We start from the raw sequence: 110,396 nt of genomic DNA on the forward strand, positions 1-110,396 counted from the left end.
GTGGCCACCTCGCCCAGCATATTACTGTGTCCGGCGATAAGATAAACCACGGCGGCAAGCAGGAAACTTGGCAGGGTCGTCCAAAGTAAATGCTGAATATGCTCAAACAGAGTAGTGTCTGCGACAATCGCGGCAAAGTTAGTCGAGTCGGACAACGGTGAGATTTTGTCGCCGAAATAAGCGCCAGAAACGACGGCGCCAGCTGCTGCTGCAAGAGACACGTCCAGCCCGGCGGCAACCCCCATTAACGCAACGCCAACCGTCCCGGCGGACCCCCACGATGTACCGGTACAGACGGAGACCACGCTGGTTAAAAAGAAGGCAGCAATCAAAATATATTCCGGGCTTATGAGTTTTAGCCCCCAGTACACCATGTAGGGAATGGTGCCACTAAACATCCAGGTGCCAATCAAACCGCCCACGCAGATCAGGATCATGATAACCGGCATTGCTTTAGCCAGCTTATCCACCACTGAGTTGATGATGTCTTCCCAACAGTATCCTTGCCACCATGCAATGCCTGCCGCTACCGCCGCAGAGCACAGAAGGAGCGGTTCGATACGTAGCCCCATGATGCCGTAACCGATAATCAACAATAACAACATGGAGATGACTGGGATTAGCGCTAAACCCAATGACAGCGTTTTCTTCTTGTTTTGTGATGCACTCATAATGGAGCTCCGGTCAGTAAGGTAGCTCAAGGGTAGGGGGATACGCTTCTCACTACTGTGATCCATTACTTTCGTCCATGTAACCGATTACATGAGAAGGGTTAATTTGATAATCATCACAGTTTTTACTGTTGACGACGCATTCATCGTGAAAAATAGGGCGCGACAGAATCGCGGATCACCAGTTCGGCATTGAAATGATTGCTGCTGGGCGGCGGCGTAATGCCCTGGTATAACTGTATCGCCAGTTGCGCGGCACAGCGCGCCATTTGTTCGACCGGATAATGCATTGTTGTTAACGCCGGATAAAGATACCGGGCCAGCACCACATCATCAAAGCCGACAATAGAGAGCTGTTGCGGAAGCTGAACGCCGCGTTGATGAAGAATACGCATAATGCCAGCGGCCATCACATCGTTAAACGTGACCGCTGCCGTAAGGGGAAGCCCGCTATTAATAAGTTGATGCGCGGCCCGCTCGCCGCCTTCTTCGTTAAACGGAACGCTAATCACCCAGCGAGGGTCTGGAGAAATACCATATTCTTCCAGCGCCTCACGGTAACCATCAAGGCGTTCCTGACGATCGATAATTGGCAAGTCAGATGTCACACAGGCAATGCGCCGATGCCCGTTCGCCAGGAGATATCGGGTCGCTTCCCTGGCGGCGCTGCGATTTTCCAACCAGATACACCGGTTGGCCATACCGGCGATATAACGATTAACAACAACCAGCGCTGGAAAGTGGGCTGCGTAGCGCAGCAGCTCTTTATCCGGTAATCGGCTGGCGTGTACAACAATAGCCTCACAGCCTTGATTAACCAGAAAATCCAGTCCCGCTTTTTCCATTTCTTCGTCGTGGCCGCCGCTACATACCATCAAGCGATACTGCTGCTTACGAGAAACATCTTCTACGCCGCGAGCAAGGCGGGCAAAAAAAGGATCAGCCAGATTGCCGGTTAACAATCCGAGCATATCGCCGCTGCGTTTCGCCAGCGCGATAGCGGCGGCATTCCGGCGATAATTGAGATCGCGCATGGCTTTCTCTACACGTTCGCGCGTGACGGGTTCAACCCACGCGGTCTGGTTAATGACGCGTGATACAGTCGCGGTTGATACACCGGCCATGGATGCAACATCCTTTATTGTCGCCATGTTAAGCTCATATTTGTTCGTTTAAAGGGTATCAAAGCCATTGATTATCATGTTACGTGGAAATCAGTGCAATCACTGCGGCGCAGCCTGAATTTATAAACATTTTTAAAATCATCCTAAATCCTGGTAACTGCAAATTTTAGTAGCTACCTCAATGAGTTATTGACCACTGAATTTTCTACGATAACATGGCTAACAATATACACATGATAAGAACCACTACACTGGGAAATCGTTGCGTGGTGGTTCGGAGATAGATGATGAGTAGTATTACAAAAAACATACAGAATGAATATGTTTTATTGATGGAAAACGCTTTTTCTGAAAAATATAAATATGCATTTAGAAATTTAGAACTGAAAGAATTACGTAGATTCATCCTGAAAGAGCTAATTAGCTCTCCCGAGTTAGATAATCAACTTACAAACCTAATGGTGTTGCTAAATAAATTTTGGGATACTCACGCCGCGGCGCTTATAACAGAAGTGCGGGCGTCTAAAAGCTATCGATTATTACTGCCAATTCAACGATTTGGTTATAACATATCTAATCACCTTAGATCTCTGGGGATTTATTTTGATAGCATCATAATGGTTGATCCATTACACTTTCCTTCTCTTAGCTCTCTGCATTCATTTTTGTCATTGCCACCAGATAATAGTTATGTCCGCATGCGCAGGTTGGTATTACTTGAACATGTTTCCAATCTATTTCGCGCCATCCCATTTATGACTATTGATGATGATTATCCAATTTTTCTAATCGTTCCTGAATTACTGGATTTTGATAAAGAACGCAATCATGAACAATCTGCCGCTTTTCTAAGTCAGCTCTTTTTTAAAGATAGAAAAATGGATTACGCTACTTATTTAGCGTTTCTTGAGCACTTTGGGAGAAATGAAGAAACATTCCAGAAAATCCTAATAAATAAAGAATTATTAAAAACATTGCTTAATAATTTCAATAACATCGAAAAAGAAGTCTGGGTTTACGATACAGATTTAAAGAGTTTTACAACAAGAGAGGTAGATCTTCTGGATTACGATCTGCCGTCAGCTATAGGAACCTTACTGGGTAAGGTTGAAGGTGCAATTTATGCACAGCGATCAACTCAATTATCGGCAACACTATTGGGCATTGATCCGGTTATTTATAGTAACCATATGTTTTTACATGAATGGACTACGGAGCAGTTGGTCAAGGATTATGGTAAATTAAATCCTCTTTCTTCTGAAGAGCAAGCGATTACAATGGGCCTTTCAGCCGCAGAAGTAAAATTCCTTACTGCGCTTTCCGATCTGGAATTAAAAAAGATTAGAGAAAGAGGTCAACTGGAATCCTTAAGGCATGAACTAAGAATCTCAAGGCATGACTTGCAAGGAAAAACACCAGATCAAATGCAAGATGCGGCAAATAATTTTTCAAAACATTTAATCAATGTGGTCGAAGAGTATGGAAAGTCGCATGAATCAGCCATTAAGAATTCAAAGAAAAAAAAGATCTCATCTGGATTAATTTTTGCAGGAACAGCCACGTTAGGTATAGCTTCACTTGCCATGCCGCAATTAACATTACTTTCAGCAGCAGCAACGGGAATTGGCCTGGCCTTTGGAGGTAAAAGTCTGGCAGATATTTTTAGTGAACATAAAGCACATAAAAATGAAATCCAGATATTAGAAAAAACACCCGTATCGCTTTTGTATGGGGCATATAAAAAGAAATAGTCATAATGTGTATACCGTTTGGTAGCGGAAGTCTGGCATTTGATAGTTTTTGAAGCAATTGTCGTAAAGTTACTCAAACAATCACATTGTTCAGGAAAGCCTGTGAGGAGATGGTTGAGAATAGGGGGTTCCGCTGATTCCCCGAACTATCCACCAGTTCACGCAAACGCTGTGCTAGCTGGTCTACTGTTTTTCCCCGGTAGCTGCTTCGACCGTCAGATTTTCCAGTGTATTGTCAGTATCATAACGATCTGGACGCCGGCAAATTATCTGAGGAGTAAAAAACATGGCCGCGTATGACATCGAAAAGGACATCGGGCCGCGGGTTCAGATTATCCAGGAGATACACGAATTAATTCTGGCGGGTGAAATGGAAGTCGCCAAAGGGATGCTGCGCACGCTGATTAAAGTCACGTTCGCTTATCCTGCGATTTTTGACGAAGTTCGGCAGGAATGCCAAATCAACAATGCGCATGTTGTCGCCGGATGTGGATCCGGGTATCAAAGCGTTTATAGCCGTTGTCAGAGCTGCAGAACATCAGTCAGAAAAAGCAGCGGACCAGGGTAAAACCCACTGAGCCAAAAACCTGCGCGACGAACCGGTCACAGTGGCCGGTTTTTTTATGCCTGCGTGGCGTGTGCTGCGTGAAATCGTGTGCAGGATAAGCGGGGGCAAATCAACAGAATTCGCGCAGCGTCACGGCAGGGAAGGGATCAAACTTATGGGCCAGAAGTTTTTTGACATACACGAATCCAGCCGCTTTAACATGTCTTTTAAATGTTCTGGTGCATTTAACATAATATACATTATGCGTACTAAAATAGCAGAGGGCGAAAAGCAGCCCCAAGCGTGAATCAGTCTCATACAACCAGCGACCAGCCCTGGCAGACGCAATGAGCATACCTATCGTGAACTCCGGCACCTGAGGAATATCGTTTTTGCGAAACGGATTAAGCAAATGCTTTAGCGGTGGTTCTGGCGGATAGTAGTGAGGCTTGCTTTTGAAAACCTGAAAGCAACACTGACTGCAGCAGGATGCACATTCGATGACATAGTGGATGTCACCACATTCCATACCGATCCAGAGCAACAACTTAACGACGTGATGGCGGTGAAACAGGAGATATTTGCCCATCCCCCTTATCCTAACTGGACCGCTGTTGGCGTTACCTGGCTGGCCGGCTTTGATTTCGAAATAAAGGTTATTGCCCGAATCCCCTGATGCTTATTCTCGGTAAAACCGGTAGCATTGTACCGGTTTTATTTTATTCATCCCTGCCCTTCATCCTGTATGATTAACATGCAATCACCAAACATATCGAACTTACATGACTGGATATCTTCTGAGGCATAGGCCTTCATGAGTAGATCAACCCCAGCAAACTGACCGGTTAACACCATATGCGTCGTTTTTGGCTGATGTAAGTTCGTTAGCAGGCAGTCAACCTCGTAGTATTCTTCGTTGATAGTCACTTCCTCTACACATTTTGTTTGTATTTTTCTGTTGGACAACATTTCTGTTGATGCAACATGTAAAGTAATAAAAGATATTAACCCACCTTTATCTTTGATTCTTTGGATAAGATCCCAGGTAAAATGAATGCCGGCAGAAGGTATTTCCAAAGAACCATACTTTTTAGAGAAAACGGAACGGTAAGCATCTGGATATTTATAAAATAAGCTGGAATCCACATACTCATCAAGACGCTCACCATGACTGGCTAAATAGCAAATTAAGGCCTCATGATTTTCCACGACGGCCCGGTACTGGCTCTCCTCGCTAAACTTTTGCTCTATCTTAATGGAAATTTCAGGGTTATCAACCAAATAGAAAACATCATTCGCGTTAAGCCTTTCTTTTAAAAGTCCGGAAATAATTACTCTATTATTTGGTAAAAATCCCTCTAAAACAATTTTAATTAACCTATTCTGTCTTGTTTTACAGATAAACATATGGTTTATTATAGTACTGTCGTTAAAACAGATTACATCACCTTCTTTGATATAATCTGTTACTTTACTAAAGTCTACCTTATGAATTTCCCCTTTACTCCGGTTGAGGACAAGCATTTTACACTTTTCCCTGTATGAATCATTGGCTATCCAATGAGGTCTGAGTGGGATAGTCATCTGATCGGTAATGCGAAAATCATATTTTTCGGTAAGCATATATTTACCCTTTGAAAAACCATTGATACGGCGATTGTTATATAGCCGTATTCTGCAGTATACGTTGGCCTTTCAAAGGGTGAAAATTAACTCGATAAATGTTGTTGTTATATTTACTTTGCTGGCTATTTAATCAATGTCAGATACCGATATTAAGCTGGACGATCGGATTTGACCGCCCTTTTCTTTTGCTTATTCCGGCATTGAAGCATCGCTATCCATTGCATCGGCAAACTTTTGCATTAACCGAACAAAGACATCAAGTTCATCCTGAGGCCAGTCTTTAAAAACAACTTTGCCCATTTGCTCTCGAGCAGCGTCTATACGCTCCGTCATCGCCTTTCCTGTCCGGGAGATAACGGCCTCGCGTATACGACGATCGATGGCATTATGCTGCCGTATTATCAACCCCAGCTTCTCCAGTTTGGCGACCTGTCGGCTTACCGTCGTATAATCACGACCGGCACGTTCGGCTAACTCAACAACGCCAATCGGCCCTAAACGTTCGATACTAATAAGGATCGAAAATAGCGCACGATCGAGTTGAATCCCCGCCTCTGCAATTAATTTCTCATCATTACGAGGCCGGTTAAGCGCGCTCACCACGCGAATCAACGCACCGTGAAGCGCCTTCATTTGCTCGGAAATATGTGTATCTTGCACATTTTTATTTTCTGACATAGCATGTCTCCTCTTATGTGCATAATACACATATCGGAGAGACGATGACAAGATACACCACTACAGATGTACTGATCTGCGGCGCTGGCGTAACCGGGCTTACTTTAGCCATCGAACTGGCGCGTCATGGGGTCTCATTTCGCCTGATTGAGAAAAGAACGACGCCTTTTACCGGCTCCCGCGGTAAAGGTATTCAGCCGCGAACGCAAGAAATCTTCGAGGATCTTGGAATACTCAATAAAGTGGTCGCCGCCGGCGGGCTCTATCCCCGATTACGAACCTACCGTCACGACGGAAGCTATGTAGATTCAGATATTGCGCATCATACAAAACCGACCCACGCCGAACCCTACCATCTGCCATTGATGGTTCCACAGAACGTGACAGAAACGATTATGCGAGAGCAATTAAAAGCGTGGGGACATCGGGTGGAGTTCGGCTGCGAGTTACGACATTTTGCGCAAACCCCACGCACGGTCACCGCGTATGTTGCCGGGCCGGCTGGAGAAGAGGTCATCATCGCTCATTATTTGATAGGCGCGGATGGCGGCGGAAGCTTTGTCAGAAAGAAATTAGGCGTCAGCTTCCCCGGCCATACGTTGGGAATCCATGCGCTTGTGGCTGACGCTTCACTTTCCGGTCTGAACCGGGATGTATGGCACCATTTTAACGATGGCGATATGGCGCGGATGATAACGATTTGCCCTCTTGCCGGCACGCAGCTCTTTCAAATCCAGGCGTTGTTGGCCCCGGACGACTCGCAGAATTTCTCAGCCGACACGCTCACGGCTTTTCTTACTGAGCGAATCGGGCGGACGGATGTTCGCATCCATTCGATTCCCTGGGTATCGAAGTACCAGATGAATGCGCGCATAGCGGAACATTACCGTGTGGGTAAGGTATTTTTAGCCGGTGATGCCGCTCATGTGCATCCGCCGACGGGTGGGCAAGGGTTAAATACCAGCATCCAGGATGCCTATAACCTGGGATGGAAAATGGCAGCCTCGCTGCGGGGCGCAGGAGAAGAGCTTCTCGATAGCTATGAACAGGAACGCCGCCCGGTAGCCGAATCACTGCTCCACCTTTCCACCCGATTACTTGACTCTCAAAAACAGGGCGGCATCAAACGAGAACGCGACGTTCAACAACTTGACATCCAGTATACCAACTCCCCCTTAGCCCACACGTTGCCCGAACGTCAGCATGGGTTACAAGCGGGAGAAAGAGCGCCGGATGCTCCTCTTTTGGGCGCCGGCGGCCAATCATTACGATTATTTCAGTTACTACAAGGTCCGGACTGGAATCTGTTGGCCTACGAAACCCACGGTAAGGTCATCGATGCGCGGCGAGGTCTGCGTATTCATCACATTGGCGAGCAGGACGAGCTCATCGATACCCTGGGGCACTTCCGGGAGTCCTATCATCTGGCGCCGGGTCAATGTGTACTGATCCGACCCGATGGCTATGTCGGCGCGTTCTTTCACAGCAAACAGTGCAACGATATTGAAAATTATCTCTCTCGTTTTGCCATAGGGATTAAAGATGAATACTAATGTCTATGAGAGCACCGACAGCGAAACTATCACCCCGCTCAACAAGCGGCGTATTTTGCCTGTTTTCCTGCTTGTCGGCCTTTACGCCGCCAGTACAGCGGCTGTGATGTCGGTACTGCCTTTTTATATCCGCGAGATGGGCGGTTCGCCGCTTATCATTGGAATCATCATCGCCACTGAGGCTTTTAGCCAATTTTGTGCAGCGCCCCTGATTGGCCACCTTTCCGATCGCGTTGGCCGCAAGCGAATACTGATTGTCACGCTGGCTATTGCGGCGATAAGTTTACTATTACTCGCCAACGCGCAATGTATCCTGTTTATCCTGCTCGCCCGCACGCTTTTTGGCATTAGCGCCGGGAATTTGTCAGCCGCCGCAGCCTATATTGCCGATTGTACGCACGTCAGAAATCGGCGCCAGGCAATCGGTATCCTCACAGGCTGCATTGGTTTAGGGGGTATTGTCGGGGCAGGCGTTTCCGGGTGGCTATCGCGTATCAGTCTGAGCGCGCCGATCTACGCCGCCTTTATACTTGTCCTTGGCTCTGCCCTGGTCGCGATTTGGGGGTTAAAAGACCCTTCCTCAACATCACGTACCACAGATAAAATAGCGGCGTTCTCTGCCCGCGCTATTTTAAAGATGCCAGTCCTTCGCGTCTTAATCATCGTAATGCTTTGTCATTTCTTCGCCTATGGCATGTACTCTTCACAATTACCTGTTTTTCTTTCTGATACCTTCATCTGGAATGGGCTTCCCTTTGGGCCAAAAGCGTTAAGCTATCTATTAATGGCGGACGGGGTTATTAATATTTTCGTTCAGCTATTTCTGTTAGGTTGGGTGAGCCAATATTTTTCGGAGCGAAAGCTAATTATCCTAATCTTCGCCCTTCTTTGTACTGGATTTCTCACTGCGGGTATCGCCACGACCATACCAGTGCTTATTTTTGCTATCGTTTGTATTAGCATCGCTGATGCGCTAGCCAAACCCACTTATCTTGCCGCCTTGTCCGTCCATGTATCGCCTGCCCGACAAGGTATCGTCATCGGAACGGCACAGGCATTAATCGCAATCGCTGATTTTATATCCCCCGTATTGGGCGGATTGGTCCTGGGTTATGCCCTGTATGGCGTCTGGATCGGTATAGCTATCTCTGTCGCCATTATTGGTCTGGTGACGACAATGATTTACCTTTCAAAAAGTTCAGTGCTAATAGTGAAACCAGAAACAGAATAATGTGACAACGTCACAAACATTATTGTTCCCTTCTTCCCTTATTTATCAAAAGTATTGTACTTATATTGAATGTTTAAGAGGTATTTATGGAAATTATGCTGGTTGGCATTTGCCCTTGTAAAGCGCGGGGAAAGCATGAAAAAAATATATCTCGTTGTTATCATACTGTTTTTTATTTCTACAAAAGTTTATACACTACTTCATAACAACATCTTCTTTTGTCGAAACAGCCCAGAGTGTGATTTGTCTCATGTTCTCCCCGACTACCGGGAGCAGATTTCAGGCACACCGCTAAAATATACCTTGATTAATACAGCTCCATTAGCACAGGTGGTAGTCAGACACTATGAATTATTATCGCAACACTGGTCGCCAGATGACATGGTAACCCCTGCGCAATGGCGACATAACGTTGATATTTATATCCCTGAAACGGCAAAAGAGCACCATGCTTTGGTGGTTGTAAACAACGGAATTAATTATGATAAAGGTGTACAAATCACTGGTAAACCCGGTGATTTCCCCCAGGAAACACTGGCAAGCATCGCCCGTGATACGAATACCATCGTAATATCAGTGAGTGATATACCTAACCAATATTTAACCTTTCAGGATGATAAAAAACCATTGAAAGAGGACGAGAGCGTTTCCCGAAGCTGGGCATTATTTATGGAAGCGCCGGAGCAACGTGAGTTAATGCCTTTAAATATTCCTATGGTCACTGCCATATCGCAAGCGATGAGATTAGCAAAAAAGGAGTTAACGCAATGGAATATAAATTCCTTTATCATTACAGGTATTTCAAAGCGTGGGTGGACCACCTGGTTGTCAGCTATTGCCGATCCTGATGTTGAAGCAATTGTTCCCTTCGCCATTGATCTACTTGATATTGATGCTTCACTTGAGCATATTTATCAATCATACGGTGGAAATTGGCCCATTACATTCTACCCCTACTACCAGCAAGGCATAGATGAGAAAATAAAATCCCCCACATTTACCCAGCTAAGGCAAATAATAGATCCGCTAAGATATCTCAACACTATTTATCAACCCCGCCTTGCAATACCGAAATATATTATTAATGCAAGTGGCGATGATTTTTTCGTACCAGACAATACTCGCTTTTATTATAGCAAACTTCCTGGCGTAAAATCATTACGTATAGTGCCTAATATGAACCACTACTCAATTAACCAGTTCGCTGAAGAAAGCCTCGTTCCTTTTATTAATAGGTTTCAAAGTAAAAAAACATTACCACAGTTGATCGGCCTTATTCACCACCATCTTCTTACGGTCTATTTCTCAGAAGCGCCGGTAAAAGTCGTTCGCTGGACAGCCAACAATCCAAATGCGCGTGATTTCCGTTATGCCTGTGGCATCCGCTATCAGCCGCTTACAATAGATATTCCCGCCAACAATAAGATCAGTATTACGTTAAATGAACCGAAGACAGGTTGGGAAGCTACCTATATCGAAGCCACTTTTAATGATGGCTATGTCGCCACGAGCCAGGTTTATATTACGCCCGATGAAAAATACCCACAGACAGCACCACCTTCCGTTAACGCCGCATGTCAAACGTTACCGGGGCGTGGATTAGGGGAAAACGATAGTCCCGATTGAATTTTCAAGTAATTGACTGATTTTAAAGAATTTTATCCATCACACTTGCGATGGATAAAATTCCTCTGCGATAAATTTTTGTTATATTGATCACGTTCTAACCACAAGAGAGGTGATTTGAAAATAACCTTAAAATATTGTGGTCAGGCCGCTAGACCACAATAAGAGGATTAATCATGAAAAGAAAAACAATGGGATGGCTTATCGTTTTTCTTCTATTTATAGTTTACATGCTCAACTATATGGATCGTTCAGCATTGTCGATAACTGCCCCCTTGATCGAAAAGGAGTTAGGATTTAACGCCGCGGAGATGGGAATGATCTTCAGCGCATTTTTTATCGGATACGCCCTGTTTAATTTTATTGGTGGCTGGGCCAGCGATAAAGTTGGACCAAAAACGGTTTTTCTCATCGCAGCGTTACTATGGTCTGTATTTTGTGGCTTAACTGGTTTGGTCACCGGATTGTGGACAATGCTTATCGTGCGCGTTCTATTCGGTATGGCTGAAGGACCGGTCAGCGCTGCCGGAAATAAAATCATCAATAACTGGATTTCCCGAAAGGAGTCTGCCACGGCGATCGGAATTTTTAGCGCCGGTTCCCCGCTCGGCGGCGCGGTGTCCGGGCCGATAGTGGGCCTGCTGGCGTTATCCTTAGGCTGGCGCCCCGCATTTGGCATTATTTTCTTATTTGGCCTGGTCTGGGTACTACTGTGGTACTTTATCGTTAGCGATAAGCCAACAATGAGTAAACGCCTGGCGCCGGAAGAACGCATTGATTTTGAAAATCATGAGGACGTTATTTTATCTGATGATGGCCGGGCTACGCCTTCACTCGGCTATTACATGAAACAACCAATGGTATGGGCGACAACTCTGGCTTTTTTCAGCTACAACTATATTCTTTTTTTCTTCCTGACCTGGTTCCCAAGTTACCTGAACCATTCGTTACATCTCGATATTAAAGAAATTAGTATCGCCACGGTAATTCCCTGGGTCATCGGTGCCATTGGTATGGTGCTCGGCGGCGTCTGTTCTGATGTAATTTATCGGATTACCGGTAATGCTCTGCTCTCACGTCGACTTATTCTGGGCGTATGTCTGGCAGGCGCGGCGGTATGTGTTGCCGTTTCCGGTACTGTTAGCACTATTGGTAGCGCAATTACGCTCATGTCAGTTTCACTCTTCCTGCTCTATTTAACGGGCCCAATTTATTGGGCGGTTATTCAGGATGTTGTTCATAAAGATAAGGTAGGGAGCGTCGGCGGAGCCATGCATGGCCTGGCTAATATATCCGGCATTATCGGTCCGCTTGTCACCGGTTTTATCGTTCAATTTAGCGGTAAATATGACTATGCGTTCTATCTGGCTGGTGCTATCGCTATCGTTTCAAGCCTGTTGGTCTTCGTGTTTGTAAAAAGTAAAGGATTCAAAGCCAATGAAAGTCAAAGCTGTGTTCATTAATAAGCCTGGTGAAGTTGAAACCCGCTGGGTGGATTATCCCCATAAGAAAGAAAATGAAGTATTAATTAAGGTTGATGCTGCAGGCATTTGCGGATCGGATATCGGGGCTTTTCGTGGAACGAACCCACTGGTTACTTACCCAAGAATTATTGGGCATGAAGTGACCGGAATTGTTCTTCAGGAAGGCGCCGGAATGCCGGACAATATTAAAAAAGGCGACCGCGTGATTGTTGACCCTTATATTTATTGTGGTCACTGCTACCCTTGCTCTGTCGGCAGAACTAACTGTTGTGAAAATTTAAACGTCATTGGCGTGCATGTCGATGGCGCAATGCAGGAGGTGGTTACTCATCCCGCACATTTAATTCATAAAATTCCAGATAACGTGCCTTCTGAAATGGCGCCGCTGGCAGAACCGCTGACCATCGCTCTGCACGCGCTGCATCGGGCAAACGTTAAGGCCGGGGAATATGTTGCCATCATCGGCGCGGGGGCCATTGGTCTTATGGCGGCATTAAGCGCGCGACATTACAAGGCAACGCCTATTCTGATCGATATTGTGGAAGAAAGGCTACGCTATGCGCAAAAGCTTGGCGTTCCCTATGTGCTGAACGCCGCTGACGATCAGGTTATCGACGCTATTAAAAATATCACCCACGGCACCATGGCGCAGGTCGTGATAGAAGCTTCCGGCGCAAATAGCGCTATTCGAAATACGCTTGATTTAGCATCGTTTGCTGGTCGTATTTCGTTTACCGGATGGCCAAAACAGGAAACGTCGCTGCCGACGAACCTGATCACCTACAAAGAACTGGATTTACGCGGTTCCCGCACCAGTGCCGGTGAATTTGATGAGGCATTACGCATGCTGTCAACGCTGGAGATTAATCCGCAAGATGTTGTCAGTAAGGTCGTCAATCTTGATGAGATCCCTGATGCAGTTAAAGAACTTGATCGCTATCCGGAGCGCTACTTAAAGATTAATGCTGTTTTCCATTGATTTACGGCAAGTTCTACCGCATGGCATGACCGCCATGCGGTGTTATTTACCGACAAACTTAGCCGCCGACAATCTTTCTCACATAGCGTAAATGTTCCAGAGATCCCTCATAGGCGCTGTCAGCATCAGACTGGCGCATCGCATCCACTATCGCTTTATGTTGTTTGTTGAGATTAAGTAAAACATTTCTGTCTCCAGACTGCTCATCAAGCCCGGCATAAGGGATATTAATCCGTTGTTCCCATAACATACGGGACATATCGAACAACACCCGATTACGGCTGGCCTCAGAGATCGCAAGGTGAAACTCTTTATCCAGCGAGTAAAAGCCGTGGACGTTATTATCGTTAATGGCTTGATCCATACGATGATAAATCGCCTCAATTTGGTTGATGACGTCAACGTTATCGTTTTGTGCGGCTAAGCGCGCGCAATGGCTATCAACCAGCTCGCGAGTAGAGAGAATTTCTTCGATGGTATAGTCGCTGGCAAGGTGTTTTTTATCTGAAACGATAACCCCATTACCGGACTGAATCACGATCCATCCGGAGATCTCCAGTACAATAAGGGCTTCTCGCAAGGAGGCGCGGCTCACGCCAAGCTGTTTTGCCAGTTCGCGTTCTGGCGGTAAAAAAGTTCCCGGTGGAAAAATATTATCATTGATCAGCTTAATGATAAGGTTGGCTATCTTCTGATAGAGCCTCTCCTGCCTGACCTCAGGTATAACCATGCGCCCTCCAATCCATATCCAGGGGATTTTGAATGGATTTAGCATACCATCCTGGCGCTGGTGATCGTGATAATTAATTACCGTGCATGATAAAGAGAAGCAACCGCCGGTAGTCTCCATTACCTTCGCTGAGACTACCGGGGAACCTAAACCGAGACGAGCGATTTATCCTTTAACGTTGATTTTCTCGAACACGGGCGCAGTCGCGTTCTTAAACTGAGAAAGAGACCAGGTTTTATAGTTGATATCATTGTAGCCGCGCACCATCATCTCACCGTGCGTTAAGTCAGATAGCGTTGTCCAGACCGTATATTCTGAGACCGGTTTGCGGGTGGCGTTGCCTTCCCCTTCACTCCCCATATAATCAACCGTAATATTTTTCGGACGATCGAAACGGCTCATAATATGCGCAAGCGTATTCATTGCATCGTGGGCGGATGTCGCTTGCGGCGCATATGTGGTGTAATAAACGCCGCGTATAAAACGGGAAACCGACGTATCGGACGATGGCAAGTCTGCAATAGCAATCCCGCTATCAGGCTGCATCACTTTTATCCCGCCCAGTGTGCCTGAAGAGCGGTCCACATTGGTTAATTGCGTATAGTTATTCAGATTTGTCAGATGCCAGGGGAATGCGGGACCATTTGTCATCACGCGAGTGGGATTGTCATAGACATGGAATTTGCCATTTTCCACTTCAACGACAATGCTTCCTCCTTTCTTGTCGTAAAACGCATAATGAAATGGCGATTTCAGATCGCCAAACCGATGCAGTTCCGGTGACCAGAATTTACCCTCTTTTATTGCCTGTTTTACCTCGCCGACAGTAGCAAAACGGGCCAGCGCCCATTCTCCCAACGAGGTGACAGGAATTGCCTGTTTATATTCACTCGCGGGCAATGGCGGCAACTGCGCATTCATGATCATGTTTTCACTAAATGACAATCCCGCGCTATTCATGCCTTCAAGTATGTCTCTGCTATCGCCATCAGTGATGGTGGAAGTAATGGCCAGTATCGGATATTTCGCCTGATAGCTCACTCCCTGACTGCCATCCGGCGTTTTTTTATCAAACTGTGTTCCCGCCGGATAATACGTTAACCATGAGGGTAAATCCTGCATATATTCCAGCGTACGTCCATGAAAAACATCGCCTTGTTTATCCTGAATAGCAAGGGTTGTGCAGGCCTGTGCAGCCAGGGCGTATGAAAACAGCGCCGGAGCGATAAATAACATTGCTTTACTTTTTTTCATCATGCTCTCCTTGTTTGTAAAATGGATTGGATGAATATATTAAATTAAACCTATCAATGGTTATGCAGCACGTAATTAATTGTGATCTTATTTTACAATCTAATAAATTTAACTGACGGGTTTAAAGGAGAGTTAAACACAGCGAACTAATATGAAACGCGTTATCCGTGTGACCATTTAAAAAAATCCCATCATGTTATAAATAAAAAACACGGTTTCTTATCAACATTAAGAGATACCATCACAACGCTATATTTACTCCACATCACCAATAACATTAAATTAATTTATGTTTTTGAGTAATGTGAGTAGCACACATGTAATCGGTTGTTACGAATTAGAAACATAATTGCTACTAAAACACGTTGAGAAAGACAAGAAATGCAACATATGATGCCCACACTAACTATAGTGGTTTGGGATAAACGTTATGCAAACACAAGATACATTTTATCAAGTTATGCGTAGACACGGCGTGACAAGGCGTAGCTTCCTCAAGTTTTGCAGCCTTACCGCAACGTCTTTAGGCCTGAGCAGTTCGATGATTCCTCAGATAGCTTATGCCCTGGAGAATAAACCGCGTACGCCAGTGATATGGCTGCATGGTCTTGAATGTACCTGTTGTACCGAATCTTTCATTCGCTCTGCGCACCCGTTGGCAAAAGATGCCATTTTGTCGCTCATTTCCCTGGATTATGACGACACCATTATGGCCGCCGCAGGGCAACAAGCTGAGCAGGCGTTGGCGGATGTGATGCGTGAGTACAAAGGAAATTATATCGTTGCTGTGGAAGGTAACGCGCCGCTGAATGAAGATGGGATGTTTTGCATACTGGCTGGCGAGCCGTTCCTGGAGAAGTTAAAACGCGTCAGCGCGGATGCTAAAGCGATTATCGCCTGGGGGTCCTGCGCATCATGGGGCTGCGTGCAGGCAGCCCGTCCCAACCCAACTAAAGCCACGCCGGTTCACAAATTAATTACCGATAAACCCATTATTAAAGTGCCTGGCTGCCCGCCTATACCTGAAGTGATGTCCGCCGTTATCACCTATATGCTGGCATTTGATCGCATCCCTCCCCTTGATCGTCTTGGACGACCAAAAATGTTTTATGGCCAGCGAATTCATGACAAATGTTACCGACGCGCGCATTTCGATGCCGGTCAGTTTGTGGAAGCGTGGGATGACGAAGGCGCCAGAAAAGGCTATTGCCTGTACAAGATGGGCTGTAAAGGCCCGACCACCTATAACGCCTGTTCAACCGTTCGCTGGAATGATGGCGTGTCTTTTCCTATCCAGTCGGGTCATGGATGCCTCGGATGTTCGGAAGATGGATTCTGGGATTACGGTTCTTTTTACAGCCGGGCAACGGGCATTCCGCAAACCGGCATTGAGGCTACCGCCGATAAAATCGGACTGGGCGTTGCCGGCGTCGCGGGCGCTGCCGCCATCGCTCACGCCACGGTGAGCGCCATAAAACATGCCCGCAATAAAAACAACACGTCATCAGAAAACGCTCCGGAAGAGAAAAAATAATTATGGCATATCCTTATCAGACTCAGGGTTTTACGCTGGACAATAGCGGACGGCGAATTGTGGTCGATCCGGTTACTCGCATCGAAGGGCATATGCGCTGCGAAGTGAATATCGACAGTAATAATGTCATTACTAACGCCGTGTCGACCGGCACCATGTGGCGCGGCCTGGAGGTTATTCTGAAAGGTCGCGATCCGCGAGACGCTTGGGCATTCGTTGAACGCATTTGCGGCGTCTGCACCGGTACACACGCTCTGACCTCAATCCGTGCCGTAGAAAATGCGCTGGGAATCGCGATTCCGGACAACGCAAACTGTATCCGTAATATGATGCAGGCTACGCTACACGTTCACGATCACCTGGTGCATTTTTATCATCTGCACGCGCTGGACTGGGTTGATGTAGTTGCCGCTCTGAAAGCCGACCCGCATCAGACCTCCGCCATCGCGCAAAGCCTTTCCGCATGGCCGCTATCCTCGCCGGGATATTTCCGCGATTTGCAAAATCGACTGAAGCGGTTTATCGAGTCCGGTCAACTTGGCCCTTTCCGTAATGGCTACTGGGGACATCCGGCGATGAAACTTCCGCCGGAAGCCAATTTGCTGGCGGTCGCCCACTATCTTGAAGCGCTCGATTTTCAAAAAGAGATCGTAAAAATTCACACCGTTTTCGGTGGTAAAAACCCGCATCCTAACTGGCTGGTGGGCGGCGTTCCTTGCGCCATCAACCTTGACGAAACGGGCGCGGTCGGCGCAGTGAATATGGAACGCCTGAACCTTGTCAGTTCCATCATCCAAAAAGCTCGCCAGTTCTGCGAACAGGTTTATCTTCCGGACGTCTTGCTGATTGCCAGTTATTACAAAGACTGGGCAAAAATCGGCGGCGGGTTATCGAGCATGAACCTGCTGGCTTATGGCGAGTTTCCGGATAACCCTAACGATTATTCCGCCAGTAATCTTCTGCTTCCGCGTGGGGCTATCATTAACGGTCGTTTCGACGAAATTCATCCTGTCGATTTAACCGCCCCCGATGAGATTCAGGAGTTTGTCACTCACTCCTGGTATACCTATGGTAACGGCAATAACGATAAGGGCCTGCATCCTTGGGATGGTCTGACCGAACCGCAACTGGTCATGGGCGAACACTATAAAGGCACAAAAACCTTTATCGAACAGGTGGATGAGTCCGCTAAATATTCATGGATTAAATCGCCGCGCTGGAAGGGACATGCGATGGAGGTAGGTCCGCTGGCGCGTTATCTGATTGGATATCATCAAAATAAACCGGAATTTAAAGAACCTGTGGATCAACTGCTTAGTGTATTAAAGCTGCCTAAAGAAGCGCTCTTTTCTACATTAGGACGTACTGCCGCGCGTGCGCTGGAATCCGTATGGGCAGGCAATACGCTGCAATATTTCTTCGATCGTCTGATGCGTAACCTCAAGTCCGGCGATACGGCGACGGCAAACGTCACGCTCTGGGAACCCGATACCTGGCCTACATCGGCAAAAGGCGTTGGTTTCAGCGAGGCGCCGCGTGGCGCGCTGGGGCACTGGATAAAAATTGAAAATCAGAAAATCGACAGCTATCAGTGTGTGGTACCGACAACCTGGAATGCCGGGCCACGTGACGATAAAGGTCAAATTGGCGCGTACGAAGCGGCGTTAATGGGGACTAAACTCGCCGTTCCCGATCAACCATTGGAGATTTTACGTACTCTGCACAGCTTCGATCCCTGCCTGGCCTGCTCCACCCATGTTATTGATAATCATGGAGGGGAGCTGGTCAGGGTTCAGGTACGATGACGACGATTCGGAGGTCTCAATGCATCTCAAAGAAATAACCAGCCAGGGGTACTATATCTATGAAGCGCCGGTCCGTTTATGGCACTGGATCACGGCGTTATCCATTGTCGTCCTGGCTGTTACAGGATATTTCATTGGCCGCCCCCTGCCATCGATTCAAGGTGAAGCGACCTTTATGTTTTGGATGGGCTGGATACGACTGATCCATTTTACCACGGCGTATATTTTTACTGTCGCGCTGCTGTTTCGTATTTACTGGGCATGTGTCGGCAATGAGTACGCCAGGGAGATGTTTCTGGTTCCGTTCTGGCGCCGCGCCTGGCGCAAAGGCGTCATCAGCGAAATCCGCTGGTATTTTTTCCTCGAAAAAGAGGCCCATCGTTACTATGGACATAATCCGGTAGCGGGACTGGCGGTAATGTTCTATTTCTGGATGTCCGTACTGATGGTGTGTAGCGGCTTTGCGCTCTATGGCGAAGGACTTGGAACAGACAGTTGGGCGTATCAATGGTTTGGCTGGATGATTCGCCTGACTGGCAACGATAGCCTCGCGCTACATTTCTGGCACCGGCTGGGCATGTGGTTCATTATCGCCTTCGTCATTGCGCATGTTTATACCGCTATCCGTGAAGACATTATGAGCCGACAAAGCGTGATTTCCGTCATGATAAGCGGCTGGCGCTGGTTCAGGTGATAACAATGGCAGAAGTAACAATCTTAGGGCTTGGCAACCTGCTTTGGGCAGATGAAGGGTTCGGCGTCAGAGCGGCGGAAAAGCTGTTTGAACAGTATGCCGATAACGAGAAAGTTGACGTTGTTGATGGCGGTACGCAGGGGCTGGCGCTGCTGCCCTGGCTGCAACAGACCGAAAAACTGTTAATCATGGATGCTATCGATTTTGGTATGGCGCCAGGTTCGCTGGCGATGTTTCGTGATGAACAGGTTCCCGCCTATCTGACGGCGAAAAAACTCAGTTTACATCAGACCAGTTTTTCTGAAGTGCTGGCATTGCTGCAATTAACCGGCGGCCAGTTATCGGAGATTGTGCTGATTGGCGTGCAGCCGGAATGTCTGGATGACTATGGCGGGAGTCTTACGCCGCAGGTAAAGGCGCAACTGATGCCTGCGGTCTATCTCGCGCAGGAAGTGCTGGCACAATGGGGTATCACCGCCTCTTCAGCGGCCTTGCCCACTGAGAGACTCAATCATTACAGCCTGTGTATGGAACGCTACGAAGATGAACGGCCAGATGCGCAAAGCGCTTGCCGGGTCGGCGATATTCGGGTGCTACAGAGAGAGAAATCATAATGTGTATCGGCGTTCCTGTGCAGGTTATTTCACCCGGTCAGTGGTTCGCCAAATGCCGCGACCGACACGGCGAGCTTATCGACGTTGATATTCGGCTTGTGGCTCCCCCCTTAGCAGGCGCATGGCTGCTGACATTTGGCGGCGCAGCACGACGAGAAATGGACGAAGCGGAAGCCGTTGAGGTACTGGCGGCGCTGGACTCGCTGGAACAGGCCATGCTCACGCAAAGCGATCCGCTGACCGGTTTTGCCGATTTATTGTCTCGCACGCCTGAATTACCGGAGCATTTAAAAAAATGACTATCTCACCCCAAAATCCTGTTTGTCCACTGGCGGATAAAGGCTTTCTGGTTACCGATGCGCAAACGCTCCCGTCGTTGATTAATGCGCATCCGACTCTGCTGGTTTTGCTGCAAAGCGACCCCAACAAACATCCGGAAGTCGCCGACAGTTGGGTCATTATCCCGGAGATCCTCAAGCAATTTCCGGCGACGTCTTATACCGCGGCATTTGCGGATAGCGAACAGAGTGAACTGATCGCCCGGGAGTATCGCATTCTGAAATATCCGGCGCTGCTTTTCTTTCGCCAGCACCGTTTTGTCGGCAGTCTGGCGGGATTATATAGCTGGCAAGAATACTCTCAGCGGGTGGCCGCATTGCTGACCACACCGGGCTATCGTCAGGATATTCCCGTTATCACGCAATAGAATGAAAGGTAACACACGTGAATCATTCCAGAACTATTCCAGTCGTTAATATTGCCGGACCAGGCTCGCAGCCAGAAGAGGAAGACTTTAACTTTCTTCCTATCCCCGCCGGCATTAATCTCCCACTGACGCCGGTTTTACCGGAACAGGCGCTGCCTGCTGAGCTTCGTGTTGCCAGACACATTCTGACTACGCTTATTCGCGATATGGATAACCCGGTGGCAACGCTCCCCTTTCCCCTGAGCTATAAGCTGAATGCCACTGAGCAACAGAATAGCGGTTTGTTGGATCAACTGCTCGGCGAAGGTGAAATATCCGCCCGGGTACTATTACCCGATGGAAAAGAACAGCGTATTCAGGAGACGGTTTTTACGGGCGTCTGGCGTGTACGTGAATATAACGCTGACCAGCAACGGGTTGCCGATGAAATTATCATTGGCCCGATCCCGGAGAGCATCTGGCAGACGCATCCGCAGCCGCCGATTACACCAGAATTGCCGCCGCAACCGGCGGGATTGATGAATGGCGCCTTTATCGCGCATGAAATAGCCGAGCGCGTAAAACAGCCGGTAAAAGAGCCGCATATCATTAACTTAACGCTATTGCCAGTAAACGATGCCGATCGCGAGTATCTGGATCATTTTTTAGGCGAAGGCTGTAGCGCTATTTTTTCACGCGGATATGGTAAATGCCGGATTGTAAGCACGCATTTTCCCGGCGTATGGCGGGTCAATTATTTCAATGATATGAACACATTACTGCAAGATATGATTGAGATAGCGGACATTCCTGATATCGCCGTTGCAGGCATCGACGATATCGAAGATGCCTACGCGGGGCTAAAAAATATGTTGGAATGGTTGAAAGAATACCCGGTCACAGAAAATGAGCCAGTGGTGCGCATGGAGTGCAAAGTATGTTGGTGGGTTTACGACCCTGCGCTGGGCGATGACGTATGGCAAATTCCACCCGGCGTGCCCTTCAGCCAGTTACCTGATTACTGGTGCTGCCCGGTTTGCGAAACCAGTAAGTCCGGGTTTATGGTGATCGATGAAGGTAATAATTCGTGCAAAGATTGACCGTCTATTCTCACCCGCTACGGATTATCTGGCAGGAGGCGCCGATCGGTCGTTTGTTACAGGGCGCAACGCCGGTATACGCGAAGACGCTTATTTCACGTTTGTTTACGTTGTGCGCTCAGGCACACAGCGCAGCGGCGGCTTTACTGTTGTTTCCTGAAGAGAAGCCAGATATGCAGGCCGCACAACAGGAGCTGGCGCGAGAAACGCTCCGTCGCGCGTTGACCGACTGGCTCCCCCTGTTTAGCCACCGACAGGCAACCGCTGAAGAATGGGCGTTGTTACGTCGCGGAGAGTTATCCCCGCTGGCAAGCACAATCTTTTTTGACGATGATCCTCAGACCTGGCTTGCCGCTGGCGTAAAGGGCTGGGAAGCCTGGTTTTTGCAAGAGCGTTCTGAAACCGCCCGCTGGCTGGCGGCAGTACAGAATATCATTACACCTACACTACCGATGGCGTCGTCCCCGGACCATACGTTAATAACCCATGGTCCCCTGGATGTCTCGCCTCTGGCTATCGAATATCCGCTACTGTCAGCCTGTTGTCTTAGCGGAAAAACGACTGCGCTACGTCTGCTGGCCCGCTGCGTTACGCTCGCCCGAAGTTTGAGCGCCCTTCCTACCCTGCGCTGGAATCGTTTTGATGATGGCGAATGGAAAATAGCGGTAGTGGAAACCGCGCGAGGATGGTTAGTTCATCAGGCCAGACTGACGACGTCAGGCAATATTCTTGATTACCGTATTATCTCGCCTACCACACGTCACGCCCAATCTGACGGCGTCATTGCTCGCGAACTGGCCACTATTCCACTCTCATTGTGGGCGCAACAGTTACAGGTAATTGATCCTTGTGTCGCCGTAAATATTGTTGAATGAAGGAGCTGGCCCATGCATGAATTAGCCCTGGCGCAAAATATTATCGAATTGCTGGAGGAACAGGCAGTAAATCACCAGTTCAGCAAGGTAAAGCAAGTCTGGCTGGAGATTGGCGTTATGGCCTGTGTTGAGGTGCCGGCGCTGCATTTTGGCCTGGACGTCGCCGCTCGTCATACCCTTGCTGACAATGCGCGTTTCCACATTACTATCGCACCGGCGCAAGGTTGGTGTCTGTCCTGTAATCAACCCTTCACCTCTCAAACGTCCACACTCTGTTGCCCCTTTTGTCATTCAGGTAAAGTGCAGATAGATGACAGTAGCAGAATGCGCATTCGCGAGATCGAAGTCGAATAGTCAACGAATAGTCAATAAAAAAGGACGCCAGAAGCGTCCTGAAATAATAAAAGAATAAATTAACAATAATAAAGGTTAAGCAGTGACACAGTTTTGGGAAAAGGAGGGTATCCCTAAACTGTCTTAATCAGCAAGTTTTATCAAAACTCGTAGACTAAGCCGAGCGCCACGGTGTTGTCTGTATTAGGATTCGATGGGTTGCCATCTTTTAGCAGATTGATTTTGTAGTCAACATACGCGGACATATTTTTATTGAAGTAGTAATAGGAACCCACATCAATATATTTCACAAGGTCGAACGAACCCAGTCCATCAACATCATTGGCTCTGGATTGCAGGAACGCCAGTGACGGGCGTAAGCCATTATCAAATTGATATTGCCCTACCATTTCCCAGTTATCGGTTTTATGTGCAAAGCCGCCCAATGTATCGCCCATATAGGTCATATCATAAGTACGGGTATAGTTTGCCGCCAGGTAAATATTATTGGCATCATACTTCACGCCGCCAGTCCAGGCTTCAGCGCGGTCACCATTGTCGTATTTATCTTGCGTCATCTGATCAAGCGTGCGTTTGGAACTGGTATAGGCTGCCCCCAGGCTCACCCCCATGCCCAAATCATATGTCGCTGATGCCCCGAAACCATCGCCATTCTGGTACGCGATACTTTTTCTGGCATTATTACTTAAAGGATCACCTTCTTTCGACAGGCCGTCATTTTTACCCTGATACTGCAACGCAATATTCAGACCATCAGCCAGACCAAAGAAATCATTATTGCGATAAGTCAGAACGCCATTCGCGCGTCCGGTCATAAAATTATCGGAAGCTTCATACGAATCATTACCAAATTCAGGCAGTACGTCAGTCCATGAACCAATGTCGTATAACACGCCATAGTTACGACCATAATCAACAGACCCCATATCGGCAAATGCCAAACCAGCAAAACCGAGACGCGTCCAGCTTTGCGGGGAACCGCTGGAGTCACCATCTTCCGGACGATTGGCGTTGACCTGATACTCCCACTGTCCAAAACCGGTTAGTTGATCGGTAATTTGAGTCTCGCCTTTAATACCCATACGGATATAAGATTGATCGCCATCCGTACTATGATTACTGGAAAAATAATGCAGGCCGTCGACCTTGCCATACAAATCCAGTTTATTGCCATCCTTGTTATAGATTTCTGCTGCGTTGGCGGCTCCAGCCATCATTACGGCTGCGGCTACCGCAGATAACACCACTACTTTTTTCATTTTATATGCCTTATTTGTCTTATTTTTGGACTTTCCGCAAAACCTGCTCGCGGAACTGTCCAGGACAATATCACTAACAATTACCGTGCGTTAAGTTTCAAAGTGTAATATTAGCTTGCTATGTATTAGTGATGTTAAAATGCAAGTTAAGCATGACTACATCAATGATATGCCCTGTTTTCTGCTGTAATAACAAGGGGGTTACCAGTAGAGAACAGGCTTACGGTCGGGGATGCCAGGGCGAGAATGGCACTGAACACTCGGCTGACATTCGTTAAGACGGAATCATAATCAAGTCAGTTGAGGCCACAGCCCTTCTTATTTTTGTGTATAATTTGTTACGTTTACATTTATTTTTAAATTAGCGTTATGAAAATATCAGTACTACTGAAATAGCACTTCTTCGCTTCGTGTATTTTTACTATGGTTAATTATCACATAGCGCAAACGGTCATTTGTGTATCACTATTCATAAGATTAACTATTTACCAGCGGTAATAAATACAAAAACAAATCAAGGGACAACAACAATACTGAAACTCTAAATGTTGATATTTTGAGTCATGCCGTTACAAACAAATACGATATTCTTAATTGCACTACTCCCTTTTCGGGGTAATTTTATAGAAGGATGTTTTTTATTGTTCGTGAGCCATGCTCCTTTAGTACAAAGGTTAACGTAACAGGAAAGATAAAGTGTCTCAAAAACAGACCATATGGGTATAACTATTATGCAAAAAACGTCACTATTGTTTTCGACCGCCGCGATAACGTTAACTCTGATGGCGTCATCGGCATCAGCGGCAACGCCAACCGCCGCACAAAATGAAGCTACGTCGACCGTTAAACAAGAAATTACAGAAGGTATTAACCGCTACCTTTATTCAATAGATAAGGCAGACCCAACGTTAGGCAAGCAGCTCTTTTATGTTTCACCGGAAACCAGTTTTATTCATCCACGCGGTCACGAACGCGGATGGTCGCAGATCGCTGAAAATTTTTATGGCGCCACTATGGGTAAAACCTTCAGCAAACGCACATTAAAACTGGACGCTCCCCCTGCTATTCATGTGTATGGCAATGCCGCCGTTGCAGAGTTCGACTGGCATTTTACCGCGGTACGCCGTGATAATGGGCAGACTCAACACACGACAGGCCGCGAAAGCCAGGTGTGGGCGAAGATACCAAACACAGGATGGCGAATCGTTCATGTCCACTACTCCGGTCCAGCAAAAACCGGCGTTGGAGAAGGCTATTAAGCTTTGCTCTTCAGGTTATGGCGCAGATGAACATTCTGCGCCTGTTAAGACAAACTCAGGTCAGTTGATAGCGCTTATCCGGTATCCGTTTTTCCGGAATATCCCTTTCATCATTCATTTGCAGTAAATCGATTTCTATCGCATTGCATATCGCATCCAGCGGTAAATCATTATTTTCAGTACCGAACGGATCTTCCAACTCTTCCGCTAACGCATCCAACGCGATAAACGTATAAGAAATAAGCACCGAAATAAACGGCGTCATATAGTGCAGATCAACCACCAGTGCAAATGGCAACATAATGCAGAAAAGATAAACCGTACGATGCAAAATTAACGTATAGGCAAAAGGCACCGGTGTGTTGGCGATGCGTTCACAGCCGGCCAACACTGACGACATATCATTTAAGCGGTTGTTGAGGCTATGAAATAAAATATCGGAAAGCTTTCCGCTGCGGCGGCGAATCGCCAGCCACTCTCCCATCAGCAATAAGATACGGTTAGCGGGGGAATGGGAAGCGACAACTTTCTGTAACGCCTCCTGGTCAAGATAGTTGCCCAAAACTTGCGTCTGAGGCTGTCGACGCAATGTCATACGCAAACAGTGGGCAAAAGCGATTTGTAACCGAACAAAATCCTCGATACCGCGTTCATCAGGCAAGGTTGTTTTCACCTCTCGCAGTATTGAGCGTGAAGCGATCATCAACTGCCCCCACAAATGTCGCGCTTCGACGTAACGCGCATAACAGGCATTATTGCGAAACCCAAGAAAAATGGCGATAGCGACGCCCAGTATGCTAAACGGCGCAAGGGTAAACTTAATACCCAGCATTGTGTACCAGGGCAGCATGATAATAACGGCGATAGAAAGAAGAAAGTTAAGGAGCAGTCGTGAAAAGATTTTAGATAACACGGAACCATGCCAGACAAATATCAGGCGAATCCAGTGCTGTTGTGGTCTAACGATCATGATTATCTTCAGCAGGTAAAAAAGCACTGTCATTAAACGTGATCCAGATCAAGGTTGCAAGCTTCTGGTGATACACGGATCCCCTGCCCTGTAGAACATTTTTTTGCACAGTGCTGACAGGCGTTGAAAAAAAACAACTATATGTATGTTGTAACTAAAAAGACACTTCAGCACATGAGATATATGACGGTCAACGGCTGCTATCAGTGGTATGAGGGTAATTTATCAGGGAAAGCGTCAGCAACGACGCGCTGCCCTACCGCTGATTCATTTGTATGACCAGCCAGTAATGGATAACGCTGACAATATACTGTTGCTGCGCTTCGCTCAGCGGTTCTCCCTGAGGTATCTGGTGCCACTTCGCCAGGCACCCACGACAGCAGGTTGCCGTCGCATGTTGCGCGATAAATACCGGATGGCCCCGCATCGGCGTTTGCTTACCATCATTCGCCGGGTGCGCTGGCGCCAGTCGCTGGGCGATAAAATCGGCGGCGTGTTTATCAATTACCTCCGCGCCTTTATCCCAGCAATATTGTCTTTCTTTTATCCCGAGACGAAAACGCGAACGAAATGTCGATCGCGCCAGGCGGACAAAGAGCGGTTCAAGCGCATTCATCAGTATACCGAACGTCCTAACGTTTGTGTTAATTGCTCAAGCGCGGCGATACCTGCCAGAGAGTTTCCCGCAGGATCCAGCTCCGGACTCCAGACGGCAATCGCCATTTCATGCGGCACAATGGCGACAATACCGCCGCCCACGCCGGATTTAGCGGGCAATCCCACCCGCCAGGCAAACTCTCCGGCATTCTGATACATCCCGCTGGTCGCCATTAGCGCATTAATCTGCCGGGCCTGCATGGGGGTAACTACCGGCTCGTCGAGATGAAACGCCTCGCCCTGATTCGCCAGAAAGACAAACGTCCTCGCCAGTTCCATGCAGCTCATTTTCAACGCACAGTAGTGGAAGTAATTTTGCAACACGGTAGGCACATCATGATGAAAATTACCGAATGATTTCATCAGCCAGGCAATAGCGGCGTTACGGGCAGAATGCTCAAATTCAGAGCGCGCGACCGTAGCGTCATACGTAATATCCGATACGCCGCAAAGCGCGCGCACAACTTCCAGCATTCGCTGACGCGGCGCGCTAAGCCGCCCTTGCAACATGTCGCATACCACCAGCGCGCCCGCATTAATAAATGGATTACGCGGGATGCCTTGTTCCATCTCTAACTGAACCAACGAATTGAACGGCGAGCCGGAAGGATCTTTTCCGACGCGCTGCCAGATCTCCTCTTCCGGATAATGACGCATCGCCACCACCAGACTAAGCACTTTCGAAATAGACTGAATAGAGAAGCGTTCGTGCGCATCGCCCGCCTGATAATGCTGCCCGTCCACGGTACAAATCGCTATCCCCAGCTTTGAACCCTCGACGGACGCTAATGCCGGAATATAGTCAGCGACTTTGCCCTGGCCAATGAGGGGGCGAACGCGCTGTAAAATCGTCTCTAAAATTGCATTATCCATGGCCCTGACCACAACATGCTCCTTGCTCGCAGGTCTGAAAAGGCCTGCGAGTATAGCAGAGGGCGCCATGCGACGTCAGGGCGATTAGACGCGGTTCTTCCAGACGGTCTGCACATTACAAAATTCGTGTAAACCAAAGTGCGAAAGTTCGCGACCAAAGCCGCTTTTCTTCACCCCGCCGAATGCCACACGCGCATCGCTGGCGCTGTACCCATTAATGAATACCCCGCCGCACTCAAGACGCGCCGCCATCTCCGCGGCCAGCGTATCGTCGGCGGTAAAGATCGTCGCCGACAGGCCAAACTCACTGTCATTCGCCAGCGCGAGGGCGTGCGCCGCATCTTTTGCAACGGTAATGGCGGCAACAGGCCCAAAAAGTTCCTGACGAAATGCCGTCATGTCAGGTGTGACATCCGCCAGAACGGTCGCGGCATAATAGTTGCCCTCCCCAGCGATTTTCTCGCCGCCCAACAGTAACCGTGCGCCTTCGGCGACGGAAGCCTGCACCTGTTGATGGAGTTCATCACGCAAATCAAAGCGCGCCATCGGCCCTAGGTCATTCTCTTCAACCAGAGGATCCCCCATCTTTAATGCTGCGGCAGCCGCCACAAAGCGATCGGTAAACGCCTGCGCAATGCCCTCTTCGACAATAAAACGTTTGGCGGCGGCGCAGACTTGTCCGGTGTTTTGATAGCGTCCGGCAACCGCGGCTTTTACCGCCAGTTCGAGATCGGCATCATTGAGTACAATAAACGGATCCGAGCCACCCAGTTCCAGTACGCACTTTTTCAGCGCCGCCCCAGCCTGAGCGCCAATCGCCGCGCCGGCGCGCACGCTACCGGTCACCGTCACCGCCGCGATTCGCGGATCGTTAATCATCTGACTCACGCCCTCATTATTGGCGTTCACCCATCCATAGACGCCAGCGGGAGTACCGGCTTCCGTCAAGATTCGGGCTATCATCTGCGCGCAACCCGTGACATTGGGCGCATGTTTTAACAAGTAGCTATTCCCCGCCAACAGTATCGGCACTGCCCCGCGTAACACCTGCCATAAAGGAAAATTCCACGGCATTATCGCCAGAATGACGCCCAGCGGACGGTATTCAATCACCGCCTGCTGATTTTCTACCAGCGTAGGCTCAGGATTCAGCATTGCCGGGCCATGTTCCGCATACCAGTCGCATAACGCGGCGGATTTCGTCACTTCCGCACGCGCCTGCTTTATGGGTTTACCCATTTCACGCGTAATACATTGCGCCATCTCTTCTGCATGAGCGCGAAGCGCCTGACCAATATCACGTAATGTTTGCGCCCGTTGCGCTACCGATGTCATTTTCCACTTTTTGAAACCGCTCGCCGCCAGACTCAGCGCATGTTCAATCTCTTGCGCGTTAGCCCAGGGCATTGCCGCCAGCGTCTGGCCGGTCGCAGGATTCACGGATAACGCCTGTGTTGCAGTCATCATGGTCATGTTCTTTCTCTCGTTATCAGGGGAGTTGTACCATCATGACGCCCTTTACCCTTTCTGAAAAATGAATAATATTAACCAGACTATTCACGAATTGAGAAAACCATGGACCTGACGCAACTGGAAATGTTTAACGCTGTCGCTCTCACGGGCAGCATCACGCAGGCGGCGGCAAAAGTACACCGCGTTCCGTCCAACCTGACCACGCGTATCCGTCAGCTTGAAGCCGACCTGGGCGTCTCTCTGTTTATTCGCGAAAACCAGCGGCTCAGGCTGTCACCAGCCGGGCATAACTTTTTACGTTACAGCCAGCAGATCCTGGCGCTGGTCGATGAAGCCCGCATGGTGGTTGCCGGAGAGGAACCGCAAGGACTGTTTTCACTCGGCGCGTTAGAAAGTACTGCCGCCGTACGTATCCCCGCGCTGCTGGCGGGTTATAACCAGCGTTACCCTAAAATTCAGTTCGCGTTAACGACCGGTCCTTCCGGCGCCATGCTGGATGGCGTGCTCGAAGGAAAGCTGAACGCCGCCTTTATTGATGGCCCGCTAATGCATCCGGGGCTGGAAGGTATACCGGCTTACCAGGAAGAGATGATGATCGTCGCGCCACACGGCCATTCCGTCGTTTCGCGGGCCAGCGAGGTAAATGGTTATAACATCTATGCTTTTCGCGCCAACTGTTCTTACCGACGGCATTTCGAAAGCTGGTTTCATGCCGATGGCGCGACCCCCGGTACGATTCACGAAATGGAGTCATATCATGGAATGTTGGCGTGCGTAATTGCCGGCGCAGGTATTGCGCTGATGCCAGCAAGTATGCTCAACAGTATGCCAGGACATCATCAGGTGGAAGCCTGGCCGTTGGCGGAGAAGTGGCGCTGGCTTAGCACATGGCTAATGTGGCGGCGCGGGGCGATGACGCGCCAGCTTGAGGCCTTTATCGAGTTACTTAACGCCCAACTGGCGAGCGTCGACTGAAGACGAAACGGCCTGCGAAGTAAATGAGAAGCAGGTCACAAAATGATTGTCTTTTCGCCAGTAAACGTTTTAAGATCGCGGCCTCACCTTCTCGCAACTAACCCGAAATATTTTTATGACAATCAATCCAGTTTCCCGCAAGGTCGCGTGGCTACGGGTAGTTACGCTTGCTATTGCCGCTTTTATTTTCAATACCACAGAATTTGTGCCGGTTGGTTTGCTGTCAGACATTGCTGAAAGCTTTCATATGCAAACCGCGCAGGTCGGCATCATGCTAACCATTTACGCCTGGGTAGTTGCCGTCATGTCGCTGCCCTTTATGCTTCTTACCAGCCAAATGGAGCGCCGTAAACTACTCATTTGTCTGTTTGTTTTGTTTATTGCCAGCCATGTGCTCTCCTTTCTGGCATGGAACTTTACCGTGCTGGTCATTAGCCGTATTGGCATCGCTTTCGCCCACGCTATTTTCTGGTCGATAACCGCCTCGCTGGCGATCCGCCTGGCCCCTGCCGGGAAACGCGCGCAGGCATTAAGTCTGATAGCGACCGGCACCGCGTTGGCCATGGTGCTTGGGCTGCCGATAGGTCGCGTTGTTGGTCAGTATTTTGGCTGGCGCACCACCTTTTTTGCCATCGGCATGGGCGCATTAATTACGCTGCTATGTCTGATTAAGCTTCTACCGAAATTGCCGAGCGAACATTCCGGCTCACTAAAAAGTTTACCTTTGCTATTCCGGCGCCCGGCGCTGATGAGCCTCTATGTACTGACCGTCGTTGTGGTGACTGCGCATTACACCGCTTATAGCTATATTGAACCGTTCGTTCAGAATGTCGCCGGGCTCAGTGCGAATTTTGCTACCGTCCTGTTACTGATCCTGGGCGGCGCCGGGATCATCGGCAGCCTCGTGTTTGGTAAACTGGGTAATCGCCATGCCTCGTCGCTCGTCAGTATCGCTATTGCCCTGCTGGTTATCTGTCTGCTTCTGCTGCTGCCTGCGGCGAATAGCGAAGCGCATCTGGCCATACTGAGCATTTTCTGGGGCATCGCGATTATGGTGATAGGGCTCGGTATGCAGGTGAAAGTACTGGCGCTGGCCCCGGACGCGACCGATGTCGCAATGGCGCTATTTTCAGGCATCTTTAATATTGGTATTGGCGCTGGCGCGCTGGTAGGCAATCAGGTGAGTTTGCACTGGTCAATGTCGGCCATCGGCTATATTGGCGCTATACCCGCCTGTGCCGCGCTGGTATGGGCTGTGCTCATATTCCGCAAATGGCCAGTGACGCTGGAAGAACAACCGCATTAAGACATTCGTCTGCCGGGAACAGGTTTCCGGCAGACGAAAATGCGCCTTAGTGGTACGTTTTAATAATTTCCAACACGCCGTTGATAATAAATTGCACGCCCATACACACCAGCAGGAATCCCATTAAGCGGGAGATCGCTTCAATCCCCCCTTTACCCACCAGCCGCATAATAGCGCCAGAACTGCGTAAGCATCCCCACAGGATCACCGCCACGGCAAGAAAAATAATCGGCGGCGCGACCGTAATGACCCAGTCGGGAAACTCGCCGCCATGACGCACCGTGGAAGCGGAACTGATGATCATTGCGATGGTCCCCGGTCCTGCGGTGCTTGGCATAGCCAGTGGAACAAACGCAATATTGGCCGTCGGTTCGTCTGCCAGCTCCTCCGATTTGCTTTTCGCTTCCGGCGACTCATGCGCCTTCTGCTGCGGGAAAAGCATTCTGAAGCCGATAAACGCCACGATTAACCCCCCGGCGATCCGTAGCCCTGGAATCGAAATACCGAAGGTGTTCATAACTAACTGCCCGGCGTAGTACGCCACCATCATAATAGCGAAGACATAAACCGAAGCCATATAGGACTGCCGGTTGCGTTCCGCACTATTCATATTGCCCGCAAGGCCAAGAAACAGCGCCACGGTGGTTAGCGGATTGGCTAACGGGAGCAGTACGACCAGCCCCAATCCAATCGCTTTAAACAAATCCATCATAATACTATCTCTTACCCATCAGCGTTTCATGAACCGGAAGTATAAAGTGAAATTGCCCAGGCGCGCCATTTCGCCAGTGTGCAAATTAATATCCTCTACAACATATAACCTTTAATTATCAATTAGTTACAAGTTATCACAGCACAATACCCCGGACGCCTTTTAGCAAATCGTGGCATCGGCCAATTCATTTAGTTGACTTATACTTGCCTGGGCAATAGTATCTGACGAAATTAATTACTTGCCGGGGCAACCATTTTGAAAAGCACCAGTGATCTGTTCAATGAAATCATTCCGCTGGGTCGCTTGATCTACATGGTAAATCAAAAAAAAGATCGCCTGTTAAATAACTATTTATCCCCGCTGGATATCACCGCAACACAGTTTAAAGTGCTGTGCTCGATACGCTGCGCGGGATGTATTACCCCGGTTGAACTTAAAAAAGTGCTGTCTGTCGATCTCGGCGCATTGACGCGGATGCTCGACCGCCTGCTGTGCAAAGGCTGGATCGAAAGACTGCCGAATCCTAATGACAAACGCGGCGTACTGGTGAAGCTAACGCCGGACGGCGCGGCAATTTGTGAGCAATGTCATCAACGACCAGGGCAAGACCTGCATCAGGAATTAACAAAAAACTTAACGGCGGACGAAGTGGCAACGCTTGAGTATTTGCTCAAGAAAATTCTGCCGTAGACAAAAAAGAGGTATGACGATGTCCAGACGCAACACTGACGCTATTACTATTCATAGCATTTTGGACTGGATCGAGGATAACCTGGAGTCGCCGCTCTCACTGGAAAAAGTGTCTGAGCGTTCAGGATATTCCAAATGGCACCTGCAACGGATGTTTAAAAAAGAGACCGGTCATTCATTAGGTCAATACATCCGCAGCCGTAAAATGACGGAAATCGCGCAAAAATTAAAAGAGAGCAACGAGCCCATTCTCTATCTGGCGGAACGCTATGGCTTTGAGTCACAGCAAACATTGACCCGGACGTTCAAAAACTATTTTGATGTGCCGCCACACAAATACCGGATCACCAATATGCATGGCGAATCACGGTATATGCTGCCGCTGAACCATGGCAACTACTAGTTTGTTTATGCGCCACGCGAAGAGCACCATGAAAATGCTGTTTCCCGCCCTGCCGGGTCTGTTACTTATCGCCTCCGGATATGGCATTGCAGAACAAACTTTGTTACCTGTGGCGCAAAATAGCCGCGATGTGATGCTGCTGCCCTGTGTAGGCGATCCGCCAAATGACCTTCACCCCGTGAGCGTGAACAGCGATAAGTCAGATGAATTAGGCGTGCCCTATTATAACGACCAACACCTTTAACCTCTTTGCCCCGTTTTGCGGGGCATTTTTTTAGTACCATCTGGCGATGACAAGTCCGCCGCTATTACCTCGCGGCATGGTCTGAAATTAGCGCTTGTCTTCTTAGTAACATAATGCCTCATCCCCTGACGCGCGCAGTACGGCGCACACGAAATCCAAACACATTGATATAGAGTCCAGCCATAATCAGTACTGCGCCCGCAAGCTGCATCCCGGTCAACGTTTCCCCGAGTAACACCGCGGCGCTCGCCAGCCCGACTACCGGCACCAGCAATGATAACGGCGCCACGCGCCAGGTCTCATAGCGCCCCAGTAACGCGCCCCAGATGCCGTAGCCAAGTATAGTGGCAACAAAAGCCAGATAAAGCAGCGACAATATCGTCGTCATATCGATGGTAATAAGGCTTTGCGTAATGTGATCCGCCCCCTCCAGTAGCAGCGATGACAGCAGGAACGGCAGGATCGGGATCAGCGCGCTCCAGACCACCAGCGACATCACCGCCGGGCGCGGACTATGTTGCATAATTTTTTTATTAAAGATATTGCCGCAGGCCCAGCTAAATGCCGCCGCCAGAGTCAGCATAAATCCCGACATCGCTATATGCTGTCCGTTGAGACTGGCTTCAATCAATACCAGTACACCTATAATCGCCAGGGCGATTCCCGCCAACTGCTTACGTTGTAACCGCTCGCTAAAAACAAACGCCCCCAAAGCCATGGTAAAAAAGGCCTGCGCCTGTAATACCAACGACGCCAGTCCTGCGGGCATACCAAACTTTATCGCGCAAAAGAGAAAGGCGAACTGTAAGAAGAGGTGATTTATTCAAGATAACCGTGATTAGGTGTGATCTGGTAGAATTGGTTGTGATCCAAAGAGATAGGAGAAACGTCTATTCAAGATAAGTTGAGCACAAAACAGTCAATCAACACGAGATCGACGAAACATTCAAGATAACCCAACCAGCCTTAAAACCCTTTCAAAAGACCTTCAAAACTGGCTACTCAACATTGTAACGCTCTTTGCGTGTTAATTAAACAAAAGATAAACAACAATAAGTTTGCGTATAATTAACAGGCTAGTCATCTTACGCGCTGGCCTGCTTGTCGGTTAAATTGAAGTGATCACCTGTAGTTTCGTATTCTTCGTAAATCTCTCTAACCTTTTCTTCTGGTATGTTTTTTAACTCCAAAGCAAGCAGGCGGCGAACACCATCAAGCTCATGCAGCTCCTGGATGTGCTTATCAAGCAAGATAGCAAGAAAGTCACCGCCACGGCGCGACAATAACTTACTGATGCTCTCTCGTTCGTTAGGTTCTAAGCCTTGCCAAATAGCTAGAATTATTTGTACATCTTTATCTCTTGCAGCGTCATATTGTTGCGACTGCTGTTGTAGAGGTTGGGTTTGAGTTTGCTGGCTCTCCGTTCCTAAAACTAGCCAGTCTATAGTTACACCTTCAACCGCTGCGATCTGGCTAGCTACTTGTAGTGATGGAATGGCATCCTTTTCAAAATAATTATTTAAGGTTGAGAAAGGTAGTCCCCACAACTTAGCTACAGCGCTCTTACTCCTCCCCCTCATAAGAAGCTTAATACGCTCTCTAACGCTTTCTTTTTGTATACCTGGAAAAGAAAAATCATTTTCTTTCGTCATCCCTTTTTCCTTTCCTGTAACTATTTGATTCATAATTAAATCTCTTAAAGTAGTTAAAAATATCTAAAGAAAGTGATTTTTATCTTTACTTTTTCTTTGTGGTGATCAATTATCTATCTGTAGAGATAACACGACGGGATAATCCGAACGGTTAACTTTTTAGGATAGAGGAATCATGATCAGAAATGAAGTAATCAGAAAAGATTGGCATCCTGGTCAGATTGTCGGAGAGATTCGGGCGCAGGGACTTACATTGCGCAAGTTGTCTCTCCGCGCAGGTCTTGCCCAGGATACCCTCAAAAATGCGCTCTATCGCCACGTGCCTAAATACGAATGCATCATTGCTGATGCGATAGGTAGAAAACCTGAGGAGATTTGGCCAAGCCGGTACACCCGTAAGGTGGCGTGATTATGTTTGTGTCAGTTAATGAGCTTATCGGGTTACCAGGCGTGCCGGGAACGGCGCAGGGTGTCAGGTATGCAGTAAAAAAATGGGCTTCTACTGACCATCATAAGCGCCAGCGTCCAGGTACAAAGGCCATCGAGTACAGCATTGATTGTCTACCGGAGGTGACGCAGAAGGCGATACGTGAGCGATATATGGCTCAGTTGATGGAGGCCAAAACACCACAGGAACCCGCAAAGCCTGTCGTCAGACGGCAGCGCGTTCCTGATGCGATATCACCGCTTGAGGCCTATCGGGGCTCGCCTCAGTTGATGGAAGAGCGCCTGAACGCGCTGACGGAGAATCAACGGCAGGTAGCTGATGCCAGGGCGGCACTGGTGCGGGAGGTTTTTTTGCTGGAGGACCAGGGGAATATCGGGCGACTTAAAGCGATCAATTATGTGGTTTCAAAAGCTCGATCGGGAGAGTTACCGCCACTCTTGCAGGCGGCCGCGGTGACGGCCAACGCCAAACGCGGCAGCGGCAGAACAATCAGCCGCGATCCACTGTATCAGTGGGTGTTGAAGTACAGCCAGGCGCAGAACGCCGCCGAGCGTCTGCTTTTGCTGGCTCCCGGTAAGCGGGAAGAGATGAAGGTGGAGGAAATTAGCTGGCTTGCTGACTTCCTGGCGCAATACCGGCAGTCAAACGGTCGCCCCATGACCGAGGCATACGATGATTTTGTGGCGGAGTGGAACCGCCGGCACGCGGAGGAACCCTATATGTTGCAGATAGTTCCCTCATACGACGCGATCCGCCGTGTGATGAAGAAATTGCCAGAGGTGACGAAGCAGAAAGGCCGCGTGACGGGCAGTGAATATCGCCAGCTTGAGGGCTTTACCCGTCGTGACTGGTTACAGATGCCTGTTAACTATGTCTGGATTGGTGACGGCCACGGTATGAAGCTGAAATGCGCGCATCCGATACACGGGCGCCCGTTCTCGCCGGAAGTGACCTTTGTGATTGATGGTGCCACCCGCTTTGTCGTCGGCTGGAGCATGGATCTTGCGGAGAACGTCTTCGCGGTGGCCGGTGCCATTCAGCATGGCATACGTAACCACGGTAAGCCGTTTATTTATTACTCGGATAATGGTTCCGGTGAAACCGCTGATGTGCTGGATAAGGAAGTGGTCGGGATACTCCCGCGTCTTGGGGTTAATCACCCAACCGGCATTGCCGGTAATCCACAGGGCCGGGGTATTATTGAGCGTCTTAACCGGACTTTACCCATGCGCATTGCGCGTAAGTACCGCACGTACTTCGGGAAAGGTGCAGATCGTGAAACGCTGCGTAAATTAAACCGCGATTTACGATCGGCTTTTAATACCCTTCAACAGGGTAAAAACCTCAATGCAAAACAGCGGGCGGCCATGCGTGATTTGCCGTCCTGGTCCGAGTTGTGTGAGGCGGTTCGCGAGGGTGTGGAGTGGTACAACAACCGCCCGCACAGCGAGTTACCGATGAAGGCCAACGGAAAACATTTCAGCCCGGCAGAATATCGTAAAAAGCGCCTGGCGGAAGAAGATACGGAAATTGAATGGCTGTCAGATGTGGAACTGCGCGACATGTTCCGTCCGATGGTGGAAAAACCGGTTCGCCGCTGTGAGATCCACTGGCTGAATAACATCTATTACGCGCCGGAGCTGCGGGACGAACACGGCCGCAAGGTGCTTATCAGCTACGACATACACGACGCCAGCAAAATTACCGTGCGTCGCCTGGATGGCTCCTTTATTTGCGAGGCCATCTGGAACGGCAACAAACGCGCCGCCTTCCCGGTTACGGCGGAGTACCACAAACACCAGCAGCGCATCAAAGGGATGCGTAAACGCGCCGAAGAGAAGCTGCGCGACGCTGAGGATGAAAATATCAACGTACTGGAGCACAAACAGCCGGAGCCGTGGGTCGGCAACATCTGGCAGCCAGTCGGCAATACAGTGACCGTTCAGCAGGTGGAGACGGAAGCCGAAGAGGAATATGCAGGAGCAAAAGAGGATTACCGCCGTGGGCTGGCGCTGATTGCAGCGCAAATGGAAGATGACGAATAACAGGCAAAAAATAACCTGAGCCGGAGCCCAGGTTATCAGATACCAAAAAAACGCGATTTCCGAGGTAAATATGACCGATATTAATGAAGTAATCAACACGATTAATGACCTGATTGCGCGTGATGTATTTACGCAGGTCACAATTGCAAAAGAAATGGGCGTTGCAGATGCCACGTTATCAGCCTTTCGTAACGGTAAATACACCGGGGATAATGAGCGTCTCGCGGCTAAGGTGCAGGACTGGTACGACAATTACCAGCAGCAGGTCACGCTACCGGAAGCCCCACAGTTTGTAGTAACGGAGACCGTTCAGGAGTTGCAGGCGCTGTTTCTGTCGGCCCGACTGATGCGCTGTATTAACACTGTGGTAGGTGAGCCTGGCGTGGGTAAGACGGCAGCGGCGCGGGATTACTGTTCAAAGGCTAATACCTGGCTGATAACGCTTTCGCCCGCACACTCCAGCGTCACCGAGTGCCTGCAGGAGCTGGCGGTGGCGATTGGTCTGGGTGAAATTAAGGGTGGTAAAGGCCCGCTGTCCCGCGCTATCCGTAAGGCGCTGACGGGCAAAAAAGGCCTGGTGATTGTGGATGAAGCAGATCACCTCGGTATTGACGGGTTTGAACAGTTACGCGCCATTCAGGACGCCACTGGTGTTGGTATGGTGTTGATTGGCAACCCGGAGGGGATGTCGGATATCACCGGTCGTCGTAATGACAACCTGACACGCCTCGTCAGCCGCATGGCGCGTACCTGCAAGCTTGATAAAGTGTCTGATTCGGATGTCGAGGCAATCGCTGATGCCTGGGGTATTAAAGGCAAAGACGAACTGGCTGAAATGAAGTCTATCGCGAAGAAGCCGGGCGCGTTACGCATACTGACCAATGTACTTAATCAGGCGTGGATTATGGCCGCCGGTGAGCGCTCTCCCCTGCGTAAAAAGCACATAAAAGCGGCTTATAAAAAGAATTACGGCGAAACGTTAAATGGAGTGTAATTATGAATGCGATTTATATTCCTGAGATTTACGGAAGAGATTATCTCATTAATTTCGACACTGTTAAGTTTATTCAGGTATCAGATAATGAAGAACATGGCGATTTAATTATTACTTTTACCGATAAAACCCAGCGGACAATTCCTGTCAGTACGCATCGTTCAGGGGTTGTTGATTTTCTGGATAAGCTTGGTCTGGCTGCGGACTCAGCGGATGCTTACCGATAAGTTGTGGAGATAATCATCATGAAGAGAGCAGTAAAACGCGAAATTAACGCGCTGAAACGTATCCGTATGAATGCTATTGATTCTTTCATGCGTAAAGATTTGATCCCGTTTGTTTATGCTGCACCCCTCACTGATGATGGAAAACGGGTGGTTTATATCGACGGGCTGGAATGGTATGCCGCTAAAAGTGACCAGCCAGACCTGATGTATGAAAACTGCCTGTTTCCTGATATCTGGGAAATGCTGATGCTCAGGGCAACCTTTCATCCGGGTTGCTACCGTGCAACCTGGAAGATGGTATACAGGGAAATACGCTGCGTGTTGGGTGACAGGACGCAGGAGGGATACAGCGGTATCAGGAAGCTGGTTCTTAAAAATGCCTGCGACCTGGTGGAATCCGAATTACTCGCGGAGGCTACAGTATGACAAACCTGTTTGATTTACTGAATGCGGCCTGTCGCCTTACCGAGCTTTCCGGTGCCGTTCTGCAGAAGAGTAAACGCTATCCGCAGCGTTACGCGCTGCGTACCACTCCGCCGCAGTGTCAAATGCCGGGTGAGGTTGAAATTACTGTCTGTAATAAAGGTGTACGTCGCTGTGTTCGTGCGGCTCGCGTGGGTGGCTGCACGGTGTACTGGGAAGATTAATTATCACTACTGAGGAAACTGAAATGGGCAATAAGGTGCAGGTTGTTTTTACCGTCGAACGTGAGGAAGGAGAAAAGCACTTCAAAATGGGGACGGAGTTTATTTCTACTACAGTTCTGGTTCAGGTTGACTCTTCCGGACTTGAAAAAGGCAATCAGTCACCTGAGCAGTTATTCGGCAAGATTTTAATGAAGGAAGCCCCTGCGATTTCCGGGGTGATACAGGAGATGGTTTACGATGCTATGCGCAAAAGAGGTTCAATTATTATTGATCGTGGAGTAACCGAGTTAGACGTAAATAAAAAACAAACGCACTGAGGTGAATTATGCAGGCTCAAAGAGACAATTCAGTTACGGTTCAAAAAATCCCTGACGGATATCGCTGTAATGCGATGGGGCATCTGGTGCCGGTGGATAAAATCAAGCCTATCGACCTTTTGCGTGATGAGCTGGTTAATGAGCTTTACGAAGAGGCGCGCGAGCTGCGTCGTAAAATGGCCGAGTTTAAGTTACGCGCCATGCAGCGTATCGGTGATTTTGTTGACCTGTCGGCATCTGAGTACGGCGTGACGTATGGCGGCACTAAGGGTAATGTCACGCTCCCCAGCTTCGACGGCTCCCGCCGTGTGGTGCGGGCAACGGGTGAGCACCGTGTGTTTGATGAACGCATTCAGGCTGCTAAAGAGATGATTGACGCCTGTATTGCCGAATGGTCAGACGGGGCTAACAAAAACCTGATTGCCATTGTTAACCGCTCCTTCCGTGTGAATAAGCAGGGAATGATTGATGTTAACGAGGTTTTGGGGTTACGCGATCTGGATATTGACGATGAAGAGTGGCTGGAGGCGATGCGGGCTGTTGTGGACTCCATCAAGGTTAACGGCAGCAGCACCTATCTGCGCTTTTATCAGCGTGAAAACGGTAAGGAATATAAACAGCTTTCGCTGGATATCGCCAAACTGTAATTAATTAAATCCGAATCACTTTTAAATTATGGCGTTCGCGTCAGGGGACTGCTTACGCCTGAATTCTGAATATAAGGAATGAAATAATGAAATTCGCTTATTTTAAACTTGATGCTGTTGTTACCGATAAATACCTTTCTGCGTATAGCGCGGACGTTAAACCTGCACGCGAGCGTATTCTTTGCCAGTTGCAGACCTTGCTCGGCGCGGTGGGTTTTAAAGTGGTGGATAAAGGGTGTCACGAGGTCATTGAAGCTGTTTACTTTAACCAGTTGCCGCATGACGGTTGGTCGGCAGAGGTAACGACTTTACTGGTCGATGGTAAGCCGTTGTTCAGCGCCACGCCGGACGGTAGCTGTGTCGGTGGCAGTATGGTTGCCGAAGACCTTAAACAGGCCTGTGAAAAACTGAAAGACTACCCGCCCTTTGATCACTGGCTGTGTGAGCGGTTGGGGGTTGTTGATCTGCTGTTATCCTTGTTCGGGGATTTCTCGTTCTGGCGACCCCGCAACTCCCGTCACAGTGACGTTATTCTGTTCCGTGTGCCGTTAAATGAACGAGGTGAAATTCGCGGAAAAGTGCCTGATGAATGTATCCGTATTAAACATTCCGAATATGTAGCGCTGCTGGAGGAATAATCATGGCAATGCAACGGCGTTATTTTAAATTAAATGAAGCGGACTCGATTAAATATCATAAGGAATATCAGGAGAAAATCGGTAAACCCCGCAGAGAGGCTATTCGTGATTTTCTGAGTGCGTGTAATGCGGTCGGGTATTTGTCACGTAAACATTTTGGTACTGAGTACATCAGTGCGCTCCTGGTGCGCGGGGGTATGGACTGCGGCAGAAACAAACGTGTTTCCAGTAAAGAATTTGATGACGATGGTCAGGCGTTGTTTGAGGTCAGGCCAGACCGCCGCTATAGCGAAGGAAAGCAACTGGCAGCTCGCCTGAAAGAGATAAACGAGAAATTACAGGTGTTACCGCTGTTTGATGCCTGGGTTGTGGAAATACTGGGCTGCTATGCGGACGCAAACTACGTTAATCACGGGCAGCATTTTGTCGCCTGGTCTGCTGCTGGTTTTTTCCCTGAGAAGAAGGCGCTGGTAGTCAGTATTCCGGTCGGTGAGAACGGAGAAAAGTCCCTGCCTGCTGATATGAGTAAGGCTCTTGTTGAAATTAAGCACTCCGAATTCATCGCCATTACGGAGGAATAACCGATGATCGATCAAAAAATCCTGATGGGTGTAAAAGCCCTTATTAGCGCCTACGGTAGGCTGACCTGTGGTGTGCTGGCTGACAAATTGCAGGTGCCGCCCTCTTCGATGATTTATTTCCTGCGTGATGCAGTGGGTGCTGGCGCGCTGACGGAGTGTAACGGCTTTTATGATATTCCCCGGCCGCGCCAGAACGCTCGCGATGAACGTGCTGATAAGTCCAGCCAGGAGCCTGCCCCGGTAAACTGGTGTGATTTTCGTAAGTCGCTACCCTGGATTGAGGGTAACAGCATTCCGTCACTGGTGAAGGATTTCGCAATGGGCATTCTGACCTGCGAAGCGACGTATGTTGTGATGGAGGTTAGCGAGGAGCTGTGCAAAGAAGGTGTACCGCAATTTACCTTTGGTTATATCGATGCCCGGCTGGGAAGATTTATTGATGGTATGAGCGGATGGGATATTACCTCTCATGTTCTGCGTTACCTGATTGTTGATCGTTCCCCGGAGCCTGAGTACGTCCCTGTATCCGTGGAGGTGGCGTAATGTTCTTTAAAACCTCAAATCCCGCTGCACTGGCCGCGTGGGATCAATATCTTCTCGACAGCCAGAAACTTAATGAAGAAGCCCGTAAACTCGCCGAAGTTCTGGGAGGTGGTGGTCGGGCGGTATTTAAAACCGATGTTAGCGGACGTCGCTTTTATGCAATGAGTTTTCCCGGTGAAGAACGACCGTTCGCGCGCGAGTTATGGACGGTTCAGCGAGAAACCACAGGCTGGAGTTGCGAGCCGAGGCGTTCGCGTATCCCGGCTCATTTGCGCACACTGGCGAAAGAACTGGCGGATACGTGGCACGACTACCGCCCGGTGACGAGTGCAAGGACTGATGCGCTGTTACCTGCGCTGGGACTGGATTTTAGCGTAACATTTTTCGGGGTGCTTGAATGGTTTCGTGTCGGCGATGTGATTTACGTCAGAGCGGGCATAAAACCCTCTAACGATCGCATGGTCGAGATTCTGTCTGACGAGTTTTATGCGGCTAAAAAGCAGGCGGAGGCGTCATCATGATAACGACATTATTTGTTGAATCCGAAGAGCCGCTTATCTGTGCGGCGGGTATGCCTGTCTGTGGTGGAAAGCTGGTTGTGCAGTACGGCTATCACCAGGAACTGCGGATTGGTCATCTGGGCCATGAGGGACTGTTCGTGGATGAGGAGACCGGGGCTTGCGTCGAGGATGAAGATGGCAAGGTAACGCACTGGGCATGGATTGATGCCTTGCCGGAATTATCGGAGGTGGAAACGTGAGAGATTACATTGAGGCTGAAAAGCTAAAAACAATCGGTGATTGTCTTAATCTTCTGACAGTTATAGATGGCAGTATCGAAGAAATTAAATTCCAGCTTGAGTACGAGCCCCAGGGGGGTGATGAATGGCGTAAAGCGGCAACAAAAGCACTGTTTATCTGTAGCAAAAAACGCAGGGCCATTACCGGGAGGTTAGCAGTGTTACGACAGGAAGAGAAAGAAAAAAATGTAAGGATTCACCAGCGCGTTAATGATTTTCTGGTGAAGGAGCTAAAGTTTCGGGTGTCTGAATCTGTGTTTCTTGAATGTGAAAATATCGCCATACAAAAAGCACTGTTAGCTGGCGTTTCGTGAAAATAAACAGGACTTCGAAAAAAATAATTCCGAAGTCCTGATATTTATTATCTGGGGTTATCCGATATGAGGTTTTTCTTTTTCATCAAAAACTTTGCACACCATATATCTGACATCTTTAAGCATTTCACCTCCGGTTCTGTCGCTTGTGGTGCAAAATCCACATATACATCTGAACGTGATCTCAGGGAAAAAGAGATACTGGATTCTCCGTCGTTCTGCCAGTTGACCTTTGCATCGGGGGCAGTATGGACCTGTAGCGGTTACGGCGACTTCCATCTCTTCAAAGCCGTGGGTTCGGAATATGAACCCTTGGTACTCGAACTCTTTGAGTTTTTTTGGTTTAAGGCCCTTGTCTGTAAGTTCAAGATAAATCATGTCTGGGCCTCGAATATTACTACGTGCTTCCAGCACGGCCTTCCCGTGCCTGTAATAGACTTCTATCGTTGCCAGCAGTCCAAATATTCCCAGGGTCAAATAAATGATTGTACCTTTGCTGATGTACACCAAAATACCCACTATAAAAAGGGTTCCGAGTGCAGGTATTGTCCCGGTTGCAAGGATTGCCCGTTGAAATTGCATATGGAGCGTCTTAAATATCTCAATCATTCCATTTCTCATCGTAAAAAATAACAGGGCGGTGTTTGCGACACCGCCTCCTTTGGAGAGTCACTATCATGGATCGCGCATCCCTTATCACGCTAATACACGTAGCCAAAAAAGATCTACATCTGGACGCTGACACTTACCGCGATGCCCTGCGTGCTGTCGTTGGTAAAACCAGTTGCCGCGATATGACGCAAACGGAGTTGTCGAAAGTGCTGGCGACGTTCAAAAAACGCGGTTTCAAAGTACGTTCAAAGCCGCAAAACAGGGCTTTAAAACCCGCTACAGTGACCGCCAAAATCCGCGCTATATGGCGTCTTATGTATGCTCAGGGTTTTCTCAGTAGCGACAGTGTTACAGCGCTTAATGGCTGGGTCAGAAAGCAGACAGCCCCGCAGAACGGCGGCGAAGGTGTGGCAAACTATCAGTGGCTGGAAAGAAAACCGGCGCTGGCGTCTGATATGCTGGAACGTCTCAAACGCTGGCACCGGCGCGAAATGCTCCGCGCTCTTGGTTTGTCGGAGCGCGAAAAAATCAGCTATGACCAGACCTGCCAGCGTTTTAAATCACACATCGCCGCCCGCCGTTAACCCAAACCCCGCCACAGCGCGGGATTTATTTCTCTTCTGACTCCTCACTTTCGCAGGGAATGATACAACTGATAATCTCGTCTTTATCCTCATACATTTGCTTTAATTGCTGGAGTTCTTCAGCGTTAAAGTTATAAAACTCGGTAGTCTTACTGACTTCCTGGTAAGCTTTCCAGGAGCGAACGAGTACCGTTCGCTTTACTCTTTTTTCTGGTATGGTTTGTCTGGAGGGTCTTGAGTTGATCCATGTCTGAAACATACTTGCCAGCGATTCCCAGAACCCATCAGTGGAAACGGCGGCCAGCACAATAAGTAAAGCATCATTACTCGCCGCACTAAGAGTTGTTGCTTTAATCCTGGGGTTGATAAGTTTATACCTGGTTGCTAATTCGCTAATCTCAGCTTCAAGTTCGGGTGGACATGAAATCATTAAGGAGGGCTTCATGGATATATTCCTTTATTCAGGGCGGTCATTGTCCGGCCGTATAAAATTGTGCCTGCTTGCACTGGGTCAGGCGTGGTGTGCATTCAGAGTTGGTGTGATTGGTATTCATATTGACGATGAAACCATTACGCATGATATGCACGAGCTTTTTGATGACGGCAACCCCCGTAAAGCGGGTGTCTTCAAAAAAATTGACGTATAAAAACGATCATTATCATGTGGTTATAAAAAATAACGATCAATAAGCGATCTGTTAATAAGTATTTCCCTTCCACAGTGTCTGCGTCTGTCGCCACAGCGCGGGATTTTTCCTTTATATTAAGGCATCACAGTTTAGGCTTGCCAGAGGTGCGTTATGGCTGAGGTACAGATGGGAATGTTTGAGGACGATGAGCGCTTAAATGCGCTGATTGACCATCTTGATCACATTCCGGAAGATGAACTCAAAAAAAGCTGGCCTAAGATGCTGTTTGCGCTCGTTGAGGTTGTCAGCGCTGAGTTGCGTCGTCAGGGGCTTGAGCCGGCGGAGGCTGACCGCCTTGCCCGTAAAACTATCGCTGCGCAGGCGGGTTATATGGGTGGCAGGGCCTATTACTTGCCAATGGGGGAATCTCTCTTTGCCGAGCTGCGTAATCATGAGATTTACTGCCGCTGGTCGAAAAGAGAGCGCATTGAGAAGTTGCGCCGCGAGTATCATATGTCTGAAACCCAGATTTACGCCATTATTCGCGAACAGCAAAAACGCTACCGCCGGCGTGTTCAGCCCGATATGTTTGACGCTAACCACCACTGACCGGCATATGCCGGTTTTTCTTTTCTAAGTTACCGCAATCCTTAACCCTCTTCCTTCATTGTTACTCTCGGTACAGGTTTGTTACTGATGGAGTGACCCGTGCCGAAACTCCCCCCTGCGTTACGTAAAAAACTGATTGCCCTTGTGCTGGCCGGCGCCGGCATGGTTGGTATTGCCACCTCGTACACCGCGTACTGGGAGGGTAAATCGAATGCGACCTATATCGATCCAACCGGCACGCCAACCATCTGTTACGGGCATACCGGCCCGGACGTCAAGCCCGGCATGGTGAAAACCGATGCCGAATGCCTTGCGTTGCTGAAACAGGATATGAGCTGGGCGTTCGCCGCTATTCAGCGTTACGTCAAAGTGCCGCTCACGCAGGGGCAGACGGTGGCACTGGCCTCCTGGGTGTTTTGGGCGGGCGAAACCAACTTCCGTAACTCCACGCTGCTACGTCTGATTAATGAAGGAAGGATGCCTGCGGCCTGCGGCCAGTACATCCGGTGGATCTACTCCAAAGGTCAGAAGCTGCCGGGACTGGAGGCGCGGCGTTCTGCGGACGAGTGGCTATGTCGTTACGACTTACCGCAGTCGTAATGTACTACTGGCGGCCGGTGATGATTTCGGTGCTGTGCGCCGTTCTGCTGTTACGGGGCGTGTTATGGCTGGCCTGAAAGATGAACTGCCGGTTGTGGCGGTGGTGGCCGTGGTGATTTGTCTTGCTGTCGGGGTGTGGGCTGAACGACAGCAGGTAGAGCGCCTGCAGGCTGATATCACCACCCTTACGCAACAGCGCGACGAGGCCCGGCGCATTCTGAACAACCAGCAGAACACCATGCAGTTTTTTAACACGCTCAGTAAGGCGGCTACAGATGAAAAGCAACGCAATACGCAGCACAGCGAAACGGTCAGAGCGGAGATTCGCCCGGCGCTTGCCGCAGAGCCTGCGGCCCGTGTTGCTGTGCCTGCCGCTGCTGCTGACCGCGTGCGCGCCGCCGTCAGTGAAATACGTACAGGTGCCGCCGGTTCCGCTTCCCGCTGAATGGACGGCTGACTGTGTTGTGCCACCGCTGCCGGAGCCTTTTACCTTCGGTGCATCGGTGGACTACAACCTGCAACTGCTGGCGGTGGTGAAAAACTGCAACGTCGATAAAGCGAACATCCGCCGCGCTGAGGAACAACGACAACATGAATTTACTGACATGGCCGGAACGGCTGATAAGTCGTCTCACCGGCGAAAATGAAGAGGAAAAGACCATGACTGAACCCACTCAAACGCAAAATGCAGGTATTGCGGCAGCGTCTGATACGGCGGCTGTTGCTGATACATCTGCGACAGCGTCGACAGCACCTGCAACAACGTACAACCAGATGCAGTCTTTGATCGCAGCAGATAATGCCCGTGTCACGGCTGAGCATGACCCGGCGTTGACGGGTCGCCTGGATTTTGAGGTGCTGCGCGGGATTCTGGCCGCCATCGGGTACGACATTCCGCGGGACAGGTTTGAATCTGCGGTTTTCCTGGCAACGTCAGACACCAAAGCACATGGATAACGTCGATCGCGCTTCGGAACTGGAGGCGCAGTTTACAGAGCGCAGCCTGGCGGAGCATCAGTACCGGGTACATCACCCTGTACCGGTAACGGCTGTCAGGAACTGCGAGGACTGCGGTTGCGTGATATCGCCTGAACGTCTGGTTGCCATACCTGACGCGGTGTGTTGCGTGGACTGCCAGGCATTACGGGAGGCCCTGCGTGTGGCTCAGTGTCGTTAAGGATTACCTTGTTCCGATTTTGTCGGCCACGGCGACGGCCGGCGGTATTTTTATGGCGCTGATGCGCCGGACATTTGTGCCGCGCGAGGCGTTCGAAAAACTGCATGACAGGGTTGAACGGGTGGAAACCCGGATTGCCAACCTGCCAACACAGGATGAGGTCAGCCGGCTGCACGTCGAGATTGCGACCCTGCGCGGCGACCTTAAGGAGACGGCCGCAACCCTGAAAGCGGTCTCTCATCAGAACGAATTATTGCTGGAACAGGCTGTAAGGAAGACTCCGCAATGAGCAATTTTATTACCGAAGACCAGCGTCTGGTCATTCTGCGTTCGCTTGCCGACTACAACGGCGAACTCGGTGAATCCGTCCTGCAGGACTGCCTGGATGACTACGGACACAAAGTGTCACGCGATACCGTTCATACCCATATGGCCTGGCTTGCCGAACAGGGGCTGGTCCGTCTGCGTACCCTGAACGGCTATTACATCGCCGAACTGACCGGACGGGGCCAGGATGTGGCCGAGGGGCGCAGCACTGCGCCGGGTGTGAAAAAGCTGCGTGCGAGGGATTAAGTCATGGACAAGCAGCCCACCCGCGGACGTGTGAAAAAAGCCGATCTTCTGCCTGACAGCATCCGTAAGCCCCTGCTTGAGATGCTTCGCGAGAAGCGTTTCACGCAGGTACAGGTCCGGGAAGAGATTAACCGCCTTATCGAAGAGGCCGGGCTTCCTGATGAAATGAAACTCAGCCGCGGAGCTGTGTGGCGTCTGGCGTCTGAAAACGAGGAAGTGGCCCGCGACCTTCGCGATCTGCGTGAGCAGACAAAAGCGATGGTGGCGGAACTCGGCGACAAACCCACCGGCGACACCACCACGCTCATTCTTGAAATGACCCGCTCCCTGCTGTTTCGCAAACTCCGCGCCGCTCGCCGTGACCTGGAAGATGACGGCGAGATCGATATTGGCCTGCTTAAAAATATCATGCTGGCCGTTCAGCGCCTGGAGAGTGCCGCCGAGCGCAGTATGAAGCGTGAAAAAGAGATCCGCGCGGCCTTTGCCGAAGAGATGGCGAGCGCCGTCACCGACGAACTGCGCGGCACGGACGGGATGAGCGAAGAGCTGGAAGCCAGTATTCGCCGCATTCTTCTGGGTAAAGCGTAATGGCCAGGAAAAAAGAACCCACGCTCACTGCAGTTGGCGAACCCCGACTGATTGACCTGAAAGAAGAAGCTGAAAAACTCGGTGTGGACATCACCACCGATATCAGTGATGCAAAACCGGAGCAGGAGCCGGTTTTTCTGGGGTATCAGCAGAGGTGGTTCCTGGATGAAAGCGGCGTGGTTATTGGTCAGAAAAGCCGCCGAACGGGTATCACCTGGGCAGAAGCCGGACGTAACGTCATTAATGCCGCTAAACCTAAAAAGCGGCATGGCCGTAATACTTTCTATGTCGGCTCCAAGCAGGAAATGGCGCTGGAGTACATCGCCGCCGTTGCGCTGTTTGCCCGCGCGTTTAACCGGCTGGCAAAAGCCGACGTTTACGAGCAGACCTTCTGGGACAGCGAAAAGAAAGAAGAGATCCTCACCTATATGGTGCGCTTCCCCCGTAGTGGTTTTAAAATCCAGGCGCTGTCTTCCCGCCCGTCCAACCTTCGTGGCCTGCAGGGTGATGTGGTAATTGATGAAGCCGCATTCCATGAAGGGTTACGTGAGTTACTTAAGGCTGCCCTGGCAATGCGTATGTGGGGGTGCCGTGTCCGTATTATCTCCACACATAACGGCGTCGATAACTACTTTAATGAACTGATTCAGGAGGTTCTTGCCGGGCGCAAGGACTACTCCCTGCATACCATCTCGATTGATGATGCTATTGCTGACGGGCTTTATAAGCGCATCTGCTACGTGACGGATCAGATCTGGTCACCGGAAGCTCAGATTGCCTGGCGTGAAAGCCTTTACCGTGACGCCCCGACCCGCGAGGATGCTGACGAGGAATACGGCTGCGTGCCGAAAAAGTCCGGCGGTGCCTATATTCCCCATGCGCTTATTGAGCTGGCGATGGTGCGCGGTATTCCCATTCTGACCTTCGAAGCGCCGGAAGATTTCCTCAGTCGTGCGGCCTGGTTGCGCGAGTCTGAGATTAACGCCTGGTGTGAAGAACATTTAAAACCGCTTTTAAACTCCCTTAATGAACGCTCACGTTACAGCTTCGGCGAAGACTTTGCCCGTCGCGGCGATCTGACCTGCTTTACCTTGCTTGAAATCACCGAAGACCTGCAGAAGCGCGAGGCGTTTCGTGTCGAACTGCGCAACATGCCTTATCAGCAGCAGCGGCAAATCATGCTCTATATCCTGGAGCGCGTTACCCGACTTATCGGGGCGGCGTTCGATGCCACCGGTAACGGTGATTTTCTTGCAGAAGCAGCGCTTGAACGGTTCGGGCCTGAAATGGTGGACAGTGTACAACTCTCGGCGAAGTGGTACGGCGAGTGGATGCCGAAGCTGAAAGCGGAGTTTGAAGATCAGAATATCTTTGTTGCCCGCCATCAGACCACGCTTGATGACCTGCGTCATATCAAGGTGGTGGCCGGTACGCCGCAGATTGATAAGGGGCGTACCAAAGACGAGAACGCGACGGCTGCCGGCAGCCGTCGTCATGGTGATTTTGCGGTGTCGCTGTGTATGGCAAATCGGGCTTCTTATATGGATGGTTTCGTGCTCGATGACGAGGCATGTCTGGCGATGCCGGAGCGCGGACGCACGATGGAAGACGCCGAAGACAGGGGACGGTTCTTTATGACGCCGGAGGAAGAAGACGCCGACGGCGCGTATCACGAATTTGAGCAGGGGTGCTGGTAATGGGAAAAATAGTCAATCTGGACGGGCAGCCGTTCGACTTTGATCCAGAGATGCAGACGGCGGTACTGGACATCCCGCAGATAGCGAACCGCTTTATTGAACATCCGGCATCGGGCATCACCCCGAACCGGGCGGCGCAGTGTCTTCGCGCTGCCGAACAGGGCGACCTGATGGCGCAGTCCGACCTTGCGGCCGACATCGAGGAGAAAGACACCCACCTGTTCGCCGAACTCAGCAAGCGCCGGCTGGCGATACAGAGTGTTCCCTGGAGCATTGTGCCGCCGTCGAACGCCACCGCGCAGGAAAAGAAAGACGCGGAGATGCTCGACGAGTACTTTCACGGCGCAGACTGGTTCGACGCCATGCTGTTTGATGCAACCGACGCCATCCTCAAGGGCTACAGTTGCCAGGAAATCGAATGGGGCCGCATTGGTCGCGCGTTTGTAATCAATAAGGTTATCTGGCGTGACGCCGCGCACTTCTGCCTCAATCCGCAGGATTTCAGCGAGCTGCGGCTGCGTGACGGCAGCGCCGAAGGCGTCCCGTTCCAGCCGTTCGGCTGGATTGTTCATCAGGCGCGATCGCGTACCGGTTACGCCGGCACGCAGGGGCTGGTACGCACGCTTATCTGGCCGTTTATCTTCAAAAACTATTCCGTGCGTGATCTGGCGGAGTTTCTGGAGGTGTACGGCCTGCCGATGAAGGTCGGTAAATATCCGGCCGGTGCCACGCCGGGCCAGAAAGCCGCCCTGATGCGGGCGGTGCTGGAAATCGGGCGGCGTACCGGCGGTATTATCCCGACCGGGATGAGCCTGGAATTTGAGGCGGCGGCCAGCGGTCAGGCAGACCCGTTCCTGGCGATGATGCAGTGGGGCGAACGTTCCATTTCCAAAGCTATCCTCGGCGGTACATTAACCACTGACGCCGGCGATAAAGGCGCGCGCAGCCTGGGTGAAGTACATGACGAAGTACGCAAGGAAATTCGTGATGCTGACCTTCGCCAGTTAACCACCACGCTTAGCCGCGATCTGGTCTATCCGCTGTATGCGCTCAACACCACCCACGCGGTGGACGTTCGTCGCCTGCCGCGTCTGGCCTTCCAGACCAAAGAGCCGGGCGATATCACCAAAATCACCGCGGCCGTCGTGCAGCTCGGCGCCGGAATGCCGGTGCCGCTGGCGTGGATTCGTGACCAGACCGGCATTCCTGAACCGGTCGGGGACGAGCCGGTATTTACCATCGCCAGCCCGGAAATGACCCTGCCACCGCCGGAACGGCCGGAACGTCAGGAAAAGCAGGCAGCGCTCTCGGCACAGCCACCCGCGCCGGTCACGACCGGTCCGCGTGATGAACTCGATGACCTGGGCGATTCCGTTCCTGCCGGCGTTCTGCAGGCGGCGATTGATCCGGTACTGGAGCCGGTTATCAACGCGATTAAAACGAAGGGGCTGGCGGATGCGCTGTCTGACCTGCCGGAACTGTATCAGCAGATGGACGATAAAAAGCTGATGGCACTGCTGACAGATGCGATGTTTGCGGCGGAAGTAAAGGGTATGGTGGACGACCTTGATTGATTTAGGTTACGCCGCCACCCTTGAGCCCAAAGAGGTGATCGCGTATTTCCGGGCTAAAGGGCAGCACATCGGCTGGAACTGGTACGATACGGCCGTGGATGTTCACGCCCGCTCGTTTACGGTGGCAAAAGCCGCGCGTGTGGATGTACTGACCACTATCCAGAATGAGGTTGAGCGCGCTATTTCACAGGGTGTCAGTCAGCAGGAGTTTATCGACACCCTCGCACCCCGCCTGAAAAAGCTCGGATGGTGGGGTAAACAGATTATCGTGGACAGTGCCGGCAACGCCGAAACTGTGCAGCTTGGCAGCCCGCGCCGTCTGGCGCTGATATATAACGTCAATACCCGCGTGGCGTACAACGTTGGGCGCTATGCGCAACTGATGAACAGTACCGACACGCACCCGTTCTGGCAGTATGTGGCGGTGATGGACAGCCGCACGCGACCCTCTCACGCCGCGCTTAATGGTCTGGTGTTCCGCTATGATGACCCCTTCTGGAAAACCCACTACCCGCCGAACGGCTGGAACTGTCGCTGCCGCGTCCGGGCGTTGTCACAGGCGCGTATGGATTCGCTGGGCCTGAAAGCCACGCAGGGCGATAAATACCTCACCACGAAGAAGGTACAGGCGGCAGTGGACAAGGCCACCGGCGAAATCATTGATATGGACGTGACCACCTTTGCCGACGGTGCTCGTGTCATGACGCCGGATGTGGGCTGGTCATATAACCCCGGTTCGGCGGCGTTCGGTCTTGATCAGACGCTTATCCGCAAGCTGGTTGAAGTCAAAAGTCCTCAGCTTCGCGAGATGGTGGTAAAAGAGATGAACAACAGCCCGGAGCGGCAACTGGCGTTTCGGATCTGGGCGAAAAACATCATGGAAAGCCGACGCGGGGGTAACGATATCCGCACGCTGGGCTTTATGTCTGAATCCGTTGCGGATGCGGTTGAGCAACGAACCGGCGAACCACCCGCCCGACTGCTGGCAATGAGCGGTAAGAATGTGCTGCACGCCGACAGTGACAAGCATCACCTTACGGGGGTTGCGCTGCAGGCCGACGATTTTCAGTTGCTGCCTGCGCTGCTGGCTCATCCCGAAGCGGTATTATGGGACAAGTCTCACAATAACCTGATGTATATCGTGACCACAAAAGACGGCCTGGCAAAGATAGTGGTTAATGCACCTTTTGGTATTAAACGCCAGCCGGATCAGCTTGACGTAGTGATCAACACTTACAGAATTCGCGATGTCAGCGATCTTAAAGCTGATATTCGTAGTGGAAAACTGGAGTTACTCGAAGGGGAAGTGGATTAGCGGTTAATGGCAGGGGTCGAACCTGCAAAAGTCCTTCGCCCGAAGGCTAGCACCACTTTACCAGTTAAGCGTACATCAACCGCTGACTACATTTTACGCTATTTATTCGCCGGAGGGCAACATGTCTACAATTGATGCCGCAGTGGTCATTGATGTTAAGCGCCTGCAGCGTGTGTTTCTGGAACTGCAGGCGATGGGTGATGATGGCAAGGGGCTGACCCGTTCCGTGGCGGCCAGCCTGCTGTCGTCGTCTGAAATGGCCTTTGAGCAACAAAAAGAGCCTGATGGCGACAAATGGCATGAATGGTCGGAGCCCTGGCGAGCGTGGCGCACAAAGCACGGTTATGTTCCTGGTAAAATCCTGACGCTGCACGGCAAGCTTGCCGGTGAAATGACCACTGACTACGGCGATACGTATGCGATGATAGGCTCTAATGAGCCTTACGCGGCGATTCACCAGTGGGGTGGAACGCCTGATATGCGACCAGGACCGGCGGCCATTCCTGCACGCCCGTACATGGGGTTTGATAAGGTCGCCGAGAAGGAGATCCTGAGCCTTATCAAAAAACGCTTTGAGAAGGCCGTGGACGCGTCGTAATTTTCCGGGGGTGTCTTCGTACTCCTGACGCATTTAAAACGCGCACAGCGATTTTTGAAACTGTTTTGAAACGGTTTGAAAATGGATCATCGGTTCGATCCATTTTCCCTGTCCTGTTTTTTACTGATTTACCGCAAACCCACCCCCTCGCCTGACCGTCATAAGCTGCCGGTCATGACGACGAATACCTTAAAAGCGACAGGCGCCCGGCGCCACACAGAGACCGCGGCTCTCTCGGCTTCACTGGCATCATCCGATGATGGATGGTGCCAGTTGCTGCCGGCCGGTCGGGTCAGAGCGCGCGACGGAAGGCCCGAAAAGCCCGCCGCGGGCTGGCTTATCAATAAAAAGTCCTGTGACCGTATTAAGGCCAACCTTGCCGCCCTTAAACAGCCTTTACTGATTGACTACGACCACCACTCCGAAATCGCCCAGGAGAAAGGCATTAAGGCTGTGGCGGCCGGCTGGGTCAAGGCTGACAACGTGCAGTGGCGTGAAGGCCAGGGGATTTTCATTAAGCCCACCTGGACGCCGCAGGCGCAGAAGCATATCGACGATCTGGAGTATGCCTATCTCTCGGCGAAGCTGGAGTATTACGTTGATAACGGCGAACCGGCTTCCATTCGTATTGCGTCCCTGACGAACGACCCGGCTATTACTGGTATGAAGTCCGTCGCGGCCCTCAGCGCTGACGACCTGTATGTAACCACCCCCTCGATGGAGTTAACCCCCATGAATGAGCAATTACGCCAGTTACTGGCGGCGCTCGGCCTGACCGTGCCCGATGACGGCGAACTGACGCCGGAACTCGGTACGGCGGCCCTGTCGGCGCTGACGGATATTCAGGCGAAAGCCGGCAAACACGACGAACTGAAAACGCAGGTTGCCACGCTGTCCGCTGAACTGGACACCGCGAAACAGGCTAATACCACCGCCGCCGGTGACGTTGACCTGACGAAGTTCGTCCCGGTTGAGACCTACAACGCCCTGCGCACGCAGTACGTCACCCTGTCTGCTGAGCACGGTACAACCACGCTTGAGCAGGTGCTGGATAAGGCCGAATCCGAGGGGCGCGTATTTAAGTCTGAGCGCGGTTATTACGAAGGTCTGGGGAAACAGATTGGTGTTGCGGCGTTGTCCGCCCAACTGGACGCCCGTCAGCCGATTGCTGCCCTGACCGCGAAACAGACGGACACGGTGAACGTGCCGAAGAAAAAAACCTCGTCTGCCGCCCTGTCAGCGGAAGACCTTCAGGTAATGAAAATGCTCGGCAAGACCGAGGAAGAATTTCTTAAAGCTAAAGGGGTTAAATAATGTCCACACCTACCACCCCCGCCATGATTGAAGCCCTGTTTACGGGCTATAAATCCGATTTTCAGAACGGTCTGGGCATGGCGGCCTCGCAGTACAAACAGATTGCGATGACCGTCACATCCAATACCCGCTCCAACACCTTCGGCTGGCTGGGTCAGTTCCCGCACTTCCGGGAATGGATCGGGACGCGTGTCATGCAGCAGATGGCCGCGCACGGGTATTCGATCACTAACAAGACCTGGGAAGATACGGTTGCGATTTCCCGCGACGATTTCGATGACGATATTCTCGGTATCTATTCCCCCATCTTCCAGGAAATGGGCCGCGCGGCGGGCTGCTTCCCGGATGAGCTGGTCTTCCAGGCGCTGGCGAACGCCGACAAAACCGCCTGCTATGACGGCCAGAACTTCTTTGACGCCGAACATCCGGTCTACGAGAAGGTGGATGGCACCGGAAAAATGGTGCCGACGTCGAATCTGTTTACCGCGAAAGTTGGCGCAGCAGGTGCCACCACGGACTACACCGGGCCGGGCTGGTATCTGATGGACTGCACCCGCGTGATTAAGCCCATCATCTACCAGAACCGCCGCAATCCTGAGCTGGTGATGCAGGCCGACCCGAAAACAGGCGTGACCTTCACCGATAACCAGATTGTGTTCGGCGCGTCCCTGCGCTCCAACGTTGGTTACGGCTTCTGGCAGATGGCGCAGATGATGAAGGCCCCGCTCAACAGCGACATGTTCTGGGAAGCCTGGCAGGCCATTACCGACCGCAAGGCTGACGGTGGTCGTCCGCTGGGTCTGCGTCCGTCCGTTCTGGTGGTGCCGCCGTCTCTTGAGAAAGTCGCCACCAAACTGCTTGAGCGCGAGCTGACCGTTGATGATGGTGCCACCACCACCAACGAACTCAAGGGCAAGGTCTCGCTGGTTGTCGCTAACTGGATGCCGGCAGCGACCGCAGCCACGGCATAACCCGTTTCACGGCGGGTTCATCCCGCCTTTAAACCGTTTTCAAAGGGGATAAAAGTGCCATGTCAGAAATGTCAGAACAGGAAAACAACGCTGCTTTACCGGGCGGCGCAACGGATAACCCGGGGACTGACGGAGATAGCCAGGTTACTCCGTCAGGCTTTTTTATCGTTGAGGTTCGTTGTCCGCGTGAGCGCTACATTCGCGCCGGCATCCGCTTTATACGCGGTAAACAGACGCTTGAGAACGTGCCACAGGCCACGCTCGATATCTTACAGGCTGACCCATGCCTCATTGTGGTGTCGGTTCAGCCGGCAGCCGCGCCATCTGGTGAGGCTGGCGTGCAAAACCTGGTGGATGTTGTCAATGCAGGCAGTGATGTGACGCCAGCCGAGATTGACAAGGTGATAGATGTGCTGATTGCCCGCGCTGACCCGCAGAGCTTCACCAAAACTGGCGTGCCGGGCGTAAAGGCCGTCAGTGATGAGCTGGGCCAGCCCGTCACCAAAGCGCAGGTGGACGCCGCATGGGTGGCGCGCCAGGAGCGCCAGAAATGATGTACGCCAGCGCGCAGGATATGCGGGACAGATACGAGAATCTTGATGATCTCTTGAGGCTGCCGGGAACGGACGACCTCAACGAGAAGAAGCTGACGCAGGCGCTGAATGATGCCGGCGCGCTGGCTGACAGCTATCTGTCGGCGAAATATGCCCTGCCGCTGGCCGTGGTGCCGCAGGTGCTGGTACAGCACTGTTGCGCCATTGCCTTTTATTACCTGTGCGACCAGCAGCCTTCCGATCAGGCGCGCGATCGTTACCGCGAGGCGCTCACCTGGCTGCGGGAGGTGAAGAACGGCAGTATTCCGATTGGCGTGGACGAAGCCGGCAGTGCGCCGGAGTCTGACGACCTGCCGCAGATGCAGGCCGAAGCGCCGGTATTCGGGCGCAACCAGAAGGGGTTCATATGATTGCCGATACCGAACAGGCTTATCTGGATCGTATTCGTTCCCTCTTTGGCAACCGCCTCAGAAAGGTGGACACGCATCCGGGCGACTGGAGCGAGGCCACCCTGAAAAAGCTGATGCTGTTGCCGCCTTCTGTTTATGTGGCGTGGCTGGGCGCCGGAGAACCTCGCACGCGTAACCGCATGGTGAGCCACTGGGTGTTCTACGTGGTCGGCAGCATGTTAAACGGCCGCGAGACAAACCGTATCGGGCTGTATCAGATGGTGGCTGTTTTGCTGTCCGGTCTGGTGGGGTTTAAGGCGGGTTCCGCCTCGCCGCTGGCGTTTGAGAAAGCGACCAATCTGTACAGCGTGGCGCAGGGGGCGTCCGGGGTGGTGCTCTATGCCCTCTATTTCTCCTGTGAGGAGATTATCGACCCGCTGACCGATATCAGCACGCTCGCTGACTTCCTTCGTCATTACGAGACGTTTGGCGAACCTGACGGCACGCCGGCCTTTGAGGCACATATCGACCTGCCGGGGCCGGAACATGAGTAAAGGTGCCCTGAGCTTCTTTTGTTTCATGTTCTCTTTCCTGCTGGCTTCTGGTGGTCACAGTGGCCGGGGCTGGTTCCTGTTTACTGGAGTGATCCTGTTATGAAAACCTTCTTTATTAAACCTGCGCCGGGACGCATGGTACGCGACCCCGACACGCTGGAATTTTTAAAGCCTGGCGGTGAGGAGAAACCCTTCACCCCGTACTGGTGCCGCCGGCTGGATGACGGTGATGTGACCGAATTCAATCCGAATGAGGCGCAGCCAGCCGTGACCGCCGGAAAAGCGAAAGCGACTGACGCTGACGCCGTGGAGAAAAAAGCATGATTGGTTTTAACGAGATCCAGAACGACAACCGTATTCCACTGGCGCAGATTGAGTTTGATAACTCAACGGCGGTGGTGGGAACACCCGCACAGCATCAGACGGTACTGATGTTCGGTCAGGCAAACCTGAAAGACGGTAAGGTTGACGGAGCCGGCCAACTTGACACACCAGTACGTATTACCCGCGATTCGCAGGCCATCAGCCTGTTTGGTCGTGGCTCAATGCTGGCCTGGATGGTCAAAGAGTTTATCGCCATTAACCCGGATACCGGGCTGTACGTGATTGCTCAGGGGGCCGGGACCGGTAAAGCTGACGCCGGCAGTCTGACACTGAGCGGCACGGCCACCGGTGACGGTGTGCTCAGGGTCTATGTTGGCGGACGTCGTTATCAGGTGGCGGTGAGCAGCGGCCAGCAGGGTAAGGCGCTGGCTGACAAACTGGCCGCGCTGATTAATGCCGATCGCGATGCGCCCTTTACGGCGGCGTCTGCGGCTCCCGCCGGCGCTGATGTGGACGCCACAAGCAGCGTGGTATCGATGACCGCCCGCTTCGTTGGCGAGTGCTCCGCTCACGATATCCGCCTGAACTATTACGACGGTGAAACCACGCCGGACGGTCTGACGGTGGTGATTGCGCCGCCGGAGGCAAAAGCCGCTAACCCGGATATCACCCGCAGCGTCGCGAATATGGGCGAACGTCAGTACAACTATGTGGTGATGCCGTATAAGGACCAGGCTAACCTCAACATCCTCAGCGCCGAACTGCTTAAACGCTGGGGGCCGGTCAAAATGTCCGACGGCGCGGTATGGATGGCGCACACCGGCACGCAGGGCGAAATCACCGCGTTCGGCGAGTCCCGCAACGACTTTCTGTTTACCTGCAGCGCCGTTCCCAAAGCGCCCGAACCGGATTACATCTGGGCGGCGTCGGTCTGCGCGACCTGCGCGCCGTCACTGTCCATTGACCCGGCCCGGCCGCTCCAGACGCTGGCGGTGTCGTCCCGCCTGGCTCCTCAGCTTGCTGACCGCCTGACTCAAGAGGAACGTAACCTGCTGCTGCATGGCGGCATTGCGACCGTCACCGTGGCGGCCGGCGACGTGGTACAGATTGAGCGTCAGGTGACGATGTACCGTGTCAATAAATACGGTGATGTTGATCCGAGCTATCTCGATATCGAAACCATCTACACGCTGTCGTACCTGCGTTACTCCCTGCGCACCTTCGTCACACAGCGATTCCCGCGCCATAAACTGGCTGATGACGATACGCCTGTGGCGCCTGGACAGCCCATTGTGACACCCAAAATCATGTCGCTGCAGCTTATCGCGCTCGGTGAAGACTGGGTGGATCAGGGGCTGGTTGAGAACCTGGATACGTTCAAAAAGAACCTGCTGGTAGAGCGTAATACCGGCGATCGTAACCGTCTGGATGTGCTGTGTACGCCTGACCTGGTTAACCAGTTCCGGTTCTTCGCCGCGCAGCTCCGTTTCATTCTGTGAGGTAGACAATGGCAGGAAATCAGTATCAGGGCGTGGCAACCGTTCGCGTGAACGGCAGCGAATACGCCACGCTGGAAGGCGCAACCTTCACGCCGTCGGGCTTTGAACGAAAGGTGGTTAAGGGGCCCAGGGTGTATGGCTATAACCAGCAGGCGAAAGAGGCCACGCTGGAATGCAAATTCCCTGCCGGTGGCGATGACTCCCCGGACAGTGATGTGATCAACACCTGGACCAGCGTCACTATCGAATTTATCGCCGATACCGGCGAGGTCCACATGATGACAAAGGCGTGGAGTTCGGAGCCCGCATCGCTTGCCGCTAACGGCGAAATCTCCGCGAAGTTCGCCGCCGCCAAAAGCACCCGCGTGCAGTAAGGAGTATTCATGGCTACGAAGAAGAAAACCCCGACCGCAGTAAAACAGGACGACGAGGCAGCGCTGGCTGCCATTCGCCAGGCGCTGGACGGTGACGACCCGCGCACCGCCGGCCTGACGGAGCAGCTCGCTAAGGGCTACGTTGACCTGCTCGACGGTCTGCCGTTCGGCGAGGGGCGCGAGTACCGCGTCACCTTCCGCGAACTGTCGGCAAAGGACAGCATTGACGCTGAGACCGAGGCAGAACGCGTGGTGGACACCCGTAACGGCCCGATTCTGATTGCATCACCTTCGTTGCGCGGGGTGCAATTGCTGCGCCGCCAGATTGCCGCGGTGGGCGACATCGAAGGGCCGCTCTCGATGCTGCAAATCGGGCAACTGAGCGAACGTGACCTGTCCCGCCTGATGGTGGCGGTTAACCTGCGCGATACGGCGCTGGCCGGAAAGCTGGCAGGTGACAAGGGGCGACTGGGAGCGGTGCCGGAATGAGTTAGAGGAAGCGGCGATCGTGCTGGGAATGGTGACTAAAGGCGGCCCGCAGTGGGCCATGAGCCTTCCCTTATCGCAGCTTTACCGGCACTGCAGACAGGCAGAAAAAATCATTAAACGACAGAATACGTGACGCATAACCGCCGATGAAGAACCTGAAAGCTTCGCTGATTGTCGATTTACTCGGCAACATATCATCCAAATCCCGTCAGTGGTCGCAGGATTTGGGGGCGTTTTCGCACGCCGGTCAGCGTGGTCTCGGCGGTGTGGGAACGGCGGTACGCCGTCTCGGTGGTGACGCGGAAATCAGCAGTTCCCGGATGCGCCAGGCATTCCGGGGGATGCGCGGCGGGATGCACGCGGTCTCGGCAGACATGGATCGTCTGAAACTGAGCGCGGAAGGTGTTTTCGGTTCACTGACCCGTCTGTACGGTCTGATTACCGGCGGCGCGCTGGTTTACGGCTTTAAACGGCTGTTTCTTGATCCCGCGTCCAGCCTGGAGAACTTTCAGACCCGTATCACCTCGCTGAACCACGGTGACGCATCGGCCACCGCCGGTACGATCAACTGGGCGCGGCAGAATACTCAGCAGGCCCCCTGGAGTATGAGCCAGATCCTGGAGGAGTACGCCACCACCCGCGGCTACGGGATGAGCGACAGCGAGTCCCGACGCTACGTACAGATGATGGAGGATCAGGCGGGCCGTCACGGCTGGAACAAGCAGCAGATTGAAGGCGCATCCCTGCAACTGCGCGAGATGTACGCGCGCGGCAAACTCCAGGGGCAGGACGCCAACCAGTTGTCAGGCTACGGTATCAACGCTTACCAGGTACTGGCTGAAAAACTACACACCACGGCCGGTGCTATCCGCAAGCTGGGCGAGGAAGGCAAGCTCGGCCCGGAGACGATTAAACTGCTGTTCCAGACGCTTCGCGAACAGGCAAGCGGCATGGCTGAGAAAGCTATGCATACCTGGACCGGTATGACTATGCGTATGCAGTCCGACTGGGAGCAGTTCGCGCAGAAGGTCATGGACACCGGCCCGTTTAAGTTCCTGGAAACCCAGATGTCCGGCATTCTCGATCAGATTGCCGTGATGCAGAAAGACGGTCAGTTCGATGAGATTGCGAACGATATCGGTCAGGGGATGCTGACCGCGTTTACGTCCGCCAAAGATGCCGTGACCTGGCTTGTTGAGAAAATCAAAGCCGTCCGTCAGGCGCTGAAACAGTTACGCGATGACGGCTACGGTAAAACCCTGGACAATATCGCCAGTGGTGCAAAAACCCTCGCCAAATACCTTCTTCTGGTCTATGCCGCCCGTACAGCCCTGCGCCTGGCGGGCGCGGTCGGCATGGGTGCACTACGTCTTGGTGCCACGCCGCTACGCTACACGCTCGCCACTGTCGGGGCTGTTACGTCACCGTTCCGTAAGCGCCGGCCCGTCATGCCGGGCGAACTGCCCGGACGCGGTGGCCGCTTCATGAATTTCCTTTCCGGCGTCAATCCCGCCGCAGTACAGCCGGTCTTTGTGACGAACTGGCCGGCGGGTGCGCTGGCCGGTGCCGGGGGCAATGGTGGCAGTACCCTGATTGAGGAAGGCGGCGGTAAAAAGCGCCGCAGCGGGCGCACCAAAAAAGGCCCCGGCAAGGGGCGCGGTATTTCAACTGTGGTCACGGCCGGCGAAGAGCTGGCAGAAAGCGCCGCCAAAAAAGGTCTTTTCAGGCGTATGGCGTCCCGTGTCGGCGGCTGGTTCGGCAAAATCCCCGGTCTCAGCAAAGCCGGCAGTCTGCTTTCCGCTGCCGGTAGCAAACTGGGGCTGGGTAAGGTGGCAGGCTGGCTTGGCAGGGGTGGGAAACTTCTGGGGCGTTTTGGTGGTGGTGTGTTCGGTGCCGCGCTGCTGGCAGCTCCCACGCTACTCGACAGTCAGGCTTCCGCCCACGATAAAGGGGCGGCGGTTGGCTCCGGGGTGGGTGCCGTCGTTGGTGGCACGCTGGGCACGCTCGCAGGTCCCGTGGGTGCTGCAATTGGCTCGACGGTCGGCAGCTATCTGGGCGATTACCTGGGCGGCTGGCTGACCGACGCTTACCAGAAAATCACCGGGAGCGATAACGGCAACGGCCAGGCGGTACAGAAAGCCGCCGCCCGCGTGGAGCTGGTCGCGCCGCCAGGCTGGGATAAGCGCAGTATTGATATTGACGACTCCGATATGTTCGGTCTGGATCTGAATTTCTACAGCGGAGGTAACTATGTCCCCTACGGGTAAAGGCAGCTTCCGCAATGTTCCCTTCCTTATTTATAAGGAGCAACGGGAGCGCGGCGGTCGCCACATTGTCAAACGCGAGTATCCGCTGCGCGAATCCGGCGGTGCAGATGACCTTGGCCCCAAGCTGCCGGCATTCACCTTTACGGTGATTGTCCAGGGGGATGACGCACAGGCGCAGCGTAAGGCGCTGCGTGATGCGCTGTATGCGCCAGGCGCGGGCGAGCTGGTTCATCCCGATTACGGCACGTTAAACGTCCTTATAGACAACTTTGAAAGCCGTTATAACGTGTCTGAACAGCGCGTGGTCGAGTTTACGATCACGGCCGTTCCGCAGGCGAATGATACTGCCCCGGACGCGCAGCAGGATACGGCGGCGGCACTGACACAAAAAACCGGCAGCGGCCTTAACAGCGTGTTCAACACCCTGGCGGACGGCTGGTCGGTGGTGTCTGACAACCTTCACGATCTGCAGGCGATGGCGGATACCGTCAGCGAGAAAATTGACGCGCTGGAAAACACGGTCAGCAGCGTCGGTATCCTGCAGGATATCAGCGCCTTTGCCGCCTCTTTTACCGCCATGAAGGGGAATATCACTTCGCTGATTACCAGCCCGCTACGCATGGCGCAGCAGTTCGCCGGAGTGTTCAGCGGTCTGATTGCGTTACCCTCCGTGCCGGCGATGTCGCTGTTACGTAACCATACCGGCACCACGCCTTCCGGAAGTCTCGACATGCCGGATGAGGCGGTCAGAAGCCAGGGCGGTACGCAACTGTACCAGTCGCTGTCGGCGTTTTACGACACGCTGGCCACACAGGATGCCCGCCGGAGCCTGACCGGTCTGACGCCTGCCACCCAAAACAATATCCGACTGCTGCAGTCGGTGATGCAAAGCGCGGTTGTGCTGGCTCAGGCGCAGACGGCGGGCAGTCTGCTGACGATTGCGGTTGCACAGGCGGGCGTGCCGGCGTCGACACCCTTCACCGGGTCTGGCACTGGTGCCGGCGTTGACGCTTCTGTGCCGGTGTCGTTACTCCAGAGTGCCGGTGACGTCCGGGCGGTCAGTCACGCGCTCGGCCAGTCCCTTGACGCTCAGGTGCTGGCGTTCTCCGGCCAGGGGTTCACCCGTACCGCGCTGGCGTTACGTGAGGCTCGTCTGGCGCTGGTTGAGGATTTAACCGCGCGCGGCGTACATCTGCCGGGAACGTCTTCTGTTGCGGTCCGCACAACACAACCGGCCCTGGTGACGCTGTACCGGGCAACCGGTAACAGCGTGCAGTGGCAACGGTTTGTCCGCCGTAACAACGTCATTCACCCCCTGTTTGTGCCGGGAGGTCAGGTGCTGGAGGTGATTGATGAATAGTCGCACCCCTGGCACCCGCGTTGAGCTGTTTATCAGCGGGAAGATTTTTTCCGGCTGGATCGGCGTCAGCGTGCGCCGGTCACTGGAACATCTGGCAGGGTCATTTTCGCTGGAACTCATGCTGCCCGGTCAGCCTGTGCCGGACGGCATCGACCCCGGCCAGCCGCTGAAATTACAGATTAACGGCGTGACGGTCATTACCGGTTATCTCGATACCGTGAAACACAAACTGACCGCCACCAGTAACAAAATCACCATTACCGGCCGTGACAAAACCGGCGATCTGGTGGACTGTTCCGCCGTCTTTAAGGGCAGCCAGTGGCACAACCGCACCCTGGAGCAGATTGCCGGCGACCTGTGTAAACCCTTTGGTATCCGGGTTATCTGGCAGGTCAGTGACGCCACGGCCGCAAAACCGTTTGCCACCTTCACCCTGCAACTGTCTGAAACGGTCAGTGATGCGCTGACCCGTGCCGCCCGTCACCGTGGCGTTCTTGTCACCAGTAACGCCGACGGCGACCTGGTGTTCACCCAGGCGGGCAACCAGCAGACCGATACGCTGGAACTGGGTAAAAACCTGCTGGATGCGGATTTTACCGACGACTGGCGCAACCGCTACAGCGAATACCTGGTAAAAGGCCACGGCGGCGGCGGTGGTCATAAGGGAGATGCAAAAATGGCGGCGCTGCTGGCCGCACCCAAAGGCACGACGGACGACAAAACCATCACCCGTTACCGCCCGAAGGTGATCCTCGCCGACCACAAAATCACCGCAGACGGTGCGAAGCAGCGGGCCATCCGGGAAGAGCGCCGGGCTGTTGCCAAATCTGAACGCTTTGTTGCCGGCGTCAAAGGCTGGTTCCGGGAGAACGGCGCGCTGTGGGACGTGAACCTGCTGACCCGCGTCATCGCCCCGCGCGTGAACGTGGATATGCGCGACCTGCTGATTTGCCAGGTGGAATTTACGCTCAACGCGAAGGAAGGCGAAGTGACCCGCCTGACGCTTGCCCCGCGCGACGGCTTTATTGTGCCAGCCGAGCCGGACAGCAGCGGCACCGGCGGCGCAGGCGGTGGCGTTGACGCCTGGATACTGCAGCGGATGAAAGAACAGGGGATTAAATTCGATGATAAGTGAAGAAATCCTGCAACGAATGCTGGCTCCCCTGGTACGTGGCGTTCGCCTGCTGTTCGGGCGCGGCGTACTGACCGGTACGAACGACGAACTGAAACTGCAGAACGCGCAGATGACCTCACTCGACGGCGAGACGTTTGACGACGTGGAGCGTCCCCAGCAGTACGGGCAAATCAGCGTCCCGCTGCCGGGGGCGGAGACGTTCTTCGGTTGTCTGCTGGGTGACAGGGATCAGGCGGTGATTCTGGTCGTTGAGGACAGGCGCTACCGCCCGGTGGGTCTGCCTGCCGGCGACAGCGGTATCTACCACTATGAAGGCCACCGACTGCGCCTGACAAAAGATGGTCGTGCCATCCTGACGTGTAAAACGCTGGAGGTGTACGCCGATGACAGCATCCTCTTTGACAGCCCGGAGAGCACCTTTACCGGCAACCTGACGGTACAGAAGAACCTGACGGTACAACAGAACACCCACATTCAGGGCAATCTGGCCCTGGACGGCACCGGGGACGCCAAAGGTCACTTTACCATGTCGGATGCGACCATTGCCGGCGTGACCTACAGCGGCCACACCCATCACGAGAACGGTCGCGGCAGCAATACGGGAGGCCCACAAAATGGCTGATATTGCGATTGTCTGGCGTAACGGTCGCGGCAACCTGGCGCTGAACGGTCCCGACCTGCTGACGGATAACAGTATTGAAACCGCCGTCATTATTTCACTCTTTACCGATCGCCGGGCGCAGCCGTCCGACCCGATACCGGACGGCTCCACAGACCGGCGCGGATGGTGGGCGGACAGCTTTCGTAAACGTCCCATTGGCTCGCGTCTGTGGCTGCTGAACCGCGAAAAGACGGTATCGGCCGTTGTGGAACGGACGGCGGCGTATGCAGACGAGGCGCTGGCCTGGCTTAAACCGGCAAGACTGGTGAAATCAGTCACCTGTACGGCTGCCCGCGTGGGTCGCGACCGCCTGCAGCTTTCGGTCTCACTTGTTATGCCTGACGGCGCACGTCGCCCGATGGTTTTTGAAGCGGATTTAGAAGGGGTTTAAATGCCGTATCAACCCACACCCTTAGCACAACTGATTAACCAGACGCAGCAGGATATCAGCCAGCGTCTGGAGGGTACTCTTCCGGGACTGGGTGAAACCACGTTGCACGCCATCGGTTATGCCCAGGCGGGGCTGTCCGCCCAGGAGCAGGAACATCTTGCCTGGATTGCCCGCCAGATTATCCCGTCTGACGCTGACGAGGCGGAACTGCTGAAACACTGCGCCTGGTGGGGCATTGTTCGCAAGCCTGCCTCCCGTGCCGGTGGTCCGGTTCAGCTTACCCTGACCGATACGGCCACCGCCGATGCCGGCACGCAGCTACAGCGCGGTGACGGCGTTATTTATCAGATAACCACATCAGAAAAAGCGACAGCGGGAACGCTGGAGGTTGAAGTGGTGGCAATAGATGCGGGCGCGGCCGGTAACGCGCCGGCGGGAACGCTGCTGACGTTTATCACCCCGCAGGCAGGGATTGTGCAGACGGCCACCGTCACCGGTTCAGGCATAACGGGCGGTGCGGACGTGGAGTCCGTTTCTGAACTGCTTTCCCGCCTGGTGTTTCGCGTACAGTACCCGCCGTCAGGCGGCACAAAGTACGATTTTGAACGCTGGGCGCGCGAAGTGCCGGGCGTCACCCGTTCCTGGTGTCTGCCGGAGTGGCCGCAGGCGGGCAGTCTGGGGGTGACGTTTGTCCTGGACAATAACCCCGACATCTTCCCCGGTGACGGGGATGTTACCCGCGTGGCGGAGTACATCAAATCCCACCCTGATCCGGCGACGGGCCAGCCGGTCGGCCAGGCGCTGGGGCCGGTGGTGCAGGTGTTTAAACTCACCAATCACCCTGTCGCGTTTCAGATAAAGATTGCGCCGAACACACCAGAGAACCAGCAGGCCGTGAGACAGGCGCTCACCGACCTGCTTTATAACGAGGCCAGACCGGGCGGTATTATCCTGCCGTCGGCGTTCTGGCGGGCGGTTGCCGGTGTGAAGGTGCTGGATGATTTTGAACTGCGCTCCCCGCTGGAGTCTGTCAGCGCCGGCGCGATGGAACTGCTCACCGTGGGGGAAATCGCATGGCTGTAGCTATGACATTTACCCCGCATCAGCGTGCGCTACTCCAGTTACTGCCTGACGGTCTGGCGTGGAATAAAGCACTAGATTCTGTGCTGGCCGCACTGTGTCTTGGTCTGAGTCAGTCCACGGCCCGCGTGGACTGGACGGGGCAACAACTGCTCGATGAGCGTTTCCCGGACAGGTCGCGTCTGTTGCTGGATGACTGGGAGCGATTTCTGGGACTACCTGAATGCGATATGAGCGGCGCCAGCCTGCAGGAGCGTCAGGGCTATGCCGGCAACAAGTACCGCATGAAGCCCTCAGTTAACCGGGAGTTCTATATCCAGCTCGCCGCCGGTTTTGGGTTTGATATTGATATCCAGACATCACCGGAATCGCAGTGGATAAGCATCATCAATGTCAGAACCACTATCGGCTACCGGCATATGAACGTACTGGACAATATTCTCACGCCGCTGCGTATATACGACGCCAGCGCGCTTGAGTGTATTCTGAACCGTTATAAACCAGCGTGGCAGACGTTTCGTTATGTCTATGAAAGCAGCCAGTCGCACGATAAGTAAGAGGTCATCATGTATTACATTGATAACAACTCCGGTTCACCCAATATGCCGGCCTTATCGCCGGTGCAAAGTAATACGCCCACCTGGTTTACCGAAGGCGATAAAAATAAAGGTATAAGCTGGATTGGTCAGGACTGGCTGAATATCCTGCAGGCGGAATTACTGAATATTCTCGACGCAGCGGGAATAAAACCCGATAAAGGAAAATTAAACCAGCTCACCCTGTCTGTTAAAGCCATTATTACGGCAAACGCTTACACGCAGGCAAACAACCTGAAAGAGATTTTCGATGCCGGCATTGCGGATCAGGCTGCGGCGCGGGGTCATCTGGGGCTGGGAAAACTCGCCACCAAAGACAGCCTCGGCCCGGCAGATGTCGGGGCGCTTCCTGCCGAAGGTACGGCTGTTGCAGCGAACAGACTGGCATCACGCGGCGCGCTTCCGGCACTGACTGGTACGACAAGAGGCAGCGATAGCGGCCTGATAATGGGCGAGGTTTACAATAACGGTTATCCAACGCAATACGGGAATATTTTGCGTCTGACCGGACTCGGTGATGGGGAGATATTAATCGGATGGAGTGGGACTAATGGTGCTCCTGCGCCTGCATATATTCGCAGCCACAGAGATAACGCCGACGCTGAGTGGTCCGAATGGGCAATGTTCTACACTTCCCTGAATCCACCTCCTGTCCCCCCGGATTTGAATCCTGTCGGGTCGGCAATAGCTTGGCCGTCTGACAATATCCCTGCTGGTTACGCCCTGATGCAGGGGCAGTCCTTCGATAAATCGGCGTATCCCTTACTGGCTATAGCTTATCCATCCGGCATTATTCCGGACATGCGCGGCTGGACAATCAAAGGCAAGCCCGCAAGCGGTCGCGCGGCACTGTCTCAGGAAATGGACGGCAATAAATCGCATACCCATAGCGCCAGTGTGTCCAGTACCGATCTGGGGACTAAATACACCTCGTCATTTGACTACGGTACAAAAGGCTCTAATACAACGGGCGGTCACAACCATTCGGCAGGCGGCACATACGGTGGTGATTCAATTGGTGGAAAAATTCGCGTTCAGCGTGACGGAAATAATCAGTTAACAAGCTGGAATGGCGACCACTCCCATACAACATATATTGGTCCGCACAGCCACTCAGTCTATCTTGGTTCGCACACTCACTACGTTACAGTGTACGCAGACGGTAATGTGGAAACCACGGTTAAAAATATTGCATTTAACTACATAGTGAGGTTAGCGTAATGGCTTTTAAAATGAGTAACGAAGCACAGACAATTAAAGTATTTAATCTTCGTTCAGATACTAACGAATTTATCGGTGCGGGCGATGCGTATATTCCGCCGCACACAGGATTACCGGCAAACTGTACGGATATTGCTCCCCCTGATATTCCCGCCAGTCATATTGCTGTATTTGACACTGAAACCGAAACGTGGAGTCTGCATGAAGACCACCGCGGCGAGACGGTTTACGACACAACAACCGGTAATCAGGTTTATATTTCAGAACCCGGCCCGCTACCGGAAAACACCACCACACAGGCTCCCGCATCGCCGGTCGATAAATTCGAAAACGGTCAGTGGGTGGCTGACCTTGCGACCGCTCTCAGTCAAAAACACGCTGAAATTAACGACTGGCGTAATCAACAGGAAAACGCGAACTACGTATTACAGTTTAATGATCGTAACTGGGACTACGGTAAAACCACTCAGGAGCGATTAAGCCTCTCCGTTCAGATGGCAAAAGCCAACAAACTACCAGCGGGTTTTATCTGGACGGACGCCGATAATAACGATGTGCCACTGTCTGCCGGGGAATTATTAAATCTCAGCGATGCCATAGACCAGGCAATGTTCACTATGGGGCTGCAAATCCATCTTCGCCAGCGCACCATGAAAGAAGAGGTGGATAAACTGAGCGACGCACAGGCTGTACTGGATTACGTTGTCGGCTGGCCAACATGAAAGTTGTATAGTTAATTGATATAGTAAAGTCACTGGAATGTTAGTGACTTTACTGAATACGAATATTTTTCAAACAAACCAGTTATTAATAACCTCTTCGAACTGTTGGGTTACTTTTTCCCACGGAAATTTCTCTTCAACACAACGTTGCCCACGTAAGGCAACAGCGTTTAAATCAGGGGATGCCAACGCTTTATTGATATCCATGGCAATAGTTTGCGGGGTCATTGGCTCCTGCAAATGGAATCCGGTATCACCCTCTTTTACGAATTCAGTCATTCCGCCGCGTGTGCTGACCAGCACAGGCTTTCCTGCTCCCATCGCTTCAATTGCAACCATGCAAAACGGCTCTTGGAATTGAGAGGGGATAACAACTAGATCGGCTAAAGAGTAGTAATTATATATTTGTTCAGGCGTAACGCTTCCCAGCAAATGACAATGAGGGTTTAGTTTCTCGGCCAGTTTTCGCACTTCCTGTTGATAGGCTCCCTTATCACCTTTATTTTTATTCATATAATCGCCAACAATAACTAACTCTATATCATCGCGTGTCTCAATCAGTATCTCGAAGGCTTGTAAAAGCATTGCAACCCCCTTGTCAGGGGATATGCGGCCAGCAAAAAAAATCGTTTTTTTCTCCGAAGATATGTTTAAAGCCGATTTTTGTAGTGGAGTAGAGTTTTTCTGGTAGGCTTGCAGATCAACACCATTAGGGACTATAGCTATATCAGCATCTGGTAGGTATGCCTGATAATGTTGTTTCAAAAACATACTTGGAACAATCATTTTAACGTTTTTGTCCAATCCTTCATCCGGTTCAAAGGCGTTATGCATATGCATAATCATTTTTGCCTGAGGTGATCTGCTCCTTATTTGGCGGTACAACTTCATACTGTTGTGAATAATAATTACGCTGTCATCGGTGATTTTAAAGTCTTTTGCGATATTTAAAATGCGCTGTGCGTAAGGAGACGGGTCAAGACGAGTCCACTTCTGAAAGAGGCGTTTATAAACTCGGCTGAACCCGATACGGTGAATGGAGCATCGTTCGCTAACTGGGGAAAAATCTGTATATCCCTCTTCCTTTATACAGACAATTCTATTCGGTATTGCTGTTCTTTTGGCAACTTGATACATCCATGTTTCTACTGCGGCTGCACCACGCGGTGGTATGGAAAAAATTGGTGTAACCGTAAGCACTAATTTATCAATCATCGTAAACTGTAACTCCATAAATCATTTACTTATTCCATACGCAGCAGATAAAAAACCATGAGCCGCTTCACAACTCCTGCAATCCTTGAAATGCTGGACCATTATTTATGGCGAGTATACGAGCCTTTTGAATTTTACCTCAGTGAGGACAATAGCGACGTAATCAGCGTTCCAGCCGGATTTGTCACTGACCTCGCCAGTGTGCCGCGCATCTTCTGGACGCTCCTTCCCCCGGATGGCAAATACGCCAAAGCCGCAATTATTCACGATTACCTGTATGACAATGCGCTACGCACAAAGAAAGAGGCCGATTTGATATTCCTGGACGGGATGACGGTGCTCGGCGTGCCGAAGTGGAAACGTATTGTGATGTATCTGGCGGTCAGGTGTTTTGGCAGGGGGATGTATGGGTGAATTGAAAGCCCGCCGGAAGTCAGGGCTTGCGGCGAGCGGGTTTATCTTTTTCTCAAAAAAAAACAAAAAGCATTGTCCTAATATCTAGGACGTAATATGCTATTCTCACAGTAAGGGGATGGCCCTGCTGATAGCTGAAAGGAGCTTCAACATGAACAAGTCAACGCTTTTCATCACCGCCTGGAACATGTCCCGCGACGCAGCCGCTAAATTCGGTGGCTCAGTAAAATCTTATTTCGCTGAATCCCTGAAATTAGCATATAGCCGTACACGTCTGGTCACGCTTGAGGCCTGCCTGAAAATTGGCGGCAAACTTTGGGAAAAAAACGGTATGCACCGCGTTTATTTTAACGGTGATATTGTTGCCGCCGCTGTCGGTTTTGAATACGACACGTATAAAACCGGTAACATCAAATGGGCCTGCCTGGGTGATGACTCCCTGGCGAACGGCAGGGCAAACGCTGTTCGCACGATGATTTATTCCGGTAAATTCTGGTTCGATACGGCAGATAATAAAATTCATGCCTGTGGCGACGAATGCCGCGACCTGAACCTGATTAGCGTTGTCCGCGCACTGAAAGCCGTCGCCCTGGCGGCATAATAATTTCGCCCCGCTGCGGCGGGGCTTGCTGGAGATAATATATGAACAACACTGAAAAAATGATGGCGGTCGGGAAGCTGGTATACGGCGATAACTGGCAATCCCCGCTATCCCGCGATATTGATGTTGACAGCCGCACTATCCGCTATGCCCTGAAAGGGGAGCGCGAAATCAATCACCTTTCCTCGCGCCTGTTGGAAGCGCTGGAGCAAAAAATAGAAAAAATCAAATCAGCCATCGACATTATAAACCGCGATAAAATGAGCGGTGATGATGTTGATGTCGATATCATCAGTAATATTATTGACGGGTATGAATACCACGACGAGCAATATAAAAAAGCCGCTTTCGACGAGATGAACAATGCCGTTTATGCCGATACCTGGCTGTCTGATCTGGATTCAATCGCCCGCAAGTGGAGCAAAATTAATAAAAATTAACGGTCTGACTTTGCAGGAGACCGTTAAGTATCTTAGGATATGAAACGAGTTCGTAGTACAGCATTGATGCGAAGTTTTATGTCGCCCGGCAGGTCGCACTGCCGGGCATCCTTATATCTAGTATCTGTGGAAACGTCCAGGAGCTATGTGGGTTGCCATGCAGGCTATTTGTGGCTCCGCAGGTTGCCGCAGATACAATCAGGTAATATTGATTATTCAACTTCACACTCTTCGATGTATGCGTAATGCAGGGAGTCGTTTTTTAGTGTGGACAACTTCTCTTCCGCCTTTTCTTCGGTTGAATAGACACCCTCGATGGCTTCAGATGACTCGTATGGCGTTCCTGAGATAACCACCCAAACGTTCATGCTAACCTCGCCTTAGTTATATCATCAATAATTTCTGTAGCCTGTAGACTATTCCATAAATCTATACATATTCAACACTGCGACATATTGGTGATATGCATTAAATTAATCAAAACGATCGTTTTTATCGATCGATAAGTTATACTGACACCTCCAGTGGCAACACAGGAGGCAGCAATAAATGCCACATAACGTAAGATGCCGGCATTGCAATAAACTGCTCGCAAGAGCCAGTTTTTACTTCATTGAGGTCAAATGCCCGCGCTGTAAGACACTCAACATCATCACCTCACCGAGCGCCATCGAGCACCCCACATACACAAGGAATCGCACCTGTGGGGAACAAACAACACATTCCACCCGATAATCCTGTTACCTATGGTTCTGTGTGCAGTGGCATAGAAGCCGCTACCGTCGCCTGGCATCCGCTCGGCTGGGACGCCTCATGGTTCAGTGAGATAGAGCCTTTCCCCTGCGCCGTTCTGGCGCATCACTGGCCGTCAGTCCCTAATCTGGGTGATATGACCCAAATCGCCGTACGCATCCAGTCGGGCAGTATTCCAGCCCCCGATATTCTTGTAGGTGGCACGCCGTGCCAGGCGTTTAGTTTATCGGGCAAACGCCAGGGGTTAAAAGACCCTCGCGGCCAGCTTACGCTCGCCTTTGTTCAACTGGCGGACCAGATTGACAAGACCCGCCAGGAGCAAGGTAAACAACCATCAATAGTCGTATGGGAAAACGTTACAGGGGTATTAAACAGTCATGATAATGCATTCGGTTATTTTCTCGGTGCGCTGGCCGGAAAACGTCGCCCACTACAGCCAGCAGGGAAACGGTGGGCGAACGCTGGTGCTGTGTCTGGACCATCGCGCACTGTCGTCTGGCGAACCCTCAACGCCGAATTTTTCGGAGTCCCCCAGTCACGTAAAAGAGTGTTTGTTATGGCAAGTGCTCGACCAGAATTTGACCCCGGAGCGATATTATTTGAGTTCCCGACTGTGCCATCGCGCACTGAGAACTATTACGGAACACAGAAAAAATCCGCATCCAGTGCTCATTCAGGCATTGAAAGAGAGTTCCATCGATACTGCTTTGACGCCATCCCCGACACAGCCGGAACGCTGATTGCTGGTTATGACGGCTCAACCAATCAGGACATGCTAATGCGTGGCGGTCTGATAGTAGAGCAACACCCACGCCTGAGAGTCCGACGACTCACACCAACGGAGTGTGAAAGGTTACAGGGATTCCCAACAGGTTATACAGACATTCCGTGGCGCAGCTCGTCACCGAATCATCGATACAAGGCTCTCGGAAACTCAATGCCTGTTCCTGTCATGCGATGGATTGGAGAGAGGATTCAAAAGGCTTTAAAAGTGGTTTAAAAAACCATCAAACGACGGCGGATTTTATCTTGAATAATTCGCCGTTGTGCCGCTTTTGGTTATCTTGAATAAGTTGCAAATCTATCTTGAATAATTCGCCGCGCTTTAACTGCCCAAAGCTTATCGTCAGCCCATAGCCCAGTAACAGCGTAAGCGGGACTTTAGGCCGGGCGACAAAGAAAATTGCCGGAAACGCCACCAGTAAAAATCGTAATCCTGCCAGCAATAATGGCGGCATATGGTGCAGGCCTACTTTGATGACAACAAAATTGAGCCCCCATACGACAACCACCAGTAACGCCAAAAAACCGTCTTTACGCGACATTATCGGCCCCTGTCATTATTAAAATTTTGTAAAAAGGTAAGTTATCGGAAATCAGTGCGCCATAACAGGACTTTTCTTTTTACCGTGAGCATGGCATTGAACAACACACGATGGGCAAAATCCTGCGTTATGGTATGTTAAGACTACGCTATAGCGTATAGACATCATGCTTTTGCGGGCACGGTAGATTAAAACGTCCCGATACGTAACCTCCATTTCAGGCAGGAAAAATGAATCCAGGATTGAGACGTTCGACGTTGGCTCTACTCGCCTCATCGCTGTTATTGACAATTGGACGCGGTGCCACGCTCCCCTTTATGACCATCTATCTTAACCGTCAGTACGGTTTAGGCGTGGATCTGATTGGCTACGCGCTGACCAGCGCGTTAACGATTGGCGTCGTCTTTAGTCTTGGCTTTGGGATTCTGGCAGACAAGTTTGATAAAAAGCGCTACATATTACTCGCGATTATCGCCTTCGCCTGCGGGTTTATCGCCATCCCAATGGTGCATAATGTCGTACTGGTTGTCCTGCTTTTTGCGCTTATTAACTGCGCCTATTCGGTTTTTTCTACCGTCCTGAAGGCCTGGTTCGCCGATAACCTCACCGCGACAACAAAAACGCGGATTTTTTCGCTCAACTATACCGTACTCAATATCGGCTGGACGGTTGGCCCGCCGCTCGGCACGCTGCTGGTGATGCAAAGCATCAATTTACCCTTCTGGCTTGCCGCCATCTGTTCCGCATTTCCGCTGGTCTTTATTCAGGTATGGGTGACACGTTCGGTTGCCGCCAGCGAGGGGAAAAATGCCGCTATCTGGTCTCCCTCCGTTCTGCTGCGCGACAAAGCATTATTGTGGTTTACGCTTTCGGCATTTCTGGCCTCCTTTGTGGGGGGCGCCTTTGCGTCCTGTATTTCACAGTACGTTATGGTCGTTGCCGATAGCGGCTTCGCGGAAAAAGTGGTAGCCGTCGTCCTGCCGGTTAATGCGGTTATTGTGGTCAGTTTGCAATACGCCGTGGGCCGTCGACTTACCGCCGTCAATATTCGACCAATGATGACGACCGGCACCGTCTTTTTTATCGCCGGGCTCATCGGATTTATTTTTTCAGGCGACAATCTGTTTTTTTGGGGGCTTTCAGCGGCAGTATTCACGATTGGCGAAATTATTTATGCCCCCGGCGAATATATGTTAATTGACAACATTGCGCCTGCCGGGATGAAAGCCAGCTATTTTTCAGCGCAATCGCTGGGCTGGCTGGGTGCGGCGCTAAACCCGCTGGCCAGCGGCGTCATCCTGACGACACTTCCCGCCTGGTCGCTTTTCGTTGTCCTGATAATCGCCATTGTGTTCGCCTGGGCACTGATGTTAAAAGGAATGCGGATTACCCCTACGCAACAGGCTATCACCTGTTAATTATCTGCAGCCAGTGATGTGCGCCGTTTCTGGCGCACTGGGTTAACCCTATATATTGCAGGCTAATTATCTGCTGTCACTGCGATAATTCAGGAATATTCCTGGGCGCTGACGAAAATATTCTAATGCTTTACCCTTCCAGTAAAATAAATACGCAATTCAGACTTTGCTTAAGTATAAATTAGTACTATAGTCTGTACGAGGTTTTTTAAAAAAGAGGATGCACGCTAAAATAAGGAGAAACGAGATGTTAGGCAGTATTAACCTTTTTATCGTTGTATTAGGAATTATTTTATTTTCCGGATTTCTGGCCGCCTGGTTCAGTCACAAATGGGATGATTAATGAACGGAGATAATCCCTCGCAGAGCCGGCCCCTTGCTACATCGTTGCGCAAGGGGCCGCTTTTGTCTGGATGGCAGGCAAAAAAAACCGCCGGTTCACCAGCGGTAAATGCTTGCATGGATAGATTTGTGTTTTGCTTATACGCTACCGGGCAAATTCTTGCGAGGATAACGGATCGCTAACGACTGTAGCACCGTCAATATCAATGAAGCTTAAACGATACGCAACCAGACCTGAATAAGACATTATGGGACCTTTTGTCCCCCAGGCGCTTTTACAAGACCCATGGTATCAGGCCAGCCGCGTGCCCCGTATGGCTGACCTGGAGATTGCCGGTTAGCGCGCGTTATTTTTGCAGTCGGTTCACGCGAACAAGCGGTTCCTTCGCTTTCTTGTCCAGACTACCGTTAATGTTGATCATTTGATCCGGCTGAACTTCCCGCCCATCAAATACGGCGGAAGGAATTATCACGTTAATCTCGCCGGACTTATCACGAAATACATAGCGATCGTCGCCTTTATGATCAATAAGGTTGCCGCGCAGCGAAACGGTCGCGCCATCATGCAGGGTTTTTGCCTGTTCGATGGTCATTTTTTCTGCATCATCCGTACCACGATAACCATCCTCAATAGCATGAGGCGGCGGCGGTGCCACGTCTTTTTTTAATCCCCCTTGATCATCCGCTAGCGCGTAAGGCATTATCAGAAAACTTAAAAATGCAGCCACCTGTAGTTTCATGCTCTCTCCTTAATAACGTCTATTTGACGTATTAAGTCTGGCCGCTATTTTTAGTTTTTACAAACATGAATTTATCCGCAGAATATTAAGCAATAAAATCAACCCATCCGGATTAATATGCAACCGACATCAGCGCCGGTGAGCGCGAAAGCGTAACGGCGTAATAGTTAACTTGCCACATAGCTGAAGTCATATGTATCAACGTCTGGATAGCAATTCAGAATAATCGGCTTTATTTTTTGAGGATAATGGCCTTACGCATAATCAATGACAGTCATCGCCGTAAGAAAGTAAGCAAGTTATGCAACAGCGGGTTTGTTGGTAACTGGATAAAATAATCATTCACTGACAATGTCATAAAATAAATATGCCATACTTGAGAAGAACGAACAGATTTCATTTATCTCTGTAACGGAAAAATAAACGATGAGATTAGAACAGCACGATATTGTCACCCTTGATGAAGCCGAATCCGTCGATAGCCTGACAAAAAAACTTGGTGATTTACTGGTTAACCAGAAACTCCGTCTGACCACTGCAGAATCCTGCACTGGCGGGAAACTGGCTTCAGCATTGTGCGCAGCAGAAGATACGCCCTCATTTTACGGTGTGGGTTATGTCACCTTTACTGATGAAGCCAAAGCAAAAATCTTACGCGTACAACGCCACAGTCTTGCCGAACATACCGCCGTCAGCGAAGCGGTCGTTACTGAAATGGCAAAGGGCGCTAAGGATCAGGCTGAGGTCAATATCAGCATAGCGATCAGCGGCTATGGCGGTCCGGAAGGCGGCGAAGATGGCACGCCGGCGGGCACCGTTTGGTTTGCCTGGAATATTAACAATACAACTTTTACAAGCCGACAACATTTCAACGGAGATTGTCAGGAAGTATTGGAAAAATGCGTACGCTTCGCCCTCGCTGAATTGCTTTTTCTGTTAACGAAGAAAGCATAAACAATAATTTCATCTGACCGGTCAGAATAACTCTCGGTCAGAATAAAAAAATGCGAGCCTATGGCCCGCATCGTATGCGCAATATTTCAGAATATATTTACGAAATATCAGGAGTAAAATTAATTGCCGGATTTCCGTCCGCCACTGTGGCTGTTCTGGCCACCTTTTTTACCCGCTTCAGATGCACGCTGTGGGTCGTTTTTAAAGTTCCCACCGCTATGCTGGCCGCCTTTACGACCTGCTTCTGAGGCTTTCTCTTTATCTTCTGCAAAATTACCGGAACCGCCGCGATGTTCTGCCATAATATAATCCTCATGATGATGTTGCGTTTTAAATATGATATGTCTTCTCATATCATGTGATACAGTTCTAAATCTAGTCGCCCTGTGCGCAGTGTCAAATTCATTTCCGCATTATTTACATAATGCCACTGCATGGCGGAAAATATATTTTTTGAAAACGTTAATAGCGAAGCGGTAATAAATCTTTGGCAATCAAGCCACCACAGGGAAATAAGTAGAAAAATCCGAATGCACGCCCTCTTTATATTCAGACAATTTAACCCCAGAAATTTAACTGGCTGCCATCAGAAGTGCAGGACTCATTTTCAGGCGGTTGTTCGACAGTGCCGAACAACCGTATCAGCTTAGCGATCGAGCCCACGATATTGCAACATGGGGTCAATATGCGGTTCATGTCCACGCCAGTCTGAATAAAGCGTTTCTAAATCAGTACTATTCCCCCGGGAAAGGATAGCATCACGAAAACGCTGCCCGTTTTCACGCGTCAGGCCGCCCTGCTCTACAAACCATTGATAACCGTCATCCGCTAACATTTGCGTCCACAGGTAGGCGTAGTATCCCGCTGCGTAGCCGCCGCCGAAGATATGGGCAAAATAACTGCTGCGATAGCGGGGCGGCACTGCCGGTAAATCAAGATGCTCGGCGGCCAGCGCCTGCTGCTCGAACTCAGCAACAGACTGCTCTGCTACGCTCTCCTCCAGCATATGCCATCGCATATCCAGCAATGCGGCGCCGAGCAATTCAGTCATATCGTAACCTTTATTAAATAAACTCGCCTTGCGCATTTTTTCCTGTAAATCAGCAGGCATTTTTTCACCGCTGTCGACATGACGCGCGTAGCGTTCGAACACACGTGGATGGCTTGCCCAATGCTCATTAATCTGGGAGGGAAACTCGACAAAGTCGCGGGGCGTATTGGTACCTGAAAGCGTGGCATAGCGCTGGACGGCAAACAAACCATGTAGCGTATGACCAAACTCATGGAAGAGCGTAATAACGTCGTCCCAAAGCAGTAATGCAGGCTGCCCATCAACAGGTTTCTGATAGTTACAAACATTGTATATAACGGGCCGGGTTTCATTGAGTGTGGATTGCTCGACAAAATTCCCCATCCACGCGCCGCCGCTTTTCGAGTCCCGCGCGAAGAAGTCGCCATAAAATAACGCCATGCCGACACCATCGGAGTCGAAAATCTCCCATACCCTAACATCAGGGTGGTACACCGGAATGTCAAAACGCTCGACGAAGGTGATGCCGAATAGCTGGTTGGCGGTCCAGAAAACCCCCTCTTGCAACACCGTATTTAAGGCAAAATAGGGCTTCAGTTGCGCTTCATCTAACGCATATTTTTCCCGCCGTACCTGTTCGGCATAGAACATCCAGTCCCAGGCCTGAACGGTGTAGCCGCCCTGCTCACCATCAATGACGTTCTGAATTTCCGCCTGTTCATTGAGTACCCGCTGACGCGCTGGCGGCACAATGCCACGCATAAAGCTCAGTGCGGCTTGCGGCGTTTTCGCCATCTGATCGGCCATTTTCCATGCGGCATAATTGGGGAAACCCAGCAGTTTTGCCTGACAGCGACGAATCTCTACCAGACGCTGAACGATAGCGCGGGTATCGTGGGCATCTCCTTTTTCCGCCCGAGTCCATGACGCTGCGAATAAATTTTCGCGGGTCTGGCGATCGCGCAGCGTAGCAAGCGCAGGCTGTTGCGTCGTATTAAGGAGCGGAATGAACCAGCGCTCCTCCAGGCCTTTTTCACGCGCCGCTTCAGCAGCGACGGTCATTTCTTCCGGGCTTAATCCTGCCAGGCAATGCGCGTCATCGACCGCCAGCCCGCCCGCTTTACTTGCCGCCAGCAGACGCTGATTAAACTGACTCATTAAGGTCGCGGATTCAGTATTCAATACCTTCAGTCGCGCTTTATCCTCTTCGGCCAGCTGCGCGCCTGCCAACACAAAACGCTGATGGATAACATCGACCAACCGTAGCGACTCATCATCCAGCCCCAGTGAGTGACGCTGTTGCCAGACGGCATCCACGCGAGCGAATAACGCGCTATTCAGATAAATATCGTTGGAGAGCGCCGCCAGCTCGGCAGAAAAGGCCTCATCCAACCGCTGGAGTTCATCGTTAGTGTGCGCGGCCGTCATTGCAAAAAAAACGCTGGTGACGCGTGACAGAAGCGCCCCGCTTTGCTCCAGCGCCAGAAGCGTATTCGTAAAGTCAGGGGCCGCCGGATGATTGACGATGGCCTCGATTTCCACGCGTTTTTGCCGCACGCCCTCATCAAAAGCAGGACGATAATGGCAATCTTTGATCCGATCAAAACGCGGTGCCTGATAGGGCAACATACTCTGGTCTAACAAAGGATTCGTCGACATTTTTCACTCCTGAAAATAGGTTGATCATAAGAGTAAGCTTCCCCCTATGCTGACCGCAACCGTGTTAACCAGGATTACCCTTTCATAAACGCCGCGTGCTATGGTAATACAACACAAAAAGCGTTGAGGAACTGTGTGATGATCGTTTTAGTAACTGGAGCAACCGCAGGGTTTGGCGAGTGTATTGCACGCCGTTTTGTTGAGAATGGACATAAAGTCATTGCCACGGGACGTCGTCATGAACGCCTGCAAGCGTTAAAAGATGAGCTTGGCGAGAACGTATTGACCGCCCAACTGGACGTGCGCAACCGCGCGGCCATCGAAGAGATGATGGCCTCTCTGCCTGCGCAGTGGCGCGATATTGATGTGCTGGTCAATAACGCCGGTCTGGCGCTGGGTCTTGAACCGGCGCATAAGGCCAGCGTAGAAGACTGGGAAACTATGATCGATACTAATAATAAAGGCTTAATTTATATGACCCGCGCCGTGCTGCCAGGAATGGTCGAACGTAATCGCGGTCATATCATTAACATCGGTTCAACCGCCGGCAGTTGGCCTTATGCTGGTGGCAACGTCTATGGCGCGACGAAAGCCTTTGTGCGCCAGTTTAGCCTGAATTTGCGCACGGATTTACACGGCACGGCGGTTCGCGTGACCGACATTGAACCGGGTCTGGTTGGCGGTACCGAGTTTTCCAGCGTCCGTTTCAAAGGCGACGATGAGAAAGCGGGTAAAACCTACGAAAATACCACCGCGCTCACGCCAGAAGACATTACCGAAGCGGTATGGTGGGTGGCCACACTCCCCGCGCATGTGAATATTAATACCGTTGAAATGATGCCTGTTACCCAATCTTTCGCAGGGCTCAGCGTCCACCGTAGCTAAGAGGTTATACCCGGTCTGCGGGCCGGGTAACCCCTGGCAAACGTATCTGCAACCAGAAACATGATCGGTATAGACCGCCACGGAAAAGTGGTAGAGTATCCGGGTCAACCGCCTAAAAAGTAAGAATGAATGACCGTCGAAACGCAGCTTAACCCTACACAGCCTGTCAACCAGCAAATTTACCGTATTCTTCGGCGTGATATCGTGCATTGTCTTATCCCGCCTGGCACGCCGCTATCAGAAAAAGAGGTCTCAACCCGTTTTAACGTTTCGCGTCAACCGGTGCGCGAGGCTTTTATAAAGCTGGCGGAAAATGGGTTGATTCAGATCCGCCCTCAGCGCGGTAGTTATGTGAATAAGATTTCGCTTTCTCAGGTACAGAATGGCTGTTTTGTACGGCAGGCGATCGAATGCGCGGTGGTCCGCCGTGCGGCGGCGATGATCACCGACAACCAGTGCTATCAACTGGCGCAAAACCTGCACCTGCAACATATTGCCATCGAGCGCAAACAGATTGATGATTTTTTCCAGCTTGATGACGATTTCCACCAAAAACTGGCGCAGATCGCCGATTGCCAGTTAGCGTGGGATACCATTGAAAATATCAAAGCGACAATCGACCGGGTTCGCTATATGAGTCTGGATCATGTTTCTCCGCCGGAGATGTTGTTGCGCCAGCACCATGATATTTTCTCCGCGCTGGAAAATCGTGACGGCAATGCGGTTGAGAGCGCAATGACCCAGCATTTGCAGGAAATTAGCGAATCCGTTCAGCTTATCCGTCAGGAAAACAGCGGCTGGTTTAGCGAAGAGTAACTCCCTTTAACGTCGGGGTGAGACGCCTTCTCACCCTGCACATTCCCGCCTAAAAAGCCGTGAGCTTGATCAAAAACAAAAAAAATCCGCAACGATAAGCGTATTTATATGTCGCCCGTCATGCGGGGAAACCTGCGGGCTTTGGCAGTAAGTTTGAAAGGAGAAAACACCATGATGACATACGATCGTAACCGTAACGCAATCACTACCGGCAGCCGGGTCATGATAAGCGGCACGGGTCATACCGGGATTATCAAAGCCATTGAGAGCGAAGGTCTGGATGCAGGTCAAATTCGCCGCGGCAAAACGGTGATTGTCGAAGGTTGTGAAGGTAAATTCGCGCCGGTCGAACTGATCCGTCTTGGCATGAACTGATACCACTGGCCGCTAAGAACCGCTCCGGCCTTCCCGGTAGCATAATGCTACCGGGTCTCTGTTGCGCTATTTCAATCGCTCGGCATATTTCGCCACGCTCGCTTTCGCGCCATATGTCAGTAAACTGTCATAGGCTTCTTGCACTTTTTGCGTAAACCGCGCCGCCTGCGGCAAATCGTTGCCGAAAATTTCTGCCATTCCCAGCAGCGCCTTAACACGACTGGCGCCTTCTTCACTGTTTGCCACGGCGCGCTGAATAACCGGCAATAGCGGATCGCTAATGTCGATCGCCTTGCCCTGTTCATCCACGCCACCAACGTAACGCATCCACCCCGCCACGCCCAGCGCCAGCAAATCAAAATCGCTATGATTAGCAAGATGCCAGCGAACGGAGTCCAGCATACGCTGCGGAAGTTTCTGGCTACCATCCATCGCAATCTGCCAGGTACGATGACGCAGCGCCGGATTACGGTAACGCGCAATCAACTGATCGGCATAACGCTGTAAATCTACCCCCTGGACTTTCAGCGTTGGTGCCTGCTCGCGTAACATTAACGCCTGCGCGGTCAGACGATAGTTGTCGTCAGCCATGCAGTCATTAATATGCTGATAGCCGGCAAGATACCCCAGATAAGCCAGGAATGAATGACTGCCGTTAAGCATTCGCAGTTTCATCTCTTCAAACGGAACCACGTCGGCGACCAACGTCGCGCCCGCGTTTTCCCACTGCGGACGCCCCGCCACAAACGTATCTTCTATCACCCACTGACGAAACGGTTCGCAGGCGACGCCCGCCGGATCGCGCACGCCGGTCAGTTGTTCGATTTTATCCAGCGTCTCCGGCGTGACCGCAGGGACAATCCGATCAACCATGGTTGACGGAAATGTCACGTTTTGCTCGATCCATATCGCCAGTTCCGCATCCACCTCCCGGGCGTAAGCCGTCACAACCTGACGCGTCACATGCCCATTTTCCGGCATGTTGTCGCAGGACATCACGGTAAATGCCGGTAAGCCTGCGGCTTTACGACGCGCTAACGCTTCGACAATAATACCCGGTGCCGTTAGCGGTTGATGCGGATTTTGCAGGTCGGCGGCAATCATGGGATGTTCCAGCAGAAGTTGGCCCGTGGCTGGCGAATGACAATACCCTTTCTCGGTAATGGTCAGAGACACAATCGCTATTTGCGGTTCGCACATCGCCGCCAGCACACGTTCCAGACCATCAACCTGAACATGCAACGCCGCTTTGACGACGCCCACCACACGCGCCGTCCAGGCATCCGCCGACATCTCCGCCACGGTATAGAGGTTATCCTGCTGCTTTAGATCGGCAATCTGCTGTTCGCCGCCAATAAGATTAACCTCATAATAGCCCCAGTCGCTATGCTGCTCCGCAGCCAGAATATCTGTATAAACCCCCTGATGCGCGCGATGAAACGCGCCAAAACCGAGATGGACCATCCGCGCCACCAGCGCCGCGCGATCGTAATCAGGAAGCGTCGCCTTTGCCGATAAAAGCCTGTTTTGCATTTTATAACCTCTATATTCTGAAAGCGGAACAGTCGCAGAGTAACGCCTGCCCTGGTACATTTGGATTTACGCTAATTAAACAAAAGTGACCGGGCAGCATGGCCGAAACCGCATTAGCGTTCCGGCCATACCGTCGACACGATTTAACTTGTCTGGGTTGCGGAGTGGCGTAACTTCTCTGCCGCTGTCGCTTCCGCCGCATCCTCAGGCAAACTCAGGTCGCGATCTCTGACCTCCGGCATCAACAGCGCAGAAATCAGACCAATACACGAGTAGAGCACCAGCATAATTAAGATGGGCAGCCAGGAATCGGTCATGTTACAAAAGATCCCCGCAAGAACAGGGCCAAAGCCAACCGCCACCAGGCCTCCTGCCTCTTTTGAAATCGCCATCCGGGTGAAGCGATTACGCGATCCGAAAATTTCCGCCATGGTGATGTTTTCCAGCGCAAATAATCCCAGCACGGCAAAGTTATGAATAACAATGAGCGCCGCCATAATTACGCCAGGGCTATACGTTTTATCTACCACAATAGACAGCATCGGCCAGGCGAGAATAATCGCGGAGATATTCAATATTATATACGGCAGCCGACGACCGTATTTATCGGACAACCACCCTAATAGTGGGATAGTGATAAAACCAATTACGGAACTTATCATTAACGCATCGGTTGGGATAGATTTGTTAAATAATAACGTCTGAACTAAATATCCGGCAAGGAAGGTTTGAATAAGCCCCGAATTCCCAGCTTGTCCAAAACGTAAACCGGTGGCCAGCCAGAAAGATTTGCTGGTAAACATCGCGCCCAATGTATTTTCTGACGCAGACGTTAACGCTGGCGATTTTTCGCCTTCACTTACTTTTTCGAATACCGGACTTTCTTTCAGATTCATTCGCAGCCAGATCGCGAATATCATGACAACGACGCTCGCCAGGAAAGGAATACGCCATCCCCAGGCGATCAGCTGTTCGCGTTCAAGCGCAAAGAACATCACCGCCCAGATCGCCGTCGCGCTCAACGTACCGCAGTTGGTGCCCATCGCAACCAGCGAGGAAATGATGCCACGCTTTCCTTTCGGCGCATACTCGGCCAGCATGGTACCCGCGCCGGAAATTTCCGCCCCGGCGCCCAGCCCCTGTATAATTCGCAATGTCACCAGTAATACTGGCGCAAAAATGCCGATTTGCGCATACGTCGGCAGTACGCCAATCAGCGTGGTGCAGATCCCCATCATGGTGATGGTAATAAACAATACTTTTTTTCGTCCGATGCGGTCGCCCATTTTACCAAAAACAAAGGCGCCGATAATTCTGGCTATATAACCTGCACCATAGGTGCCCATTGCCAGAATAAGCGCCATCGCGGCAGACTGTTCCGGGAAAAATATCTCATGGAAGACCAGAGCCGCGCCTAGTGAATATAACTGAAAATCCATAAATTCAAGCGCGGTGCCTAACCAGCCAGATACGGCAGCGCGCACTAAATCCTGAGTCGATCGTTCATGCTTTATTTGTGTCATATAGGCAATCTCTAAGAGGTAAGATGCGTACCACTTACTCGCAATTATTTATATTATTTCGCAAACGTGAGTAAGACTTTGCAGCATTGACGCTGGTCTTTCTCGAAAAGCTCAATCGCGTCGGTGACATGTTGATAATCAAATGTATGCGTTATCAGCTTATCCGGATCAATAAGCCCTTTATTCAGCCAGTCAATCACGACCGGGAATTTATTGGCATTAAGACGCGATGAATAAATAGCCAGCTCTTTTCCGGTAATACCCTGCTGTACAATCTCACACGGGTCACTGGAAAATCCCATCAGGACAATGCGTGCCGCAGGCGATGCAAGTGTAATCGCCTCTTGCAGGATAGCGGGATGACAGGCGGCATCGACAATCAAGGTCGGCTTTAGCGCCTTCTGCTGTAGAAATTCCGCCAGTGAATGTTGACCATTATTGAGGGTCCAGTCAGCGCCGCTCTGCTTCGCCATCGCTAAACGCTCTTCAATGCGATCAACGACTATGACCGTTTTGACCTGATAAACCCCCTTCAGCGCCTGTACGGTCGTCAATCCCATCGGGCCTGCGCCATAGATAAGCGCCACGTCCTGCTCGGTTGGATTCACCTGCCCCGTCACATTTGCCGCAATGGTAAACGGCTCAACCATGACGGCATGATGATCTGCGATGTTGTCCGGTATGCGATGAGCATTACGGGCCGGCGCCACCGCATACTCGCTGAAACCGCCGTCACGATGCACGCCCAGCACCACCAGCGAGGTACACACATTGGGTTTACCAACTGAACAAGGGTAACAATGCCCGCAACTGATCACCGGATCGACGGATACCCGTTCTCCTATCCGGTCGTGATTGACGTTGTCGCCTACCGCGTCGATGACACCGAAAAATTCATGGCCTATGACACGGGGATATTTTGCAAAGGGATTATGTCCCCGATAAATATGACTGTCGGAACCGCAGATACCCGCCAGTTTCACTTTAATGCGAACTTCGCCCGGCGCAGGCTGCGGAAGCGCGCGCGTTTCGATAGTTAATGTATTCGGTTTTTCGATTACGATGCTTTTCATTTTTCGCTCCTTACCAGTTCCACAGTGTGCCGTCTTCCAGGCGGGCCACCGGCAAATAGGCTGGATCGTACGGATATTTCGCCGCCAGTTTTTCATCGAACTCAATGCCCAGTCCTGGCTTGTCGCCCGGATGCATATAGCCGCCCTCGAACGTCCAGTTATGCGGGAAAACCTCCAGCATCTGTTCGGAGTAGCCCATAAACTCCTGCACGCCAAAGTTAGGCACCCACAGGTCGAAATGTAATGCAGCGGCCATACAAACCGGCGACAGATCGGACGGCCCATGCGAACCGGTACGCACCTGGTAGAGCGAGGCAAAATCGGCAATGCGGCGCATCCCGGTAATACCACCGGCATGGGTAAGCGTGGTGCGGATATAGTCAATCAATTGCTCTTCAATGAGCTGTTTGCAATCCCAGATACTGTTAAAGACTTCGCCTACGGCAATCGGCGTGACCGTATGCTGGCGGATGAGGCGGAAGCACGCCTGATTTTCAGCCGGCGTCGGGTCTTCCATCCAGAACAAACGATAGTCTTCAATACATTTGCCAAAGCGGGCAGCCTCAATAGGCGTCAGTCGGTGATGCATATCGTGCAGAAGATGTTCATTAAACCCGAACGTATTACGCACGGCGTCAAACAGCTTTGGCGTAAAATCGAGATACTTTTCCGTTGACCACAATTGTTCTTCCGGCCACTGGCCTTTTGTCGCGGGCTCATAGGCCAGCCCCTTGCCTTTCGCCATGCCGTAGGTGGTTTTCATCCCCGGAACGCCGCACTGCACGCGGATTGCTTTGAACCCTTGCTCTTTATGACGCGCGTAGTCTTCCAGCACATCGTCGATGGTGTGACCTGTGGTATGGCAATACACCATGACGCCTTCACGAGAAGCGCCGCCGAGTAACTGATACAACGGCATATTGGCGGCTTTGGCTTTAATATCCCATAGCGCCATATCAACCGCGGAAATGGCGGACATGGTGACAGGGCCACGGCGCCAGTACGCGCCTTTGTAGAAGAACTGCCAGATATCTTCGATGCGGCGAGCATCCCGCCCGATGAGCTGTGGGCACAGGTGATCGGTAAGGTACGAGGCCACCGGGAGCTCGCGTCCGTTCAGGGTGGCATCCCCCAGACCGGTGAGCCCGTCTTCCGTGGTTATCTTTAAGGTGACGAAGTTACGCCCTGGACACGTAACAAAAACTTCAGCCCCTACAATCTTCATTTTTATTCCTTACATCGCATTATGGGATGCAGGAAATTTACCCAACTGAGCTACTACCATACAAGTATATTGATGTAAAAAGCGCTGCCAGATCACAAAATGTTCTGGTCGCGCGGCAATGTTACGTACGTCCCCATCCGACGACGATAATCAGCATTCCACACAGCGCGATCAGCGCGCCGCACCAGTCATAAACCGTGAGCCGGACGCCATCGACAACACGTAACCACAGGAGCGCAGTACAGACATATACCCCACCGTAAGCCGCATAAACCCGCCCACTCGCCGCCGGATGCAAGGTCAAAAGCCAGACGAATAACGCAAGTGACGCGGCGGCGGGCAGAAGCCACCACACGCTGGCGCCGCGCTTAAGCCATAGCCAGGGAAGAAAACATCCAATGATTTCACAGAGGGCGGTGACAAAGAAAAGCAGAGTCGTCTTTAGCATGAGATTCATTTGGTTACGAAATGATAAGTGATAATACAACAGAATATCGTTACGGTTATCCGGCCATTCTTGTGTATATGCCAGGCATAAGGATTGGTGTAGAATTTACAGGTGGTTTACCGCTTTTCCCCTCTAATGAAAGGATGTTGTGATGAACAATACGCTGAGCAAACGCCTGTGCCTGACGGCAATGCTTACGTTGGCGGCCGTTGTATATACTACTTCCGCATTCGCTGAAACCAGTAAACTGGTGATTGAATCGGGAGATAGCGCACAAAGTCGTCAGGAAGCGGCGATGGAAAAGGAACAATGGAACGACACTCGCAGTCTGCGTCAGAAAGTGAATACCCGCGCAGAAAAAGAGTGGGACAAAGCCGATGCCGCCTTTGATAACCGCGATAAATGCGAGCAAAGCGCCAACATCAACGCCTATTGGGAACCCAATACGCTGCGGTGTCTGGATCGTCGTACAGGTCGCGTTATTACGCCCTGATGCAGGATAACTAAAAGGAAGTGTAAGGATACAGTATGACAAGTGACTACAAGGTCAGACTGCGCCCGCTTGAGCGTGAAGATTTACGATTTGTCCACCAGCTTGATAATAATGCCAGCGTTATGCGTTACTGGTTTGAGGAGCCGTATGAGGCTTTTGTCGAACTGTCGGATCTCTACGACAAACACATCCACGACCAAAGCGAACGGCGCTTTGTCGTCGAATGCGACGGTGAAAACGCCGGGCTGGTAGAACTGGTGGAAATTAACCATGTGCATCGGCGGGCGGAATTTCAGATTATTATTTCGCCGGAGTACCAGGGAAAAGGCCTGGCGTCACGCGCGGCCAAACTGGCGATGGATTACGGATTTACCGTACTCAATCTCTATAAATTGTATTTGATCGTCGATAAAGAGAATGAAAAAGCGATTCACATCTACCGTAAACTCGGGTTTAGAGTAGAAGGCGAGCTGATTCATGAGTTCTTCATTAACGGCGAATACCGTAACACCATCCGCATGTGTATCTTCCAGCAGCAGTATCTGGATGAACATAAAACGTCCGGTTCTACGCTCCTGAAACCCACCGCGCAGTAAACGCGGCGCGGTAGTCACGGAGAATCGCACCGCGCCCGGTTTAGTAGTAATCGATACGATTTTTAATGGTGTAATGGTGGGATACTGCCGGCTTAACGCTCTCATCGACGATAACAAGCCGGCAGTCAACAGGGTTCGCGTACGCATCATATTCGCAGCTCTGTGTGACGTTGCCGACCTGTCGATCATCCACCCGGCTGACTGCCGTGTAATCCAGCTTTTTACGCGGGTCCGCGGAGGGTTTTGCCGTCACAGAGAGCGTATTCTGCGAGTTTATGGTTGTCTTACCTAGCGGATAACCTTCGCTATCATAGCGATACTCGACTTTCATCTCTTTGCCCGTCGCCGATACCACAAAACCGTTGTCGTCCGTTTCCCAGGTCACGCCCGCCGAAGGCAACGCCGCCAGCTGGCACTTCCCCTGTAACTGCACCTTTTTTTCCAGCGTCTGAGCATCCCGGTAATAATTGGCATCCAGCACGAGCGCCAGCCCCGTATTATTCTCCAGATCGTGTAACTCAAGCGTATCAAAACAGCCTTCCTGTGAAAGCGTACCGGTGACCTGCTTCGCCACTTCGCCATTCTCACTCATCAATGTCTGGCTGAAATCCTTTACCGGACCACGTAATGGATCAAAATCAAATTCGTTCGAAAAACTGGCCATTTCCGGCGTAAAAGTCTCAAGGGATTTCGGGTTATCACAACCTGCCAGTATCATGCACAATAACGTCAGTAAAAGGGGTTTCTTCACACGTATCACCAAGATGAAAAGATATTTATCATCATATTAGCAAATACAGTTATTTACACGAAAAATGCTAAGCTTAGAACATCGTCATTAATCACAGGAGTTCATGATGAAAATCGCAACTGCAATAGCCGCTCTGGCGTTAGTCAGCGCCCCCTCGCTGGTGATGGCGGCACCGGGATCGTGCGAGAGAGTAAAAAGCGATATTGAACAACGTATCATCAATAACGGCGTGCCGGCGGATAATTTTACGCTCACTATCGTTCCTAACGACCAGGCCGATCAGCCGGACTCACAGGTGGTGGGCCATTGCGCGAACGACACGCATAAAATTCTTTATACCCGCACCAGCAGCGGCAATGCGCCAGCCAATACCTCTCCCGCTCAGGACGGTTCATCCGCCGAACCGCAATAACCTCCTCCTGCCCTCCGGGTCCGGAGGGTAACGCTCTTTGACATGGATTAATAATCCTTACTCCCAAAGGGGTAAACTCATTACATCATTAGCATGTTAATAATTTCGTTATAGTCATAAATATATAGCGAAATAATAACGACAATGGAGTGAGTGATGCCCGGAGAAAAGCAACAAACAGGCGTTAGCCGCAGGACGTTAGTGAAATCAGCGGCGCTTGGCTCACTGGCGCTGGCTGCCGGAGGCGTATCTTTACCGTTTGGGATGCGTACCGCGGCCGCGGCGGTGCAGCAGGCCATGCGCAACGAAGAAGATAAAATCGTCTGGGGCGCCTGTTCGGTCAACTGCGGCAGTCGCTGCGCCCTGCGTCTGCATGTAAAAGATAATGAAGTCTGGTGGGTTGAAACTGATAACACTGGCGACGATGTCTACGGCAATCATCAGGTTCGCGCCTGTCTGCGGGGCCGTTCAATCCGTCGGCGCATTAACCATCCGGATCGCCTTAACTATCCCATGAAACGCGTTGGCCGCCGCGGCGAAGGCAAATTTGAACGCATTAGCTGGCAGGAAGCGCTGGACACCATTAGCGCCAGCCTGAAAAAGACCGTAGAGACCTACGGCAATGAAGCCGTCTATATCCACTATTCATCCGGCATCGTAGGCGGCAACATAACCCGCTCGTCGCCTGCCGCCTCGCCGGTGAAGCGTTTGATGAACTGCTACGGCGGTTCGTTGAATCAATACGGCTCATACAGTACCGCGCAAATTTCTTGCGCCATGCCCTACACCTATGGCTCCAACGACGGCAACAGCACGTCTGATATCGAAAACAGTAAACTGGTGGTCATGTTCGGCAATAATCCGGCTGAAACACGCATGAGCGGCGGCGGCATTACCTGGTTTCTGGAGCAAGCGCGTGAACGCTCAAATGCGCGCATGATCGTGATAGATCCGCGCTATACCGATACCGCTGCCGGACGTGAAGACGAGTGGATACCGATTCGCCCCGGCACCGACGCCGCGCTGGTGGCGGGAATAGCCTGGGTATTGATTAACGAAAATCTCGTTGACCAGCCTTTTCTCGACAACTATTGCATCGGCTACGATGAAAAGACCCTTCCGGCTGACGCGCCCCCCCAATGGCCATTATAAGGCTTATATTTTGGGCCAGGGCGAGGACGGTATCGCCAAAACGCCGCAGTGGGCATCGCATATTACCGGCATCCCCGCCGATCGGATTATCAAACTGGCGCGCGAGATAGGCAGCGTCAAGCCGGCCTACATCTGTCAGGGTTGGGGCCCGCAGCGTCAGGCGAACGGCGAACAAACCGCTCGCGCCATCGCCATGTTACCGATTCTGACCGGCAACGTCGGCATTCATGGCGGTAATAGCGGCGCACGCGAATCCACTTACACCATTACCATTGAACGTCTGCCGGTCCTGGAGAATCCCGTTAAAACCGCCATCTCCTGCTTTAGCTGGACGGACGCCATTGCGCGCGGCCCGGAAATGACCGCCCTGCGCGACGGCGTACGCGGCAAAGATAAGCTGGATGTTCCGATCAAATTTCTATGGAACTACGCTGGCAACACCCTGATTAATCAGCATTCGGATATTAATAAAACCCATGAAATTCTTCAGGATGAAGCGAAATGCGAAATGATTGTGGTCATCGACAACTTTATGACCTCTTCCGCGAAGTACGCCGATATTTTACTGCCGGATCTCATGACCGTCGAACAGGAAGATATCATCCCCAATGATTACGCTGGCAATATGGGATATCTGATTTTTATCCAACCGGCGACGACGCCTAAGTTCGAGCGCAAGCCCATCTACTGGGTACTCAGCGAAATCGCCAGACGCCTCGGCGACGATGTGTATCAGCGGTTTACCGAAGGCCGTACCCAGGCGCAATGGCTGCAATATCTGTACGCCAAAATGCAGGCAAGAGATCCGGCATTGCCCGCGTATGACGAGCTGAAAAAAATGGGCATCTATAAACGCAAAGATCCCAACGGCCATTTTGTCGCCTATAAAAAATTTCGTGAAGATCCGCAGGCCAATCCGTTAAAAACGCCGTCCGGTAAAATCGAAATCTACTCAAGCAAACTCGCTCACATCGCCAGTACCTGGGAGCTGGCGGAAGGCGACGTGATAAGCCCACTGCCGATTTATACCCCTACTTTTGAAGGATGGGACGATCCGAAGCGGAGCACCTTCCCGCTACAGCTGTTTGGCTTTCACTATAAATCCCGTACCCATTCAAGCTACGGCAATATTGATGTTCTGCAGGCCGCCTGTCGCCAGGAGGTGTGGATAAATCCGCTCGATGCGCAAAAACGCGGTATCGCGAATGGCGATAAGGTTCGCGTCTTTAACGATCGTGGAGAGGTGCGTCTACCCGCCAAAGTCACGCCGCGTATTCTGCCGGGCGTCAGCGCGATGGGTCAGGGCGCATGGCATAATGCGGATATGGCTGGCGATAAAATTGATCACGGCGCCTGCATCAATACGCTCACGACGCTGCGTCCTTCCCCCCTGGCAAAAGGGAATCCTCAACATACAAATCTGGTGGAAATCGAAAAAATCTAAGCCGCCTGCTCCGGGACGTTTTTACGCGCCCGGAGCTCCCCGTTTTGCGAACACAACAACATTTAAAACTCTTTTTTTTTGGATGAGCATAGTGAGCTGTTATGAAAATCACCAACCCTGAGGCATTAATGGCGGCCAGTATCAGCCGACGAAGCCTGGTGAAGACCTCCGCTATCGGTAGCCTTGCGCTTGCCAGTAGCGCTTTCACCCTTCCGTTCTCCCGCATCGCCCACGCCGCAGCAGACCTCGCATCTGGCAATGTGGCAGAAAAAGCGGTCTGGAGTTCATGTACCGTTAACTGCGGCAGCCGCTGCCTGCTGCGCCTGCACGTAAAAGATGACACCGTATATTGGGTTGAATCAGATACCACGGGCAATGATGAATATGGCAACCATCAGGTACGCGCCTGCCTGCGAGGTCGCTCTATTCGTCGTCGGATGAATCATCCAGATCGCCTGAAATATCCGATGAAACGCGTTGGTAAACGTGGAGAAGGCAAATTCGAACGTATCAGTTGGGATGAAGCGTTGGATACCATCGGCGATAACCTGAAACGTATCCTCAAGGACTACGGTAACGAAGCGGTACATGTGCTTTACGGTACCGGCGTGGACGGCGGCAATATCACCAATTCTAACGTACCGTATCGCCTGATGAACGCCTGCGGCGGCTATCTCAGCCGTTACGGTAGCTACAGCACCGCCCAAATCAGCGCGGCCATGAGCTATATGTTCGGCGGCAACGACGGCAACAGTCCGGATGATATCGCCAATACAAAACTGGTGGTGATGTTTGGCAATAACCCCGCGGAAACACGTATGAGCGGCGGCGGCGTGACATACTATGTCGAACAGGCGCGCGAACGCTCCAACGCCCGGATGATCGTGATTGACCCGCGTTATAACGACACTGCCGCCGGCCGCGAAGACGAGTGGCTGCCGATTCGCCCTGGTACCGATGGCGCGCTGGCGGCGGCAATCGCCTGGGTGCTGATTACCGAAGATCTTATTGATAAACCGTTTCTGGATAAATACTGCATCGGCTACGACGAAACCACTCTGCCCGCCTCGGCCCCGCGTAACGCGCACTATAAAGCCTATATTTTGGGTCAGGGCGACGACGGTATCGCCAAAACGCCGCAATGGGCCGCGCAGATTACCAGTATTCCGGCGGAAAAAATCATTCAACTGGCGCGGGAAATCGGCTCGGCGAAACCGGCTTACATTTGCCAGGGCTGGGGACCGCAACGCCACTCTAACGGGGAGCAGACCGCACGCGCAATCGCCATGTTGTCTGTACTCACCGGTAACGTCGGCATAAATGGCGGTAATTCCGGCGTGCGCGAAGGCACCTGGGATCTGGGCGTCGAATGGTTTTCTATGCTGGAGAACCCGGTAAAAACCCAGATTTCGGTCTTTACCTGGACCGACGCTATCGATCATGGCGCGGAAATGACCGCCACACGCGACGGCGTGCGGGGAAAAGACAAGCTCGACGTGCCGATCAAATTTTTGTGGTGCTACGCCAGTAATACGCTGATCAATCAGCATGGCGATATCGCCCACACCCACGAGGTGCTTCAGGACGACAGTAAATGTGAAATGATCGTCGGCATCGAGCACTTTATGACCGCGTCGGCAAAATATTGCGACATTCTGCTGCCTGATTTAATGCCGACCGAGCAGGAAGATCTGATTTCCCACGAATCCGCAGGCAATATGGGCTATGTCATTCTTGGTCAGCCCGCCACCTCGCCGAAATTTGAAAGAAAGCCCATTTACTGGACGCTCAGTGAAGTGGCTAAACGGCTTGGTCCGGACGTATACCAGACCTTCACAGAAGGCCGCACGCAGCATGAGTGGGTCAAATACCTGCACGCAAAAACCAAAGCGCGTAACCCGGAAATGCCGGATTACGAAGAGATGAAACAGACAGGGATTTTCAAGAAAAAATGCCCGGAGGAGCACTACGTCGCTTTCCGCGCCTTCCGCGAAGACCCTGCCGCCAACCCACTGAAAACGCCGTCCGGTAAAATCGAAATCTATTCCGAGCGTCTGGCAACCCTCGCCAACACGTGGGAGCTGAAGAAAGATGAGATTATCCATCCTTTACCCGCCTATACGCCAGGCTTTGACGGTTGGGACGATCCGCTTCGTCAGCGCTACCCGCTACAGCTAACCGGCTTCCACTATAAAGCGCGTACCCACTCCAGCTACGGCAATATCGACGTCCTGCAACAGGCGTGTCCGCAGGAGATCTGGATCAACCCGATTGATGCGCAAGCGCGCGGCATTCAGCACGGCGACACCGTGCGGGTCTTTAACCAGAACGGACAGATGCTCATTCCGGCAAAAGTCACGCCGCGCATATTGCCTGGCGTCACCGCTATCGGCCAGGGCGCCTGGTTAAATGCCGACATGTTTGGCGACAAAGTCGATCGCGGCGGCTCCATTAACATTCTGACGTCGCACCGGCCTTCCCCACTGGCGAAAGGTAATCCGTCACACAGTAATCTTGTTCAGGTTGAAAAGGCGTAAGGAGTAACCGATGACAACCCAGTATGGATTTTTTATTGATTCCAGTCGTTGCACCGGTTGCAAAACCTGCGAACTGGCCTGCAAGGACTACAAAGATCTCACTCCCGACGTCAGTTTCCGGCGGATATATGAATACGCAGGTGGCGACTGGCAGGAAGATAACGGCGTCTGGCACCAGAACGTCTTTGCCTACTATCTCTCCATCTCCTGTAACCACTGCGAAGACCCGGCCTGTACCAAAGTCTGCCCGAGCGGCGCGATGCACAAGCGCGATGACGGTTTTGTGGTGGTGAATGAAGAGGTCTGTATCGGCTGCCGCTACTGCCACATGGCCTGCCCGTACGGAGCGCCGCAGTACAACGCCGCCAAAGGTCATATGACTAAGTGCGATGGCTGTCATGATCGCGTCGCCGACGGCAAAAAGCCTATCTGCGTGGAATCCTGCCCGTTACGGGCGATGGATTTCGGCCCGATAGACGAGCTGCGTAAAAAACACGGTGAGCTGGCTGCCGTCGCGCCGCTGCCGCGCGCGCATTTCACGAAGCCGAATATTGTGATTAAACCCAACGCCAACAGCCGCCCGACCGGGGACACCACCGGTTATCTGGCCAATCCGAAGGAGGTATAAGATGGGAAGTGGATGGCATGAATGGCCGTTGATGATCTTCACGGTCTTTGGTCAGTGCGTGGTCGGCGCGTTAATCGTTAGCGGACTGGGCTGGCTGACGGCAAAAGACGATACCATCGCCCGTCAGCGCATCGTGCGCAGCATGTTTTTTCTGTGGCTGGTGATGGGACTGGGATTCCTCGCGTCGATTATGCATCTCGGCTCGCCGATGCGCGCGTTTAACTCGCTTAACCGCGTAGGCGCTTCCGCACTGAGTAATGAAATCGCCGCAGGATCGGTGTTCTTTGCCGTAGGCGGCATCTGGTGGCTGGTGGCGGTACTCGGTAAAATGCCCCCGGCGCTGGGTAAAGTGTGGCTGCTGGTCAGTATGGCGCTCGGCGTTGCATTCATCTGGGCAATGACGCTCGTTTATCAGATAGATACCGTGCCAACCTGGTATAATGGCTACACCACGCTGGCCTTTTTCCTCACGGCATTCCTGTGCGGCCCGGTGTTTGCGGCGCTACTGCTACGCATCGCGCGCGTCCCATTTTGCAGCGTGACGTTTGCCAGTATTAGCGGCCTGGCGTTGGTGGTGTGCGTGGCGGTCATCGTACTACAAGGGCTGTCTCTGTCAACCATTCACAGTTCCGTGCAACAGGCCAGCCATCTCGCACCGGATTACGGTATGCTACAGGTCTGGCGCATTGTCTTGCTTGCTGCCGGATTAGGCTGCTGGCTATGTCCACTAATCCGTCGCCGCGAACCGCATACCGTTGGTTTGCTGCTCGGTGTCGTGCTGGTGCTGGCAGGCGAAATTATTGGCCGCGGACTTTTTTATGGCCTGCATATGACCGTAGGTATGGCCGTCGCAGGTTAATTTATGCGTGCGGGGCGACCCGCACCTTTCGGGATTGTTTGAATGACCACTTTTTTACAATGTGATGATTTTGCAGTAACGGCGCGTGTTCTTGGCGCGTTGTTTTATTATTCGCCGGAAAGCCACGAAACCGCTCCTCTGGTTCAGGCGCTATTAACCGACGACTGGCAGGCGCAGTGGCCGCTTGATGCCGAGGCGCTTGCGCCTGTGGCGGCTATGTTTAAGACCCATAGCGAAGAGTCGTTGCCACAGGCCTGGCAGCGTCTGTTTATCGGCCCTTACGCTCTGCCGTCTCCGCCGTGGGGTTCCGTCTGGCTGGATCGTGAGAGCGTATTATTTGGCGATTCTACGCTGGCGCTACGTCAGTGGATGCGCGAAAACGGAATTCAGTTTGAAATGCAGCAAAACGAGCCAGAAGATCATTTTGGGTCGCTGTTGCTGCTGGCGGCCTGGCTTGCCGAGAATGGCCGTCATCATGAATGCGAACAACTCCTGGCCTGGCATCTGTTTCCGTGGTCGTCCCGCTTTCTGGACGTATTTATCGATCATGCCGGGCATCCGTTTTATCAGGCGTTGGGGCAACTGGCGCGTCTGACGCTGGCGCAATGGCAAGCTCAACTTATTATTCCCGTCGCTGTAAAACCGTTATTCCGTTAATCCCCACAAAAGGCAGGATTTTACCTGCCTTTTCTCCCATTGCGGCCTATTTTTATCCACAAAAAGTGACAACGTCACACCACGCTTCTATTTTTAAGATAATTCTTTATCGTGAATGTTCACCCTAAGCCGCATAAGGGCAAAGCATAATTGTTAATAGATGTTTAATAGTGTTAAACATCACGCTTCGCTGGAATCCTTCCCGACCTGTTGCTATAGCTCAAAGCACCCTGCCGGAACATGGCATAACAACACGCGACTCTTAACGTCGCCATAACACATGCAAACAGGGAGACACACCGCAATGCACACCCTCACCCTAAAACGCGTACTTGGGTTCACTATCGTCATTTTGCTGTTACTGGCGCTGTTTATCTGGGGAATCGGTCTGGAGACGCTGAAAGCGCGTCAGGTCGATCTGCTGTATCTCGGACAACGGCATTTGATGCTGGTCTTTACGTCCATGTTTTTTGCTTTACTGGTCGGTATCCCGAGTGGGATTTTACTCAGCCGTCCTGCGGCAAAAGGATTTGCTGAATATGTCATGCAAATCTTTAATGTTGGTAATACCTTGCCGCCACTGGCCGTCCTGGCCTTAGCGATGGTGATTATCGGGATCGGCGATACGCCCGCCATTGTCGCGCTATTTCTGGCTTCTCTTCTGCCTATCGTCCGCAATACCTATGCGGGCCTCTGTTCCGTTCCCGCCTCACTGATTGAAGCGGCGAACGGGATTGGGATGACAAAATGGCAGCGGCTTCGTCAGGTAGAGCTACCTAATGCGTGGCCAGTGATGCTGTCCGGTATTCGCATCGCGACCGCCATCAATGTCGGCACCGCGCCGCTGGCCTTTCTGATCGGCGCCAGCAGCTACGGCGAGCTGATTTTCCCGGGAATTTATCTCAACGATTTTCCGACGTTGATTCTCGGCGCAACGGCCACGGCGTTATTCGCGCTGATTCTTGACACTCTGCTTGCCTGGTTTGGGCGACGCCTTAGCCCTCATACCGTCTGAACGCATAAATAACAATAAGGAGCGTTAAATGAGATTCAAAAAACACCTGTTGGGATGGCTTGCCACAACGCTGTTGTTCAGTAGCCAGACGCAGGCCGCGCCGCTGGTTCTCGCTACCAAAAGCTTTACCGAGCAGCATATTCTTTCCGCTATGACCGTTCAGTATTTGCAGAAAAAAGGCTTTCAGGTTCAGCCGCAAACCAATATCGCCGCGGTGATTTCACGTAATGCGATGGTGAATAAACAAATTGATATTACCTGGGAATACACCGGTACATCGCTGATTATTTTCAACCGTATCGATAAGCGCATGAGTCCACAGGAAACCTACGACACGGTAAAACGCCTGGATGCGAAGCTGGGCCTGGTATGGCTCAAACCGGCTGACATGAACAATACTTACGCGTTCGCGATGCAGCGCAAACGCGCCGAGTCGGAAAATATCACCACCATCTCGCAAATGGTGGCAAAAATCGAACAGGTCCGGCAGAACGATCCTGACCACAACTGGATGCTCGGTCTCGATCTGGAATTTGCCGGGCGCAGCGATGGGATGAAGCCCCTTCAGCAAGCCTACCAAATGCAGCTTGATCGCCCGCAAATACGACAGATGGACCCAGGGCTGGTCTATAACGCCGTTCGGGATGGGCTGGTTGACGCCGGGCTGGTCTATACCACCGACGGACGGGTGAAAGGGTTTGATCTGAAAGTGCTGGAAGATGATAAAGGCTTCTTTCCAAGTTACGCTGTCACGCCCGTGGTGCGTAAAGAGGTGCTGGAAGCCAATCCTGGCCTTGATGACGCCTTAAACACCCTTTCCGGCCTGCTCAATAACGATGTGATATCGACCCTAAACGCCCAGGTCGATATCGAGCATCGCACGCCGCAACAGGTAGCCCATCAATTTTTGCAGGACAAAGGTCTGCTGTAAGGAGCGCCTATGGATACGATACATTATATGCTGGATAACGCAGGCTATCTCGCCAGCCTTACCTTTCAGCATCTCTGGCTGGTTGCGCTGGCCGTCGGTCTGGCGATTATCATCGGCGTACCGTTAGGCGTTTTGATTGTACGCCACAAATGGCTGGCAACGCCGGTATTGGGCGCCGCCACGCTACTTCTTACCATTCCGTCTATCGCGCTGTTTGGGTTAATGATCCCGCTCTTTTCGCTAATCGGACATGGTATTGGCGTTCTGCCCGCCGTGACGGCTGTTTTTCTCTACTCTTTACTGCCGATTGTCCGTAATACCCATACTGCGCTTGATAGTTTGCCGCCCGGTCTGCGTGAAGCGGGACGCGGCATCGGTATGACTTTCTGGCAACGGCTGCGCTGGGTCGAAATCCCAATGGCCCTACCGGTTATTTTCGGGGGTATCCGCACCGCGGTAGTGATGAATATCGGCGTGATGGCGATTGCCGCGGTGATCGGCGCTGGCGGTCTGGGGCTGCTACTGTTAAACGGCATTAGCGGCAGCGATATTCGCATGTTAATTGCCGGCGCGCTGATGATCTGTCTACTGGCGATTGTGCTTGACTGGCTGTTGCATCGTCTGCAAGTCGTACTGACACCTAAGGGGATACGATAATGATAAAACTGGAAAATCTCACCAAACAATTTGTACAGAAAAAGGGTCAGCCGCTAAAAGCCGTCGACAACGTCAACCTGAACGTGCCGGAAGGCGAAATGTGCGTCTTACTCGGTCCCTCCGGCTGCGGCAAAACCACCACGTTAAAGATGATCAACCGGCTGATCGCGCCCAGCAGCGGTAATATTCTTATCAACGGCGAGAATACCAACGATATGGATACGGTAACGCTACGCCGCAATATTGGGTATGTTATCCAACAGATCGGCCTCTTTCCTAATATGACGATTGAAGAAAATATTACCGTTGTGCCGCGCATGTTGGGTTGGGACAAAGCACGCTGCAAGCAACGCGCCGAAGAGTTGATGGACATGGTGGCGCTGGATGCCAGAAAATTTCTGCATCGCTATCCAAAGGAGATGTCCGGGGGACAGCAACAGCGTATTGGCGTGATCCGCGCTCTGGCCGCCGATCCGCCGGTACTGCTGATGGATGAGCCCTTCGGCGCGGTGGACCCAATTAACCGCGAAGTGATCCAGAACCAGTTTCTGGATATGCAGCGTAAGCTAAAAAAGACCGTGATGCTGGTCAGCCATGATATCGACGAAGCGCTAAAGCTCGGCGACCGTATCGCCGTGTTCCGTCAGGGACGAATTGTACAGTGCGCCAGTCCTGATGAACTGCTGGCCAAACCGGCTAACGAGTTTGTCGGGTCGTTTGTCGGTCAGGACAGAACATTAAAGCGTTTGCTACTGGTCTCCGCAGGCGATGTTACCGACCAACAGCCAACCATTACCGCGCGGCCTTCCACGCCGTTAAGCGAGGCGTTCGGCATTATGGATGATCACGATATTCGCGCCATTACCGTCATTGACAACGACGGTAAGCCACTGGGATTTGTGAAGCGCCGGGAGGCGCGGAACGCCAGCGGAATCTGCGCCGATATCACCCATCCTTTCCGTATTACGGGCAAAGCGGAAGATAACCTGCGTATTGTGCTGTCCAGATTGTACGAAAGTAATACCAGCTGGATGCCGATCGTTGATGAAGACGGACGCTATAACGGTGAAATCTCTCAGGATTACATCGCCGATTATCTCAGCTCAGGCCGCACTCGTCGGGCGCTAAATATTCACGAAAGCAGCTAACGTTGCCGCCGGATGGCCTCTCGCTATCCGGCAATATCATTATTGTACGCAATATTATATCGCACATAGTGCTTTTGCGTCTGACGCCATTTCCCCGCAGAATAGGCTATCCTGAAACTCCCTGTTTACCCGCTCATGCATCGTTTACACGCTTACCCGGATCTGCGCGCGATGTTTCGTCGCCTGCTGATCGCTACGCTCATCGGTATTCTCGCGGCGCTGGCTGTCGCCGCCTTCCGTCATGCGATGCAATTGCTGGAGTGGATTTTCCTGAGTAATGACACCGGCAGTCTGGTGAATGCGGCTGAGGGGCTTTCGCCCTGGCGACGGCTGATTACGCCAGCGCTTGGCGGCCTGGCCGCTGGTCTGTTGCTGTGGGGGTGGCAAAAAATGAACCAACAGCGCCCCCATGCGCCCACTGACTATATGGAAGCATTGCAAACCGACGGGCAATTTGACGTTGGCGCCAGTCTGGTGAAATCGCTGGCCTCGCTGCTGGTCGTGGTCAGCGGCAGCGCAATTGGTCGCGAAGGCGCAATGATCCTCCTCGCCTCGCTGGCGGCATCCAGCTTTGCCCGACGCTTCACGCCGCGTGAGGAATGGAAATTATGGATCGCCAGCGGCGCCGCTGCGGGCATGGCGGGCGCTTACCATGCGCCGCTGGCGGGCAGCCTGTTTATCGCGGAAATCCTGTTCGGTACCTTAATGCTGGCTTCCCTCGGCCCGGTTGTCGTTTCCGCCGTCGTCGCCCTGCTAACCACCCATGTATTAAACGGTAGCGATTCACTACTCTATACCGTGCATCTGACCGTTGATCTCCACGCGCGGGAGTACGTCATGATAGTCAGTACCGGCCTGGTCGCCGGTCTGTGCGGCCCATTGCTGATGTGGCTGATGACGGCCAGCCATAATAGTTTCTTACGTTTAAAACTGTCCCCGCCCTGGCAACTGGCGTTGGGCGGGCTTATTGTCGGATTACTGTCGTTACTCACGCCCACGGTATGGGGAAACGGCTATAGCGTCGTACAATCATTTTTGCTCTCCCCGCCGCTATTCTCGCTGATTGGCGGAATTTTTGTGTGCAAAATCCTGGCGGTGCTCGCCAGTAGCGGATCTGGCGCGCCGGGCGGCGTCTTTACGCCAACATTATTTGTCGGATTATCAATTGGAATGTTTCTGGGTCGGATATGGGGATTCTGGCTGCCAGGCTCGGGTGAAATAGCGATTTTATTGGGGCTGGCGGGTATGGCGACGCTACTGGCGGCGACAACCCATGCGCCGATAATGTCCACCCTGATGATTTGTGAAATGACCGGCGAGTATCAGTTACTCCCCGGTCTGCTGATTGCCTGTGTAGTCGCGTCAGTGCTCTCGCGAACGTTACGCCATGATTCTATCTACCGCCAGCACGCTGCCGAGCATTGACAAACGAATATACTGCCCCAGCTCACGCTGCTCGGCGCGCGGCAGGTACGGTAACTCGCCAATCAGCGGCGCTGGCAGTTTTTTCCCAAGCACATCAATAATTTCAGCATAATGCGCCAGGCCAGGATTGATACGATTCGCCACCCAGCCAATTAATGGCAGTCCATCGTTAGCGACAGCTTGCGCAGTCAGTAGCGCATGATTAATGCACCCCTCCTGAATCCCTACCACCATCAATACCGGTAACTGTTCCTGTACCACCCATTCGGACAATGGACGTAAATCATTCATCAAACTACGCCAGCCGCCAGTACCCTCCACAACCACGTGGTCCACTTTATCGCTCAGGCTCGCCAGGCCGTTGGACAGCAAGGTGTAATTTATAGGACAGCTATGCGCGACGCTGCTTTCTTCTTCGCTTAACGCGATCGGATTAATCGCCTCATACGGCAACTCCATCGAAGAAACGCTTTGCAATACCAGCGCATCTTTGTTGCGCATTCCTTCTGCAGTCTCTTTGCTCCCTTTAGCGACAGGTTTATACCCTGCAACGCTCTTACCACTCGACGCTAACGCTTGTAGTAATGCGCGGGAAACCACCGTCTTCCCAACAGAAGTGTCTGTACCTGTAATAAAGAAACGCTTCAGCATCACTAACTCCACCGTTATGCTTCGAAAATATAAGCCAGGAAAATAATACAGTGGAGAAAGTCTAAGATATGGCAAGGGCAATCAGCTTGAGTTAGCGCAAATTTTTGTACAACAGTTAAAAAATGTTAACCCTGTAATAGACGAATCAACAAAGAGCCGTTATACATCGCGTCTTTTACCAACGCCGCCCCGGCCATCGTGCCCTGGTTGGTAAACTGCGTGCTTTCCACTACCGTATTCCTGCTGTAGGCGGGCAGCGCCTGCTGACGGATACTGTCAGCAATGGCCGGAAAAAGGATATCAGCCGCTTTACTTAGCGGCGAACCAATAAGAATTTTTTGCGGATTAAATAAATTCACCATGATAGCCAGAATGCGTCCGACATGCGCGCCAACGCCGCTAATAATATCTTTTGCTAATAGATCTCCCTGCATCGCCGCCTGACACAATGAATCTACCGTTAACGGCTGGCCGTGCAACATTGAACTCATCGACTGATTAAGCCGAAGCTGCGTAAGTTCCAGCACGCTATCGACGCTGGCGATGGTCTCCAGACAGCCATGATTACCGCAATAACAGCGCTTACCATAAGGATCGACCTGGGTATGCCCAATCTCTACCAGACTGCTACTGCCCGCATGAAGCAAATGACCGTCGGTGATAACGCCCGCCCCCACATTATGATCAATCACCACCTGGATAACGTCGCGCGCGCCGCGTGAGGCGCCAAAAAGCGCCTCTGCCATCGTCCAGGCGCTAATATCATGCTGAATGTAAACCGGTACGCCGGTGTGCCGCTCCAGCGCATCTCCCAAAGGCATCTCTTTGACATCTTCATAATACGGCATCCGGTGCACAACGCCGTTTTCGGTATCGATAATGCCCGGTAACGTAATGGCAATGGAGGTCAGACGCTCCAGTTTCTGCTGATGGCGGGTAAAAAACCGATCAACGTGCGTAATAATTCGCTCAAGCAACGGCGTGGCTTCGGTTAACGGCAGCGGCAGACACTCTTCTACCACCAGTTTGCTGCTAAGATCGCGTAGCGCAAGGAAAATTTCGCCACGGCTAATACGAATAGATAAATAGTGCCAGGCTTCCGTTTCCACCATCAGCCCGACGGCGGGACGTCCACGACTGCCCGCCTCTTTAATTTCAAGTTCCTGAACCAAATGCGCTTCCAGCATTTCGCGAACAATTTTCGTAATACTGGCAGGCGCCAACTGCGCCAGACGAGACAGGTCAATTCGCGATACCGGTCCGAGCTGATCAATCAGGCGATACACTGCGCCAGCATTGGTCTGCTTAATTTGATCGATATGCCCAGGCTGACTATCAGCAACCACCGCTCACTCCCTTTATTTTCGCGCTCCGAAATAATCTGTGTGCTATGGTGAAACACTTCAATACTCGCCGTCAACTTTTTGCTTAGCCGTGTGATTAACTGCACATTTTCACCCTTTTTAAGCGTAATTAATCCCGTCGGGCAGCCAGTAATAGCAGTTGGCAAAACCGCTGTACGGCATGACTCTGTTCATGATGCTTTGGCCATACCAGCCACATTTCAGATACGGCGTCCTCTTCCGCCAGGGGAACCCAGCGCATCTCGCTCATCTGTACACGCTTAAAGGATGCCGGCAGAATCGAGACGCCCAGTCCCGCCGCCACCAGACCGATAATGGTCATTGCCTCGCCAACCTCCTGCGTGATGGTCGGCGACAGGTTATAGCGCCGCATCAGGCCGAGAATATCGTCGTAGAGGCCCGTCCCGACATGTGGATCGAAAAAGACGAAAGGTTCTTCCGCCAGTTCTGTCAGACTGACGACCGGCTTTTGCGCCAGCCGATGTTCGCGCGGGATCATGGCCATAAGCGGCTCATGCAAAATCACCTCGCGATTAAGTGTGTCGGGCAGCGGCGTATTCCGCAGCAAGCCAATATCCAGTACGCCTTCGTTGAGCGGCGCGATTTGCTCACGCGTATTCATTTCACGCGTTTGCATATGCACCCCCGGATAGGACTGGCGGAACAGCGAAAAGGTATGCGATACCGCCCGAATAAAAGGCGCTGAAGACGTAAAGCCAATACGGATTTCTCCCGCTTCGCCCTGATGCAGCCGCTCGGCGCGAGCGGCGGCGTCGTTTACCAGACTCAGGATGTGTCGGCTGTCCACCAGAAACTGTCGCCCGGCGGCGGTTAACGCTACGCTGCGGTTGGTCCGCGCCAGTAATCGCGCGCCGACCTGCTGCTCCAGAATTTGTATCTGCTGACTGAGCGGCGGCTGCGAGATATTGAGGCGCGCGGCGGCGCGACCAAAATGCAGCTCTTCTGCTACCGCCACAAAGTAACGTAAATGACGTAATTCGATATTCATATTTTTAACGTCTTATTTGAGACAATTAATATATTAGACAGAATATTTTGCTTTTTCTATGCTTTACATGTCGGTTATACCCGTCTCCTGTTGACGGAGATGTAAAGCAAGGATTTAACGTGAGTCGTACAACTATTCTCGATGACGCCACGGCGAGCGATATCGATGAACAACGCCATTCTCAGCCGGTTCAATTTATTAAACGCGGTACAGCGCCTTTCATGCGCGTCACGCTGGCCCTTTTTTCCGCAGGCCTGGCGACTTTCGCGCTCCTTTATTGCGTTCAGCCTATACTACCGGTACTTTCCCAGGAATTTGGCGTCTCCCCCGCCAGCAGCAGCGTTTCACTTTCTATTTCTACCGCCATGCTGGCTATCGGCTTGCTTTTTACCGGCCCGCTTTCTGATGCGATAGGCCGTAAACCGGTGATGGTCACCGCGTTGTTATTAGCCTCCTGCTGCACATTGTTATCAACCATGATGACCAGTTGGCATGGTATTCTGATTATGCGCGCGCTGATCGGTCTGTCGTTAAGCGGCGTCGCCGCGGTGGGAATGACCTACCTGAGCGAAGAAATCCATCCCAGCTTTGTCGCTTTCTCTATGGGGCTTTATATTAGCGGTAATTCCATCGGCGGGATGAGCGGGCGTTTATTAAGCGGCGTCATGACCGACTTTTTTAACTGGCGCATCGCGCTGGCGGCCATCGGATGCTTTGCGCTTGCGTCCGCGCTGATGTTCTGGAAGATTTTACCCGCCTCGCAACATTTCCGTCCCACGTCGCTACGGCCTAAAACGCTATTTATTAATTTTCGTCTCCACTGGCGCGATCGAGGGTTACCTCTGCTGTTTGCGGAAGGCTTTTTACTGATGGGCGCGTTCGTCACCCTGTTTAACTACATTGGCTATCGCCTGATGCTCTCCCCCTGGGAATTAAGCCAGGCCGTGGTCGGACTGTTATCCGTAGCCTATCTCACCGGCACATGGAGCTCGCCGAAAGCTGGCGCAATGACCTCACGCTATGGCCGGGGGCCGGTGATGCTGTTCTCTACCGCAGTAATGCTGGGTGGGCTTTTACTGACGCTTTTTACCTCGCTTTGGCTGATTTTTGCCGGGATGCTGCTTTTTTCCGCCGGCTTTTTCGCCGCGCACTCCGTGGCCAGTAGTTGGATTGGCCCGCGTGCGCGCCGGGCGAAGGGACAGGCCTCGTCACTTTATCTTTTCAGCTATTATCTGGGGTCCAGTATCGCCGGGACGCTAGGCGGCGTATTCTGGCATAGTTACGGCTGGAACGGCGTAGGTGGTTTTATCGCGCTAATGCTGGTGCTGGCCATCCTGGTCGGGACGCGGTTACATCATCGTCTTCACGCCTGAAAAGAAATAATCCGGCGATAGCAACGTGCGCTATCGCCGGGCTGGTTTCACGCCACGACTCACTGTTCACCATAGACCTGTCAGGCTTGATACGCCCATAACTTCTCTGATTGCATCCAGCGCCAGAAGCGTAAATACCACCCAGATTATCGGATTCATATACGGTGTGCCTGTTATTCTGGAGGGCGGATATTACCGACTCTGCGACCAAAAATAACGGCCGGTAACGTAAAGCTACCTATTATGGTGGGGGCTTACATCGCGTTACCGGGGGATTGTACATAGCGTTACATGCCGAAACCAATCACTCACGGAAGCCTTTTGATAACAGCGATATAGTCATTTTACCGGCCCCGCAGTGGGGTTGAATGAAAACCAAATCGAGGGTATCAAAATGAAAAAAGTATTAGCTCTGGTTGTTGCCGCTGCAATGGGTCTCTCTTCCGCAGCATTCGCGGCTGAGACTGCAACGCCTGCGAAAACCGCAGCGCCTGCCAAAACAACCCAGACCACCCAGCACCACAAAAAACAGCATAAAAAAACCGTTGAGCAAAAAGCGCAGGCGGCTAAAAAGCACCAGAAAAAAGATGGCAAAAAAGCCCCAGCCAAATCTACGTCAAAAACAACTTCGCAGCCGGCTGCGTAAGTCGTAACATGCTGCGGCGCGCCCCCGCGCCCGTTTTTACGGCGCTAAATTGTTCTGGTTTAGCGCCGCCTTCCGGGAGGGCAAAAAAGTGTCTCGCTACCGCTTTGAGCTCATTCTTATCGTGCTTATTTTATGCGCCGTTATTGCCACGCATTTCTATCTTTCCTGAGTGTAGTTATCTGATTTTACTCCCACTTTCTTACCGTCACGTCTATAGTAGTACTGAGGGTTTGTTGTTAATAATCATAATTACCCACCAGAGTGTGATATGCATAAAACCATTGCTGTATTACTGGGCATAGTGTGTTTTTTACCGGTTATGGCGAAAGCCAGGGGGGCTGAAACAGACGCCACGGATGCCAGCAACGTCAAAACGCTTTTTTTTAACCATGATGATCGGGTGCCCGTCGCCGATCCTACCCAATCGCCGTGGGATGCCATCGGGCAACTAGAGACCGCCAGCGGTAATTTGTGTACGGCAACGCTTATCTCCCCGCATATCGCCCTGACAGCAGGTCACTGCCTGCTAACGCCACCGAAAGGAAAACCAGACAAGGCGGTTGCGCTGCGTTTTGTGGCGCGAAAAGGAGTATGGCGCTATGAAATCCACGGCATTGAAGGCCGCGTTGAACCGTCGCTGGGCCGACGCCTGAAAGCGGATGGCGATGGCTGGATTGTGCCGCCTGCCGCGGCAAGCTGGGATTTTGGTCTGGTAATATTGCGCTACCCACCTTCCGGTATCACGCCAGTGCCTTTATTTACCGGCGATAAAGCGGCGCTCACTGCGGCGTTGAAAGCCGCAGACCGAAAAGTCACGCAGTCTGGTTATCCGGAAGATCATCTGAATGCGCTCTATTCCCATCAGGATTGCGTCGTGACCGGCTGGGCGCAGAATGCCGTACTCTCACACCAGTGCGACACGTTACCTGGCGACAGCGGCTCGCCGCTCTTATTGCACACGGATAGCGGATGGCAGCTTATTGGCGTACAAAGCTCCGCCCCTGCGGCTAAAGATCGCTGGCGCGCCGATAACCGCGCTATATCCGTCACCGGCTTTCGCGATAAGCTGAAAGCTCTGGCGCAGGATTAATGCGGGAATCGCTGCCTGACCGGCAGCGATCGTCTCAGGCAAATTTGATCATGACCATTCCGGCGAGCAGCAATATCACGCCAACCCAGCCTTTGGGATTTAAGCGCTGGCCGAAGAGCACCCAGCCCGCCGCCAGCGTGGCGGCAATACCAAAACCGCCCCATAGCGCATACGCCACCGACAGGTCTATCCCTTTTACCGCCTGGGAAAGCGCGCTGAAGGCGGCCAGAACAGCGGCAAGCGATAAGATGCCATAGCATTTACGGCGAAAGCCGTCCGAAAATTTCAACAGTACGTTAGCCGCGATTTCCAGCATTATTGCCAGCCCAAGCCAGGCGCCGTGTATCCATTCAAATTGTTGCACAAGTCGCCTCCTTCACCGGTTTGCCGGGTTTACGCGTCCCTGATTTGATCAATACGATGCCGGCGACCAGCGTCAGCAAGCCGGCAATCTTCATGGTTGATAATGCTTCATCAAATAGCAGCACGCTAAAAATGGTAATAAATAAAATGCCGATCCCTTCCCATAAGGCATACGCTACACCCAGGGCAATCTTTTTTACCGCAAAAGAAAGAAATATATATGACAGCGTGATCATCACCAGCATTAAAATAAAACCCGCATTGCCATTACCCACACTAGCCCATTTCATTGAGAGCGTGCCGGTAATTTCAGTCGCGATAGCCAGAGCTAATAAAATCCAGTAAAACATGACACTTCTCCTGCATGAGAATATACTC

At 51.8% G+C, this 110,396-nt stretch carries 128 protein-coding genes and 6 pseudogenes (1 of these 134 only partly in view); 99 read left to right on the plus strand and 35 right to left on the minus strand.

The features are described from left to right. Both nhaC and NAZ64_RS01565 read right to left on the minus strand, forming a co-directional pair. Positions 1-671, minus strand: partial view of a Na+/H+ antiporter NhaC gene (gene nhaC, locus NAZ64_RS01560; RefSeq protein WP_001276632.1) — the beginning only. The gene continues 781 nt to the left of window position 1, outside the view; the window shows 671 of its 1,452 coding nt (coding positions 1-671); the start codon lies at positions 669-671; its stop codon lies beyond the left edge, outside the window. 143 nt (positions 672-814) lie between these two features. Continuing rightward, positions 815-1,822: a LacI family DNA-binding transcriptional regulator gene (locus NAZ64_RS01565; RefSeq protein ID WP_000201080.1), complete on the minus strand. Its 1,008-nt coding sequence runs from the start codon at positions 1,820-1,822 to the stop codon at positions 815-817. A 257-nt stretch (positions 1,823-2,079) separates the two neighbouring features. On the opposite strand from NAZ64_RS01565, the gene NAZ64_RS01570 reads away from it, so the two are divergent. Both NAZ64_RS01570 and NAZ64_RS01575 read left to right on the plus strand, forming a co-directional pair. Continuing rightward, positions 2,080-3,546: a hypothetical protein gene (locus tag NAZ64_RS01570; RefSeq protein WP_131046333.1), complete on the plus strand. Its 1,467-nt coding sequence runs from the start codon at positions 2,080-2,082 to the stop codon at positions 3,544-3,546. A 286-nt stretch (positions 3,547-3,832) separates the two neighbouring features. After that, positions 3,833-4,114 carry a hypothetical protein gene (locus NAZ64_RS01575; protein WP_001580000.1) on the plus strand — a complete coding sequence of 94 codons (282 nt, stop codon included), beginning with the start codon at positions 3,833-3,835 and terminating at the stop codon, positions 4,112-4,114. A gap of 292 nt (positions 4,115-4,406) precedes the next feature. On the opposite strand, the pseudogene NAZ64_RS01580 reads toward NAZ64_RS01575, so the two are convergent. Further along, positions 4,407-4,535 (minus strand): annotated as a pseudogene (locus tag NAZ64_RS01580) (DUF1493 family protein); the annotation flags it as partial. On the opposite strand from NAZ64_RS01580, the pseudogene NAZ64_RS01585 reads away from it, so the two are divergent. Next, positions 4,536-4,769 (plus strand): annotated as a pseudogene (locus NAZ64_RS01585) (Rid family hydrolase); the annotation flags it as partial. 47 nt (positions 4,770-4,816) lie between these two features. Here NAZ64_RS01585 and NAZ64_RS01590 read toward each other — a convergent pair. Both NAZ64_RS01590 and NAZ64_RS01595 read right to left on the minus strand, forming a co-directional pair. After that, positions 4,817-5,716: an S-adenosylmethionine:tRNA ribosyltransferase-isomerase gene (locus tag NAZ64_RS01590; RefSeq protein WP_483640845.1), complete on the minus strand. Its 900-nt coding sequence runs from the start codon at positions 5,714-5,716 to the stop codon at positions 4,817-4,819. 192 nt (positions 5,717-5,908) lie between these two features. Continuing rightward, on the minus strand, positions 5,909-6,397 hold the full coding sequence (locus NAZ64_RS01595) for a MarR family winged helix-turn-helix transcriptional regulator (RefSeq protein WP_001293634.1): 489 nt from the start codon (positions 6,395-6,397) through the stop codon (positions 5,909-5,911). Positions 6,398-6,441: 44 nt separating this feature from the next. Between NAZ64_RS01595 and NAZ64_RS01600 the strand changes: the two genes are divergently transcribed. The 5 genes from NAZ64_RS01600 (at position 6,442) to NAZ64_RS01620 (ending at position 13,270) form a co-directional block, all read left to right on the plus strand. Beyond that, on the plus strand, positions 6,442-7,950 hold the full coding sequence (locus NAZ64_RS01600; RefSeq protein ID WP_220569898.1) for an FAD-dependent oxidoreductase: 1,509 nt from the start codon (positions 6,442-6,444) through the stop codon (positions 7,948-7,950). Further along, complete coding sequence (locus NAZ64_RS01605; RefSeq protein ID WP_220569899.1) at positions 7,940-9,181, plus strand: MFS transporter; 1,242 nt, start codon at positions 7,940-7,942, stop codon at positions 9,179-9,181. The genes NAZ64_RS01600 and NAZ64_RS01605 overlap by 11 nt, the downstream gene beginning before the upstream one ends. A gap of 69 nt (positions 9,182-9,250) precedes the next feature. Then, positions 9,251-10,807, plus strand: a complete 1,557-nt coding sequence (locus NAZ64_RS01610) for a PhoPQ-activated pathogenicity-related family protein (protein WP_134944796.1) — start codon at positions 9,251-9,253, stop codon at positions 10,805-10,807. A 176-nt stretch (positions 10,808-10,983) separates the two neighbouring features. Beyond that, complete coding sequence (locus tag NAZ64_RS01615; RefSeq protein ID WP_000824240.1) at positions 10,984-12,270, plus strand: MFS transporter; 1,287 nt, start codon at positions 10,984-10,986, stop codon at positions 12,268-12,270. Then, complete coding sequence (locus NAZ64_RS01620) at positions 12,245-13,270, plus strand: zinc-binding alcohol dehydrogenase family protein (protein ID WP_000864928.1); 1,026 nt, start codon at positions 12,245-12,247, stop codon at positions 13,268-13,270. The genes NAZ64_RS01615 and NAZ64_RS01620 overlap by 26 nt, the downstream gene beginning before the upstream one ends. Positions 13,271-13,328: 58 nt before the next feature. Here NAZ64_RS01620 and NAZ64_RS01625 read toward each other — a convergent pair whose 3' ends face one another. Both NAZ64_RS01625 and NAZ64_RS01630 read right to left on the minus strand, forming a co-directional pair. Further along, complete coding sequence (locus NAZ64_RS01625; protein ID WP_001518759.1) at positions 13,329-14,120, minus strand: FadR/GntR family transcriptional regulator; 792 nt, start codon at positions 14,118-14,120, stop codon at positions 13,329-13,331. A gap of 45 nt (positions 14,121-14,165) precedes the next feature. After that, positions 14,166-15,257 carry a choloylglycine hydrolase family protein gene (locus NAZ64_RS01630; protein ID WP_000976505.1) on the minus strand — a complete coding sequence of 364 codons (1,092 nt, stop codon included), beginning with the start codon at positions 15,255-15,257 and terminating at the stop codon, positions 14,166-14,168. A gap of 427 nt (positions 15,258-15,684) precedes the next feature. On the opposite strand from NAZ64_RS01630, the gene NAZ64_RS01635 reads away from it, so the two are divergent. Genes NAZ64_RS01635 through hypA form a run of 9 tightly spaced genes read left to right on the plus strand, consistent with a single transcriptional unit; the run spans position 15,685 to position 22,915 of the window. Next, positions 15,685-16,788: a hydrogenase small subunit gene (locus NAZ64_RS01635; protein WP_001194448.1), complete on the plus strand. Its 1,104-nt coding sequence runs from the start codon at positions 15,685-15,687 to the stop codon at positions 16,786-16,788. Positions 16,789-16,790: 2 nt separating this feature from the next. Next, positions 16,791-18,593 (plus strand): nickel-dependent hydrogenase large subunit, encoded by a 1,803-nt coding sequence (locus tag NAZ64_RS01640; RefSeq protein WP_000331200.1) that lies wholly within the window; start codon positions 16,791-16,793, stop codon positions 18,591-18,593. Continuing rightward, complete coding sequence (gene cybH / locus NAZ64_RS01645) at positions 18,544-19,287, plus strand: Ni/Fe-hydrogenase, b-type cytochrome subunit (RefSeq protein ID WP_000924456.1); 744 nt, start codon at positions 18,544-18,546, stop codon at positions 19,285-19,287. The genes NAZ64_RS01640 and cybH overlap by 50 nt, the downstream gene beginning before the upstream one ends. 5 nt (positions 19,288-19,292) lie before the next feature. Further along, on the plus strand, positions 19,293-19,901 hold the full coding sequence (gene hybD / locus NAZ64_RS01650) for a HyaD/HybD family hydrogenase maturation endopeptidase (RefSeq protein ID WP_000852664.1): 609 nt from the start codon (positions 19,293-19,295) through the stop codon (positions 19,899-19,901). Next, positions 19,901-20,200 carry a HypC/HybG/HupF family hydrogenase formation chaperone gene (hypC, locus tag NAZ64_RS01655; protein WP_000334907.1) on the plus strand — a complete coding sequence of 100 codons (300 nt, stop codon included), beginning with the start codon at positions 19,901-19,903 and terminating at the stop codon, positions 20,198-20,200. The genes hybD and hypC overlap by 1 nt, the downstream gene beginning before the upstream one ends. Continuing rightward, the gene (locus NAZ64_RS01660; RefSeq protein WP_000155978.1) at positions 20,197-20,607 is read left to right on the plus strand and encodes a thioredoxin domain-containing protein; all 411 of its coding nucleotides are present in this window, start codon (positions 20,197-20,199) and stop codon (positions 20,605-20,607) included. Before hypC ends, NAZ64_RS01660 begins: the two co-directional genes overlap by 4 nt. 17 nt (positions 20,608-20,624) lie before the next feature. Continuing rightward, positions 20,625-21,686, plus strand: coding sequence for a hydrogenase expression/formation C-terminal domain-containing protein (locus NAZ64_RS01665; protein WP_220569902.1), 1,062 nt, complete (start codon positions 20,625-20,627; stop codon positions 21,684-21,686). Continuing rightward, positions 21,674-22,561, plus strand: a complete 888-nt coding sequence (locus NAZ64_RS01670; protein ID WP_115286034.1) for an ATP/GTP-binding protein — start codon at positions 21,674-21,676, stop codon at positions 22,559-22,561. The genes NAZ64_RS01665 and NAZ64_RS01670 overlap by 13 nt, the downstream gene beginning before the upstream one ends. Positions 22,562-22,573: 12 nt before the next feature. Then, positions 22,574-22,915 (plus strand): hydrogenase maturation nickel metallochaperone HypA, encoded by a 342-nt coding sequence (gene hypA / locus NAZ64_RS01675; protein WP_000544772.1) that lies wholly within the window; start codon positions 22,574-22,576, stop codon positions 22,913-22,915. A 140-nt stretch (positions 22,916-23,055) separates the two neighbouring features. Here the strand turns inward: hypA and ompC are convergent, their stop codons facing one another. Then, positions 23,056-24,174, minus strand: a complete 1,119-nt coding sequence (ompC, locus tag NAZ64_RS01680; RefSeq protein ID WP_483640846.1) for a porin OmpC — start codon at positions 24,172-24,174, stop codon at positions 23,056-23,058. Positions 24,175-24,890: 716 nt separating this feature from the next. On the opposite strand from ompC, the gene NAZ64_RS01685 reads away from it, so the two are divergent. Beyond that, positions 24,891-25,433 (plus strand): YybH family protein, encoded by a 543-nt coding sequence (locus NAZ64_RS01685; RefSeq protein ID WP_220569206.1) that lies wholly within the window; start codon positions 24,891-24,893, stop codon positions 25,431-25,433. A 55-nt stretch (positions 25,434-25,488) separates the two neighbouring features. Here NAZ64_RS01685 and NAZ64_RS01690 read toward each other — a convergent pair whose 3' ends face one another. From NAZ64_RS01690 to sad, 4 genes are all read right to left on the minus strand, one after another. Then, the gene (locus NAZ64_RS01690) at positions 25,489-26,403 is read right to left on the minus strand and encodes a bestrophin family protein (RefSeq protein ID WP_001675544.1); all 915 of its coding nucleotides are present in this window, start codon (positions 26,401-26,403) and stop codon (positions 25,489-25,491) included. A gap of 256 nt (positions 26,404-26,659) precedes the next feature. Next, positions 26,660-27,019, minus strand: a complete 360-nt coding sequence (locus NAZ64_RS01695) for a DUF4186 domain-containing protein (RefSeq protein ID WP_220569207.1) — start codon at positions 27,017-27,019, stop codon at positions 26,660-26,662. After that, positions 27,019-27,945: a glutaminase B gene (gene glsB, locus NAZ64_RS01700; protein ID WP_220569208.1), complete on the minus strand. Its 927-nt coding sequence runs from the start codon at positions 27,943-27,945 to the stop codon at positions 27,019-27,021. The genes NAZ64_RS01695 and glsB overlap by 1 nt, the downstream gene beginning before the upstream one ends. A gap of 72 nt (positions 27,946-28,017) precedes the next feature. After that, on the minus strand, positions 28,018-29,406 hold the full coding sequence (gene sad, locus NAZ64_RS01705; RefSeq protein WP_000178411.1) for a succinate-semialdehyde dehydrogenase: 1,389 nt from the start codon (positions 29,404-29,406) through the stop codon (positions 28,018-28,020). A 102-nt stretch (positions 29,407-29,508) separates the two neighbouring features. Between sad and ptrR the strand changes: the two genes are divergently transcribed. Further along, positions 29,509-30,381 (plus strand): putrescine utilization regulator PtrR, encoded by an 873-nt coding sequence (gene ptrR / locus NAZ64_RS01710; RefSeq protein WP_000366541.1) that lies wholly within the window; start codon positions 29,509-29,511, stop codon positions 30,379-30,381. 115 nt (positions 30,382-30,496) lie between these two features. After that, positions 30,497-31,687, plus strand: a complete 1,191-nt coding sequence (locus NAZ64_RS01715) for a sugar transporter (protein ID WP_000154613.1) — start codon at positions 30,497-30,499, stop codon at positions 31,685-31,687. Between the two features lie 46 nt (positions 31,688-31,733). Here the strand turns inward: NAZ64_RS01715 and NAZ64_RS01720 are convergent, their stop codons facing one another. Beyond that, complete coding sequence (locus NAZ64_RS01720; protein WP_000968969.1) at positions 31,734-32,399, minus strand: MarC family NAAT transporter; 666 nt, start codon at positions 32,397-32,399, stop codon at positions 31,734-31,736. A 258-nt stretch (positions 32,400-32,657) separates the two neighbouring features. Between NAZ64_RS01720 and marR the strand changes: the two genes are divergently transcribed. The 3 genes from marR to marB are packed head-to-tail and all read left to right on the plus strand — an operon-like array spanning position 32,658 to position 33,739. Beyond that, positions 32,658-33,092 carry a multiple antibiotic resistance transcriptional regulator MarR gene (gene marR / locus NAZ64_RS01725; protein ID WP_000843434.1) on the plus strand — a complete coding sequence of 145 codons (435 nt, stop codon included), beginning with the start codon at positions 32,658-32,660 and terminating at the stop codon, positions 33,090-33,092. A gap of 19 nt (positions 33,093-33,111) precedes the next feature. Then, positions 33,112-33,495, plus strand: coding sequence for an MDR efflux pump AcrAB transcriptional activator MarA (gene marA / locus NAZ64_RS01730; RefSeq protein ID WP_000091194.1), 384 nt, complete (start codon positions 33,112-33,114; stop codon positions 33,493-33,495). 28 nt (positions 33,496-33,523) lie between these two features. Then, positions 33,524-33,739, plus strand: coding sequence for a multiple antibiotic resistance protein MarB (gene marB, locus NAZ64_RS01735; protein WP_000783049.1), 216 nt, complete (start codon positions 33,524-33,526; stop codon positions 33,737-33,739). Between the two features lie 118 nt (positions 33,740-33,857). Here marB and NAZ64_RS01740 read toward each other — a convergent pair. Together NAZ64_RS01740 and NAZ64_RS01745 are read right to left on the minus strand one after the other, a co-directional pair. Next, positions 33,858-34,550, minus strand: a pseudogene (locus NAZ64_RS01740) (EamA family transporter); the annotation flags it as partial. 274 nt (positions 34,551-34,824) lie between these two features. Then, the gene (locus tag NAZ64_RS01745) at positions 34,825-35,424 is read right to left on the minus strand and encodes a helix-turn-helix domain-containing protein (protein ID WP_080073623.1); all 600 of its coding nucleotides are present in this window, start codon (positions 35,422-35,424) and stop codon (positions 34,825-34,827) included. Between the two features lie 142 nt (positions 35,425-35,566). On the opposite strand from NAZ64_RS01745, the gene NAZ64_RS01750 reads away from it, so the two are divergent. The 14 genes from NAZ64_RS01750 (at position 35,567) to NAZ64_RS01815 (ending at position 43,591) form a co-directional block, all read left to right on the plus strand. Next, positions 35,567-35,800 (plus strand): helix-turn-helix domain-containing protein, encoded by a 234-nt coding sequence (locus NAZ64_RS01750; protein ID WP_094300180.1) that lies wholly within the window; start codon positions 35,567-35,569, stop codon positions 35,798-35,800. Between the two features lie 2 nt (positions 35,801-35,802). Further along, a complete protein-coding gene (locus NAZ64_RS01755; protein ID WP_080073624.1) occupies positions 35,803-37,884 on the plus strand; it encodes a Mu transposase C-terminal domain-containing protein in 2,082 nt (693 codons plus the stop codon). A gap of 70 nt (positions 37,885-37,954) precedes the next feature. Beyond that, entirely contained in the window at positions 37,955-38,878 is a 924-nt protein-coding gene (locus NAZ64_RS01760) for an AAA family ATPase (protein ID WP_080073625.1), read from the plus strand. Between the two features lie 2 nt (positions 38,879-38,880). Beyond that, positions 38,881-39,105, plus strand: coding sequence for a hypothetical protein (locus tag NAZ64_RS01765; RefSeq protein WP_080073626.1), 225 nt, complete (start codon positions 38,881-38,883; stop codon positions 39,103-39,105). A 3-nt stretch (positions 39,106-39,108) separates the two neighbouring features. Then, positions 39,109-39,531, plus strand: coding sequence for a hypothetical protein (locus NAZ64_RS01770; RefSeq protein ID WP_139771645.1), 423 nt, complete (start codon positions 39,109-39,111; stop codon positions 39,529-39,531). Beyond that, positions 39,528-39,752, plus strand: a complete 225-nt coding sequence (locus NAZ64_RS01775) for a hypothetical protein (RefSeq protein ID WP_080073628.1) — start codon at positions 39,528-39,530, stop codon at positions 39,750-39,752. The genes NAZ64_RS01770 and NAZ64_RS01775 overlap by 4 nt, the downstream gene beginning before the upstream one ends. A gap of 23 nt (positions 39,753-39,775) precedes the next feature. Then, positions 39,776-40,069 (plus strand): hypothetical protein, encoded by a 294-nt coding sequence (locus NAZ64_RS01780; RefSeq protein ID WP_080073629.1) that lies wholly within the window; start codon positions 39,776-39,778, stop codon positions 40,067-40,069. Between the two features lie 8 nt (positions 40,070-40,077). After that, positions 40,078-40,716, plus strand: a complete 639-nt coding sequence (locus NAZ64_RS01785; RefSeq protein ID WP_080073630.1) for a DUF3164 family protein — start codon at positions 40,078-40,080, stop codon at positions 40,714-40,716. 86 nt (positions 40,717-40,802) lie between these two features. Next, positions 40,803-41,354: a DUF5420 family protein gene (locus NAZ64_RS01790; protein ID WP_080073631.1), complete on the plus strand. Its 552-nt coding sequence runs from the start codon at positions 40,803-40,805 to the stop codon at positions 41,352-41,354. A gap of 2 nt (positions 41,355-41,356) precedes the next feature. Beyond that, positions 41,357-41,935, plus strand: a complete 579-nt coding sequence (locus tag NAZ64_RS01795) for a DUF5420 family protein (RefSeq protein WP_080073632.1) — start codon at positions 41,357-41,359, stop codon at positions 41,933-41,935. A gap of 3 nt (positions 41,936-41,938) precedes the next feature. Continuing rightward, positions 41,939-42,478 (plus strand): hypothetical protein, encoded by a 540-nt coding sequence (locus tag NAZ64_RS01800; protein ID WP_080073633.1) that lies wholly within the window; start codon positions 41,939-41,941, stop codon positions 42,476-42,478. Then, positions 42,478-42,999 carry a hypothetical protein gene (locus NAZ64_RS01805; protein WP_080073634.1) on the plus strand — a complete coding sequence of 174 codons (522 nt, stop codon included), beginning with the start codon at positions 42,478-42,480 and terminating at the stop codon, positions 42,997-42,999. Before NAZ64_RS01800 ends, NAZ64_RS01805 begins: the two co-directional genes overlap by 1 nt. Next, a complete protein-coding gene (locus NAZ64_RS01810; protein ID WP_080073635.1) occupies positions 42,996-43,238 on the plus strand; it encodes a hypothetical protein in 243 nt (80 codons plus the stop codon). Before NAZ64_RS01805 ends, NAZ64_RS01810 begins: the two co-directional genes overlap by 4 nt. Further along, positions 43,235-43,591: a hypothetical protein gene (locus NAZ64_RS01815; RefSeq protein ID WP_080073636.1), complete on the plus strand. Its 357-nt coding sequence runs from the start codon at positions 43,235-43,237 to the stop codon at positions 43,589-43,591. Before NAZ64_RS01810 ends, NAZ64_RS01815 begins: the two co-directional genes overlap by 4 nt. A 57-nt stretch (positions 43,592-43,648) precedes the next feature. On the opposite strand, the gene NAZ64_RS01820 is transcribed toward NAZ64_RS01815, so the two are convergent. Beyond that, positions 43,649-44,200, minus strand: coding sequence for a hypothetical protein (locus tag NAZ64_RS01820; RefSeq protein WP_080073637.1), 552 nt, complete (start codon positions 44,198-44,200; stop codon positions 43,649-43,651). A 68-nt stretch (positions 44,201-44,268) separates the two neighbouring features. On the opposite strand from NAZ64_RS01820, the gene NAZ64_RS01825 reads away from it, so the two are divergent. Beyond that, positions 44,269-44,787 (plus strand): gp16 family protein, encoded by a 519-nt coding sequence (locus NAZ64_RS01825; protein WP_483640847.1) that lies wholly within the window; start codon positions 44,269-44,271, stop codon positions 44,785-44,787. Between the two features lie 25 nt (positions 44,788-44,812). On the opposite strand, the gene NAZ64_RS01830 is transcribed toward NAZ64_RS01825, so the two are convergent. Then, on the minus strand, positions 44,813-45,232 hold the full coding sequence (locus tag NAZ64_RS01830; protein ID WP_079796667.1) for a hypothetical protein: 420 nt from the start codon (positions 45,230-45,232) through the stop codon (positions 44,813-44,815). Here NAZ64_RS01830 and NAZ64_RS01835 point away from each other — a divergent pair. The 32 genes and pseudogenes from NAZ64_RS01835 (at position 45,231) to NAZ64_RS01990 (ending at position 70,048) form a co-directional block, all read left to right on the plus strand. Beyond that, complete coding sequence (locus tag NAZ64_RS01835) at positions 45,231-45,434, plus strand: hypothetical protein (RefSeq protein ID WP_079796666.1); 204 nt, start codon at positions 45,231-45,233, stop codon at positions 45,432-45,434. The two genes, NAZ64_RS01830 and NAZ64_RS01835, sit on opposite strands and share 2 nt — an antisense overlap. Before the next feature lie 153 nt (positions 45,435-45,587). After that, on the plus strand, positions 45,588-46,025 hold the full coding sequence (locus NAZ64_RS01840) for a Mor transcription activator family protein (RefSeq protein ID WP_198893326.1): 438 nt from the start codon (positions 45,588-45,590) through the stop codon (positions 46,023-46,025). Positions 46,026-46,124: 99 nt separating this feature from the next. Beyond that, on the plus strand, positions 46,125-46,625 hold the full coding sequence (locus NAZ64_RS01845) for a lysozyme (protein WP_483640848.1): 501 nt from the start codon (positions 46,125-46,127) through the stop codon (positions 46,623-46,625). A 64-nt stretch (positions 46,626-46,689) separates the two neighbouring features. Beyond that, positions 46,690-47,070: a DUF2570 domain-containing protein gene (locus NAZ64_RS01850; protein ID WP_080073642.1), complete on the plus strand. Its 381-nt coding sequence runs from the start codon at positions 46,690-46,692 to the stop codon at positions 47,068-47,070. Continuing rightward, complete coding sequence (gene lysC / locus NAZ64_RS01855) at positions 47,045-47,272, plus strand: Rz1-like lysis system protein LysC (protein WP_080073643.1); 228 nt, start codon at positions 47,045-47,047, stop codon at positions 47,270-47,272. Before NAZ64_RS01850 ends, lysC begins: the two co-directional genes overlap by 26 nt. Then, positions 47,217-47,582 (plus strand): hypothetical protein, encoded by a 366-nt coding sequence (locus tag NAZ64_RS01860; RefSeq protein WP_139771646.1) that lies wholly within the window; start codon positions 47,217-47,219, stop codon positions 47,580-47,582. Before lysC ends, NAZ64_RS01860 begins: the two co-directional genes overlap by 56 nt. Continuing rightward, complete coding sequence (locus NAZ64_RS01865) at positions 47,575-47,802, plus strand: TraR/DksA C4-type zinc finger protein (RefSeq protein ID WP_080073645.1); 228 nt, start codon at positions 47,575-47,577, stop codon at positions 47,800-47,802. Before NAZ64_RS01860 ends, NAZ64_RS01865 begins: the two co-directional genes overlap by 8 nt. Beyond that, entirely contained in the window at positions 47,783-48,091 is a 309-nt protein-coding gene (locus NAZ64_RS01870) for a DUF2730 family protein (protein ID WP_079813636.1), read from the plus strand. Before NAZ64_RS01865 ends, NAZ64_RS01870 begins: the two co-directional genes overlap by 20 nt. Then, entirely contained in the window at positions 48,088-48,375 is a 288-nt protein-coding gene (locus NAZ64_RS01875; protein ID WP_483640849.1) for a VpaChn25_0724 family phage protein, read from the plus strand. The genes NAZ64_RS01870 and NAZ64_RS01875 overlap by 4 nt, the downstream gene beginning before the upstream one ends. A gap of 3 nt (positions 48,376-48,378) precedes the next feature. Then, positions 48,379-48,963, plus strand: a complete 585-nt coding sequence (locus tag NAZ64_RS01880) for a DUF3486 family protein (RefSeq protein ID WP_080073646.1) — start codon at positions 48,379-48,381, stop codon at positions 48,961-48,963. Then, on the plus strand, positions 48,963-50,660 hold the full coding sequence (locus NAZ64_RS01885; RefSeq protein ID WP_483640850.1) for a hypothetical protein: 1,698 nt from the start codon (positions 48,963-48,965) through the stop codon (positions 50,658-50,660). Before NAZ64_RS01880 ends, NAZ64_RS01885 begins: the two co-directional genes overlap by 1 nt. Then, the gene (locus NAZ64_RS01890) at positions 50,660-52,234 is read left to right on the plus strand and encodes a DUF935 domain-containing protein (protein ID WP_080073648.1); all 1,575 of its coding nucleotides are present in this window, start codon (positions 50,660-50,662) and stop codon (positions 52,232-52,234) included. The genes NAZ64_RS01885 and NAZ64_RS01890 overlap by 1 nt, the downstream gene beginning before the upstream one ends. Beyond that, positions 52,227-53,549, plus strand: coding sequence for a phage minor head protein (locus NAZ64_RS01895; RefSeq protein ID WP_080073649.1), 1,323 nt, complete (start codon positions 52,227-52,229; stop codon positions 53,547-53,549). The genes NAZ64_RS01890 and NAZ64_RS01895 overlap by 8 nt, the downstream gene beginning before the upstream one ends. A 121-nt stretch (positions 53,550-53,670) precedes the next feature. Then, the gene (locus NAZ64_RS01900; protein ID WP_080073650.1) at positions 53,671-54,147 is read left to right on the plus strand and encodes a phage virion morphogenesis protein; all 477 of its coding nucleotides are present in this window, start codon (positions 53,671-53,673) and stop codon (positions 54,145-54,147) included. 81 nt (positions 54,148-54,228) lie between these two features. Further along, positions 54,229-55,461 (plus strand): phage protease, encoded by a 1,233-nt coding sequence (locus NAZ64_RS01905; protein WP_483640851.1) that lies wholly within the window; start codon positions 54,229-54,231, stop codon positions 55,459-55,461. After that, a complete protein-coding gene (locus tag NAZ64_RS01910; RefSeq protein WP_430701606.1) occupies positions 55,461-56,432 on the plus strand; it encodes a Mu-like prophage major head subunit gpT family protein in 972 nt (323 codons plus the stop codon). Before NAZ64_RS01905 ends, NAZ64_RS01910 begins: the two co-directional genes overlap by 1 nt. A gap of 59 nt (positions 56,433-56,491) precedes the next feature. Beyond that, positions 56,492-56,986, plus strand: a complete 495-nt coding sequence (locus NAZ64_RS01915; protein WP_483640852.1) for a hypothetical protein — start codon at positions 56,492-56,494, stop codon at positions 56,984-56,986. Beyond that, positions 56,956-57,396 (plus strand): gp436 family protein, encoded by a 441-nt coding sequence (locus tag NAZ64_RS01920; RefSeq protein ID WP_430701604.1) that lies wholly within the window; start codon positions 56,956-56,958, stop codon positions 57,394-57,396. Before NAZ64_RS01915 ends, NAZ64_RS01920 begins: the two co-directional genes overlap by 31 nt. Continuing rightward, positions 57,393-57,929: a phage protein Gp37 gene (locus NAZ64_RS01925; protein ID WP_115407702.1), complete on the plus strand. Its 537-nt coding sequence runs from the start codon at positions 57,393-57,395 to the stop codon at positions 57,927-57,929. The genes NAZ64_RS01920 and NAZ64_RS01925 overlap by 4 nt, the downstream gene beginning before the upstream one ends. A 99-nt stretch (positions 57,930-58,028) precedes the next feature. Continuing rightward, positions 58,029-58,253: a DUF2635 domain-containing protein gene (locus NAZ64_RS01930; protein ID WP_483640853.1), complete on the plus strand. Its 225-nt coding sequence runs from the start codon at positions 58,029-58,031 to the stop codon at positions 58,251-58,253. After that, a complete protein-coding gene (locus NAZ64_RS01935) occupies positions 58,250-59,752 on the plus strand; it encodes a phage tail sheath subtilisin-like domain-containing protein (protein ID WP_483640854.1) in 1,503 nt (500 codons plus the stop codon). The genes NAZ64_RS01930 and NAZ64_RS01935 overlap by 4 nt, the downstream gene beginning before the upstream one ends. Before the next feature lie 8 nt (positions 59,753-59,760). Further along, positions 59,761-60,126 (plus strand): phage tail tube protein, encoded by a 366-nt coding sequence (locus NAZ64_RS01940; protein ID WP_079796644.1) that lies wholly within the window; start codon positions 59,761-59,763, stop codon positions 60,124-60,126. 9 nt (positions 60,127-60,135) lie between these two features. Next, positions 60,136-60,615: a phage tail assembly protein gene (locus tag NAZ64_RS01945; RefSeq protein ID WP_461551387.1), complete on the plus strand. Its 480-nt coding sequence runs from the start codon at positions 60,136-60,138 to the stop codon at positions 60,613-60,615. 146 nt (positions 60,616-60,761) lie between these two features. Then, on the plus strand, positions 60,762-62,882 hold the full coding sequence (locus NAZ64_RS01950) for a tape measure protein (protein ID WP_483640855.1): 2,121 nt from the start codon (positions 60,762-60,764) through the stop codon (positions 62,880-62,882). Continuing rightward, the gene (locus NAZ64_RS01955; RefSeq protein WP_483640856.1) at positions 62,866-64,242 is read left to right on the plus strand and encodes a DNA circularization protein; all 1,377 of its coding nucleotides are present in this window, start codon (positions 62,866-62,868) and stop codon (positions 64,240-64,242) included. Before NAZ64_RS01950 ends, NAZ64_RS01955 begins: the two co-directional genes overlap by 17 nt. Continuing rightward, positions 64,235-65,377: a phage baseplate assembly protein gene (locus tag NAZ64_RS01960; protein WP_483640857.1), complete on the plus strand. Its 1,143-nt coding sequence runs from the start codon at positions 64,235-64,237 to the stop codon at positions 65,375-65,377. The genes NAZ64_RS01955 and NAZ64_RS01960 overlap by 8 nt, the downstream gene beginning before the upstream one ends. After that, positions 65,367-65,999: a phage baseplate assembly protein V gene (locus NAZ64_RS01965; RefSeq protein ID WP_226312218.1), complete on the plus strand. Its 633-nt coding sequence runs from the start codon at positions 65,367-65,369 to the stop codon at positions 65,997-65,999. The genes NAZ64_RS01960 and NAZ64_RS01965 overlap by 11 nt, the downstream gene beginning before the upstream one ends. Further along, on the plus strand, positions 65,992-66,429 hold the full coding sequence (locus NAZ64_RS01970) for a phage GP46 family protein (protein ID WP_483640858.1): 438 nt from the start codon (positions 65,992-65,994) through the stop codon (positions 66,427-66,429). The genes NAZ64_RS01965 and NAZ64_RS01970 overlap by 8 nt, the downstream gene beginning before the upstream one ends. Continuing rightward, positions 66,430-67,512: a baseplate J/gp47 family protein gene (locus NAZ64_RS01975; protein ID WP_483640859.1), complete on the plus strand. Its 1,083-nt coding sequence runs from the start codon at positions 66,430-66,432 to the stop codon at positions 67,510-67,512. It abuts the gene before it with no gap. Then, positions 67,503-68,066, plus strand: coding sequence for a putative phage tail protein (locus NAZ64_RS01980; RefSeq protein ID WP_483640860.1), 564 nt, complete (start codon positions 67,503-67,505; stop codon positions 68,064-68,066). The genes NAZ64_RS01975 and NAZ64_RS01980 overlap by 10 nt, the downstream gene beginning before the upstream one ends. Before the next feature lie 372 nt (positions 68,067-68,438). After that, positions 68,439-69,326 (plus strand): annotated as a pseudogene (locus NAZ64_RS01985) (phage tail protein); the annotation flags it as partial. Then, a complete protein-coding gene (locus tag NAZ64_RS01990; protein WP_430717344.1) occupies positions 69,326-70,048 on the plus strand; it encodes a DUF4376 domain-containing protein in 723 nt (240 codons plus the stop codon). The pseudogene NAZ64_RS01985 and the gene NAZ64_RS01990, both read left to right, overlap by 1 nt. A gap of 69 nt (positions 70,049-70,117) precedes the next feature. Here NAZ64_RS01990 and NAZ64_RS01995 read toward each other — a convergent pair whose 3' ends face one another. Continuing rightward, positions 70,118-71,263, minus strand: a complete 1,146-nt coding sequence (locus NAZ64_RS01995) for a lipopolysaccharide N-acetylglucosaminyltransferase (protein ID WP_226312221.1) — start codon at positions 71,261-71,263, stop codon at positions 70,118-70,120. 57 nt (positions 71,264-71,320) lie between these two features. Here NAZ64_RS01995 and NAZ64_RS02000 point away from each other — a divergent pair, with 57 nt between their 5' ends. The 3 genes from NAZ64_RS02000 (at position 71,321) to NAZ64_RS02010 (ending at position 72,718) form a co-directional block, all read left to right on the plus strand. Beyond that, positions 71,321-71,677: a DUF1353 domain-containing protein gene (locus tag NAZ64_RS02000; protein ID WP_226312222.1), complete on the plus strand. Its 357-nt coding sequence runs from the start codon at positions 71,321-71,323 to the stop codon at positions 71,675-71,677. 151 nt (positions 71,678-71,828) lie between these two features. Further along, on the plus strand, positions 71,829-72,278 hold the full coding sequence (locus tag NAZ64_RS02005; RefSeq protein WP_483640861.1) for a hypothetical protein: 450 nt from the start codon (positions 71,829-71,831) through the stop codon (positions 72,276-72,278). 41 nt (positions 72,279-72,319) lie between these two features. Further along, on the plus strand, positions 72,320-72,718 hold the full coding sequence (locus NAZ64_RS02010; RefSeq protein ID WP_001658938.1) for a hypothetical protein: 399 nt from the start codon (positions 72,320-72,322) through the stop codon (positions 72,716-72,718). A 212-nt stretch (positions 72,719-72,930) separates the two neighbouring features. Here the strand turns inward: NAZ64_RS02010 and NAZ64_RS02015 are convergent, their stop codons facing one another. Then, positions 72,931-73,086 carry a DUF7336 domain-containing protein gene (locus NAZ64_RS02015; RefSeq protein WP_176206540.1) on the minus strand — a complete coding sequence of 52 codons (156 nt, stop codon included), beginning with the start codon at positions 73,084-73,086 and terminating at the stop codon, positions 72,931-72,933. 181 nt (positions 73,087-73,267) lie between these two features. Here NAZ64_RS02015 and NAZ64_RS02020 point away from each other — a divergent pair, with 181 nt between their 5' ends. Next, positions 73,268-73,453, plus strand: coding sequence for a Com family DNA-binding transcriptional regulator (locus NAZ64_RS02020; protein WP_226312224.1), 186 nt, complete (start codon positions 73,268-73,270; stop codon positions 73,451-73,453). Next, positions 73,422-74,471, plus strand: a complete 1,050-nt coding sequence (locus NAZ64_RS02025) for a DNA cytosine methyltransferase (RefSeq protein WP_483640862.1) — start codon at positions 73,422-73,424, stop codon at positions 74,469-74,471. The genes NAZ64_RS02020 and NAZ64_RS02025 overlap by 32 nt, the downstream gene beginning before the upstream one ends. Positions 74,472-74,580: 109 nt before the next feature. On the opposite strand, the pseudogene NAZ64_RS02030 reads toward NAZ64_RS02025, so the two are convergent. Then, a pseudogene (locus NAZ64_RS02030) lies at positions 74,581-74,799 on the minus strand (EamA family transporter); the annotation flags it as partial. A 227-nt stretch (positions 74,800-75,026) separates the two neighbouring features. Here NAZ64_RS02030 and ydeE point away from each other — a divergent pair. From ydeE to NAZ64_RS02045, 3 genes are all read left to right on the plus strand, one after another. Beyond that, positions 75,027-76,214 (plus strand): efflux MFS transporter YdeE, encoded by a 1,188-nt coding sequence (gene ydeE / locus NAZ64_RS02035; RefSeq protein ID WP_483640863.1) that lies wholly within the window; start codon positions 75,027-75,029, stop codon positions 76,212-76,214. A 247-nt stretch (positions 76,215-76,461) separates the two neighbouring features. Further along, positions 76,462-76,557 (plus strand): protein MgtS, encoded by a 96-nt coding sequence (gene mgtS, locus NAZ64_RS02040; protein ID WP_000901531.1) that lies wholly within the window; start codon positions 76,462-76,464, stop codon positions 76,555-76,557. Next, positions 76,557-76,739, plus strand: coding sequence for a hypothetical protein (locus tag NAZ64_RS02045; RefSeq protein WP_109288092.1), 183 nt, complete (start codon positions 76,557-76,559; stop codon positions 76,737-76,739). Before mgtS ends, NAZ64_RS02045 begins: the two co-directional genes overlap by 1 nt. 164 nt (positions 76,740-76,903) lie before the next feature. On the opposite strand, the gene NAZ64_RS02050 is transcribed toward NAZ64_RS02045, so the two are convergent. Continuing rightward, positions 76,904-77,296: a YdeI family stress tolerance OB fold protein gene (locus NAZ64_RS02050; protein ID WP_000776348.1), complete on the minus strand. Its 393-nt coding sequence runs from the start codon at positions 77,294-77,296 to the stop codon at positions 76,904-76,906. 426 nt (positions 77,297-77,722) lie between these two features. Between NAZ64_RS02050 and NAZ64_RS02055 the strand changes: the two genes are divergently transcribed. Further along, on the plus strand, positions 77,723-78,250 hold the full coding sequence (locus NAZ64_RS02055) for a 2-oxo-tetronate isomerase (RefSeq protein ID WP_115286038.1): 528 nt from the start codon (positions 77,723-77,725) through the stop codon (positions 78,248-78,250). 119 nt (positions 78,251-78,369) lie between these two features. Here the strand turns inward: NAZ64_RS02055 and NAZ64_RS02060 are convergent, their stop codons facing one another. Next, positions 78,370-78,552 carry a con-10 family general stress protein gene (locus tag NAZ64_RS02060; protein ID WP_000807642.1) on the minus strand — a complete coding sequence of 61 codons (183 nt, stop codon included), beginning with the start codon at positions 78,550-78,552 and terminating at the stop codon, positions 78,370-78,372. A 344-nt stretch (positions 78,553-78,896) separates the two neighbouring features. Then, positions 78,897-80,939: a peptidyl-dipeptidase Dcp gene (dcp, locus tag NAZ64_RS02065; RefSeq protein WP_000106262.1), complete on the minus strand. Its 2,043-nt coding sequence runs from the start codon at positions 80,937-80,939 to the stop codon at positions 78,897-78,899. A 138-nt stretch (positions 80,940-81,077) separates the two neighbouring features. On the opposite strand from dcp, the gene ydfG reads away from it, so the two are divergent. From ydfG to ydfZ, 3 genes are all read left to right on the plus strand, one after another. Beyond that, entirely contained in the window at positions 81,078-81,824 is a 747-nt protein-coding gene (gene ydfG, locus NAZ64_RS02070) for a bifunctional NADP-dependent 3-hydroxy acid dehydrogenase/3-hydroxypropionate dehydrogenase YdfG (protein ID WP_000636564.1), read from the plus strand. A 129-nt stretch (positions 81,825-81,953) separates the two neighbouring features. Beyond that, positions 81,954-82,640: a GntR family transcriptional regulator gene (locus tag NAZ64_RS02075; RefSeq protein WP_000215563.1), complete on the plus strand. Its 687-nt coding sequence runs from the start codon at positions 81,954-81,956 to the stop codon at positions 82,638-82,640. A gap of 171 nt (positions 82,641-82,811) precedes the next feature. Then, entirely contained in the window at positions 82,812-83,015 is a 204-nt protein-coding gene (ydfZ, locus tag NAZ64_RS02080) for a putative selenium delivery protein YdfZ (protein WP_000989267.1), read from the plus strand. A gap of 66 nt (positions 83,016-83,081) precedes the next feature. Here ydfZ and NAZ64_RS02085 read toward each other — a convergent pair whose 3' ends face one another. The 5 genes from NAZ64_RS02085 to NAZ64_RS02105 all read right to left on the minus strand — a co-directional run bounded on the left by NAZ64_RS02085 (position 83,082) and on the right by NAZ64_RS02105 (position 88,817). Then, positions 83,082-84,548, minus strand: coding sequence for a mannitol dehydrogenase family protein (locus NAZ64_RS02085; protein WP_086811108.1), 1,467 nt, complete (start codon positions 84,546-84,548; stop codon positions 83,082-83,084). Positions 84,549-84,691: 143 nt separating this feature from the next. Next, positions 84,692-86,071, minus strand: coding sequence for an MFS transporter (locus NAZ64_RS02090; RefSeq protein ID WP_000192119.1), 1,380 nt, complete (start codon positions 86,069-86,071; stop codon positions 84,692-84,694). Positions 86,072-86,124: 53 nt separating this feature from the next. Then, positions 86,125-87,144, minus strand: a complete 1,020-nt coding sequence (locus NAZ64_RS02095; RefSeq protein ID WP_000836487.1) for a Zn-dependent oxidoreductase — start codon at positions 87,142-87,144, stop codon at positions 86,125-86,127. A gap of 10 nt (positions 87,145-87,154) precedes the next feature. After that, positions 87,155-88,369 carry a starvation-sensing protein RspA gene (gene rspA, locus NAZ64_RS02100; RefSeq protein ID WP_023202403.1) on the minus strand — a complete coding sequence of 405 codons (1,215 nt, stop codon included), beginning with the start codon at positions 88,367-88,369 and terminating at the stop codon, positions 87,155-87,157. Positions 88,370-88,490: 121 nt separating this feature from the next. Beyond that, positions 88,491-88,817 (minus strand): YnfA family protein, encoded by a 327-nt coding sequence (locus NAZ64_RS02105; RefSeq protein WP_000921389.1) that lies wholly within the window; start codon positions 88,815-88,817, stop codon positions 88,491-88,493. Positions 88,818-88,968: 151 nt separating this feature from the next. Between NAZ64_RS02105 and NAZ64_RS02110 the strand changes: the two genes are divergently transcribed. Next, a complete protein-coding gene (locus tag NAZ64_RS02110) occupies positions 88,969-89,310 on the plus strand; it encodes a DUF1283 family protein (protein ID WP_001066440.1) in 342 nt (113 codons plus the stop codon). Between the two features lie 35 nt (positions 89,311-89,345). Beyond that, positions 89,346-89,906 carry a spermidine N1-acetyltransferase gene (speG, locus tag NAZ64_RS02115; protein ID WP_000199997.1) on the plus strand — a complete coding sequence of 187 codons (561 nt, stop codon included), beginning with the start codon at positions 89,346-89,348 and terminating at the stop codon, positions 89,904-89,906. Between the two features lie 40 nt (positions 89,907-89,946). On the opposite strand, the gene NAZ64_RS02120 is transcribed toward speG, so the two are convergent. After that, the gene (locus NAZ64_RS02120; protein WP_023257812.1) at positions 89,947-90,657 is read right to left on the minus strand and encodes a YnfC family lipoprotein; all 711 of its coding nucleotides are present in this window, start codon (positions 90,655-90,657) and stop codon (positions 89,947-89,949) included. A 103-nt stretch (positions 90,658-90,760) separates the two neighbouring features. Between NAZ64_RS02120 and NAZ64_RS02125 the strand changes: the two genes are divergently transcribed. The 11 genes and pseudogenes from NAZ64_RS02125 to clcB all read left to right on the plus strand — a co-directional run bounded on the left by NAZ64_RS02125 (position 90,761) and on the right by clcB (position 103,522). Beyond that, complete coding sequence (locus NAZ64_RS02125) at positions 90,761-91,069, plus strand: DUF1161 domain-containing protein (protein ID WP_000975516.1); 309 nt, start codon at positions 90,761-90,763, stop codon at positions 91,067-91,069. A 156-nt stretch (positions 91,070-91,225) separates the two neighbouring features. Beyond that, positions 91,226-93,665, plus strand: a pseudogene (gene ynfE / locus NAZ64_RS02130) (selenate/tellurate reductase subunit YnfE). Positions 93,666-93,766: 101 nt separating this feature from the next. After that, positions 93,767-96,202 (plus strand): selenate/tellurate reductase subunit YnfF, encoded by a 2,436-nt coding sequence (ynfF, locus tag NAZ64_RS02135; protein ID WP_052942660.1) that lies wholly within the window; start codon positions 93,767-93,769, stop codon positions 96,200-96,202. Positions 96,203-96,212: 10 nt separating this feature from the next. Further along, entirely contained in the window at positions 96,213-96,830 is a 618-nt protein-coding gene (dmsB, locus tag NAZ64_RS02140) for a dimethylsulfoxide reductase iron-sulfur subunit DmsB (protein WP_220569209.1), read from the plus strand. Between the two features lies 1 nt (position 96,831). After that, a complete protein-coding gene (locus NAZ64_RS02145; protein WP_000534698.1) occupies positions 96,832-97,689 on the plus strand; it encodes a dimethyl sulfoxide reductase anchor subunit family protein in 858 nt (285 codons plus the stop codon). A gap of 42 nt (positions 97,690-97,731) precedes the next feature. After that, entirely contained in the window at positions 97,732-98,346 is a 615-nt protein-coding gene (gene dmsD, locus NAZ64_RS02150; RefSeq protein WP_483640864.1) for a Tat proofreading chaperone DmsD, read from the plus strand. Between the two features lie 304 nt (positions 98,347-98,650). After that, positions 98,651-99,361 (plus strand): osmoprotectant ABC transporter permease OsmY, encoded by a 711-nt coding sequence (gene osmY, locus NAZ64_RS02155; RefSeq protein ID WP_000557304.1) that lies wholly within the window; start codon positions 98,651-98,653, stop codon positions 99,359-99,361. A 28-nt stretch (positions 99,362-99,389) separates the two neighbouring features. Next, complete coding sequence (osmX, locus tag NAZ64_RS02160) at positions 99,390-100,292, plus strand: osmoprotectant ABC transporter substrate-binding protein OsmX (protein WP_001211196.1); 903 nt, start codon at positions 99,390-99,392, stop codon at positions 100,290-100,292. Positions 100,293-100,301: 9 nt separating this feature from the next. After that, positions 100,302-100,949, plus strand: a complete 648-nt coding sequence (gene osmW, locus NAZ64_RS02165) for an osmoprotectant ABC transporter permease OsmW (RefSeq protein ID WP_000379677.1) — start codon at positions 100,302-100,304, stop codon at positions 100,947-100,949. Continuing rightward, positions 100,949-102,097, plus strand: coding sequence for an osmoprotectant ABC transporter ATP-binding protein OsmV (gene osmV / locus NAZ64_RS02170; protein WP_000593093.1), 1,149 nt, complete (start codon positions 100,949-100,951; stop codon positions 102,095-102,097). The genes osmW and osmV overlap by 1 nt, the downstream gene beginning before the upstream one ends. Positions 102,098-102,232: 135 nt before the next feature. Continuing rightward, on the plus strand, positions 102,233-103,522 hold the full coding sequence (gene clcB, locus NAZ64_RS02175; RefSeq protein WP_134944806.1) for a voltage-gated ClC-type chloride channel ClcB: 1,290 nt from the start codon (positions 102,233-102,235) through the stop codon (positions 103,520-103,522). Here the strand turns inward: clcB and bioD are convergent. The 3 genes from bioD to NAZ64_RS02190 all read right to left on the minus strand — a co-directional run bounded on the left by bioD (position 103,478) and on the right by NAZ64_RS02190 (position 106,546). Further along, a complete protein-coding gene (bioD, locus tag NAZ64_RS02180; RefSeq protein WP_220569210.1) occupies positions 103,478-104,173 on the minus strand; it encodes a dethiobiotin synthase in 696 nt (231 codons plus the stop codon). The two genes, clcB and bioD, sit on opposite strands and share 45 nt — an antisense overlap. A gap of 125 nt (positions 104,174-104,298) precedes the next feature. Beyond that, positions 104,299-105,519 (minus strand): sugar metabolism global transcriptional regulator Mlc, encoded by a 1,221-nt coding sequence (mlc, locus tag NAZ64_RS02185; protein ID WP_000225094.1) that lies wholly within the window; start codon positions 105,517-105,519, stop codon positions 104,299-104,301. A 127-nt stretch (positions 105,520-105,646) separates the two neighbouring features. After that, a complete protein-coding gene (locus tag NAZ64_RS02190) occupies positions 105,647-106,546 on the minus strand; it encodes a LysR family transcriptional regulator (protein ID WP_001019577.1) in 900 nt (299 codons plus the stop codon). Positions 106,547-106,665: 119 nt separating this feature from the next. Between NAZ64_RS02190 and NAZ64_RS02195 the strand changes: the two genes are divergently transcribed. Beyond that, positions 106,666-107,919, plus strand: coding sequence for an MFS transporter (locus NAZ64_RS02195; protein WP_000091796.1), 1,254 nt, complete (start codon positions 106,666-106,668; stop codon positions 107,917-107,919). A gap of 66 nt (positions 107,920-107,985) precedes the next feature. Here the strand turns inward: NAZ64_RS02195 and NAZ64_RS02200 are convergent, their stop codons facing one another. Next, complete coding sequence (locus NAZ64_RS02200; RefSeq protein ID WP_001068154.1) at positions 107,986-108,078, minus strand: KPN_01571 family protein; 93 nt, start codon at positions 108,076-108,078, stop codon at positions 107,986-107,988. A 235-nt stretch (positions 108,079-108,313) separates the two neighbouring features. On the opposite strand from NAZ64_RS02200, the gene asr reads away from it, so the two are divergent. The 3 genes from asr to NAZ64_RS02215 all read left to right on the plus strand — a co-directional run bounded on the left by asr (position 108,314) and on the right by NAZ64_RS02215 (position 109,655). Next, the gene (gene asr / locus NAZ64_RS02205; RefSeq protein ID WP_001766314.1) at positions 108,314-108,565 is read left to right on the plus strand and encodes an acid resistance repetitive basic protein Asr; all 252 of its coding nucleotides are present in this window, start codon (positions 108,314-108,316) and stop codon (positions 108,563-108,565) included. Between the two features lie 88 nt (positions 108,566-108,653). Continuing rightward, the gene (gene ydgU / locus NAZ64_RS02210; RefSeq protein ID WP_086011712.1) at positions 108,654-108,734 is read left to right on the plus strand and encodes a small membrane protein YdgU; all 81 of its coding nucleotides are present in this window, start codon (positions 108,654-108,656) and stop codon (positions 108,732-108,734) included. A 99-nt stretch (positions 108,735-108,833) separates the two neighbouring features. Next, complete coding sequence (locus NAZ64_RS02215; RefSeq protein ID WP_220569211.1) at positions 108,834-109,655, plus strand: trypsin-like serine peptidase; 822 nt, start codon at positions 108,834-108,836, stop codon at positions 109,653-109,655. Positions 109,656-109,689: 34 nt separating this feature from the next. Here NAZ64_RS02215 and mdtI read toward each other — a convergent pair whose 3' ends face one another. Together mdtI and mdtJ are read right to left on the minus strand one after the other, a co-directional pair. Further along, positions 109,690-110,019, minus strand: coding sequence for a multidrug/spermidine efflux SMR transporter subunit MdtI (gene mdtI, locus NAZ64_RS02220; protein ID WP_001183821.1), 330 nt, complete (start codon positions 110,017-110,019; stop codon positions 109,690-109,692). Then, positions 110,006-110,368, minus strand: a complete 363-nt coding sequence (gene mdtJ / locus NAZ64_RS02225) for a multidrug/spermidine efflux SMR transporter subunit MdtJ (RefSeq protein ID WP_097363321.1) — start codon at positions 110,366-110,368, stop codon at positions 110,006-110,008. The genes mdtI and mdtJ overlap by 14 nt, the downstream gene beginning before the upstream one ends. Between the last annotated feature and the right edge of the window lie 28 nt (positions 110,369-110,396).

The sequence above is a fragment of the Salmonella sp. A1325 genome, assembly GCF_056991255.1.

What these genes read in the sequence shown, in the direction of transcription:
- NAZ64_RS02215 (WP_220569211.1), top strand. Translation starts at nt 108,834, where the DNA reads ATGCATAAAACCATTGCTGTATTACTGGGCATAGTGTGTTTTTTACCG.
- NAZ64_RS01630 (WP_000976505.1), bottom strand. Translation starts at nt 15,257, where the DNA reads ATGATGAAAAAAAGTAAAGCAATGTTATTTATCGCTCCGGCGCTGTTT.
- marB (WP_000783049.1), top strand. Translation starts at nt 33,524, where the DNA reads ATGAAAATGCTGTTTCCCGCCCTGCCGGGTCTGTTACTTATCGCCTCC.
- NAZ64_RS01790 (WP_080073631.1), top strand. Translation starts at nt 40,803, where the DNA reads ATGAAATTCGCTTATTTTAAACTTGATGCTGTTGTTACCGATAAATAC.
- NAZ64_RS01955 (WP_483640856.1), top strand. Translation starts at nt 62,866, where the DNA reads ATGTCCCCTACGGGTAAAGGCAGCTTCCGCAATGTTCCCTTCCTTATT.
- NAZ64_RS01785 (WP_080073630.1), top strand. Translation starts at nt 40,078, where the DNA reads ATGCAGGCTCAAAGAGACAATTCAGTTACGGTTCAAAAAATCCCTGAC.
- ydfG (WP_000636564.1), top strand. Translation starts at nt 81,078, where the DNA reads ATGATCGTTTTAGTAACTGGAGCAACCGCAGGGTTTGGCGAGTGTATT.
- ydeE (WP_483640863.1), top strand. Translation starts at nt 75,027, where the DNA reads ATGAATCCAGGATTGAGACGTTCGACGTTGGCTCTACTCGCCTCATCG.
- NAZ64_RS01805 (WP_080073634.1), top strand. Translation starts at nt 42,478, where the DNA reads ATGTTCTTTAAAACCTCAAATCCCGCTGCACTGGCCGCGTGGGATCAA.
- NAZ64_RS01720 (WP_000968969.1), bottom strand. Translation starts at nt 32,399, where the DNA reads ATGATGGATTTGTTTAAAGCGATTGGATTGGGGCTGGTCGTACTGCTC.
- ynfF (WP_052942660.1), top strand. Translation starts at nt 93,767, where the DNA reads ATGAAAATCACCAACCCTGAGGCATTAATGGCGGCCAGTATCAGCCGA.
- NAZ64_RS01860 (WP_139771646.1), top strand. Translation starts at nt 47,217, where the DNA reads ATGAATTTACTGACATGGCCGGAACGGCTGATAAGTCGTCTCACCGGC.
- NAZ64_RS01800 (WP_080073633.1), top strand. Translation starts at nt 41,939, where the DNA reads ATGATCGATCAAAAAATCCTGATGGGTGTAAAAGCCCTTATTAGCGCC.
- NAZ64_RS01775 (WP_080073628.1), top strand. Translation starts at nt 39,528, where the DNA reads ATGACAAACCTGTTTGATTTACTGAATGCGGCCTGTCGCCTTACCGAG.
- NAZ64_RS01635 (WP_001194448.1), top strand. Translation starts at nt 15,685, where the DNA reads ATGCAAACACAAGATACATTTTATCAAGTTATGCGTAGACACGGCGTG.
- NAZ64_RS01905 (WP_483640851.1), top strand. Translation starts at nt 54,229, where the DNA reads ATGGATCATCGGTTCGATCCATTTTCCCTGTCCTGTTTTTTACTGATT.
- NAZ64_RS01920 (WP_430701604.1), top strand. Translation starts at nt 56,956, where the DNA reads ATGGGTGGCGCGCCAGGAGCGCCAGAAATGATGTACGCCAGCGCGCAG.
- NAZ64_RS01975 (WP_483640859.1), top strand. Translation starts at nt 66,430, where the DNA reads ATGCCGTATCAACCCACACCCTTAGCACAACTGATTAACCAGACGCAG.
- NAZ64_RS01750 (WP_094300180.1), top strand. Translation starts at nt 35,567, where the DNA reads ATGATCAGAAATGAAGTAATCAGAAAAGATTGGCATCCTGGTCAGATT.
- NAZ64_RS01990 (WP_430717344.1), top strand. Translation starts at nt 69,326, where the DNA reads ATGGCTTTTAAAATGAGTAACGAAGCACAGACAATTAAAGTATTTAAT.
- NAZ64_RS02045 (WP_109288092.1), top strand. Translation starts at nt 76,557, where the DNA reads ATGAACGGAGATAATCCCTCGCAGAGCCGGCCCCTTGCTACATCGTTG.
- clcB (WP_134944806.1), top strand. Translation starts at nt 102,233, where the DNA reads ATGCATCGTTTACACGCTTACCCGGATCTGCGCGCGATGTTTCGTCGC.
- osmV (WP_000593093.1), top strand. Translation starts at nt 100,949, where the DNA reads ATGATAAAACTGGAAAATCTCACCAAACAATTTGTACAGAAAAAGGGT.
- NAZ64_RS01660 (WP_000155978.1), top strand. Translation starts at nt 20,197, where the DNA reads ATGACTATCTCACCCCAAAATCCTGTTTGTCCACTGGCGGATAAAGGC.
- NAZ64_RS01745 (WP_080073623.1), bottom strand. Translation starts at nt 35,424, where the DNA reads ATGAATCAAATAGTTACAGGAAAGGAAAAAGGGATGACGAAAGAAAAT.
- NAZ64_RS02060 (WP_000807642.1), bottom strand. Translation starts at nt 78,552, where the DNA reads ATGGCAGAACATCGCGGCGGTTCCGGTAATTTTGCAGAAGATAAAGAG.
- cybH (WP_000924456.1), top strand. Translation starts at nt 18,544, where the DNA reads ATGTTATTGATAATCATGGAGGGGAGCTGGTCAGGGTTCAGGTACGAT.
- NAZ64_RS01885 (WP_483640850.1), top strand. Translation starts at nt 48,963, where the DNA reads ATGGCCAGGAAAAAAGAACCCACGCTCACTGCAGTTGGCGAACCCCGA.
- marA (WP_000091194.1), top strand. Translation starts at nt 33,112, where the DNA reads ATGTCCAGACGCAACACTGACGCTATTACTATTCATAGCATTTTGGAC.
- ydfZ (WP_000989267.1), top strand. Translation starts at nt 82,812, where the DNA reads ATGATGACATACGATCGTAACCGTAACGCAATCACTACCGGCAGCCGG.
- mdtJ (WP_097363321.1), bottom strand. Translation starts at nt 110,368, where the DNA reads ATGTTTTACTGGATTTTATTAGCTCTGGCTATCGCGACTGAAATTACC.
- NAZ64_RS01695 (WP_220569207.1), bottom strand. Translation starts at nt 27,019, where the DNA reads ATGAATGCGCTTGAACCGCTCTTTGTCCGCCTGGCGCGATCGACATTT.
- NAZ64_RS01960 (WP_483640857.1), top strand. Translation starts at nt 64,235, where the DNA reads ATGAATAGTCGCACCCCTGGCACCCGCGTTGAGCTGTTTATCAGCGGG.
- dmsD (WP_483640864.1), top strand. Translation starts at nt 97,732, where the DNA reads ATGACCACTTTTTTACAATGTGATGATTTTGCAGTAACGGCGCGTGTT.
- NAZ64_RS02055 (WP_115286038.1), top strand. Translation starts at nt 77,723, where the DNA reads ATGAGATTAGAACAGCACGATATTGTCACCCTTGATGAAGCCGAATCC.
- NAZ64_RS01825 (WP_483640847.1), top strand. Translation starts at nt 44,269, where the DNA reads ATGGATCGCGCATCCCTTATCACGCTAATACACGTAGCCAAAAAAGAT.
- NAZ64_RS01765 (WP_080073626.1), top strand. Translation starts at nt 38,881, where the DNA reads ATGAATGCGATTTATATTCCTGAGATTTACGGAAGAGATTATCTCATT.
- NAZ64_RS01980 (WP_483640860.1), top strand. Translation starts at nt 67,503, where the DNA reads ATGGCTGTAGCTATGACATTTACCCCGCATCAGCGTGCGCTACTCCAG.
- NAZ64_RS01820 (WP_080073637.1), bottom strand. Translation starts at nt 44,200, where the DNA reads ATGATTGAGATATTTAAGACGCTCCATATGCAATTTCAACGGGCAATC.
- NAZ64_RS01965 (WP_226312218.1), top strand. Translation starts at nt 65,367, where the DNA reads ATGATAAGTGAAGAAATCCTGCAACGAATGCTGGCTCCCCTGGTACGT.
- NAZ64_RS01640 (WP_000331200.1), top strand. Translation starts at nt 16,791, where the DNA reads ATGGCATATCCTTATCAGACTCAGGGTTTTACGCTGGACAATAGCGGA.
- NAZ64_RS01595 (WP_001293634.1), bottom strand. Translation starts at nt 6,397, where the DNA reads ATGTCAGAAAATAAAAATGTGCAAGATACACATATTTCCGAGCAAATG.
- osmX (WP_001211196.1), top strand. Translation starts at nt 99,390, where the DNA reads ATGAGATTCAAAAAACACCTGTTGGGATGGCTTGCCACAACGCTGTTG.
- NAZ64_RS01625 (WP_001518759.1), bottom strand. Translation starts at nt 14,120, where the DNA reads ATGGAGACTACCGGCGGTTGCTTCTCTTTATCATGCACGGTAATTAAT.
- NAZ64_RS01590 (WP_483640845.1), bottom strand. Translation starts at nt 5,716, where the DNA reads ATGCTTACCGAAAAATATGATTTTCGCATTACCGATCAGATGACTATC.
- NAZ64_RS01995 (WP_226312221.1), bottom strand. Translation starts at nt 71,263, where the DNA reads ATGATTGATAAATTAGTGCTTACGGTTACACCAATTTTTTCCATACCA.
- ompC (WP_483640846.1), bottom strand. Translation starts at nt 24,174, where the DNA reads ATGAAAAAAGTAGTGGTGTTATCTGCGGTAGCCGCAGCCGTAATGATG.
- osmW (WP_000379677.1), top strand. Translation starts at nt 100,302, where the DNA reads ATGGATACGATACATTATATGCTGGATAACGCAGGCTATCTCGCCAGC.
- NAZ64_RS01890 (WP_080073648.1), top strand. Translation starts at nt 50,660, where the DNA reads ATGGGAAAAATAGTCAATCTGGACGGGCAGCCGTTCGACTTTGATCCA.
- mgtS (WP_000901531.1), top strand. Translation starts at nt 76,462, where the DNA reads ATGTTAGGCAGTATTAACCTTTTTATCGTTGTATTAGGAATTATTTTA.
- NAZ64_RS02190 (WP_001019577.1), bottom strand. Translation starts at nt 106,546, where the DNA reads ATGAATATCGAATTACGTCATTTACGTTACTTTGTGGCGGTAGCAGAA.
- hypA (WP_000544772.1), top strand. Translation starts at nt 22,574, where the DNA reads ATGCATGAATTAGCCCTGGCGCAAAATATTATCGAATTGCTGGAGGAA.
- NAZ64_RS01840 (WP_198893326.1), top strand. Translation starts at nt 45,588, where the DNA reads ATGGCTGAGGTACAGATGGGAATGTTTGAGGACGATGAGCGCTTAAAT.
- bioD (WP_220569210.1), bottom strand. Translation starts at nt 104,173, where the DNA reads ATGCTGAAGCGTTTCTTTATTACAGGTACAGACACTTCTGTTGGGAAG.
- NAZ64_RS02075 (WP_000215563.1), top strand. Translation starts at nt 81,954, where the DNA reads ATGACCGTCGAAACGCAGCTTAACCCTACACAGCCTGTCAACCAGCAA.
- NAZ64_RS02095 (WP_000836487.1), bottom strand. Translation starts at nt 87,144, where the DNA reads ATGAAAAGCATCGTAATCGAAAAACCGAATACATTAACTATCGAAACG.
- NAZ64_RS01690 (WP_001675544.1), bottom strand. Translation starts at nt 26,403, where the DNA reads ATGATCGTTAGACCACAACAGCACTGGATTCGCCTGATATTTGTCTGG.
- NAZ64_RS01900 (WP_080073650.1), top strand. Translation starts at nt 53,671, where the DNA reads ATGTCTACAATTGATGCCGCAGTGGTCATTGATGTTAAGCGCCTGCAG.
- NAZ64_RS02200 (WP_001068154.1), bottom strand. Translation starts at nt 108,078, where the DNA reads ATGAATCCGATAATCTGGGTGGTATTTACGCTTCTGGCGCTGGATGCA.
- hypC (WP_000334907.1), top strand. Translation starts at nt 19,901, where the DNA reads ATGTGTATCGGCGTTCCTGTGCAGGTTATTTCACCCGGTCAGTGGTTC.
- hybD (WP_000852664.1), top strand. Translation starts at nt 19,293, where the DNA reads ATGGCAGAAGTAACAATCTTAGGGCTTGGCAACCTGCTTTGGGCAGAT.
- NAZ64_RS01760 (WP_080073625.1), top strand. Translation starts at nt 37,955, where the DNA reads ATGACCGATATTAATGAAGTAATCAACACGATTAATGACCTGATTGCG.
- NAZ64_RS01685 (WP_220569206.1), top strand. Translation starts at nt 24,891, where the DNA reads ATGGGTATAACTATTATGCAAAAAACGTCACTATTGTTTTCGACCGCC.
- NAZ64_RS01565 (WP_000201080.1), bottom strand. Translation starts at nt 1,822, where the DNA reads ATGGCGACAATAAAGGATGTTGCATCCATGGCCGGTGTATCAACCGCG.
- NAZ64_RS01945 (WP_461551387.1), top strand. Translation starts at nt 60,136, where the DNA reads ATGGCTACGAAGAAGAAAACCCCGACCGCAGTAAAACAGGACGACGAG.
- NAZ64_RS02015 (WP_176206540.1), bottom strand. Translation starts at nt 73,086, where the DNA reads ATGAACGTTTGGGTGGTTATCTCAGGAACGCCATACGAGTCATCTGAA.
- NAZ64_RS02000 (WP_226312222.1), top strand. Translation starts at nt 71,321, where the DNA reads ATGAGCCGCTTCACAACTCCTGCAATCCTTGAAATGCTGGACCATTAT.
- NAZ64_RS02110 (WP_001066440.1), top strand. Translation starts at nt 88,969, where the DNA reads ATGAACAATACGCTGAGCAAACGCCTGTGCCTGACGGCAATGCTTACG.
- NAZ64_RS01930 (WP_483640853.1), top strand. Translation starts at nt 58,029, where the DNA reads ATGAAAACCTTCTTTATTAAACCTGCGCCGGGACGCATGGTACGCGAC.
- NAZ64_RS02145 (WP_000534698.1), top strand. Translation starts at nt 96,832, where the DNA reads ATGGGAAGTGGATGGCATGAATGGCCGTTGATGATCTTCACGGTCTTT.
- NAZ64_RS01755 (WP_080073624.1), top strand. Translation starts at nt 35,803, where the DNA reads ATGTTTGTGTCAGTTAATGAGCTTATCGGGTTACCAGGCGTGCCGGGA.
- NAZ64_RS02105 (WP_000921389.1), bottom strand. Translation starts at nt 88,817, where the DNA reads ATGCTAAAGACGACTCTGCTTTTCTTTGTCACCGCCCTCTGTGAAATC.
- asr (WP_001766314.1), top strand. Translation starts at nt 108,314, where the DNA reads ATGAAAAAAGTATTAGCTCTGGTTGTTGCCGCTGCAATGGGTCTCTCT.
- NAZ64_RS02085 (WP_086811108.1), bottom strand. Translation starts at nt 84,548, where the DNA reads ATGCAAAACAGGCTTTTATCGGCAAAGGCGACGCTTCCTGATTACGAT.
- NAZ64_RS01835 (WP_079796666.1), top strand. Translation starts at nt 45,231, where the DNA reads ATGGATATATTCCTTTATTCAGGGCGGTCATTGTCCGGCCGTATAAAA.
- NAZ64_RS01925 (WP_115407702.1), top strand. Translation starts at nt 57,393, where the DNA reads ATGATTGCCGATACCGAACAGGCTTATCTGGATCGTATTCGTTCCCTC.
- NAZ64_RS02005 (WP_483640861.1), top strand. Translation starts at nt 71,829, where the DNA reads ATGAACAAGTCAACGCTTTTCATCACCGCCTGGAACATGTCCCGCGAC.
- dmsB (WP_220569209.1), top strand. Translation starts at nt 96,213, where the DNA reads ATGACAACCCAGTATGGATTTTTTATTGATTCCAGTCGTTGCACCGGT.
- NAZ64_RS01810 (WP_080073635.1), top strand. Translation starts at nt 42,996, where the DNA reads ATGATAACGACATTATTTGTTGAATCCGAAGAGCCGCTTATCTGTGCG.
- NAZ64_RS01605 (WP_220569899.1), top strand. Translation starts at nt 7,940, where the DNA reads ATGAATACTAATGTCTATGAGAGCACCGACAGCGAAACTATCACCCCG.
- NAZ64_RS01795 (WP_080073632.1), top strand. Translation starts at nt 41,357, where the DNA reads ATGGCAATGCAACGGCGTTATTTTAAATTAAATGAAGCGGACTCGATT.
- NAZ64_RS01910 (WP_430701606.1), top strand. Translation starts at nt 55,461, where the DNA reads ATGTCCACACCTACCACCCCCGCCATGATTGAAGCCCTGTTTACGGGC.
- rspA (WP_023202403.1), bottom strand. Translation starts at nt 88,369, where the DNA reads ATGAAGATTGTAGGGGCTGAAGTTTTTGTTACGTGTCCAGGGCGTAAC.
- NAZ64_RS01615 (WP_000824240.1), top strand. Translation starts at nt 10,984, where the DNA reads ATGAAAAGAAAAACAATGGGATGGCTTATCGTTTTTCTTCTATTTATA.
- NAZ64_RS02090 (WP_000192119.1), bottom strand. Translation starts at nt 86,071, where the DNA reads ATGACACAAATAAAGCATGAACGATCGACTCAGGATTTAGTGCGCGCT.
- NAZ64_RS01915 (WP_483640852.1), top strand. Translation starts at nt 56,492, where the DNA reads ATGTCAGAAATGTCAGAACAGGAAAACAACGCTGCTTTACCGGGCGGC.
- NAZ64_RS02010 (WP_001658938.1), top strand. Translation starts at nt 72,320, where the DNA reads ATGAACAACACTGAAAAAATGATGGCGGTCGGGAAGCTGGTATACGGC.
- NAZ64_RS01940 (WP_079796644.1), top strand. Translation starts at nt 59,761, where the DNA reads ATGGCAGGAAATCAGTATCAGGGCGTGGCAACCGTTCGCGTGAACGGC.
- sad (WP_000178411.1), bottom strand. Translation starts at nt 29,406, where the DNA reads ATGACCATGATGACTGCAACACAGGCGTTATCCGTGAATCCTGCGACC.
- NAZ64_RS01570 (WP_131046333.1), top strand. Translation starts at nt 2,080, where the DNA reads ATGATGAGTAGTATTACAAAAAACATACAGAATGAATATGTTTTATTG.
- speG (WP_000199997.1), top strand. Translation starts at nt 89,346, where the DNA reads ATGACAAGTGACTACAAGGTCAGACTGCGCCCGCTTGAGCGTGAAGAT.
- ptrR (WP_000366541.1), top strand. Translation starts at nt 29,509, where the DNA reads ATGGACCTGACGCAACTGGAAATGTTTAACGCTGTCGCTCTCACGGGC.
- NAZ64_RS01875 (WP_483640849.1), top strand. Translation starts at nt 48,088, where the DNA reads ATGAGCAATTTTATTACCGAAGACCAGCGTCTGGTCATTCTGCGTTCG.
- NAZ64_RS01970 (WP_483640858.1), top strand. Translation starts at nt 65,992, where the DNA reads ATGGCTGATATTGCGATTGTCTGGCGTAACGGTCGCGGCAACCTGGCG.
- NAZ64_RS01850 (WP_080073642.1), top strand. Translation starts at nt 46,690, where the DNA reads ATGGCTGGCCTGAAAGATGAACTGCCGGTTGTGGCGGTGGTGGCCGTG.
- NAZ64_RS01865 (WP_080073645.1), top strand. Translation starts at nt 47,575, where the DNA reads ATGGATAACGTCGATCGCGCTTCGGAACTGGAGGCGCAGTTTACAGAG.
- NAZ64_RS01610 (WP_134944796.1), top strand. Translation starts at nt 9,251, where the DNA reads ATGTTTAAGAGGTATTTATGGAAATTATGCTGGTTGGCATTTGCCCTT.
- NAZ64_RS01715 (WP_000154613.1), top strand. Translation starts at nt 30,497, where the DNA reads ATGACAATCAATCCAGTTTCCCGCAAGGTCGCGTGGCTACGGGTAGTT.
- NAZ64_RS01600 (WP_220569898.1), top strand. Translation starts at nt 6,442, where the DNA reads ATGACAAGATACACCACTACAGATGTACTGATCTGCGGCGCTGGCGTA.
- NAZ64_RS01780 (WP_080073629.1), top strand. Translation starts at nt 39,776, where the DNA reads ATGGGCAATAAGGTGCAGGTTGTTTTTACCGTCGAACGTGAGGAAGGA.
- NAZ64_RS01880 (WP_080073646.1), top strand. Translation starts at nt 48,379, where the DNA reads ATGGACAAGCAGCCCACCCGCGGACGTGTGAAAAAAGCCGATCTTCTG.
- NAZ64_RS01620 (WP_000864928.1), top strand. Translation starts at nt 12,245, where the DNA reads ATGAAAGTCAAAGCTGTGTTCATTAATAAGCCTGGTGAAGTTGAAACC.
- osmY (WP_000557304.1), top strand. Translation starts at nt 98,651, where the DNA reads ATGCACACCCTCACCCTAAAACGCGTACTTGGGTTCACTATCGTCATT.
- NAZ64_RS01935 (WP_483640854.1), top strand. Translation starts at nt 58,250, where the DNA reads ATGATTGGTTTTAACGAGATCCAGAACGACAACCGTATTCCACTGGCG.
- NAZ64_RS02125 (WP_000975516.1), top strand. Translation starts at nt 90,761, where the DNA reads ATGATGAAAATCGCAACTGCAATAGCCGCTCTGGCGTTAGTCAGCGCC.
- NAZ64_RS02020 (WP_226312224.1), top strand. Translation starts at nt 73,268, where the DNA reads ATGCCACATAACGTAAGATGCCGGCATTGCAATAAACTGCTCGCAAGA.
- NAZ64_RS01575 (WP_001580000.1), top strand. Translation starts at nt 3,833, where the DNA reads ATGGCCGCGTATGACATCGAAAAGGACATCGGGCCGCGGGTTCAGATT.
- dcp (WP_000106262.1), bottom strand. Translation starts at nt 80,939, where the DNA reads ATGTCGACGAATCCTTTGTTAGACCAGAGTATGTTGCCCTATCAGGCA.
- NAZ64_RS01950 (WP_483640855.1), top strand. Translation starts at nt 60,762, where the DNA reads ATGAAGAACCTGAAAGCTTCGCTGATTGTCGATTTACTCGGCAACATA.
- NAZ64_RS01830 (WP_079796667.1), bottom strand. Translation starts at nt 45,232, where the DNA reads ATGAAGCCCTCCTTAATGATTTCATGTCCACCCGAACTTGAAGCTGAG.
- NAZ64_RS02050 (WP_000776348.1), bottom strand. Translation starts at nt 77,296, where the DNA reads ATGAAACTACAGGTGGCTGCATTTTTAAGTTTTCTGATAATGCCTTAC.